Raw genomic sequence first — 88140 nt, 5'->3', positions numbered from 1 at the left:
GCCGGTTTGTGAGGGCCGTCCACACCATCAAATAAGGAAATTGCCCTCGTTACCGGCGCCAATAAGGGCATCGGCCTTCAGATTGCGACAGAGCTCGCCGTAAAGGGCCTGACAGTGATCATTGGCGCGCGTGACCTGAAGAAGGGAGCAAAGGCCGCCAATGGAATCGAAGGTGACATTCATGTCGTTCAGCTCGACGTCACGGACCAAGCCTCTGTCGAGGCGGCGGCTGCATTTATCGGCGCAGAGTTCGATCGTCTCGACGTGCTGGTGAACAACGCCGGGATCGTGCGGCCTGGTTCGTCCAGCGATCCTTTTCCGACCGACTTTAGCTTTAACGATCTGACCAAGGCACCGATGGATGCGGTTCGTGAGGTCTGGGAAACGAACGTCTTTGGTGTCATCGCCGTCACGCAGGCGATGTTGCCTCTGCTGCGCAAGAGCAAGGCGGCGCGGATCGTCAATATAGGCAGTACAGGCGGATCGCTGTCCTGGAATTCCAGGACCGATAACGATCATCGCAAAATGTTCGGCACCTATTCGACATCGAAATCGGCGGCCCATGCGGTATCGCTCGCATTTGCGTTTGCGCTTGAAGACGAAGGAATCAAGGTCAACATCGCTTGTCCCGGCCACACGGCGACCGCGCTTAACAACTTTTCCGGGGCGCGCAGTATCGAGGAAGGCGCGCGAGAAGCGGTACGGTTGGCGATGGCGGGACCGGATGGACCAACTGGCACATTTTCGGACGAAGACGGTCCGGTCGCATGGTAGTGGTGCAAGCAGCTGTTCTCTATGCCGCAATACTTGGGTAGTTTGGTCGGAGTGGACCTTTGCCGCGCCAGCCATGAAGGTCCGCTCCGAGGTTCTTGGTTGCCGCGAGACGCCACGTGATCACGGCAGTTTAATCATTTTGTAGGGCAATAGCGTATGTTTGGTTCTCTTTTTCATCGGCTTGGCGCCGCCATTTTCCCCGCATTACCAGCTCAAAAGTGATTGTTTGCTGATTTTGACGGATCAGGCAGATCGCTCTAAAGTTGTGCGTTTTTCAAGTTATGCGATGCCAAATCAAATCTGGCCTGTCTTATATTTGAAGAGGCAGTCATTTGTTCCCCGAATCACCATGCCGATTAGTATGATTACGCTTTAATCAGTGATTCGCGCTGCCCTTAATGCAGGCAGACACTTTGTTGCGCAGAAACACGCTTAACGGCAGAATCTTTGCAAAAAACCGCAAAACAGGGCGGCATAACTGCCGGGTTTGCGCTTTTTCTTCATAGATATGTAAAAAATCAGTAGAAATACGGGCTCATCACGCGCCATTATTGGCAGGCACAGCGATATTCGGGGGAATCATCAAATGGCAGTATTGCTAGCGGTCTCCCTGTTTCCAAAATATTATGGACAAGCCAAAGATACCAAAAGGGAGCTCTTTTTATCGTTATGAGCACAGCAACACCCGCCCTTAAAGTCGAGGGGATGCACAAGAATTTTGGTGATCACGAAGTGCTCAAAGGCATTGATATGACTGCCAATACCGGAGATGTCATTTCCATTATTGGCTCTTCCGGGTCGGGTAAAAGTACCTTTCTGCGCTGCATAAACCTTCTTGAAACACCCGATTCAGGCCATGTTTATGTGCATGGCGAATTGATCAAGATGCGCGCATTGGCCGATGGCGGCCAGGAACCTGCCGATAAAAAACAGCTTCAGCGTATCCGAACCAAGCTGGCAATGGTTTTCCAGAGCTTTAATCTCTGGAGCCATCTTACCATTTTGCAAAATGTAATCGAGGCACCGGTTCATGTTTTGGGCGTGCCTCGCAAACAGGCAATTGAACGTGCCGACGCCCTTTTGCACAAGGTCGGCATGTATGAACGTCGCGATTATTATCCCGGTCATATTTCCGGTGGTCAGCAACAGCGTGCCGCGATTGCGCGCGCACTGGCGATCGAACCTGAAGTGATGCTGTTTGACGAACCAACCTCGGCACTTGACCCGGAACTGGTGGGCGAAGTTCTCAAGGTGATGACAGACCTCGCTGAAGAAGGCCGTACCATGCTGGTTGTGACCCACGAAATGGGTTTTGCCAAAGGGGTGTCAAACAAGGTCATGTTCCTGCATCAGGGGATTGTCGAAGAATCCGGAAACCCGAAAGAGGTTTTCGAGAATCCAAAATCGGAACGCATGAAACAATTTCTTCAGCGCGATTTCTGATCTGGATATACCGGTTGGCGGTGGCAGACCGGACAGGGAAGATGCAGCAAAAGCTGCCTTTCCGTTACAACAAGGGAGACTGTAAATGAAGAACTGGATCAAGGCAGCAACGGCTGCGGCTATTGGTATTGCACTTAGCGCATCTGCTGCAAGTGCTGCCTGGGACAAAGTCGTCGTTGCAACGGAAGGTGCGTATCCTCCGTTCAACTTTATTGACAAAGACGGCAATCTTCAAGGTTTTGATGTCGATTTCACCAAAGAGCTTTGCAAAACCGCAGGCGTTGAATGCGAAATCGTTGCCCAGGATTGGGACGGCATTATTCCGGGCCTGCTGGCAAAAAAATACGACGCCATTATTGCCCAGATGTCGATCACCGAGGAGCGCAAGCGTTCGATTGATTTCACCAACTATTATTGCATTACGCCGGCTGTTTTTGTCGGCAAAGACGGCATGAAGATCGAAGCCTATAAAGACGGCAAGGTTATGGAACACGCCCTTGACGGGATGGTCATTGGTGTTCAGCGTTCCACAACACACGCAAACTTCCTGGAAGACAACTTCCCGAACGCGGAAATCCGCATGTATGACACCCAGGATAACGCCCTGCTTGACCTGACGGCTGGCCGTATTGATGCAACTCTCGCTGATTCCGGCGTATTGGTTAAGTGGGTTGAATCGGATGCAGGCAAAGGCTACAGCTTCGTTTCCGACACATTTGCACCGGCTGAATGGTTTGGTGAAGGCGTTGGTATTGGTCTGCGCAAAGAAGACCAGGACCTCAAAGAAATGTTCAACAAGGCCCTGGCTGAAATGCTGGCGAATGGTTCTTACGAAAAACTGAACAAAAAATATTTCCCGAATATCAACCTGCATCCGCGGTGATTGACTGGAAAAAGGGCGGCACAATGGTGTCGCCCTTCCCTTATTGCCGGTTCTTTATTTTTCTAACCGGCATCAAGGATTGCGAGAGAAAACATGTTTGATTTATACGGGCGTGGCGACCAGATGATCGATGGTGGGCTTGTCACCATCAAATTATGCCTGACTGTCCTGCCCTTTATGATTGTTATCGGTCTGCTTGGCGCATCGGCAAAATTGTCACGCCACAAGGTTCTGCGCCTGATTGGCGAAAGCTATACCGTTATTATCCGGGGTATTCCGGAACTTTTGGTGATTTTACTTATCTATTTTGGCGGCACGATTGCGGTTCAGAAAATTGCTGAACTGATCAGTGGTGAATCCGCCCGCGTTGATATTCCGGCTTTCTGGTCCGGTGTTGCCGCATTGGCCCTGGTTCAGGGGGCCTTTGCCTCCGAAGTGTTTCGGGCTGCCATGCTGGCCATTCCCAAAGGCCAGATCGAGGCCGCCATTGCCTGTGGGATGACACCAACACAAATTTTTTACCGTATCAAATTGCCGCAGCTTTGGCGCTTTGCCCTGCCGGGGTTAAATAACCTGTTTCAGGTTCTGATCAAGGACACCGCACTGATTTCCGTTGTTGGCCTCGAGGAAGTTTTGCGCATGGCTCAAATTGGTGCGGGAACGGAAAAAGCGCCCTTTACCTTTTATTTAACCGCAATGCTGATGTTTTTGGCCTTTACCACGGTGTCACTGATTGCATTTCATTATCTTGAAAAGCGGGCCTCCCGCGGTATTACGAGGGCATGATCATGTTTGAGGATCTGATTTATGTTCTTGATAAATATCACGGCTGGCTGATCCAGGGATTGGGGCTCACGCTTCAGCTTCTGGTTATCTCGGTGATTTTCGGAAGCCTGCTTGCCATTCCGCTGGCCATAGCCCGCACCTCCAAAAAGGTCTGGGTTCAGGCCGTGCCTTTCAGTTTCATCTATGTTTTTCGTGGCACGCCGCTGCTTGCACAGCTTTTCATGATGTATTATGGCGTCGGGCAGTTAATTGCCAATATTGATGGCATTCAGGATAGCTGGACATGGACTTATCTACGCAACCCTTACTGGTATTGCCTGCTGACCTTTGTACTTAACACGGCGGCCTATGTCGCTGAAATCATGCGTGGCGGCATTAATAACGTTCCCAGTGGCGAAATTGAAGCCGCCCGTGCCTGCGGCATGACACCCTTTACCACTTACCGCCGGATCATTTTCCCTCGTATGTGGCAAATCATCTGGCCTGCTTATACCAATGACGTCATTTTTACGCTCAAGGCAACGTCCCTTGCCTCGACCGTCACCATGATGGAATTGACAGGTGCCGCACGTAAAATCGTTGCCCGTACCGCCCTGCCCTATGAAGCATTCATATCTGCCGGGGTGATTTATTTGGTCATTGTCTATGTACTGACCTTTGGTTTCAAAGGTGTGGAGAAATATCTGCGCCGCAACGAAGTCCGTCAGGTAAACAAAAAACAGCCCGTAAAAACGGGCATCCAGGCCTAACCTGATCTGTTTTTCCATGATGAGCGACCGGTGTCCTGCCACCGGTCGTAATTTTAAAGGTTGTCGTCCACCATGCCGCGTTCATCCGCTGCTGGCCTTGTTGCCCATACGCGCAAGAAAAACATGCGTCTGGCCGTCAAGCTGCCATTGCTTGTTGCCATCAGTTCCCTGATTTCCATTCTGGTGCTTGGGGCGGCCGATTACTGGCTGGCTTCCAACGATATTCGCAAATTGTCTGCCGATAAACTAACGGCCTTGCTTGATGCCAGAACATCAACGCTTGACCGGTTGCTGAAAGTAGAAAACCAGTCGGTAGAGCGCCTTGCCAATAGCTTGCAAATCAGGGAAGCGGATGACAGTTTTGCATCGGGCTGGGCGCTGGAAGGCGACGGTGGCGCCCAAAACCTGCGACGCCTGTTCATTGACGAAAACCCTAACCCGGCAGACAGGCGTGCTGAACTGACCAAACCGGAAGAGCGCACGCCCTATACCCGTTATCATAACCGTTTCCACGGTGATCTAAGAGCAATTGCAACCGAACGCCATTACCGTTCCCTTATGCTGGTGTCCTTAACCGGCGATGTGATTTATTCCGTCAATAAACGGGATGAATTTGGGCGAAATATCGATGATGTCAATTTCCCCTATCCGGCGCTGGCAACCCTTATCAAAGGTGTGATGGCCAACCCGGCCAATACGCGGGTTGCCTTTGGCGACTTCGTTCGCAATGTTCCCGATCTGATTTCGCGTTTTGTCGTGGCCCCGATTGTGGCGGATAAGGGTGATGTGCGTGGTTATCTGGTTGTCGAGCAACCGGTGACTGAAATCAGTGAAGTCACCGCCGATCCTGCCGGTTTGGGCGAAACCGGTTCGATTTATCTTGTCGGGCCGGATAAGTTTTTGCGTACGATTGATCGCAATATGACAGATAGCGCGGACCATTCCCGGGATGTGTTGACGGCCCGGCACGCAACAGCTCCGGTTGAAGCCGCCCTGGCCGGTGATAGCGGTGTTATGACCTATCGCGATGCCCAAAATATCGAAAAAGTTGCGGCTTATAGACCCATTCAATATGGGAAGAACACCTGGGCCATGATCGCCGAAGCACGGGTTAGTGAAATTATGGCGCCTGTTGCTGATCTGCGAAATTCCATGATTCTGCGCGCTATTGCCATTCTTCTGGTGATCGGGCTTATCGGCCAGTTTATTGTTCGTCGCGTCATTCGCCAGCTTGACGATGTGCGGGCCACCATGATGCGCCTTGCCGACGACGACCTGACTGCCGACATTCCCTCGACGGATCGTACCGACGAAATCGGTGAATTTGCCCGTGCCCTGGCGATTTTCAAAAAAAATATCCAGGAACGGCGCAACATGCGGCGCCAAGAAGAAGAAAAGAAAGCCCAGCAACTTGAATATAGCCAGAGACTTCAAAACCTTACTGAACAGTTTGAAGGTGAGATTACCGATATTCTGGCAAAACTCAATGCCTCTATGGGGCACCTTGATCACGCCGGGCAGTCAATGAAAACAGCTGCTGAAAAAACACGGGATCTTGGTCGTGATGCCTTAGGTCATTCCCAAAGTGCCTCAAAAGACGTGACGACCGTATCAACAGCCACGACCGAACTTTCTTCCTCTATTGATGAAATTGGCCGCAATTCGGCAACGGCCCTGACCAAATCCGAGGAAGCCGTTATCGAGGCGCGGGCCGCCAACAGTAAAATCCAGGATCTGGACCAGTCTGTTAACAAGATTGGCGAAATTGTTGCCCTGATCAGCGGTATTGCCGAACAGACCAACCTTCTGGCCCTGAATGCCACCATCGAAGCCGCCCGTGCTGGTGATGCAGGCAAGGGATTTGCCGTTGTGGCGGGCGAGGTTAAAAACCTGTCCTCGCAAACGGCCCGTGCCACCGAGGAAATCGGCTGCCAGATCGCCGAAGTCCAGAGTGAAACCGTTGAAGCCGTCAAGGCCATCGAAACCATCACCCGGACGATCAGTGAACTGAGCACCCTGACAGCCAGCATCGCGGCGGCCATCGAACAGCAAGGCAGTGCCACGGCCGAAATTTCGCAAAGCGCCAATTCGGCCGCCAACGGAACACAATCGGTAATTTCTTCGATTGACGGCGTTGCCAAAGCGTCGCAGGAATCTGACCTTGCATCGCGTGAAGTCACCCGGGTTTCCGATGAACTCAGCCAGCAGGGCATTTCGCTCAAAGCCGCCGTTGACGGGTTTCTCTCGGGTGTTCGTCGGGACTGAAATTAAAAACACGCCACCAACAGAGACACTAAATTCAAAGGTATGAAATGCAGCAAAAGCGCATTGAACTTCTTCGCCCCCAAATGGGCACCCAGCGTGCCCTGACCGTTCGCACCTACGGCACACCGGGCAAAGGCCCCAAGGCTTATCTACAGGCGGCCCTGCATGCCGACGAATTGCCGGGCGTCCTCGTGCTTCATCATCTTGAAAAGCTGTTGGCAGAAGCCGAAGCAAAAGGTGAGATCACCGGTGAAGTGGTTGTTGTTCCCTTCGCCAATCCGATTGGTTTTACCCAATATGTCGATATGAAGCCGCTGGGCCGCTTTGAAATGCGTACCGGGCAAAACTTCAATCGGCACTATCCCGATTTATGCGACGAACTTCTTGCCGCAGTTGAAGATAAGCTGAGCCAGAATGCCGATGAAAATGTTGCTCTGGTCCGCTCTGAACTGCGCCGCCTGATCAAGGAACGTCGCGTGGCTTCCGGCCCCCTGACTGACCTTCAGGATTTGCGGTTTTCCCTTGCCGAACTGGCGATTGACGCCGACCTCGTCCTGGACCTGCATTGCGACTGGGAAGCGGCCATGCACCTTTATACCAGCGATTCCAGTTGGCCTGACGCCGCCGATTTAAGTGCGCAACTGGGGGCTGGCGCCTGCCTGATTGCCGAGGAATCCGGTGATAACCCGTTCGACGAAGCATTCAGTCGCCCCTGGGTGGAACTGCGACGCAAATTTGGTGATACATATCCCATTCCAATGGCAACACTTGCCACCACGATCGAATTACGCGGCGAACAGGATGTTTATGACCATTATGCTGCCGAGGATGCGGCCAATCTGTTCCGGTTTCTGCAACGTCGTGGCGTTATTTCCGGCGATCCCGGGCCGCTGCCTGCACCAAAATGCGACGCAACGCCGCTGGCCGGGGTTGACCGCGTTAGCGCAACACATGGTGGCGTAATCGTTTTTTCGGCAAAACCTGGCGACCATGTCAAAGCCGGGCAGGAACTGGGTTATGTTCTTGACACTGAAACCGGTGAAAAAACGCCGTTTAGCAGCCGCACCGACGGTTTCATGTATGCCCGTGTTGGTGGACGTCTGGTCGTGCCGGGTGGGCTGTTATGTTCTATTGCCGGAGCAGAAGTTCTGGCGGGTAAAACGGGCAATTTGCTGACCGCACGGTAAACGATATATGCGCTCACATACGATACAGGCCCGCGCATTTGGCCGATGCCGGGCCTTTGTTATCGCGACAGGTTATTGCGGTTCCATCTTCAAATTTCGGTTATGAAACCTTACGCAGTATCCGGTATAAGATGATGAAAGACGCCCTGAAGCCGAATGGAGCCAACAGCAGCGTTGGGGCGACACAGCGTCCAGATTATTTTGAGGCAGTGATGATGTTTGACATAAAATCCATTCCGGAAATAATTGAAAAGGCACATAAAAATTCGGTCATCAATCATGATACAGCCAAACGGGCGATTTCCTTTCTGGATTTGACCAGTCTGAATGATGATGACACTGCCGATAAAATCGAAGCCCTGTGTCACCGGGCCCAAACCCCGGCGGGCCATACTGCTGCCGTCTGCATTTACGCCCCCTTTATTGAAACGGCCTGGAAAACACTGGGCAAAAGCGGGATAAAAACCGCAACGGTCGTCAATTTCCCCAAGGGCGATAAAACCGCCCAGCAAGTCGCAGATGAAACAGCCAACGCTGTTGCCGCCGGTGCCGATGAAATTGACGTGGTTATGCCCTATTGCGCATTTCTTGACGGAGATCATGATACCGTGGCCGAGGTTATTGCTGCCACCCGTCAGGCCTGTGGCCCGTTTCTGACATTGAAGGTCATTCTTGAAACCGGCGAATATCCTGATGCCCAGGCGATTTATGACGCCGCGCGGCTTGCCATTTCCAACGGTGCCAATTTTGTCAAAACTTCTACCGGCAAAGTTGCCACTGGCGCAACGCCCGAAGCCGCCGTTGCCATGATCGCCGCCATTCGCGATGCCAAGGCTGAACAGAACCTGGATTGTGGTTTTAAGGCATCGGGCGGGGTGCGGAACACGGAGGACGCCGCCCTTTATCTGGCAATTGCGGATGACATGATGGGGGCGGACTGGGCGTGCCCGGCAACATTCCGTTTTGGTGCCAGCAGCGTGCTGACGGATCTGTTAAAGACGTGCGGTTTTGGCAAGGCAGACACATCGGCAAACGATGCTGGCAGCTATTGATATTAATGCCTATCTTTGGGGCATGACAGGCGGGTAAATTTGGGCCCTGCCCTATGTGACGACCACGAAAGGATTTTGCATGGCACGCGCCATTATGATCGTTGCTGACAGTTTTGGGATTGGTGCTGCGCCGGACGCGGCAAAATTTGGCGATGCCGGTTCAGATACCCTTGGCCATATCGCCGAACTGTGCGCCAAGGGCCAGGCCGATACCAATTTTCGCAAAGGGCCGTTGAATGTGCCAAACATGACAGCCCTTGGTCTTGGCGAGGCCGCGCGCGACGTTAGCGGGCATATTCCCCCGGGGTTGGAACATGGTGGCGCCATTATCGGGGCCTATGGCTTTGCCCGCGAAATTTCGCGCGGTAAGGATACACCCAGCGGTCACTGGGAAATTGCCGGTGTGCCGGTCGATTTTGACTGGGGCTATTTCCCCGCCGAAGTCCCGACCTTCCCGGCAGAGCTCACTGACGAACTGATCAAACGAACCGGCATTCCCGGTATTCTGGGTAATTGCCACGCTTCGGGCACCGAAATCATTGCCCGTCTTGGCGAAGAACATATCCGTACCGGCAAGCCAATTTGTTATACCTCGGCCGATAGCGTGTTTCAGATTGCCGCCCACGAAGATCATTTTGGTCTGGACCGTTTGATGGAAGTTTGTGAAACCGCTTTCACTCTGGTCGAGCCCTATAATATCGGCCGCGTTATTGCACGACCTTTTGTTGGCTCGTCCCCGACCGATTTCAAACGTACGGCCAACCGTCGTGACCTTGCAGTACCGCCGCCCCACCCGACCCTGCTGGATATTTTTACCAAGGCGGGTGGCACGGTGATTTCGGTGGGTAAAATCGCCGATATTTACGCCCAGCGCGGGATTAGCAAAAAGGTCAAGGCCGCAGGCAACATGGCCCTGTTTGATGCCATGATGGGCGAAATTGAACAGGCCCCCGATAATAGCCTGGTTTTCACCAATCTGGTCGATTTTGACATGGAATTTGGCCATCGCCGCGATGTGCCAGGCTATGCCAACGCACTTGAGGAATTTGATGCCCGCCTGCCTGAATTGCGTGCGGCATTAAAACCGGGTGATCTGGTGATTATCACCGCCGATCATGGCTGTGATCCAACCTGGCGGGGCAATGACCATACCCGCGAGGTCGTGCCCATATTGGCATTTGGCCCGGCCATTGCGCCCGGCCCGATTGGCGGACGCGATACCTTTGCCGATATTGGCCAAACCGTTGCCGACCACCTTGGGGTCAAACTTGACCACGGCACGTCATTTCTGCACGGTTAAGGCCGGTATTTAAAAGAAAGGATCACGGTCATGCAGCTTTCCGCCATGCGCATCGAAGCGATTGTCGATACTGTGTGTCCGTGGTGCTATATCGGCAAGAAACGCTTGGAAAAGGCCCTAACAAAGGAAAACCTTTCCGGTTTTGCCATTCAGTGGCGGCCGTTTTTGCTCAATCCCGATATTCCCGAAGGCGGAGTTGACCGGCAATGGTATCTCTCTACCAAGTTTGGGGGTATGGAAAGCGCCAATCGTGTTTATAAATCCATTGCGGCGGCGGGTGCCAGTGTGGGTATTGATTTTGATTTTGATGCCATCCGCGTAACCCCGGATTCAACGCAATCCCATCGCCTGATTTACAAAATGTGCGCCGAAAACCCCGATATTGGCAGCGATTTGATAGAGGATATTTTCACCGCCTATTTTTTGCACGGGCAGGATATTGGAGATCGTAATATTCTTGTCGAAATCGCGGTATCCCACGGCGCGGACCGAAGCGAGATTATCGATTATCTGCATGGGGATATGGACCAGGAATTCATTATACAGGAAAGCCGCCTGGCCCACCAGTTGGGTGTCAGTGGCGTGCCTTGTTTCCTGTTTAATGGCCGCCATGCCCTTTCCGGTGCGCAGGAACCGGCTATTTTACAACGCATGATCCGCCTGGCCCGCCAGGAAGACAGCCTGTTATTACAATAGCCATAGGCCCGCCCCCAAAACAAATGGCGGCACGTTGATGGTGCCGCCATTATTATTTCGCCCTGATACAAAAAGAATAACCTTTTAAATCAGTCCTTTGCGGCAATATCCGACAATCGGCGCATGAGGCGTTTTACACCCTCCAGCCGGTCGGTTGGTCCGTCCCAGCTTGCGGTATAGACAATTTTGTGGTCTGGCCTCAGGCGCGCCACACCGACCTGCTGCTGGATAAATCCAATCAGACCAGCCGGGTTGGGAAATTCATTATTGTGCAGCGTAATCAGCGCACCTTTCGGCCCGGCATCAAGTTTTTCGATATTTGATGCCCGGCACCACAGCTTGATCGTCACTACATCCAGAAGGTTTTCAACCTCTTTGGGCAGTTTGCCAAACCGGTCAATCATTTCCGCGCCAAACTGGTCCACTTCCTCGCGCGTGCGTAATTCGGAAAGACGGCGATACAGGCCAAGGCGCACACCCAAATCCGGGACATAACGATCAGGAATGAGAACCGGCATGCCGATATTGATTTGCGGGACAAATCCGGCATCAGCGGCATCCTCGATCTCGCCTTTGGCTTCGGCCACGGCTTCTTCGATCATTTGCTGATAAAGCTCGATCCCGACTTCCTTGATATGGCCGGACTGTTCTTCACCCAAAAGGTTTCCTGCGCCGCGAATATCGAGGTCATGCGATGCCAGGTTAAAGCCCGCCCCCAGGCTATCGAGGGTTTGCATCACTTCCAGGCGTTTCATCGCCGTGGCCGTCAGCTTTTTGCCATTTGGCAGCGTCAAATAAGCATAAGCCCGCTGTTTGGAGCGGCCAATACGCCCGCGCAGCTGATAAAGCTGGGCCAGGCCAAACATATCAGCACGATGCAAGATCATGGTATTGGCGTTGGGCACATCAATGCCCGATTCAATGATGTTGGTCGCCAGAAGCAAATCGAATTTGCGTTCAACAAAATCGGTCATGACCTGTTCAAGGTCACGCGCCCCCATTTGCCCGTGCGCCACATCAAATTTGATTTCCGGCACCAGTGTCTCAAGTTCCTTGGCCACCCGGCCAATATCTGACACCCGGGGACAAACATAGAAAATCTGTCCGCCGCGATGACGTTCCCGCAAAATCGCTTCGCGCACCACAACCGGGTCGTAAGGCGTGATATAGGTTCGCACCGCCAGCCGGTCGACCGGCGGCGTTGCGATGATGGAAAGTTCCTTCACCCCGGTCAGGGCCAATTGCAAGGTACGCGGAATAGGCGTTGCCGTAAGCGTTAACACATGCACGTCGGTTTTAAGCTCTTTCAGGCGTTCCTTGTGCTTCACCCCAAAGTGTTGTTCTTCGTCAACAATCAGAAGACCCAAATCCTTGAATTTGACACCCTGCCCCAAAAGCGCATGGGTGCCACACACAATATCGACATGCCCGCTTTCAAGGTTATCCTTGACCAGCTTGGCATTCTTGCCGGTGACAAGGCGCGAAAGCTGTTCAACACGTACTGGCAGATCGTTAAAGCGTTCCTTGAAGTTCAGGTAATGCTGGCGACACAACAGGGTTGTTGGTGCCACAACCGCCACCTGCTTGCCTGACATGACTGCGGCAAAGGCGGCTCGCAGGGCGACTTCGGTTTTGCCAAAGCCCACATCGCCACATACCAGGCGATCCATCGGCTTGCCTGCCGTCAAATCACCCAGGGTATCATGAATGGCGCGGGCCTGGTCCTCGGTTTCGGTAAAGGGAAAACGGGCACAAAATTCGTCATAGGCACCTTCTGGCACGGTCATTGCCTCGCCTTTACGCAAATGGCGTGCTGCGGCAACCTTGATCAGCTTGTCGGCCATATCGCGAATGCGTTCGCGTAGTTTGGCCTTACGCGCCTGCCAGGCAACACCGCCCAACCGATCCAGGATCGAAAGCCCCTCGTCGGAGCCATAGCGCGACAGCACCTCGATATTTTCGACCGGAACAAAAAGCTTGTCACCACCATCATATTCAAGCTGCAAGCAGTCATGCGGAGCACCGCCCGCGGTCACGGTCATCAGGCCAAGATAACGGCCTATGCCATGTTCGATATGAACAACCAGGTCGCCTTCGGCAATTTCGGACGCCTCGCGCAGGAAGTTTTCCGCCTTGCGACGGCGGCCGCCCGGGCGACTCATTCGGTCGCCCAGAATGTCCTGCTCGGTTAAAAACCACAGGCCTTCACGGCGAAAGCCATGTTCGATATCCAGGATCACAACGGCGCAGTGCTCGCTGCCCAGGTCATCGGTAATGTCTTCCCAGCATTCGGCATTCACAACCTTGTCAACGCCATGTTCGCGCAAAAGCGACACCATACGGTCGCGCGAGCCATCGGAATAGGAGGCAATGACGACCTTGTTATCCTTGCCACGCTGGGCCGAAATGAAATCGCGTAATTCGTCATACAGGTTCACATCAGCCCGGGCACGAATATCGCCAAAATCCCGGCCCTTGCGCGCGCCCATGTCAAAAATGCCGCGTTGGGCATTTTCCTCTTCAACATAGGGCGATAAATCCATCACCAGCCGACCGGCCAGATTACGCTCCAGCTCTGCCCTATCCAGATACAGGCGTTCTGGCGGCACGGGTTTATAAACGCTATCGCCCGAAAGGCCGCCGCCCTTGATGTTCTGGCGGGCCTGATAATAATCGTCGATCATTTCAAGACGGTTATCGACTGCCTCGTCCACCTGATGATCAAGGCTGACAATCGCGTCGGGCATATATGTAAACAGGGTATCAAGCCCATCATGGAACAGCGGCAGCCAATGTTCCATGCCCCCATATTTCAGGCCCGCACTGATGGATTCATAAAGGGGGTCCGTCTGCGAGACATTGCCAAACAATTCGCGATATTTGCTGCGAAAAAGCGAAATGGTATCGGCATCCAGGAAAATTTCCCCAACAGGTAACAGCGATACCGAATTTACCCGCCCAACCGTGCGCTGGCTTTCAACATCAAATCGGCGAATGCTTTCAATTTCATCGCCAAAAAAATCGAGGCGCACCGGTTCTTTCATGCCGGGGGCAAAAATATCAACGATATCACCGCGTACCGCATAATCGCCCGGCTCCATTACCTGTTCGGCACGGCCATAGCCCATACGTTCAAAATAGGCGATCAAATCGGCGCGCGAATATTCCTGATCGGTGGTCAGGGTCAGTTTACCCTTTTCCATCACATCGACCATCGGTACGCGCTGCATGACGGCCGCGGCGGTTGTCAAAACGATGCGGCCAAAGTCACCAGCGGGCTGCTTTTTATCAGCAAGGATGGTCAGGGTTTCCACCCGGCGGGCGGTAACTTCGGCGATGGGCGATACGCGGTCATAGGGTAGACAATCCCAGGCCGGGAATGTCAAAACCTCGACCTCGCCGGCAAAAAAATGCAGGCCTTCAGCCATTTGCGCCATGCGTTTGTCATCGCGTGCGACATGCAAAACGGTACGACTGCCTTTGGCTGCGTCCAGAATTTCACGCAGCAACAGCGCATCATATCCCTCCGGGACACCGCCCAGACGGACACGATCCGTGCGCGAGATAATATCGTTTATTTTATTCAATGCTTTATCGCGCGTTGCTAAGGGCGTTGATCATGGCCAGGACTTCGGTGTCATAGGCTGCCGGTGCCTTTTCCTTGCCGGTGGCCCATTTAAAAAAGTCGGCATCGGGCACTTCGACAATCAGGGCTTCAAATTCGTCAAGCTGGCGGGCATTGAGGGTCGCCAAATGGGCTTCCATAAAACGGCCGACCAGAATGTCGTTTTCCTTGGTCCCGCGATGCGCACCGCGAAATTGCAGTTTCTTGCGCCGCAATTCCAATTCATTTTCATGGTCAGTGTCGTGGTTGCTCATGAACCCTATTCTCCTGTCACTGTTTTCGCGCCTGCTTTCATATGGCACGATGGCGCTTTGCGGCAATGGCATGCTTTGTACGGTAAAATCCGGATTTGGTCCATGCCGTGCACAATTGTTTTGCCCCTGGATGCCAACTCGGAGGTTGCGAGCGTGAAAATATGCTGTATACCGAACAGAAACAAGCCTTTGTTCTTATAATGTTCCATTTCTGAGTTTCAAGTCACAAGCCGATGCGCCCCGAAATTCTGTTTCCCCTTTTTGCCGAAATCAATACCCTGCCCGGTATCGGACCGCGGTTAAAACCGCTGGTGGAGCGACTTATTGGGGGCGAACATCTGGTGGATTTGCTGTGGCATTTGCCATCCGGGTTGATTGACAGGCGTTTTTCCCCGCCTTTGGCCGAAACCATTGATGGCACCATTGTAACCCTTGATGTTGTGGTGGAGCGGCACGAACCTGCCCCGGACCGCAGGCGTCCCTATCGTATTGTGTGCCGCACCGACGATGGCTTTATCACGCTGGTGTTTTTTAACGCCCGCGCCAAGTATTTGAATGACATGCTGCCGGAGGGTGAAAAGCGCATCGTTTCCGGCAAGATTGATCATTATCGCGGCGAATATCAAATCACCCACCCGGACCGCATTGGCACCGAAGCCGAACGCGAAAGCATTCAAACGGTCGAACCGGTTTACCCGATGGCGGCAGGTGTAACCGGAAAAACCCTGACCAAGGCCATCCAGGCCGCCCTGGGCCATGTGCCGGATTTGCCGGAATGGCATGACAATGCACTAAAGGCACGTCACGGCTGGCCGGATTTCAAAACCGCGCTTTATCAAGTCCATAAGCCGGAAGATGAAAGTGATTTATTACCGGATCATGCCGCGCGGGCGCGACTTGCCTATGATGAATTGCTGGCAAACCAACTGGCCTTGACACTGATCCGGGCAAAGATGAAAAAGCTGGGCGGTCGCTCCATTCAGGGTGATGGCCGGTTGCGAAACTTGCTGGCACAACAATTGCCCTTTGCCCTGACCGGGGCGCAAAAACGCGCGCTGGCTGATATTAACGAAGATATGGCCAGCACGGGCCGTATGCTGCGCCTGCTGCAGGGGGATGTTGGCTCGGGCAAAACGGTTGTCGCCTTGATGGCGATGTTAAATGCCGTTGAAACCGGACGACAGGCCGCCCTGATGGCCCCGACCGAAATTTTGGCCCGGCAGCATTTTGAAACCATTGCCCCGATGCTGGAAAAAATCGGCATCACCTGCACCCTCTTGACTGGTCGGGATAAAGGCAAGGCGCGGCAAAAAATCCTCGACGGATTGGCAAGCGGTGAATTTTCCGTGGCCGTGGGCACCCACGCCCTGTTTCAGGAAAGTGTCGCCTTTCATGATCTGGCCTTTGCCGTGGTTGATGAACAGCACCGTTTTGGCGTGCATCAACGCCTGATGCTGGCAGGCAAAGGCACAGCGGTTGATGTGCTGGTGATGACGGCAACCCCCATTCCGCGTACACTGACTCTGACCGCCTTTGGCGATATGGAAGTTTCCCGGCTGGATGAAAAACCACCGGGGCGACAGCCGGTTGATACCCGTGTTCTCTCCATCGACAAGGTTGAAGAGGTGGCCGCCGGTATTGGCCGCGCCATGCGCCAAGGGGCGAAAATATACTGGGTATGTCCGCTGGTTGAGGATTCCGAAATCGTCGATCTGCAAGCCGCCGAAGAACGCCACCGTATTCTGGTAGAACAGTTTGGCGAAGGGCGTGTTGGCCTTGTTCATGGCAAAATGAAGGGCAAGGAAAAAGACGAGGTCATGGACAGATTTGCCTACGGCGATTTGTCCGTTCTGGTTGCCACCACCGTGATCGAAGTTGGGGTGAATGTGCCCGAAGCCACCGTTATGGTGATAGAGCATGCCGAACGGTTTGGCTTGGCGCAATTGCATCAGTTACGTGGCCGAATTGGCCGTGGCAGCGGTGCGTCGACATGTTTGCTGCTTTATGGCGCCCCCCTTGGCGAGATTTCCAAGGCGCGGCTTAAAATCATGCGCGAAACCGAAGATGGCTTTGTCATTGCCGAGGAGGATTTGCGCCTGCGTGGTGCGGGTGAAGTTCTGGGAACCCGTCAAAGCGGCCTTCAGGCCTATCGCCTGGCAAGCCTGGATTTGCATGGTGACCTTTTGGCCATCGCGCGCGATGATGCCCGCCTGATTGTAGAACGCGACCCGGATTTGCAATCTGATCGCGGCCAAGCGCTGCGTTTGTTGCTGTATTTATTCGAGCGCGATGAAGCCGTTCGCTATTTCCGTTCGGGCTGATCAAAAACAAAGGGCAGGAATATGCCCCTGCCCTTGATAATGCTCAATTGTGATCGCGATGGCTGCGCCCGATTTCAGGAATTCTGTTTTTCAGGTTCCTGCGGTGCTTCCCCCGGTTCATGACGCGACACCAGCACGGGGGCGTTTTCCTTTTCGCGCAAAATATCGACATCCTCATAGGTTTTTGCCGACACTTGCGGCTTTTCCTGTTCTTCGGCAGGACGGCGGTCCACCGGGGTTACAATTCCGCCCGACATCACCATTTTGATGGCTTCTTCAACCGTCATGTCCAGCACGATAACATCCCGCTTTGGGACAAACAGTAAAAATCCCGATGTCGGATTTGGGGTTGTCGGCAAAAACACATTAATCACAGTGTCTTCGGTCAAGTTCTGAACTTCGCCCTTGGTTTCGCCGGTAATAAACCCGATCGCCCACATACCGCGACGCGGATATTCCAGCAAAACAGCCTGTCGAAAGGCATTGGACTGATTGGCAAGAACCGTTTCAAGAATTTGCTTGATCGCCCCATAAATACTGCGCACTGCCGGAATACGGCCAAGAATACGTTCATAAACCTTGATCAGGGCGCGACCGGCAAAATTGGTGGTCAGCCAACCAACCAGTGTTATGGCAATTACAACCACCAACAGGCCAAAACCGGGTATGCCATAACTTTGATAGGCGTCAGGCAGGTAAATTTCAGGATTATATTTGGCCGGGATCAGCGGCATGACAGAGCCATCGACAAATTCGATGAACCACCAGGCCAGCCCAAATGTTATTGCCAGTGGTGCACTGACCAGAACGCCCGTCAGGAAATAGGTGCGCAGTCGACCCAGAATTCCCAACGAAGGCACGGGGGACGTCGGGGTGCCATTATTATGGTCGGGAGAATCATCACGCTTGGCGTTCATTTATCACCTTTGATAGGTTGTACTGCAACAAGACACTACAAATATGTTTTGAAAGTCTGCCCGAAAAATTGTGGCATCGCTGCGACAGGTCTTCCCCGATTTGATCAACGTCACAGCAGGCCTCTTTAGAACAGTGATAGCAGCAACAGCTTTTGCAGTGCAACCAAACAAAAAGCCGCCAGAGAAAAGGATCCGTTTTGCAGGTCTGGATTGTTGAATATATTTATGATGATGACGGTGCCGTGCGCATCAACACGGCCAATATACGGGCCACGGATTATGAGACAGCCCGGTCCTTTGCCGTCGCGAATGCCCCCGCCCCGGACTTTGTCATGTCCGTGCGCCCACAGTCAGAAGAACAGTTTTTGGGACAAACCGTCATTCAGGCCCATGAGATGACGGGCAAAATTGTGAGCGACCTACCCGATCCCGAGCACGAAGATGAAGATGGCGATTTTTAAATGACAGCTTCGGCAGGTCGGGAAAATCCACTTCATCCCATGATAGGGGTTGGAGCCGTTGTCTGGCATCAGGGCAAGGTTCTGTTGATCCGTCGCGGGAAGCCACCCAAAGCCGGTGAATGGAGCCTGCCTGGTGGCGCCCAGGAACTGGGGGAAACCGTGTTACAGGCACTGGAACGCGAAGTTTTTGAAGAAACCGGTATTCGTATCACTAATATCGAATTTCTCGAGATTGTTGATCTGATTGCACCGGGTGGTGCACATGGCAAACCGCGCTATCATTATACGCTGTTGGATTTTTCGGCCGATGCCATCGCCGGCACTGCCCTGCCTGTTGCCGGTGACGATGCCAGTGATGCCGTCTGGGCCGATCCGGACACGCTTGAAGACTATAATTTATGGCCCGTAACTATGCGGGTAATCAAAAAATCGCGCCAGGCGCACGGCTCAGCAAACCGGGCTCCTTCAGCTTAAAAATGATCGAGACATTAAAAAAGGGTGGCAAGCGCGCCACCCTAAATTCTTGATCATATCCCGTCAGACCTGAAATTCGGTCAGGCTGCCTGATGCTGTGTCAGAACAGATTCCTGTAACTTCTTGAAAGCACGGGCCTCCAACTGACGGACACGTTCACGGCTGACACCAAAACGTTCACCCAGTTTTTCCAGCGTGATCGGGTCATCGCTCAGGAAACGGGCCATAATGATTTCACGTTCCCGGTCCGGCAATTCACCCAGGGCATTTTTCAACATGCCGTTATGCAGGGTCCGTTCTTCGGAATCTGCCACCAGAGCCTCGGGCGACGGTGCTTCGGATGCCAGGGTATCGAGATACTCCATGCCTTCGTCTTTGGGCATAGGGGTATTGAGCGAGAAATCACGCGCCGCCAAACGACGGTTCATATCAAGGGCTTCCTGATCCGTCACCCCAAGACGCTGCGCAACTTCACCCGCCTGTTCCGGTGTCAGTTCGCCGTTGTCGTAAATGTTAAGCTGCTTTTTGGCCTTGCGCAGGCTGAAAAACAGTTTCTTCTGTGCTGCCATGGTACCCAGTTTCACCATCGACCAGCTATGCAGGATATATTCCGTCACAGCGGCACGGATCCACCACATGGCATAAGTTGACAGGCGGAACCCTTTTTCCGGGTCAAATTTCTGGACCGCGCGCATCAGGCCGGTATTGCCCTCGGCAACCAGATCCGGCAGCGGCAATCCATAGCCACGATAACCAAAGGCGATTTTCGCAACAAGACGCAGGTGGCTTGTCACCATTTTATGGGCAGCTTCAGTATCCTGATGTTCCACGTAGCGACGTGCCAGCATATATTCCTCGTCTGCGGTCAGCATCGGAAATTTCCATACCTGGCGAAGATATCCTGAAAAACCGTCATCCTGGGGGACGGCAGGCAATTTAAGGGTGCTCATGGTTCTTGTCCTCCTGAGAGGTCCACGTAACCGGTATATCCTGAATCGGATGTTCAAACCGGAAGCGATACGCGACCCCGTAATTGTGTAAACAAAACACGTCATAGACAGAAATGGCGGTCAGGCGATGCGCCCCACAAAATGCCATTTCGCAAAGCGCCTATGCGAGAGGACGACTGAAGCAGAAAACTGTATTCATGATACGTCTCATCCTTACTCTGAAGCAAATCGACATTACGTCCGCCAAACCTGGCCGGACTGAAATCCGGCGGTGCCTAATGGGCCCCCACCCGCTTTAAGACTAATATACCTAAACCCGACTAATTTCGTCAAGATAAAAACGCGACATCTGACGTCAAATTCGGACATGATATCAGTCCTTTAACAAATATATCCGACTGGTGTACTCGGATATGTATCTTTCCCGTAAGTTCACGGTAGAAATGATATAAGGCGAAAAAAAGGCAATTTGCTTTCTGTTGCGGTCACTCTATGTTCACAACGCTGTGAGACCCGCGAAGTTCCCTTTTCTTTCCGTATTCCGCCTTCAAAAACAGGTGTCTTTGACATGACAATGGTCACAACTTCAAAACAGGATATTTCCCGGGCCTGTCCTTGTGGAAGCTCCAAAAACTATGGCACATGCTGCGCCCCGTTTCATCAGAAGGCAAAATTGCCCGCCACGGCAGAACAGTTAATGCGATCACGCTATAGCGCCTTTGTGTTTGGGAATGCCGCCTATCTGGCTGATACCGTACCAGCCGAAAACAGTGGCGATTATGACAGCAACAGCCTCGCACGCCAGCAAACCAAATGGATTGGGCTTGAAATTGTCAGCACAGAAGCGGGTGGGCTTTTTGACCAGACCGGGTACGTTGAATTTATCGCCCGGTTTAAAGAAAAGGGTCGAACCGGCACACATCATGAAAAATCGCGTTTCATACGTCAAAATGGCAAATGGCTGTATATAGACGGGGAGTTTTTGCCCTGAGAGCCCGAAAACATGTCATCCAGAACAAACGCGACATCACAAAAAATTCATATAACTCAATCAAGGATATATGTCATACGGCAACCGATACTTTTTACTTGCATCAGTATCGGTCACTGATGGTGTTTTGTTGATCGCAACACCATATTTTCCCCATTCAGCGATGTAAAACAGACATATGGTTTATATCGCACCATAAAGACACCAGACCTCAGACATCAAGGATAGCAGTGGTATGAAACGTTTAATCACCCTTTTGCGGCACGGTGAAGCTGTCACCTATGATGCCCGGGGCGATTTTTACCGGCCGCTTACCGAAGATGGCAAACTGAATATCCAGCGTATTGGGGCATTTCTGGAAAAACAGGGATTTTATCCCGATCTTATCCTGGCCTCTCCGGCCGAGCGCAGCCGACATTCGGCTGAAAAACTGCATAAAATACTGTTTCCGGCGCAAAAACCGGTCATCACCCAGGATCGCCGGCTTTATAATGCCGATGCCGCCACATTGCGGAACATTCTTCAAAATTTGTCTGATGATGTGCGTCATGTCGTACTGGTCGGGCATAATCCCGGTATCAGTGCCCTGCCCGCCCTTGTCGCGGGCGCAGACATCCGTAAAAAACGCCTGTTTCCGTCATTAAAACCGGCAGCGATGATCATGATTGAAATCACGGGCAACTGGTCAGAGGTGGGCGCCGTTTCAGGGCGTATCCTCCAACAGGTGGAGCCGTCCCAGGTACCGCAGGATTTCCCCTGGCCGGATAAAGACGGCACGGAATGGCGCAAACGCCCTCCTTACTTTTACCGGCAATCATCGGTTATTCCGTTCCGTCTTATTCCCAACAAGGATAAAGGCGAAAATATTGAAATCCTGATGGCACTTTCAAGCAGTGGTAAACACTATGTCGTTCCCAAGGGTGCAATTGACCCGGGGATGAGTGCAATCGAAAGTGCACAAAAAGAAGCGCGTGAGGAAGCAGGCTGCATTGGCATCGCCCTTGAACCTGCGATTGGCAGCTATCATTACCAGAAATGGGACGCGCGCTGCGATGTCGAGGTTTTTGCTTTAAAGGTCACGGAACTGTTGCCTGAAGCAGACTGGGAAGAATCCCATCGCGGGCGAAAATGGGTCCCACTTGCGCACGCCATCGAGATTGTCCGGGAAGACGGATTACGCAAAATCCTCAAAACCTTTGCCACGAAACTTGCAAACCAGTCTTAAAACCGGCGGCAACTGCTCCCTGTTATCTGCAAAAGCCTAAGACACCGTGTCAGCCATGTTGACATGTTGCTGCACCGCCCATTTATGAAAGGATCTCACCAGTTGCTGTTCGGCATCGTGCGCGGGAAGCCATAAAAATTCGTGGTCCAGATCAACAGGTTTGGCCGACTTTGCCAAAATTTCGGCAACAAAAAACACCGCACGTTTAAGGCGGTATTTGCCCTTGGCGCGATTATTGACATATTGGGTCGCCAAACCAAGCCGGGAAACAATACGGATTGTCCTGCCTGTTTCCTCGATGGTTTCACGGATCAGAGCATCAACTGCGGTTTCATTACGCTCGATCCCGCCACCGATCAGCATAATACCCTTGGGCGTGCGTACAACGCCCAACATACCGTTCCCGTCAGGAATAACGGCATAAGCGCAATCCTGAATATCATAAAACCTGCCCGGCTCCGGGCTGCCAAATATAGGGCCGATCACACACATATCTCCACTGGCAGTCCGCAGGCACTGCAACATCATCACGATATGTCGAAGTGAACTGAATGATTTTTCATGTCAACATACATTCACTTTGGAATGATAAAAAATCAGGCAGCACCACCAAGGATGCTGCCTGAAAACTGCCTGCCACGCCCGAGAAGGGGGGCACACTACAAATGACTACGCCGTAAGCAAAAATCAGAACGGGATGTCGTCATCCAGGTCCGGGGCGCCACTGGGGCCGGAATTTCCGCCGCCGCTGCGCGAAGACGAAGAAGAATTGCCCCAGCCTGAATCGCCGCCATTGTCATAGCCGCCGCCATAACCGCCGCCGCTATCATTGCCATAATTACCGCCGCCTGACGACGATCCGCCGCCGCCGCCATCACCACGGCCATCAAGCATGGTCAGCGTGCTGTTAAAACCTTCAAGAACGATTTCGGTGGTATAGTTGTCTTTACCGTCCTGGCCCTGCCATTTGCGGGTGCGCAGCGCGCCTTCGATATATAGCTTGCTGCCTTTTTTAACGAACCGTTCGACAACATCGGCCAGGCCTTCGTTAAACACGACGATACGGTGCCATTCCGTCCGCTCGCGGCGTTCACCACTTTGGCGGTCGCGCCACTGCTCTGATGTCGCTATGCTGAAATTGGCAATTTTTTTGCCGGCCTGCGTGAAACGGATTTCCGGGTCGCGCCCCAGATTCCCAACGAGAATGACTTTATTGACACTGCCTGCCATGAGTTATCTTCCAGAGTTCGTTGTTAGCTTGCGATTCCGTGTCAGAACCGGCGAATGAATATAAGAAGTCAGCGCGCAAATACCTGCTGCACAATGGTTTCCAGCGCTTCTTGGTCGGTTTCGTCAAACGACCCGGTTTCCACACTATCGACATCAAAAACGGCAATCAGGGAACCCTGGCGATCCAAAACCGGTACCACGATTTCCGAATTTGACCGGCTGTCACAGGCAATATGCCCCGGAAAGGCATGAACATCCTCGACAATACAGGTCTTTCTTGACGCCGCCGCCGTGCCGCAAACCCCGCGACCAAATGGAATACGCAAACATCCCAATGTGCCCTGATAAGGGCCAACCACCAATTCATTTTCTTTGACCGGATCAACGATATAGAAGCCGGTCCAGAAATAATAGTCGAACTTTTCGGCCAGCACGCAGCAAACCGTGGCCATCAATGCAGTCACATTGGTTTCGCCCTCGGTGATGCTTGTCAGTTCTTTTATTGCATCCGCATAAAGTGCTTTTTTCTGGTCGCTATTCACGATCGTGCTCCTGTCTTGCTAGGCATGGAACTAACGTTTCGCTTGCCCGGAAACAAGGACAAAATGCTCGCACATACAAACCCGGTCGACATTCAGCCCGAACATGCAAAACCACCCGCAAAAGTTACGGGTGGTTTTGCACGATTTTAATCCTGGTGACCGGTTTAAATGCGATGGCCGCTTTCTCGGTCAAACAAATGGATTTGTTGCGGGTTGGAATACAGCACCAATTCGGCTCCTGTTTCAAACTGGTGTGTGCCCTGCATCCGAATGGTAATGGCTTCATTTTTATCGCCAAAATTCAGATAAACCAGCGTTTCCGCCCCCAGGGCTTCGATGATGCGCACACGGGCCGTAATCTTGCTGTTGCTGGGAGTGTTCAACGACAGATGTTCGGGACGAATACCAACAACAACGGGGCGATTGGCCGCAACATTATGATCCAGGTCCAGTTTCGTACCATCGTTAAGCACGACATGGCTGCAATCATCTGAAACGGTGCCGTCGATAAAGTTCATCGACGGAGAACCGATAAACCCGGCAACAAACCGGGTTGCCGGTTTTTCATAAAGTTCAATCGGTGTGCCGACCTGCTCGGCAATGCCGCCATTCATGACAATCAACCGATCCGCCAATGTCATCGCTTCGACCTGGTCGTGGGTGACATAAACCGATGTTGTTCCAAGGCGTTTTTGCAGGTTTTTAATTTCAAGACGCATATCAACACGCAGCTTGGCATCCAGGTTTGACAGGGGTTCGTCAAACAAAAATACCTTGGGTTCGCGCACAATGGCTCTGCCCATTGCCACACGCTGGCGTTGCCCGCCCGAAAGCTGGCGCGGCTTGCGCTCCAGCAATTCGCTCAGTTGCAATATCCCTGCGGCTTCGCGCACACGCCGGTCAATCTCGTCTTTGCTATAGCCCCGGTTTTTCAGGCCGTAAGCCATGTTGGCATAGTTCGACATATGCGGATAAAGCGCATAGTTCTGGAACACCATCGCAATATCGCGATCTGCGGGGGCCACATTATTTACCACCCGGCCATCAATTGATATTTCGCCGCCGGTAATGGTTTCAAGCCCGGCAATCATACGCAGCAAAGTTGACTTGCCACAACCCGACGGGCCAACCAGCACGGCGAACTCGCCATCGGCAATTTCGATATCGACACCATGAATTGCCTTGAAACCGTTGGCATAGGTTTTTTCAACCTGTTTCAGACTTAACGTCGCCATTCTTTTATCCTGTCGTCACGGGAACTGATGTTTTTGTTCAAAAGATAATATCAGGGTATTGAAACGCTTTATTTTTCCGTCTCAACCAGCCCCCGGATAAACATGCGCTGAAAGATTACCACCACCAGAACCGGCGGAATGGATGCCATGATGGTCAGGGCAAAGGCCTTGGGAAATTGGGGGATCTGTCCGCCTTCATAAAGCGAGTTGTAAACCTGCTTGATGCCAATCACGATGGTGTAAAGCTGATCATCCGTCGTCATCAGAAGCGGCCAAAGATACTGGTTCCAGCCCACCACAAACATGATGATGAAGATGGCGGCAATCATGGTGACAGAAAGAGGCACCAGAATATCGATAAAAAAGCGCAACGGCCCTGCCCCGTCCAGGCGGGCAGCTTCGAGCAATTCATCCGGTACGGAGCGGAAAAACTGCCGGAAGAAAAATGTGCCCGTTGCCGAGGCAATCAAAGGCAGAATCAGACCGGTATAGGTATTGAGCAGGCCGAGATTTGAAACGACCTCGTAAGACGGCACAATGCGCACCTCAAGCGGCAGCAAAAGGGTTGAAAAGATCACCCAGAATAACGGCACGGCAAACCGAAACCTGAAATAGACAATCGCATAGGCGGCCATCATGGAAATGATGACCTTGCCAATTGCAAAGCCCAGCCCCAAAACCATGCTGTTAAACAGCATTTGCAAGGCTGTAACACGGCCTTTGGTCGCCTCGGCATCAAACAGGATTTTGCCGTAATTTTCAAAAAAATGGCCGCCGGGAAGCACTTGCAGGCCATGCTGGAACAGAAATTCCCTTGTGTGGGTCGAGGAGGCAAAGGCAATCCAGACCGGCATGATCATGAAAATCGAGCCGAGAATAAGAATAATATGGTTGGTCAGGGACCGCCATTTTGACTGATACATAACGATGCCCTTTCCTAGTAATGGACTTTGCGTTCAATGAAGCGGAACTGAAAAACGGTCAAAATACTGACCATAATCATCAGCAGCACCGATTGTGCCGAACTGCCGCCCATATCAGCCCCCAAGAAGCCATCAACATAAACCTTGTAAACCAGTGTAGCCGTGGCACCGCCCGGCGCGCCCTTGGTCGAAACGTCGATGATCCCGAAGGTTTCAAAGAAGGCATAGGTCAGGTTGATGACCATGAGAAAAAAGGTCGTCGGGGCCAAAAGCGGAAATGTAATGGTCCAGAACCGGCGTTCGGCACTTTTGCAGTCCAGCGTTGCCGCTTCGGTCACGGATTTGGGAATGCCCTGCAAGCCCGACAGGAAGAAAATGAAATTCACACTAACCTGTTTCCAAACTGCGATCAGCACCACGACAAAGGTGGCATCATTGGCATTCTGGATATGGTTAAAATTGATGCCGATTCTGTTGATGAACAGATAAAGATCCCCCATCAGCGGGTTGAACATCATGATCCCGAGCAACCCGGCCACCGGCGGCGCCACGGCATAGCCCCACATCAACAGGGTTTTATAAGCCTTTGCCCCGCGAATGACTTCATCGGCGCGCACGGCCAGAAACAATGAAATAGCAATCGAAAGAACGGCCACCAGTGCCGAAAAAATCACGGTAAACCAGGCAGACCTTAGCCAGGCGGGATTGGAGAGCACATCCTCGAAATTGCGAAACCAGACAAATTGCGAGGACATGCCAAACGCATCCTCCAGCAAAAATGACTGATGGATCGCCTGAGCGGCTGGCCACAGAAAAAAGATGGCAATAATAATGATTTGAGGTGCCACAAACAGATAAGGCACCGGGCTATGCCCGAACTGAACGCGTTTCATGACAAATATCGGCCTGAGAGAAACGGGAAAACCAAAAGGCAGGGCGACGATAAGCGTCGCCCTGCCCGGCAAGGATGATGTTAGTTGCTGTAGGTATCGTGGAAACGCTTCAGCAGCTTGTTGCCTTCGGTTTCGATCACATCAAAAGCCTGATCAACGGTTTCATCACCATTCATCATTTTATCAACTTCGGCATAGATCACTTCGCGGATCTGGACGTAATAGCCAAGACGGTAGCCTTTGGTCCATTTCCCGCCTGGTTCGGAAAGCTGTTCGATACCAACTTCCGCATCCGGGCTTTCTTTGTAATAGCCGTCTTTTTTGGCCAGTTCATACGCGGCGTTCGTAATCGGAACGTAACCGGTTTCCTTGTGCCAGTAATACTGGGTCTGCGGCTTGGTCAGGAATTCAAAGAACTTGGCAACACCCTTGTTCTCTTCTTCCGAATGACCGGTAAAGGCAAACAGGGCTGCACCACCGATAAAGGTGCTTTTCGGTGCATCGCCAACACCTTTCCAGTAAGGAAGGGTCGAGGTACCAAAATCAAAGCTCGCACTTTTACGCAAGCCCCCGAACGACCCCGAAGAGCCCAGCCACATGGCGGCTTTCTGCTGCAGGAAGGCATCCTGGTTTGCACCCCAGGCACGACCATAATAGCCGAAATAGCCCTCGTCTTTCCATTCCTTCACTTTTTTCCAATGATTTTTAAGGTTTTCATTGTTGTAAAGGAGTTTGACGTCGGTGCTGTCATAGCCGTTATTGGCAGTTGCCAGTTGCAGGTTGTGACGCGACATGAAGTTTTCAAAGAAGATCCACGGGCTGTGGGATTCAGCCAGACCCTGATAACCGGCTTCTTTCAGCTTCGGTGCCATTTCTTCAAATTCCTGCCAGGTTTTCGGCGGGTTCTGAATACCGGCTTTTGCCAGGGCATCCTTGTTGAAATACAAAAGCGGGGTGGAGCTGTTGAACGGCAGGCCGATCATTTTGCCTTTGGAATCAGCATAGAAATAACGCACACCCGGGATATAGTCGTTAATATCGAATTTGGCGCCGTATTTTTCCAACAGATCCTGAACCGGGTAAACCGCCCCCTTGGCATTGATGATGGTGGCGGCACCGGCATCAAAGATCTGGATGATGTTGGGCTGATTTTTCGCGCGGAACGCTGCGATACCGGCCGTCATCGTGTCTTCATAGCCACCCTTGTTGACCGGCACGACCTTGTATTCTGACTGGCTTTTGTTGAAATCATCAGCAATATGGTTAACAACATCACCAAGGGCGCCATCCATTGCGTGCCACCAGGTAATTTCCGTCGTTGCATTGGCTGAATTTGCCATAGCAAACAGCGCCGCAGCCGCCATCAGCGTTTTGCGAAACATGGTTCTGTGAACTCCCAAATAAAATAAATAGCCTGCATTGGCCTGCTGTCTCCCAGGCCAAACAACACGCCTATTTTTTCCAATGCAGAGGCCATTCACTCAAGTGACAGTTTTCGGAAACTTATGTTTTAAACAAATTTCACTTTCGTTTGACGTATATAAATAAGGTCAAATTTTCATTTGATCGCGAAATGAAACGGAACACGGGTGTTGATGGCTCGGTCAACACCCAAAATGTCAGCATTTAACGATGTCACATTATTGAAACATTTTGTTTTTTTGGCTGATATTGCACCGATGAAGACTGATGTTTTTACTTAAAATTGATATTTCCCCGATTTTCTCGCTTCTTTTTTCACATCAACATCGAATCAACAAAAGAAAAAGCGGCACGCCAGAACCGCTTGTTTCAACAATGTTCATTTTAAAACTGATTAAGACATGCCGGTCTATGGCGCGCCCTTTTCGCGGCGGTCACGCTGGGCAAAAACGGAAAGCAAAGCCAGCACACCGGAAACCACCATCAAAAGCAAAGAAAGCGCATTCAAAACCGGGGTTGATCCCTGCTTCAAACGATCAAACATGGCGATGGTCAAGGGCGCATCCGACCCAACCAGCATCAAGGTCGTATTGAAATTTTCAAATGACATTAAAAAAGACACAATCGCAGCGCCAATCAATGCCGGTTTTAAAAACGGTATCGTGATGGTTCGGATGGCATCAAACCGTGTTGCACCCAGGTTTAGGGCCGCCTCTTCCAGGGTGATATCAAACTTGCGCAGGCGGGCCGAGATGATTAGCGTGGTAATGGTGGTAATGAAGGCGAACTGGCCAAGAATAACCAAAAACAGGCCGGGGCGCAGAAAGTCCCATTCCCAGCCAAATACGTTCTCCACCCCATTGGCAACGGCATTGGAAAAGACCAGGATCGAAATGCCAAGAATAACACCGGGAATCACCAGGGGAGAAATGGCAACCATATAAAGCAGGTTTTTACCGGGGAATTTGCCACGCTCAAACAAAAAGGCATTGCATGTTCCCACCGAAATGGACAGCACCGTCACCCAACAGGCCACAAATGCAGATGTGCCCACACTGCGCAACAGGGCTTCATCGTGAAAAATGCCGATATAGGGATCCTTGTCGCCCAAAAACCAGTTCAATGTTGCCCCTTCCCACGGCATGGAGGGAAAGAGGCTGTTGTTAAAGGCAAAAACACCCACAACAACCAGGGGGGCTGCCAGATAAACAAAAAACAGCGCCACATAGGCCCCATACAGGCCCTTGGCATATCGTGACTGGGGAATGGACGGTATCATAATGCCCCCTTAACCCACGGTATCTGACAATGTCTGTCGGCTGAGTTTAAGGCCAAGCCAGACAATGAAAGACGAAAGTACCAACAACAAAAAGCCAAAGGCAGAGCCGGTTTCCCAGTTAAACCGCGTAATGAACTGGGTATAGATCTGATCAGTGAACCAAAGGCTGCTTTTGCCCCCCAAAAGCGTTGGCGTCAGATAATTGCCCAGAGTCAGCATGAAAACAACAATACAGCCCGAGGCAATGCCCGGCATGGCATGGGGGATGACAATATCGCGGGTAACGGTAAAAGCATTACCCCCCAGGTCATACCCCGCCTCGATCAGGCTGTCATCCAGGCTATCAAGCACCGAGACCAGCGGCACAACCATAAACAGCATAGAGGTATAAACCAGCCCGACCATGATGGTGACATCGTTATACAGCATCTCCACCGGCCCATCGACCAAACCGGCCCATTGCAGAAAATGGCTAACAACGCCGCTTTCGCGCAGCAAAATCATCCAGCCGAAGGTGCGTACCAGTTCACTGACCCAAAACGGAATGAGGCACAGCAAAAACAGCACATTCTTTGCCCTGCCCCGCATCACCTTGGCGATATAATAGGCAACCGGAAAGCCGATCAGCAATGTCAGCGCGGTCGCCAAAATCGACATGGTCGCGGTGCGAACATAAGTGTTCCAGTAAAGGGGTTCGGTAAAGAACTCGATATAATTGACAAAGCTGAATTCATATTTGCCATATGAAATACGTTCGCGCAGCGAGACCATCAAAAGGTCAATATGCGGTAGCAACACAAGTAAAACCAGCCACAACAGCAAAGGCGTTGCCATTAGCAATACACCCAGCTTAAGGCCGTTTCCGGCAACACTTCCTGTTGGGTTTGGGGTGCTCATGCAATGGCCTCGTCTGTTTGTGAGGCCGCTTTGGTTGCAACAGCGGGAAAACACTTGGTCTGATCGGCTTTCCAGCCCAGATCCAGAATATCACCGGGGCGAATATCGGCAAAGGCACCAGTTTGCGGCAACGCCACATTCATATCGTGGCCGGTGGCAAGTTCCTTAAGTTGCACGCTGCTAGCGGCACCATTAAATAACAGGTTTTCGACCCGCCCCTGCATATGGTTAAGGCCGGGTTCGTTTGTCGTACCCTGCCCTTGCCTTTCAAGGCTGATGGCTTCGGGGCGCACAAAAACATCCACCTCTTGCCCAACCGTTTGCCCGGACATACCAAACTGGTCTGCGGCAGCATAAATCACGCCGCCGCTTTGCAGGCGTATCGTCGCCCGACCATCGGCAATGGTTTCAATCCTGCCCTGCCAACGGTTGCTTTCGCCAACAAACCCGGCAACAAACGGGGTTTGCGGGCGATAATAAAGCTCCTGGGGGGTGCCGACCTGCTCGAACCGGCCCGCATTCATCACGGCAACCTGGTCTGACATCACCAGTGCCTCGGACTGGTCATGGGTGATGTACACAAAGGTGGTGCCGATTTCATGCTGAAGCTGTTTTAGCTCCACCTTCATATGTTCGCGCAATTTAAGGTCAAGAGCACCCAATGGTTCATCCAGCAGCAAAACCGCCGGTTCCAGCACCAAACAACGGGCAATGGCGATACGCTGTTTTTGCCCGCCTGATAGCTGATTAATCTGCTTTGGGCCCGCATCGGGCAACCCGACACGCGCCAGCGTTTCACTGACCCTGGATTTGATTGTTGCCCGGTCAACGCCGCGGCGGCGCAACCCATAGGCAACATTGTCAGCAACATTCATCATGGGAAACAGGGCCAGATGCTGAAACACCATATTGACCGGGCGGCGGTTTGGCGCCACACCCAAAACCGATTTTCCCTTGATCAAAATATCGCCACCCGAGGGTTCGAGAAAACCGGCCAGCATGCGCAGCAAAGTTGTTTTACCACAACCGCTTGGCCCAAGAATGGAAAAAAATGACCCCTGCGGGATGGTCAGTGACACCTGGTCAACGGCCGTAAATTGACCGAAATTTTTGACAACATCGCGACATTCCAAATCAAACTGGTCGGCCATGATCACCCCGAATGAAGTCTTGGTCTTTTAATTTTTAAAAACAACAAGCACCGATAAGTGATTGTTTAAAATGAAATGGCATCCCCGGCCAATTGCCGGAGATGCCAATATAAAAACCGCTTATTGTGCGGCTTTAACGCGGTCCAGCACCTTGCCTTCAAGGGTTTCCAGGCCAGCTGGAACCGGCGGATACCATTTGATATTATCCAGGGCTTCCTGCGGGAAGCTGTTTTGGAACTGGGTTTTCAACTGTCCCTCAACAAAGGCATCAGCCCCTTTGGATGCGGTAAAATTGCCCGCACTTGCCGTGATTTTGGCGGCGATTTCCGGCTGCATGACAAAGTTGATCCATTTATAGGCCGCATCTTCGTTTTTCGATTTGCGCGGCAGGGCAAAGGTATCGACCCAACCCAGCGCACCGGATTTCGGCGCAACAAATGTAATATCGGGATTATCGCTGTTGAGTTTCCAGCCCCCGGTATCCCATGCCATTGCCGCAACCACTTCACCCGAACGCACCAGGTTCAGCAGTGCATCGCCGCCTTCCCAATAGGTTTTGACGTTCGGTTTGCATTCGATCAGCTTTTGCTCAACCTTATCAAGAATTTCCTGATATTTGGCTTCATCACCATAGGCGGCAAATGGGTCCATGCCCATTGCAAAGGCAAACCCGATCAGGGTCGGACGTTTCAGACGATAAGAAACCTTGCCTGCAACATCCGCATTGCAAAGGTCCGTGTAATCCTTGACGTCCGGGGCTTCCTTGGTATTCACAACCAGCCCGCTGGTCCCCCAGATATGCGGCAGACCATAAACGTCGCCGTCAACCGTGGTGTTGGTTTTTGTTGCCGCCAGCATGGACGGAATGAATTTGGCCGTATCCACCTTGGACATATCCATCGGTTTATAAATGCCATATTCCTTTTGTGCACCGGCAATACGGTCCTGCGACGGCTGGGCAAGGTCAAAGCCACTGCCACCTGTGGCGCGCAGCTTTGAAATCATGTCTTCATTGTTCGACAGCGTCACCTCGACATCGATGCCGGTTTCCTTTTCAAACATCTCGATAACGTCGTCAGGTGCATAACCACCCCAGGTCAACAAACGCAGTTCTTCAGCCTGTGCCGTTCCTGCCAGCAGGGCAACACCCGCCAGTGCAGAAACTGCCAACATGGTTGTGCGTAGCGAGCCGGTATTTTTAGACATTGTAACGAACCCCTATATTGACGCGTTCAAAATCTGCCACCAGGCACCCCTTGCAACCCGCCTGCATGGGGCTTTGCATGATAGTATCAGCAAATTTTATGTTGAAACGAAATCAAAAATGACGATTTCGTTTTCTATTGAACTTTTCGTTACAAGTTTCGTCACGTTTTCGCCCAAACTGCAAGTTAAACTTCTGCAACAAAATGCAGGCATTGGGGATTATTTCCGCCCGCCACAAACGAAAAAAGGGAAGCCACCGGGGCCTCCCTTTATTATTTTTGCTGCTATGACAGCTCTCTATTCATCCGCACTGTATTGGGCGGGACAATTGGTTTTGCGATACGCCTTGCCTGCACCATCAAACAGGTGCGATGCGCCACCCTCGGCTGCGGCTTGAACGGTTTCGCCGACTTTGACACGACTGTGCCCTGGTGCACGCAATGTCACCCGATCGGCATTTTCCAGCCGCACGTAAAGATAAGTGGAGTCGCCCAGTTTCTCGACAACCTCCACTTCCCCTGTCACGGGCAAATCGCCGGTGCGGTCCAGCTCCACATGTTCCGGTCGAATGCCAAGTTCGACTTCTTTGCCAATATCGCCAGCAGGCACCGAGAACGGCAAGGTTGCCGTGGCACCGCCGGGCATTTCCACAGTAACAGTTTCACCAGCAGACGCAGTGATCTTGACACGGGTAAAGTTCATCGATGGCGAGCCGATAAATCCGGCAACAAAGCGGGTTTTCGGATGATGATAAAGCTGCATTGGCGAACCCACCTGCTCTACCTGCCCGGCATTCATCACCACGATCTTGTCGGCCAGGGTCATGGCCTCGATCTGGTCATGGGTGACATAAATGATGGTGGATTTCAGTTTTTGATGCAGCTTGGCAATTTCGATGCGTGTTTGCACACGCAAAGCGGCATCAAGGTTTGATAACGGTTCGTCAAACAAAAAGACCTTGGGCTGACGCACAATGGCACGACCAATGGCAACACGCTGGCGCTGCCCGCCGGAAAGTTCGGATGGGCGACGGTCCAGCAATTGATCAAGCTGAAGAATGGAGGCCGCAGCCCGCACCCGTTCATCAAGGGCGGCCTTGTCGGTTTTGGCCAGCTTCAGGCCAAATGCCATGTTTTTATAAACCGTCATATGGGGATACAGCGCATAGGACTGAAACACCATCGCAATGCCGCGATCCTTGGGAGTTTTGTGATTAACGATGTCATCATCAATCAGCAAATCGCCGCCGGTAATGTCTTCCAACCCGGCAATGATGCGCAAAAGGGTTGATTTGCCACAGCCCGACGGGCCAACAAAAACGACAAATTCCCCGTCTTTGACATCCAGATCAATGCCATGCAGCACATCAACCGCGCCATAGCTTTTACGGATCTGGTTCAGTTTCAAATCGGCCATTTTTCAAGTGCTCCTGTAACCCGTAAATTACTTCACTGCGCCAGATGTCAGGCCGCGGATCAGTTGGCGGGAGAAAATCAGATAAAGGATCAGGATGGGAATGATCGCAAGGCTGAGCGATGCCAGAACCGCATTCCAGTCCGTCACATACTGACCAATAAACTGCTGAACCCCCAGCGTGATGGTTTGCTTGCCATCGCCTGGTGCCAGGATCAGCGGGAACCACAAATCATTCCAGATCGGGATCATGGTAAAGACAGCAACGGTCGCCACAGCCGGGCGCACCAGCGGCAGGATGATGGCAAAAAAGATTTTAAACTCGCCCACTCCATCACAGCGCGCGGCTTCTTTCAAATCCTTGGGAATTTGGTGCATAAATTCCGTGAGGATGAAAATCGCCAGTGGCAAGCCCTGGGCGACATAAACCAGAACAAGGGCCGTCAGGGTATTTACCAGGCCCAGATCAACCATCAAATTGAGGATAGAAACCGTCCCAAGGCGGATCGGCACCATGATGCCAATCGCCAGATAAATCGCCAACGCGGTATTACCGGGAAATTTATATTCTGACAGAGCCCAGGCCGCCATTGCCGCAAGCACCAGCACAATAGCAATCGTCACAACGGTGACAGAAATACTGTTGAAGAAATAGGTCCCGAAATCGGCCTTGTCGAGAACCTTGGTAAAACCTTCAAGACTAAAGGTTTTCGAGGTTGGCAGGGCCATTGGCTCGCGAAAGATACCCTTGCGCGATTTAAACGCGTTAATCAGGATCAGAAAAACCGGATACAGTGCAATCAGCGTATAGCTAAGCAAAACGGCATGGACGATAACCGCGCGCGACGCATGATCCTTGCGAATTTTCAAAGACATGGATGCAGCCCCCTTTTACAGCTGATAGCGCGACAGGCGGCGCTGCACGACAAACAGATAGAACAGCACACCGGCAAGAATGATCAGGAACATTAGCGATGCCACGGTCGCCCCCAGCGTGGGGTTGCCAAGCTGCAACTGATAGCCAAAGAAGGTGCGGTAAAACAGTGTCCCCATGATGTCGGTCGAGAAATTTGGCCCGGCCAGTGCCCCCTTGACCGCATAGATCAGGTCGAAGGCATTAAAGTTACCAACGAAGGTCAGGATGGAAACCATTGCAACAGTTGGTAAAACAAGTGGCAGCTTGATATACCAGAACACCTCGAAATGGCTCGCCCCATCGACAATGGCGGCATCGACCAGATCTTCGGGGATGGCAAGCAGGGCGGCATAAATCAGCATCATCGGGATCCCAACCCATTGCCAGACAGAAATGAAAGCCAGCGTAATCAGTGCGCTACCCTCCTTGCCCAGCCAGGGACCAAACAGCGATTTTAACCCGACAATATCAAGAATATCCGCACCCACACCCCAAACCGGACTCAGGATCAATTGCCAGATAAAACCGACAATCACCACAGAAAGCATGGTGGGCATAAAAATCAGCGTGCGATAACTGTTGCGAAATTTAAGGCGTGGCAGGCTTAAGACCGCAGCCAGAGCAATCCCGATCGGGTTTTGCACCAGCATGTGAACAGCAAAGAACTTCATATTGTTCCAGAAGCTGTTCCAGAATGTATGTGACCAATCCGGATCACTTAACACCGTGCGATAATTATCGAGCCCCACAAAAGCCAGGTCGCCGCCATTGGTGGCGCTGAAAAAACTGAGCCGGATTGAATCAATCAACGGATAAATCATAAACAGCGTATAGATAAGTGTCGCGGGTGCCAGAAAGGCAAACACAGGCAGTTTTGCCTTGCGCCAATCGGTCATGGGCCCTGAATGCGCCATACCATGTCCTGTCTGTCTGAAAATTTTGGGTGCGGAAACAAACGGGGAAAATAACCAAGGTCTGCCCCGATGTTCCGTCTTTGGCAATCAAAGAGATCGCCCGTTCGGCAGTTCTTTTTTCCGGAAGGATGGACAGGCGCCAAAATACGCCTGTCCACAACATCATCCGATCATTTCTGATGCGGTGCGTACCATTTTTTCAAACCGTCTTCGACTTTCTCCGAAGCCTGCTCCGGCGTCAGTGTGCCGTTAATGACCTGGGCCGAAACGTTCCACAATTCGTTTTCCAGGTTCGGCGTCCCACGCGACAAAATCTGGTAAGAATTGCGAATGGTCGATTTGCACTTCTGGCGCCAGCTGACAAATTCCTGGGCAACCGGATCTTCGATTTTGACTTTGGCATTCGACAGCGAGAAGAAACCAGGCAGCGCATTGGAATAAAGCTGCGCAAAGTCAGGGCCGGTCATCCATTCAAGGAACACTTTGGCGTCTTTGGCATTTTTGGAATGCGCATTCAGGCCCATGCCAATATCGGTATGGTCACTGATATAACAGGTATCCGAGCCAGCGGGCGGAGGCGGCGGAAACGCACCAAATTTGAAATCGGCCTGTTTGTTAAACAACGAAATATCCCAGGAACCCGCCGGATAAATGGCAGCTCTGCCCAGCGAAAACAGATTTTGCGCATCCGGGTAGGAAATGGCTTCAAAGCCATCGGGCAAATAGTCTTTCCAGCGGGCCAGTTCCTTGAAGGTATCGACATAGGGTTTGTCGGTAAATTTGGCACTGCCATCAATCAGGGCTTTGCGGCCTTCTTCGCCTTTCCAGTGATTGGGACCAATATTCTGAAAGCCCATCGTGGCGGCTTCCCATTGGTCAGCTGTCCCCATTGCCATCGGGATATAGGTGCCATCTTCCTTGATTTTATCAAGAACCTGGAAGAATTCCTCTGTCGTTTTGGGAACCTCTACGCCAACTTCATCAAAGGCTTCCTTGTTATAAATGAAGCCATGAATAACCGATGCGATGGGCACGCAGAAGGTGGTTGAACCATCGTCTGTCTGCCAGGCGGACTTGGCAACATCCGAAAAATTATCCATCCCCGGAAGATCATTAAGCGAAACAAGATTGCCCTGCTTGTAAAGTTCAAGCGACGCATCAAACGGACGGCAGGCAATCAAATCGCCAGCCGTACCACCGGAAAGCTTGGCATTCAGCGCGGCGTTATATTCGGTCGGCGTGGTTGGTTTGAAAGAAACGTGAATGTCGGGATGTTTTTCGTTGAAAGCGGGAATGATTTTATCATTCCAGATATCGATATCGTCGTTACGCCAGCTTTCAATAACCAGATCCCCTGCCTGTGCCATGAGAGGGACCAGGGCGACACTTGCCGCCAAGGCCGCCGCCAGCCCTTTTGCCACGAATTTGTTCGACATTATTTATGCCTCCTCTGATCAATGTCGGGGGATTGCCCTGCCCTTTATGGACCGGGTTCAATCCTTATATTCAAGCGCCGCCCGCAGATTGCCGTTCACGGACGCCAGAATTTCTTTGGCCTCTGAGAGATTTTTGCCGCGCGCCATTAAAACGGCGCTGCGAATATCAAAACCGGATTGTTCAAGTGCCAATTGCGCGGTATCGGCATTGCATTGTGCAATCTGCACCACGATACGCACTGCCCGACCCTGCAATTTTACGTTATCGGCCCGCATCCCCACCATGAGGTTGTCAAACAGGCGACCCATCCGGTTCATCACCAGCGTCGACAGCATGTTAAGCGCAGCCTTTTGCGCCGTGCCCGCCCCCATACGGGTGGACCCGGCAATGACTTCGGGCGCACTATCAAGAAAAATGCCATGATCGACATGATCAAGCAATGCGCCGTCACCATTGTTGCAAATGCCCACCGTCAGGGCACCCGCTGCACGGGCCGCACATATCGCATTCAGGGTAAACGGCGTCGAACCACTTGCCGCGACACCGATAACAACATCCCCGGAACCAATATTATGGTGTCGAATGGCGGCCCTGGCGGCATCGATATCATCTTCAGCGGCGTTAAACACACCTGGTTCACTATCGACACCCCCGGCTACCAGAACAATCGTCTGATCTTCGGGCCAGCCAAATGTCCCGCCCAGTTCCTTGGCGTCCTGCCAGGCAACGGTGCCTGATGTCCCGGCACCAGCATAAACCAGACGTCCGCCATCCAGCAATTGATCGGCAATATTGGATGCTGTCCGCGCAAGTATTCCGATAACAGGACCGACCGAGGCTACGGCACGCATCTGCCCTTCCCAAAGCGCAGTCAGGAAATCGGTATCAGACCACTGGTCCAATCCGGCAAAGCGCAAATCGAATTCTTCGGTGCTTAATGCCATTTTCCTGCTCTCCCTTACCTAATCAAATACCATTATGATACCAGATACGCAAGGCGTTAAATGCAAACCAAATAAAATCACCCGGAAAATTCACAGGTAATATTTTAAAATCATATATTTATGAGAAAATTTAACCAAATCACCCAAACAGCACCACATAGATGCGCGACTACCAGAACCCGAATGTGCTTCTAACTGGACCTATATTGGTATTGCAAATATTGATACCACTCTGCTATGGTGACGGCAGGTAGGGATGGCAAACAATGAACAAACCGGATTCTGATGGTCTTTTTCTTGGCGTCGATGGTGGCGGTACGCGCTGCCGGGTACGCCTGTGTGACGGGTTTGGAAATATCCTGGGCGAAGCCGTTCGTGGCGGTGCAAACACCCGCCTGGGGCTGGAAAAAATCTTTTCGGAAATTATCGCAGCAGCACGCGACACCCTCGAACAGGCAGGACTCCCCCATACCCGCATCGGCGACATTCATGCAGGTATGGGACTGGCAGGGTTATCGCTTGAGCGTGAACGCAAATGTATAGCCGCCTACCCCCACCCTTTTGCCAGCGCCGTTTTTGAAACCGATGCCTTTACCGCCTGCCTTGGCGCCCATAACGGCCAGGATGGTGCCATCCTGATTGTGGGAACCGGCACTTGCGGCCAGGCGATTGTTGATGGCAGGCAGCTTGCTGTTGCCGGTTGGGGATTTGAGATTTCAGACATTGGCGGTGGTGCGCGCATTGGCAAACTGGCCCTGGAAAAGGCCCTGCTGGCCCATGAGAAAATTGGTATGGCAACCAGTCTGACACACCAGCTTATGGCGCATTTCCACCACAGCCCCGAAGAGATGGTTTCCTTTGCCGAAACCGCCCGCCCGTCAGATTACGGCCAGTTCGCCTTAACGGTTTTTGACGCCCTGGATAACGGCGATGCAATTGCCCGCGACATTGTTGAGCAGGCCAGACTGGCAAATGAGCAAATTTTACGCCGCCTTATGGCCTTTGGGGCCGCAAGGCTGACCCTGATGGGGGGCATCGCCCGGCGCATGGCCGATTTGATGCCAGATGACATTCAAAGCAAGCTTGTCCCGGCAGCAGGAGACGCGCTGGATGGTGCCATCCTGATGACCAAACGCCTGCAGGAGGAACGCCGGTGATTGCCACAGATGATGTCTTAAACAGCCTGCGTGCCCGCGATTTTGAACATACCGGTCATGGTCCGCTTTATCGTCGTTTGCAAACCGCCATAAAGGCCATCATTGATGATGGTATTTTAAAAGTCGAAGACGCCCTGCCCAGCGAACGCGACCTGGCAACCGAATTGGGTATTTCGCGTGTCACGGTACGCAATGCCGTCAGGGCCCTGGTGGAAGACGGCGTGTTGATCCAACGCCACGGCGCGGGCACCTTTGTTGCACCGCGCGTGGAGCAGGCCCTGTCGCGGCTGACATCCTTTACCGAGGATATGACAACCCGGGGTCTTAATCCGGGGGCTGTCTGGCTGGAAAAATCGGTTGGCTACGCCACCCCCGAAGAAGCAATGGCCCTGAACCTGTCACCGGGCACCGAAGTCGCCCGGTTCCGCCGCCTGCGCACCGCCAATGACAAACCGATGGCGCTGGAATTTGCCGTGGTTCCCAAACAGTTCATTCCGCACCCCGAAGACGTCGATAAATCGCTTTATGATGCGCTGGCGAGATATGGCAAAAAGCCCGACCGCGCGCTGCAGCGCCTGCGTGCCGAACTGTTTGACAACGAAACCGCGCGAACGCTTGGCGTGCCCGAGGGCAGTGCCGCCCTTTATATCGAACGGCGATCATTCCTGGCAAATGGCACACCCGTTGAATTTACCCGTTCCCATTATCGCGGCGACAGTTACGACTTTATCGCCGAAATGCAGGTGGATGCGCGATAGGTGCCATCATCCTCTTTTTGCAAACAGCATTTTAACGCAAGGAAAGCGAACATGACCACACGCTGGACGCCCCAAACCCAGATGGGTCGCGAAACCGCCCAGGCCCCGGATGTTGTCAAGGCACAACTGGCCGCCAATCAGGATGCCATTGCTGCCCTGGTCAGCGAATTGCGCAGCAACCCGCCCGCCTTTGTCATGACCTGCGGGCGCGGCAGTTCGGACCATGCAACACTTTATGCAAAATACCTGATCGAAAGCCAGCTTGGCATTCCCGTGGTGTCGGCCGCACCGTCAATCACATCGATCTATGGCAAGACCCTGGCGGTTAAAGGCGCATTGTTTATTGCCGTTTCACAATCCGGCAAAAGCCCGGATCTGGTGCAAAGTGCGACCGCTGCCAAAAAGGCTGGTGCGCGTACTGTGGCGTTGGTGAATGTAACCGATTCCCCGCTGGCCGAAACGGTGGACCATGTTATCCCGCTTATGGCGGGGGCCGAAACCAGTGTCGCCGCAACCAAATCCTATATCGCAACCCTGTCGGCCATTGCCCAGATAGTGGCTGGCTGGCTGGATGATACCAGCCTGAATAACGGTCTGGCTGCCCTGCCCGACCAATTGAGGCAGGCCCTTGATCAAGACTGGCTTGATGCCGCCGAACCGATTGCCAAATCGCAGGGGTTATATGTTATCGGGCGCGGCCCGACCTTTGCCATTGCCCAGGAAGCCGCCCTGAAATTCAAGGAAACCAGCAGCCTGCATGCCGAAGCCTTTAGTGCTGCCGAAGTCAAACACGGGCCAATGGCGCTGGTAACACGTGACTTTCCGTTGCTGGTTTTTTCGCAGGATGACGCCACCCGCGAAAGTATCGAGGGTTTCCTGACGGAAATGCGGGCAAAAACCGATAATTTATTTGCCGCCGAAACAGGCGGCACCACCACCAGGGGCCATTTGCCGGTTGTCGAAAACATTCACCCGCTGCTGGCGCCGATTGCAATGATCCAGACCTTTTATACCCTGGCTGAACATGTTGCATTGCATCGGGGCTGCAACCCCGATGCACCGCCACATCTTTCCAAGGTAACGGAGACGCATTGATGACTGTTCTTGCCATTAAAAATGCCCGACTGTTCGATGGCGAACAGTTTCACGATGATGTCTGCGTGATCGTTGAAAACGGTAAAATCAGTGCGATTTCCCCGGCCAGTAAACCCGATGGGGCTGATATTTTTGACGCCCGGGGAAATGTGCTGGCCCCCGGGTTTATTGACGTGCAGGTCAATGGGGGCGGTGGTGTTTTGTTAAACCACTCGCCTAGTGTTGACGGCATTCGCCAGATTATGGCGGCGCACCGCCAATTTGGCACCACGGCCATGCTGCCGACCCTGATTACCGACACACGCGAAAAAATGCTGGCCGCAATTGATGCCGTTAAAAACGCCATCGACGAAGGCGTACCGGGCATTGTTGGGATTCATCTTGAAGGCCCGTATCTGAACACCGAACGCAAAGGTGTACATGACGCAAACATCATCCGCCCGATGGAAGATGACGCGATCGAGATTCTGTCCAGCCTGCCGAATGGCCGCATTCTGGTAACGCTGGCACCTGAAAAGGCCGCCAGGGGCATCATCGAAAAACTAACCGCCAAAGGTGTGTTGGTGTGCGCAGGTCATACAGCAGGCAGCTATGATGACATGCAAAAGGCAATCGGCGAAGGATTACGCGGTTTCACCCACCTGTTTAACGCCATGAGCCCCCTTGCCCATCGTGAACCCGGTGTTGCCGGGGCGGCAATGGCGGATGAAAACACATGGTGCGGCCTGATCGCCGATGGTTATCATGTCCATCCGGCTGCCATGCAGGTGGCCGTTCGGGCCAAGAAAACCGGCAAGATCATGCTGGTCACGGATGCCATGCCGACGGTGGGCGCAAAAACCAAGAATTTTATTCTGGGCGGCGAGGAAATTACCGCCATTGGCGGGCGTTGCGCCCTTGCTGATGGCACACTGGCCGGGTCAGATCTGGATATGATGTCGGCCGTTAAAAACAGTGTTGAGATGATCGGTGTTGACCTTGGCGAAGCCTTGCGCATGGCATCGCTGTATCCGGCAACGTTCCTGAAACTTGATGATTGCAAAGGCAAAATCCTTCCGGGTTTTGACGCCGATATGGTGTTGTTTGACCCGGAAAGTTATGATGTCAAAAACACTTGGGTTTCAGGTAAATAAATCAAAAATTTTATCTAAAACATAAGATCAGGAGGCTTCCCCATGACGTCGAACCCCGTACGCATCCTTGTTGTCGGACTGGGCAATATGGGGATGTCCCATGCCAAGGCATACCATACCCTTGACGGGTTCGAGATTGTCGGCCTGTGCACCCGGTCCCCAATTGCGCCAGGCACCCTGCCCGACGGTTTTGCAGCCTACCCGCAATTTACCGATTATAAAGCGGCCCTGGCCGAAACCCGGCCCGATGCGGTTTCGATTAACACCTATACCGAAACCCATGCCGATTACGCCATTGCCGCCTTTGAAGCAGGGGCGCATGTATTTATCGAAAAGCCGCTGGCTGCCACCGTGGCCGATGCCGAGCGCGTTATTGACAGTGCAGTCAAACACGACCGCAAACTGGTGATCGGCTATATCCTGCGCCATCATCCATCCTGGGAGAAATTCGTTGAACTGGCCCAAACTCTGGGTAAGCCGCTGGTGATGCGGATGAATTTGAACCAGCAAAGCAGTGGCGAATTTTGGGAAACCCATAAACGGCTGTTAAACAGCGTATCACCGATTGTCGATTGTGGAGTTCATTACCTTGATATGATGTGCCTGATGACAGGTGCCAAACCGGTTTCGGTTCATGCGATGGGCGTGCGTCTGTCCCCCGATGTGGCCGGGGACATGTATAATTACGGACAATTGCAGGTCCGGTTTGATGACGGGTCGATTGGCTGGTACGAGGCAGGCTGGGGCCCGATGATCAGCGAAACGGCGTTTTTTGTTAAGGATGTGATCGGGCCAAAGGGGGCGGTATCAATCACAGATGTAGAAGAAAAAGGTGCCGGATCGGCCGATATCGACACACATACCAAAACGAATGCCTTAAAATTGCACCATGCTGCCACAGATCAGGACGGAAAATTTTCACATTCGGACGAAATCATCAAAACAGATGACGAGCCCGATCATGATGGTTTGTGTCTGCGCGAGCAGCAGTTTTTCCTAAAGTCTATAACGGAAAATCTTGACCTTACGCAGCATATGGCGGATGGATTGGGCTCCTTACGGATCGCCCTTGCGGCGGACCAGTCGGTCCGCACGGGGAATGTTATAATGCTCTGACCCCCAGGAGGAGTAACCCACATGCCTTCCGTTAAACCCGGTGTTGTAACCGGTGCGGCCTATCGTGAACTTGTTGCTGCCTGCAAGCAGGACGGTTACGCTCTACCCGCAGTTAATATTACGTCCTCGAGCACGCTGAACGCAGCCCTTGAAGCTGCTGCCAATGCCGGTTCTGACATTATCATTCAGCTTTCGAATGGTGGTGCGCAGTTCTTTGCCGGCAAGGGCATCAAGGATGCCGATGCGGCCCGTGTTATTGGCGCTGTTTCCGCCGCCCGCCATACCCAGCTTCTGGCTGAATATTATGGCGTTGCCGTTGTTCTTCATACCGATCATGCCAACCGGAAATTCGTTCCGTGGGTCGATGGTATGCTGAGCTGGGGTGAAAAAGCCTACAAGGAAACCAGCAAGCCTTTATTTAGCTCGCATATGCTGGATCTTTCCGAAGAACCGATTGAAAAAAACCTGGCAACCTGCGAAGAATTTCTGAAACGTCTTTCCGCTGTCGATATGAGCCTGGAAATCGAACTGGGTGTGACCGGTGGAGAAGAAGACGGCATCGGCAAGGAGCTTGATACCTCTCAGGACGATATCGATCCGCGCCTTTATACCCGTCCGGAAGAAGTTGAAGAAGCCTATCGTCGCCTCAAACCGCTGGGCCATTTCTCGATCGCGGCAGCATTTGGCAACGTGCATGGCGTTTACAAGCCGGGGAACGTTAAACTGCGTCCGGAAATCCTGCTGGAATCGCAAAAATACGTTGCCGAAAAACATGGCCTTGATGGCTTCCCGCTTGATTTCGTTTTCCACGGTGGTTCGGGTTCGGAAAAAGAAAAAATCGAGGAAGCCGTTGGTTACGGCGTTTTCAAAATGAACATCGATACCGACACCCAGTTTGCCTATGCGACAGCCGTTGGCAAATATGTCGAAGAAAACGAACGCGCCTTCAAATACCAGGTCGATCCCGACAACGACAAACCCTACAAAAAACAATACGACCCACGTGTTTGGGTCCGCGAAGCCGAACTTTCAATGGCAGCCCGCCTTGAAGAAGCTTTCAAGGATCTGGGTGCAACCGGCAAGTCGATTGCCAAGGGGTAATCCCCTGCCCGATTTTGCAAAACCCGCCAGAATTTCACTGGCGGGTTTTCTTTTGCGAACTACATAGCCGCAGACGCGAAAATATTACCCGTTTCTATTGCTGACAAATCCTGACAGGAACTGTCAGGGGCGGACTTGCGTATAATCACTGGCTCCTCTATACATTCCCCGAACAATTCAGGAACAAAAGGCCGGATATGCTGACAAAAATTTCAGTTCGCGGTGCGAAAGAACACAATCTGCAGAACATTGATGTCGAACTGCCACGTGATTCGCTGGTGGTCATAACCGGCCTGTCGGGATCGGGCAAAAGCTCCTTGGCTTTTGATACCATTTATGCCGAAGGTCAGCGCCGCTATGTCGAAAGCCTGTCGGCCTATGCGCGCCAGTTCCTTGAAATGATGCAAAAACCGGATGTCGAATATATCGACGGTCTGTCGCCCGCCATTTCGATTGAGCAAAAAACCACATCGCGCAATCCGCGTTCAACTGTGGGGACTGTGACCGAAATTTACGACTATATGCGCCTTCTTTGGGCGCGTGTCGGTATTCCCTATTCCCCGGCAACCGGCCTGCCCATTGTCAGCCAGACGGTTTCGCAAATGGTGGACCGCGTCATGGAAATGGAAGAAGGCACGCGGCTTTATTTGCTGGCCCCCATCGTACGCGGCCGCAAGGGCGAATATAAAAAGGAATTAAAGGAGCTTCGGGCACGCGGTTTTCAACGCGTGAAAATCGATGGAGAAATGTACGAAATCGATGAAGCGCCCGAGCTGAACAAAAAACTGAAACACGACATTTCCGTTGTCGTAGACCGTTTGGTGGTCAAGGATGGCATCCAGACGCGCCTTGCCGACAGCTTTGAAACTGCACTGGAACTGACCGACGGCATTGTTTTTGCCGAAGATGCCCGCAGCGGCGAAAGCACACTGTTTTCCGCCAAATTTGCCTGCCCGGTTTCGGGTTTTACCATCGAGGAAATTGAACCGCGCCTGTTTTCGTTCAACAACCCGTTTGGCGCCTGCCCGGTCTGTGATGGCCTTGGCACACAAATGGAATTTGACCCGGAACTGGTGGTGCCTGATACCAGCAAAACGCTTGATGATGGCGCGATTGCGCCCTGGGCCAGCAGCACATCGAAATATTACCTGCAAACATTGCGTGCGATTGCCAAGCATTATGGCTTTAAAACCAATGTGGCGTGGGAAAAGCTGCCGGAAAAGGCAAAGCACATTATTCTGCATGGGTCGGGCAATGAAGAAGTCACCGTGACCTATGATGACGGTTCGCGCAGCTATAAGGTTACACGCCCGTTTGAAGGGGTTATTCCCAATATGTCGCGGCGCTGGCGCGAAACCGACAGCCAGTGGGCCCGCGATGAACTGGCAAAATACCAAACCATTTCCGATTGTGACGCCTGCCACGGCCAGCGCCTGAAACCCGAGGCCCTGGCGGTCAAGGTTGATCACTGCACCATTTCCGAAATCACCGCGCTGTCTATTGGCAAGGCCGTGAACTGGTTTGCTGCCCTTGAACCGAAACTGGATGAAAAACAAACTGAAATTGCCCGCCGCATTTTGCGCGAAATTAACGATCGTCTGAAATTTTTGAGTGATGTGGGACTGGATTATCTATCCATGTCGCGCACATCGGGCACGCTTTCAGGCGGCGAAAGCCAGCGTATTCGCCTGGCATCGCAAATCGGTTCGGGCCTGACGGGTGTTTTATATGTTCTGGACGAACCCTCCATCGGCCTGCATCAGCGCGATAATGACCGTCTGCTTGAAACCCTGAAACGTTTGCGCGATTTGGGCAATACCGTGCTGGTTGTTGAACATGACGAAGATGCCATTCGCGCGGCTGATTATGTTGTCGATATGGGACCGGGCGCCGGTATTCACGGCGGACGCATTGTCGCCCAGGGCACGCCAGAGGAAATCCAGCAAAACCCCGAAAGCCTGACCGGGAAATATCTCACAGGCATTGAACAAATTGCTGTTCCCGCCAAACGGCGTGAAGGCAATGGTAAAGCCATTAGCATTCGTGGTGCCCGCGCCAATAACCTGCAAAATATCGACGTTGATTTCCCGCTGGGGAAATTCATTTGTGTTACTGGCGTGTCTGGTGGTGGTAAATCCAGCCTGGTCATTGAAACGCTGTATAAGTCACTGGCAAAACGGATGCACAATGCCCGTACCCAGCCCGGTGCCCATGACAGCATTTCCGGTATCGAGCATATCGATAAAATTATCGATATCGACCAAAGCCCGATTGGCCGCACCCCGCGTTCCAACCCTGTTACCTATACCGGGGCCTTCACCCCCATTCGCGAATGGTTCGCCCAATTGCCCGAGGCAAAAACCCGTGGTTACAAGCCGGGGCGTTTTTCATTCAACGTCAAGGGTGGCCGGTGCGAGGCCTGCCAGGGTGACGGTGTTATCAAAATTGAAATGCACTTTTTGCCCGATGTTTATGTGACCTGTGATCAGTGCAAAGGCAAACGATACAACCGCGAAACGCTGGAAATATCGTTTAAAGGTAAATCAATATCCGACGTTCTTGATATGACGGTCGAAGAAGGTGCCGACTTTTTCAAGGCCGTGCCCAGCATTCGCGACAAGATGGAAACCCTCAAACAGGTGGGGTTAAGTTACGTGCATTTGGGCCAGCAGGCCACCACCCTGTCGGGCGGGGAAGCACAGCGCGTCAAACTTGCCAAGGAGCTTTCAAAACGCGCGACGGGCAGAACGATTTACATTTTGGATGAGCCGACAACGGGCCTGCATTTTCATGATATTCGCAAATTGCTGGAAGTGCTGCATACCCTGGCCGATCAAGGCAATACGGTTGTTGTGATTGAACATAACCTTGATGTCATCAAAACTGCCGACTGGATTATTGATATTGGTCCTGAAGGCGGGGATGGCGGCGGCGCACTGGTTGGGGCCGGTACGCCCGAAGACATCATGAAAAATGACCACAGCTATACCGGCAAATATCTGAAACGGCATTTACGCCTGTCATAATGTTCATTTTGGCCGTGGGACCGCATCAGGTTGTTTTGGCGTTATCGGAACCAATCGCCAGCGCCCGGATGCGGCCCTCGACTGTTTGCAGGATGGCTTTGACCAACCGTTCGCTAAAGCCCGCCAGAAAGGCAAGAAGAAGCATAATGGCAACTTGCTGCCCGCTATCGGCATCAAGCTTGAGCGAGCCCAGCTCGTTCAGGTCACGAATGGCCTGAAGCTGATCAAGCCTGTCAGGAATAATATCTGCCCGCACAATCAACAACGCCAGCACAGCATAAACGAACCCCAAAAACGGCCGGAACAAAAAGCGAAAGAAAACATCAAGCGGGGATAAATTCTGCCATTCCTGCGGGTCACTAATATGGAGCATAACGCTTACCATTGCGCCCAGTGCGCCAAATATCCCGACAAAGAAAACCAGATCATAACTGAATCCGAATAACCGCCCACCCCAGGAACTAACGATCACGTCAATGGCGAAAAATATCGCCAGAACCGCAAGTAACACCAAGGGCGAGCATATCAGCGCAAAGCTGGCAGCCGATAAACGGGCAACATCCCCTCCGGCCACCAAAATCGACAAAAAGCCGTTTGACGTGGATGAAGTACTTTTACTGACAGTGTCAGAACCAGTATTCGTATCTGAGGGGGGTGTGACCACAGATTTTGGAGCATCTGCTGGATCAGTCATGGCTTGAGTTTATTCCTTATGCACAATGTCGATATGTTGTCAGACCGTCCTGATCGACGCCAGAGGGGCACAAATGTGACAAGGAACACGCTTATGGCAGTGATCCCTTCACCAAACGCGGTAATTTTCAGCAATTGACTTGATATTTATGCCCGTGGACCGCTATGTGTGGGGCCAAACTTGGCTTTGAGCCAAAACCTGTTCTGACGGAGGTTCAGCTTGGAAACGGTTACACCTGTTCATATCATTGGCGCTGGCTTGGCTGGCAGTGAAGCGGCCTGGCAACTGGCCGAGGCCGGTATCCCCGTGATCATTCACGAAATGCGCCCGGAACGCCCGACCGATGCCCACCAAACCGACAAATGTGCCGAACTGGTCTGTTCCAATTCGTTCCGTTCCGATGACAAGGAATATAATGCGGTTGGCCTGATTCATGATGAAATGCGCCGGGCAAACTCGCTTATTCTGCGCTGTGCGGATGACCATAAAGTCCCGGCAGGTGCGGCGCTGGCAGTGGACCGTGAAGGGTTTTCCCAGGCCGTTACCGACGCCCTGATGAACCACCCCCTCATATCAATGGAACGTGGCGAGATTAGCGGTCTTCCCCCCGTTGAATGGGGCAACACCATTATCGCCACCGGCCCGTTGACTTCAGGCTCGCTTGCGGCGGCCATTCTGGAACAAACTGGCGAGAAGTCACTGGCGTTTTTCGATGCCATTGCGCCGATCCTGTATAAGGAAAGCATCGACTTTGACAAAGCATGGTTCCAGTCACGTTATGACAAAGGCGATGGTAAGGATTACATCAACTGTCCGATGAACAAAGAGCAGTACAACAATTTCATTGATGCGCTGCTGGCCGGTGAAAAAACCGAATTCAAGGACTGGGAAAAAGATACCCCCTATTTTGACGGCTGCCTGCCGATTGAAGTCATGGCCGAACGCGGGCGCGAAACCCTGCGCCACGGCCCGATGAAACCAGTGGGGCTGACCAACCCGCATGATCCAACCGTCAAGTCCTATGCCATCGTGCAGCTTCGTCAGGATAATGCGCTGGGCACCCTTTACAATATGGTCGGTTTTCAAACGAAACTGAAATACGGGGCCCAGGTCGAGGTATTCAAAACCATTCCCGGCCTCGAAAATGCCGAATTTGCCCGCCTGGGGGGCATTCACCGCAACACCTTCCTGAATTCCCCGCGCCTGCTGGACCCGACCCTGCGGCTGAAATCCCGTCGCGACATCCGGTTCGCCGGGCAGATTACCGGATGCGAGGGCTATGTTGAAAGTGCGGCTGTCGGCCTGATGACGGGTCGCTTTACGGCTGCGGAAAAACTGGGTCGCGAATTGCCCCTCCCCCCGGCAGTCACGGCAATGGGGGCGCTTTTGGGGCATATTACCGGCGGAGCCGATGCCGAAAGCTTCCAGCCAATGAATGTCAATTTTGGTCTGTTTCCGGAACTGGAGCTTAAAAAACGGGTGAAAGGACGGGATCGCAAAAAGCTTTATACCGACCGTGCCATTCCTGCCTTTGATGAATGGCTGGCAGCAATCGGCCATTAAGACAGCCCTTTACACGAAGATACAATCCATATGACAAAACGCCCGCGCAGCTAGCACGGGCGTTTTGTGTGAAGTCTTCAGATCGTAAAGAGATCAATATTTAACGCGGGTCAACTCACCGGTGATTTCGCGAATGCTTTTACCATTGCGAAACCGTTTGAAAACCAGGTCCAAATTGCCGTCGGCATCAAGGGTACGTTCGTAAACCTGCATTTCATAGCCACCATCATCCAGAATATACATGGCATGAACCGTCAGGGTTTTGCCAACGATGCGCGCCCAGACAAAGGGTTGGCCTTTTAACGGGTCGTTAGGCACCCGCTTGCCAAACAGGCCGGTGCGCATGGCGCTGCCATAAATCTCGGGGCGGTCAGTATTGAAAAACTCGATACTAAGGGCGGACTTTTTTTCCCGGCCATCGGATTTGTAAATCACGGTTGACCAGTCGACTGTAAAGGCATCATCTTTTTTTCGGATCGTTACATCCAGATCACGCGCTTTTAATTCGTCCGTCGTTTCGGAAATGGCCGTGCCGTGATAGGTTCCCACAAAAGGATCAATCGAGGTTGCCGCCGCCCGGTTCGTATGCGACCAGAACGCCATTAACACGCCCACCGGAACGATGACCAAGATCGCAATATTTCTAAATATTTTCATTTAGGGACCCCGCAAGCTTTGATCGCCGGACACCCAACAAAGACAGGTTATGAACCGGTTGATCTACAAAGATTTATAACCTTTTTGTCCGTTGTAAAGATACAGTCTTACCAATATCCCGAAAGTGCCCGTAAGGTCAGCCTGAAGCTGGCAGGGCGAGCCAAGCCAAATTCGGCAGAAAACGGATCATAATCTGCTTTTTTCAGCTTCTTTAAATAATTCTCCGCCAAAGTAACAGGCAAGGCTGCCGGTACAGCTTTTTTCGGTAAGTGACGACGCATTTTTCGTGCCGTATCGATTTTATCCTGCGCCTGTCGGGCCAGATCACGGGTCATTGCTCTTACCGCATCGGTCTTGCGAAATTCAAAAATGTCCCCCGTTGCCACACCATATTTCTGCATATATTCCTCGGGAATATATTGGCGTTTTGCGCGCCCGTGAAACACCATCGCACGTAAAATTCCAACCAGACCATAGGCATTGCCAGCAAGACGCGCCGCCTTCAGCGCCGTCTCTTCTTCTGCACCAAGCAGCTTTGCCGCTGCTTCACTTAACCGGCCCGATGTTTCATCGATATAATTTTCAAGGGCAGCCATATCTTGGGGGGCCTTGTCAAACAGATCAAACTCCCTGGCATCGATCATGGCTTCAAGGGTTTTGGGCTCTACACGTCCCTGCCCGATCAGATCCGCCAGCGGCGCGACAACCTCGTGCTTGCGGATTTCACCTTTGGCAATATCAGCCAGGGCGTCCCGCCACCATTGCAGGCGAATTTGCCCCAGCATGGCCTCACTGACCATTTCCCGGGTTTTCGATATTTCCTGATTAAAGGCATAAAGCGTGAACAGATCTTCGCGCCTGTCTGCCGGAGCGAAAAGCGCGCACAGGAAACGATCCTTGTCGTTCCGCCGGACATAGTCGGCACAATAGGAAAGGTTTGGTGTCTCACTCATCGATTTCTAATTATCCGTTGCTTCCCAAACTCTCGCCCAACCTATTCCGAAGTCCGAGCGTTTTGAGGCGCACTATTATTGTTTTGGTCATCACGATCCGCCGCCCTTTCAGCCATTTTCACATCCGGCATGCTCTCCACATACAAAGACTGGGACGGGAAAGCAAATGCTGCGCCTTCTTCTTCGATAATGCGTTTAAAAGCAATGATATGTCGGTTGCGAATGTCGCGCCATGTCAGCCAGTCGGTGGTTTGGGTAAAATAATAAAGGTCAATATTAATCGAACTGCTGCCAAAATCGGCCAAATGCACCATCTGTGGCACGTCTTCCTGCGCAACATCTTCATCTTCCCGCAAAAAGTTGCGCAACCGCTCTATGATTTTTTCAATCTGATCGGCGGTGGTACGATATTCAACGCCTATCACCATTTTGATGCGACGATGGGTCATGCGGCTCCAGTTAATCACCGGTGAATCCACGATTTCGGCGTTGGGCATCACCACCAGCGCCTTGGAAAAGGTACGCACCTTGGTGGCCCGCAAACCAACAAATTCGACGACCCCTTCAAAGTGTGGTGTTTCGATCCAGTCTCCGCGCTTAAACAGCTTATCGGCAAAAATGGTCAGACCGCCAAAGACATTGGCCACCGAATCCTTTGCCGCCAGGGCAATTGCCATACCGGCCAGGCCCAGGCCGCCCAAAAAGGCCGTAACATTGATGCCCCAGTCTTCCAACAAGGCGACACCGGCCAACACAACCACCAAGGTTCGCACGCATCGGATGAAAAACTGTCGCAAATCATCGGCCAGGCCTGCGCCAAAACGGCCGGCAAAGGTATTAAACCCAAGCGCAAGCGGCTCGACAACGCGGTAGAATGCCCAGAAAATCGTGGCTATGACAAAAACCCGCAAAATGCTGAAAATGGCGGCATCGGTTTTATCGGAAAAATCGATGACTTCGGTTGAAAAATAAAACCCAAGCAACACAACAAACACTTCAACAGGCGTTTGTATGGCATTGAAAATCATTGCCAGTGTTTGATGTTTTCGATTATTTGCAAGCCGACGCGCCCCACCAACAACACCATGCGCCAGCAATTTGCGAACCAGAATAAAAAACAGCAAAACGGCAATGGCGATAATCACGCGCCCGACGCCGCCGCCACCAACCAGGTCGGCCCAGTCGGTGAATTTGGCAACAAGATGCTCAGTCAGACCATGCAGTCGCGAAGTCAACTCTTCCATATATCAGAAATGCGGCCCGCCTTTTGCAGCACACTCTCAATCCTCGCCCGCCAGACGCCGCATCATCCCCTGTCTGTGTGTATGTTATCTATTCCATACAACGCGTCAGAGGGCATTAAATGTTCCGGCAAAAGCCAATAAACCATCATCATACGAACATCGCCGGATCAAACCGCTATCAATGCTGCGGCCACGCGGCGTTCCTCGGATAACAGCACATTAAAAGTCCGGCAAGCTGCACCGGTATCCATCGGTTCAATAACAATGCCATGTGGACGCAAGGCATTGCGCCAGGCGGTTTTCACCGGTTGCATTCTGGTTCCCATGCCCAACAGTAAAATATCAATGTGCCCGGCCCGTGAAATAATCTCGGCAAACGAATCCTCTGTCACAGTGGTCATGTCCTGATGCGGCCAGGACAGGAACTCCCCCGGAAACAACAGAACAGAGCCCTCGGCCTTTTCATTGCCAAACCGGAACAGGCCATCCCCGTAACTGGAAACAAGTTTGCGGCCCGATGCCACCATCGGTGTAACGTCTATCGACATGAGAGACCTCGCTTATCATAACGAATGGGGTAACGCTTATCGCGCCTGCATTGGGCACAAAAAAGGCCGGATCGTTGTCGCACGAACCCGGCCTTTCTGTAAATGTCTGGCACGATCAAATGTTAACGCAAGACAAACCTAAAGCGCATTTGCCTCTTCGGTTTTGCTCTCCTCGCCCTCGGGGATCTTTCGGCGCAACTTAAACACAATCAGCAACGGCGATGCCACACAGATCGACGAATAAGTCCCGATCAAGATACCGAAAATCAGGGCAAAGGTGAAACCGCGGATGGCTTCGCCGCCAAACAGGAACAGCGCAATCAGGGCCAGCAATGTCGTAAAGGACGTCATTACCGTACGTGACAGCGTTGTATTGATCGACAGATCGAGAAGTTCCGGCAGATCCATTTTGCGGTATTTGCGCATGAATTCGCGAATACGGTCAAAGACAACCACCGTATCGTTAATCGAATAGCCACCAACCGTCAGAATAGCCGCCAGTGTTGCCAGGTCAAACTGAATACCCGACACCACAAACAGGCCGACCGTGATGATCACGTCATGCAACAAGGCAACAACCGACGCGACGGCAAACTGCCATTCAAAGCGCAGCCAGATATAAATCATGATCAGCGCGAGCGAGATCAGGACGGAGAATAAACCGGCTTCTTTTAGCTCGCTCCCAACTTTCGGCCCGACAAGTTCGGACCGACGGATGCTGACCCCGTCACCAAGTGCCTTGGTAACGGTTTCCAGCGCCGCCATCTGGGCCTTTTCATCGCCATCCTGGCGCTGAAGCTGAATCAGAACGTCGTCCGGTTCACCAAATTGCTGGATGGCAACATCCCCCAGCCCCAGACTGCCCAGATTGTTACGCAGCGCCGTTACATCTGCCGGGCCTTCAGTTTTGATTTCAAGCAGAATACCGCCCCGAAAGTCGATACCGAAATTCAGCCCTTTGGTGAAGAACAGAACCCCCGAAACAATAACCATCGAGAGCGAGAAGATATAAAACAGCTTTCGGACTTTGAGGAACGGGATGTTCACATCATCCGGAACCATATGCAAAGGTTTCATGTGCGTATTGCTCCCTTCCTCACAACACCAGTTCGGTGGGACGACGATACTTGACCCAGTAGGCCACAATCAGTCGTGTCACCCAAATGGCGGCAAACATCGATGTGATGATCCCGATGGCCAGTGTCACGGCAAAACCCTTGATCGGGCCTGAACCGAAGCTGAACAGCACCAAAGCGGCAATCAGCGTGGTGATGTTGGCATCAAGAATGGTCGACATCGCACTCCGATAACCGGCATCAATCGAACTGATGATGGATCGGCCGATTTTTCGTTCCTCGCGGATACGTTCAAAAATCAGAACGTTGGCGTCAACCGCCATCCCCACTGTCAGGACGATACCGGCAATGCCCGGCAATGTCAGTGTCGCCTGCAAAATCGACATAACGGCCAAAATCAGGATCAGGTTTATCATCAGCGCAATGTTGGCAAAAATACCAAACAGGCCATAGCTGATCGCCATGAAGACAACGACGAACACCATCCCCAGAACAGAGGCAATTTCACCTGATTCAATAGAATCCTGACCAAGCCCCGGACCGATAGACCGTTCTTCAAGGATCTTCATCGGCGCAGGCAAGGCACCAGCGCGCAACAGCAACGACAAATCGTTTGCTTCCTGGACACTGAACTGGCCGGTAATAATGCCGCTTCCGCCCATAATGGGTTCATTGATGCGCGGTGCCGAAATCACCTTGCCATCAAGCACGATGGCAAGACGCCGGCCGGTATTTTTACTGGTCACGTCACCAAAACGTGCGCCACCTGCAGCATCAAAACGGAAGGAAACAACGGGGCGTCCGTCATTAAAGGTTGGCTGGCTGTCAATCAGGTTGTCACCAGAAACAACAACGCGACGGTCCACCAGATATTCCTGCGGTGCGCCTGCTGACGCATCGTCCGCACCCGGCATAATGACTGCCCCCGGCGGAATGCCGGTTTCACGCGCCTGTTGCGGCGTTTTGCTTTCATTGATCAGATGAAAATTCATCTTTGCCGTCCGGCCCAGAATATCCCGCAAACGCGAGGGATCATTAAGCCCCGGAACCTGCACAACGATGCGGTCTTCACCCTGACGTTGGATCGACGGTTCCGTCGTTCCCAGTTCGTCAACACGACGACGTACAACTTCAAGCGACTGGCTAATGGCGCGATCGACCATTTCGCGGCGCGTTTTTTCGTTGTAAGTTACCATGATATGATTGCCGTCACCGCCAACAACCGTCTGCGGGTCCAGTTTTGCAATCAGTGAACGGGCCTTCTCGACATCATCATCATTGACGATGGTGACAGATGCCCCGTCAGCCGAACCGCGCAGCCCGCGATAGCGGATACGGGCTTCGCGCAGGGCATCACGCATGTTTTCGGTCAGGGAATCATAACGTTCACGAATAACGCTATCGACCCCGACTTCCAAAAGCATGTGGGAACCGCCCCGCAGGTCAAGACCCAGGCTGATCTGCTTGCCGGGCATCCAGCTTGCTTCGGTAGGGAATGTGCCCTTGGGAAGAAAGTTTGGCGCGGCATATATCACGCCCAAAGCACACACCAGCAAAACCAGCGCTGCTTTCCATTTGGTAAAATAAAGCATGTGTCCTTTAACCAGAGATGTCTGGGGAACATTGCGACATCGGGCTCAGGGCTCAATCAGGATAAAAAGGAAGGACTTGCCCGGCCGACCGCCAGTAATATGCAGAAAGGCGGAACCTGCTGGTTCCGCCCGAAGCTGTGACAAAAATCAGTCTTTTTTGACTTCGTCAGTTTTTTTGTCGTCTGCCTTGTTATCGGCATCCGAACCGCCCTTGGCCGGTTCAGTGCGTGACAACACATTCGAGATCATGCCGCGTGCGACTTTGACTTTCACACCTTCGGCAATCTCGACAGAGACTTCTTCATCCGAAACAACCTTGGCAACGGTTCCGATGATCCCACCAGCCGTAACGATTTTATCACCGCGGCGAACCGCAGCCAGCATTGCTTTGTGTTCTTTCTGTTTCTTCTGCTGCGGACGAATCAGCAAAAAGTAGAAAACCACAAAAATCAGGATCAGCGGCAGAAAGCTGGTCAGCATATCCGCTCCGCCAGCAGCGCCACCAGCACCCTGAGCAAAAGCCGGTGAAATCAACATTAGGAACTCCTAACCTAAAACAGAAAAACCAATCAACTGCCGGAATATAACGGTGTGCAGCGCCGTTGCAAGAAAGATCGCTTCATTTTGCCTTAAACTCGCCTGCCCGTGCCTTATAAATCACACATCCTTGCGCATTGCGGGTTGAATTTCCGGTTTCCAGGTGTCTTTGTGACGGGATTCACAGTTTTGATGCGGCTTCAAACGGACTATTCCACGCAAACCTTGCTGTGCTAGGGTTCGGCCACGACGTGTCGGGAACAACCTTCCCTGCCATCAAAAATGAAAATGTTCCAGAGGCCCCGATGACAGATACCCTTGCCGATTTGCTGCCCGCATTAAACCGTATTGCCGATGCGCTTGAAAGGATGGCTCCGCCGCCACGCCAGCACAACGACCTTTCAATTGCAGATGCCTTTGTCTGGCATGCCGAAACCGGATATTTGCAGCCGGTCAAGCAGGTAAACCGGGTCGATATCGGGCTTTTGCAGGGGATCGAACAGCAAAAGCGTATTCTTTATAATAACACCAAACGGTTCGCACAGGGGCTGCCGGCAAATAATGCGCTGTTATGGGGCGCACGTGGTACGGGCAAAAGCTCGATCGTCAAGGCCATGCACGCGCTGATCAATCAGGAAACACCGTCATCTTTGGCGCTGGTGGAAATTCACCGTGAAGATATTCCCACCCTGCCCGTCCTGTTAAAAATTCTGCAAGACGGTCAACGCAAAACCGTGCTTTTTTGCGATGATCTTTCCTTTGATTTGCAAGACGAATCATACAAATCGCTTAAAGCCGTACTGGATGGCGGGATCGAGGGCCGCCCGGAAAACGTTATTTTCTATGCCACATCCAATCGCCGCCATTTAATGGCGCGTGACATGATTGAAAACGAACGCTCAACTGCAATCAACCCGTCCGAAGCCGTTGAAGAAAAAGTCTCGCTGTCTGACCGCTTCGGCCTGTGGCTTGGTTTCCACAATATTTCCCAAGACATCTATTTCGAGATCATCGCCGGGTATGCCAAAGAATATGGCCTGGATATGCCGCAAGACACTCTTTTTGCCCGTGCCAAGGAGTGGACCGTAACACGCGGCAGTCGTTCAGGGCGAGTCGCCTGGCAATTTATTCAGGAAATCGCGGGCGAACAGGGCAAAAGCATTTCCTGAGCATCGCGCCCCTTAAAACGACAAACCGGCCTGCATATAATCAGGCCGGTTTGATAGGGCTGTCAGCGCGATGCCACAGCCTGGGGCAGATATTTAACCGGATCGCGCGATTTGCGCCCCTGGCGGATTTCAAAATGAAGCTGTGGTCGGTTTACCGCACCGGTAGAACCGACAGAGGAAATCTGTTGTCCCCGCCTTACAATATCGCCACGTGCCACAAGCGGATTTTCAGTGTGCGCATAGGCCGAAACATAACCATCGGCATGTTTGATCAAAATCAGATTGCCAAAACCGCGCAATTCATTGCCAACATAGGTGACAACCCCATTATCTGTTGCCAGAATGGCCGTTCCTCGTTCGGCAGCGATGTTAATGCCGTCATTAAACAACCCGCCGGGACCTGCACCATAGCCCAGAACAATCTTGCCCTGCACCGGCCACATAAATCCCTGGCGTCCGGCAGGTACGATATCATCAACATTGACCTTGGCCGGGCGTGGTGTTGCACGCGATGCAACAGCTTTGGCACTGCCCCCTTCATTTGAGGCCGTTTTCTTTGCTGAATCATGCCAGTTATTGGCCGAAGCAAACTGCCGTTCCGCCTTCGCGGCCATATCCTGCGGCTTGATCCCCGGTACCGGAAGCCGTGCGCCTGCAACAACTTTGCTTTTGGATGCGGTAATATCCGTAACCGCGCTCAGGTCCGATTGCGCGGAAGAATCGACAGACGATCCCCCGGCACGCGACGGTGCCGAAAGCGGAGATGACGTAATTTCAACCGATTGAGCCCGCCCGGCGATAACAACATTTTTCCGGCCCGTTGACCGGGACTGTGATTGCGCCACAGCCGTCTCTGGCGGGCTGCTGTCATAATCGGCTTGCCAGGGCGGCAAAACCAGCCGCTGGCCGGGGTAAATCACGTAAGGTGCGCTAAGATTGTTCCGGGCAGCAAACTTGCGAAAATCGGCATGATACCGCTCCGCCAGCAAGGAGACACTGTCGCCACGCTTGACGGTAATCACACGTTCGCCATTGCGCAGATCGGGCATGGCCGAAAGCGAATAATTGGAGCCATCGCCATAAACAACCGGAACGGGCTTGGAATTAAGCAAACACCCACCAAGGGCTGCTGTTGTCCCGCAGACAAACAGCAACGTCCGGACATTATGAACGACGTGTTTGACATAATTTTTCATCATGTCACAGATTTTCCGGCATCACCGGTTAACAATCGGTAACGAGATTCAAATTTTCAAAAAAATGCGGGATTTCAAAATTCTTCGGTACCGGCCAGCATGGGCACAAAACGCACTGGCATCAATTCCGTAACATCAATACCTGTCGGGGTCCGCATCACGCGCAACAAAATCTGGGTGTGGGAAACCTCACCCACCGGCACCACCATGATTCCACCGATTGCAAGCTGATCAACCAGGACCGGCGGCACATCCTGTGCCGACGCCGTAACAATAATGCGGTCAAACGGTGCCTGTGCCTTCCAGCCCAGCCCGCCATCGGCATGCAGGGTTGAAATCGTATGAAGCCCCAGGGTGCGAAACCGCTCCTCGGCCTCACGCAGTAACGGCTTGTGGCGTTCCAGGGTATAAACGCGCCGGGCCAGACGGGCCAAAATGGCCGCCTGATAGCCTGATCCGGTGCCAACCTCCAGCACCTTCATGCGGTCATTTAACTGAAGCGCCTGGGTCATCAGGGCAACGATATAGGGCTGGGAAATGGTTTGGCCCTTGCTGATGGGCAAAGCGACATTTTCCCAGGCGCGGCTGGCAAAGGGCGGTGCAACAAACAATTCGCGCGGAATATCGGCCAAAGCACGTAAAACGGCTTCGTCATGAATGCCGTCCTGGCGCAGAACACCAAGCAGGGCTTCAATTTCTGCTGTACGGGCAATGGCAGACGTACTCACTGAAATGCCTTTGTCAGTTTTTCGAGGGTCGCATTATCGGTAAAGTCAAGACCGATGGGGGTTACAGAAATATCGCCCTTTTCGATCACATGTAAATCGGCGTTTTCGTCTTCGGGCAATTCCGAACGAATGGCCCCCACCCAATAATAGGGTTCACCGTGCGGGTCCAGACGTTCGGCAACATGATCACCAATTTTTCTTTGACCTTGCCGGGTGATGCGAATTTTGGCCCCTCCCTCGCGTTCCTTTTCCGGGAAATTCACATTCATCAAAACGTTAGACGGCCATCCTTGTTCAACCAGTGAAGAAACCACATTGGGCAAGTGTGTCTTGGCCATATGCCAACTGATCATTTTCTGGGAAAAATACTGCGAAAAAGCGATGGCTGGTACATTTAGCAATGCAGATTCCATTGCTGCGGCAATTGTTCCCGAATAGGTCACATCCTCGCCAAGGTTACCGCCACGGTTAATGCCCGAAAAAACAATATCCGGGGGTGTTTCACGCATAATCACCTGTAGGGCCAGCAAAACACAGTCCGTTGGCGTGCCATCAACAGCATAATGGCGGTCATCACGCTGATGAATGCGTAACGGGCGGCGCAGGGTAAGCGAATGCCCTGCGCCACTTTGCTCGATCGACGGTGCCACAACCCACACATCTTCTGAAAATTGCCGGGCGAGATTTTCAAGCAGTTTGATACCCGGTGCATCGATGCCATCATCATTGCAAATCAGAATGCGGGCCTTGTGCAGATCGATCATCGGGAAACCTTACTTCGTCGCGGAAATTTCAGCCAGTCCGCCCATATAAGGCAACAATGCTTCAGGAACCTTAATGGACCCGTCAGCCTGCTGATAATTTTCCATGACCGCAATCAGACAGCGCCCAACAGCCAGCCCCGACCCATTCAGGGTATGAACAAACCGCGTTTTCTTGTCGCCCTGGGCCCGGCAACGCGCATTCATGCGCCGTGCCTGGAATTCACCGGTATTCGAGCACGAAGAAATTTCGCGATACCGTCCCTGCCCCGGCAGCCAGACTTCGATGTCATAGGTTTTCATCGCCGAAAAACCGGTGTCGCCCGAACACAACAATATCGTGCGATAGGGCAGTCCAAGGCGTTCAAGCACTTCTTCGGCGCATTTGGTTTTGCGTTCCAGTTCGGCATCCGATTGATCGGGATCGACAATCGACACCATTTCAACCTTGGAAAACTGGTGCTGACGGATCATGCCGCGAGTATCACGCCCGGCCGACCCGGCTTCGGAGCGGAAACACTGTGTCAGTGCGGTATAACGCAACGGCAGGCTCGCCACATCAATAATGTCGCCCGCAACCTGGTTGGTCAGGGTGACTTCCGAGGTCGGAATCAGCCACATGTCGTTGGTGGTTTTAAAGGAATCCTCGGCAAATTTCGGCAACTGTCCGGTGCCAAACATGGCATCGTCCTTTACCAGCATCGGCGTGGTGGTTTCCTCATAGCCATGTTCATTAACATGCAGGTCAATCATGAACTGGGCCAATGCCCGTTCGAGACGCGCCAGTTGCCCGCGCAAAATCACAAAGCGCGAACCCGATAGTTTGGCTGCCGTAGCAAAATCCATCATGCCGAGCTTTTCACCAAGGTCGAAATGCTCTGCCGGGGAAAAGGCAAATTCGGCCGGTGTGCCCCAGCGACGCATTTCGACATTCTCGTCTTCATCGGCCCCCTTGGGTACCGACGCATCAAGAATATTGGGAAAGGACATCAGCAACAGATCAAGCTGCTCGTTCAGCGCCGCCTGGCCATCTTCGGCGGCCTTGATGCGATCCTTCAGGCCTCCCATTTCGGCCATCAGGTCATCAGCATTTTCACCGTTCTTTTTTGCCTTGCCAATATCGCCGGAAATGGTTTTGCGGCGCGCCAGCAATTCCTGATGTTCGGTCATCAGGCGGCGCCGTTCGGCGTCAATATCAATCAGGCGTGCCGCTGTTATATCGGCATTACGCATGCTCATGGCTGCGTCAAATGCCTCGGGATTTTCACGAATCCATTTTATATCGTGCATGAAACCGCACCTTATTTGTCTGAATTTTTCAGGCTGCTTATACGACGGGGTGAACCATTGGTCCACCCCGCCAAGCATTTCTTGTTTTTTGCGAGGTCTAATTACCGGGCATTATTGAAGTCATCTTCGTCATCATCCCCCGACCTTCGGGAATCAGATGATTCTGACGGCTTTTGCGTATTGGATGATGTGTCATCGCCGGTCTCATCAGATGTGGAATCATCCATATTCCCCGCCGATGCCGCCGCAGCAGACTGCGCATTCACGTCATCATCATGGTTCTGTTCCCCGTCATCGTCCAAATCATCTTCTTGCATACTCGCTGCGCGCTTACGCTCGCTAATACGGGCCATGATAATGGAAATTTCGTAAAGCAGCATGATCGGCACAGCCAGCCCGATCTGTGAAATCAGATCCGGCGGTGTCATAACAGCGGCCACGATAAAGGTAATAACAACGGCGTATTTGCGCTTTTTCGCCAGGCCCTGCGATGTAACCAAACCGGCCCGCGCCATCAATGTCAGCAGAACCGGCAACTGAAAACTAAGACCAAACGCAAAAATCAGCTTCATCACCAGCGAGAGATATTCCCCCACCTTGGCTTCAAGCTGAATCGCAAGGCCCGTCTGGCTGCCTGTTGATTCAAAGCTGAGGAAGAACTTCCAGGCCAGCGGCATGATGAAATAATAAACCATCGCCCCGCCCAAAAAAAACAGGATGGGGGTGGCAAACAAAAACGGATAAAATGCCTTGCGTTCGTTTTTATAAAGGCCAGGTGCGACAAACGCCCATATCTGCCCCAAAACAACTGGCGTCGAGATGAAACAGGCGGCAAAAAACGAAACCTTGACGTAGGTAAAGAAAACTTCGGTCAAGGCAGTATAAATCATCCGCCGGTCGCTGCCCGGCCCCATCGCCTGGGCCAGAGGGCGCACCAGAAAACCATAAATATCTTCGACGAAATAATAACAGATGCCAAATGTCACAAAGAGTGCCAACACCGACCAGGTCAGGCGATTCCGCAACTCTATCAGATGCTCCATGATCGGCATCTGCGGGTCTTGAAGCTGCATATTCACGCCTATTTCTCCGGCTGGGTCCGGGCGGTTGCCGGTTCGGGTTGATCTTTGGGCTTATTTGGCGCGCTATTTCCATCGTCAGCTTCTGTCGCTCGCGCTGCGGCGGCATCTGACGACGGCTTTTCCGGTGTTGCCGTTTTATCAGACTCAGATTGTGCCGGGATTTTCGCATCCGCCGGAACCGACGGGGTATCGGCCTTTTTTTCGGCAGAAGAAGCAGACTTGCTGTCGGTACCACCAATCTGCTTTTCCAGAAATTCGGTAGCACTGGTATTAACACTGCTGGCCTGCTTGCGCAGTTCGTCAAGCTCGGCCTCTCGGATCAAGCTGTCGATACCACCCTGGAACTCGCGCGCCATACCGCGCACTTTTTTCCAGTAATGAGCCATTTTATAGAGAACATGGGGCAGATCCTTGGGGCCGACGACAAAAAGCGCGACGACGGCCACAAGTGCCATTTCGGTCCAACCGATATCAAACATGAAAAGCGCCTATCAGAGCAAGGCCAGTCAGACAGACGGGATCAGGACTTAACCGAGTCCTGGTCTTTGCTTTCGTTAGAAACAGAAGCGGAGCTGTTATTGCCGATTTTGCCGGAGTCATCATCGTCTTTTTCGTTGATACCGGCTTTAAAGCTACGAATACCTTTGCCCATATCTCCCATGACACGCGGCAGCTTGCCGGCACCAAAAATAATCAGAACGATGGCCAGGATCAGAACAATTTGCCAAACGCCGATACTCATAACCTTATTACTCCCAATACGGTACTCTCCCCTTAAACGGGGTAAGGGATAATGGCAGAAAGCCTTGGACCGCGCAACGCGGTGTTTGTCAATTTAACGCTTCTGCCACCTTTCTAGTCTCTAGGAAACACGAAGGTCATCTCCGGATCAAGCGTTATAGACACCACGCCCCCTTTATCAGCAGCCTGCGGGCGCGGTACACGGGCATGAACATGGGGCCCGTTATGAATGGAAAGGTGCATCAAACTCACCCCGCCTAGTGAGCGGACAGCATCAATATTGGCAAGCACATCACCATCCCGACCATCCGATCCGATGCGCAGTCCTTCGGGGCGGATCAACACGTCAACCTTAGTTCCATCAGGCATATTTTCAACGACAACATCCCCTAGCGGGGTTGACGCCACGGTGCCCGCCACCCGTGATGGAAAGACATTTACCTCGCCAAAAAAAGATGCGACGAAATGGTTCTCGGGATGAAAATAAAGATCCTCGGGTGTGCCATCCTGCATCACCTGTCCTTCATTCATCACAATAATGCGATCAGCCATATACATGGCCTCTTCCGGGTCATGCGTGACCATCACCGTCGCGATTCCCGCATTTTTCAAAACATGCAGCGTCGTATCACGCAATTCGGCCCGACGGGCAACGTCAAGGCCGGAAAACGGTTCGTCAAGCAACATCACGCGGGGCACCGGCGCCAAAGCACGGGCCAGCGCAATGCGCTGCTGCTGCCCACCGGACAATTGATGGGGAAAGGCGTTAAGGTAATCGGCCATACCGACCCGCTCTAGCGCGTTGATCACCGCCTGCCGGCGTTGCGCACTTCCCATATGGCGCAAACCAAAACCAATATTGCCCGCCACATCAAGATGCGGAAACAGCGCATAATCCTGAAAAACCAGCCCGACACCACGCTTTTCAGGCTCCAGATACTGCCCGGCGGATGCCACTACCTCGCCGTGGATCAATACCGTGCCGGTCTGTAACCGCTCCAGCCCCGCCGCAATACGCAGGGCTGTGGTTTTACCACACCCTGATGGCCCCAGCAGGCAAACCAGTTCGCCCGGTTCGACATCAAAATTAATGTCACGCAAGACCCGGCTGGTGCCAAATTCGTGACTGACATTTCTGAGGCTCAGGCCAACCGGCATGACATACCCTTTTGTTTTTCTCGGACGACGCTTTCCTGCCATGCAAGGCAATGCGAATGAAATTCAGTTACGACCGACATCAGGTTTAACGGCATGAACCCCGTCATGCAATAGTTTGCCTCGCCAATCATTGATCCTGCTCGGCTAACGCTCCAGATCATCACCGGGAAGCGAATCAGCGTAAATCTCGGCATCGAGCTCGGCCAGGTTCCGGCTGGTAAGGGCCTCTTCCACGGCAGATTCCGTGCTTGCCGGGTCATCCTCGGGCTCGGGAAGCAGGCTGTCTTCGCCCGAACTGGCCCCGTAACGCCCCATGCCAGGCCGACTATCAAGCAAGCCAGCCGCCTTCAGGTCCGAGAGCCCCGGCAGATCATCACGATTTTGCAAGCCGAAATGATCCAGGAATTCATCGGTTGTAGCCCACAATACGGGGCGTCCCGGCACACGCTTGCGTCCGCGCGGACGAATCCACTTTGCCTCAAGCAAAATATCAAGTGTTCCCTTGGATAGGGCGACACCACGAATTTCTTCGATTTCTGAACGGGTTACAGGCTCGTGATACGCAATGATCGCCAGTGTCTCCAGCGTCGCCCGCGTCATCTTTTTGGATTTTTCAACCTCGACATGCAGGTCCCCGGCAAGGTCAAGGGCGGTCCGAAAGGCCCATTTCTCGCCAACATGCACCAGATTGATCCCGCGTTCGGCATAGGTTTCCTGCAATTCCGCCAGAATCTCCCCAATATTGGCATCCTCGGGCAACCGCGCGGCAAGCAGCTTTTCGCTCAGCGGCTCGCTGGAGGCAAACAGCACAGCTTCGATGATGCGCAAATGCTGCAAATCAATGGCGGGTTTCTGGTTCATGCCATCCATTTCAAGCTGTTGGGTGCTATCCGCGCTCATCTCTGTCCCCGTCGCGTTCAAACGCTGCGTCATCATCAGTCATGTCTTCAGGCGGCTCCCCCTGCCCGCTATCTAGCGCATTCTCACCATCCGCGTGGTCAACGCCATACGGCCCCTGATCCGGCTCCTGCCTTTTTTGCGGCGATCGCAACATGATGGGGCCAAAAACCTTTTCCTGGGAAATTTCCAGTTCACCATCGCGACACATTTCCAGGCTGGCAACAAAATGGGCCGCAAGGGCCGACCGCGCCTTTAAGGGCGTTCCCAGGCCACGTGGCATGAATTGCAATAACAATGTCCATTGCGGCACAATCCGTCGCCCAAACAGGTCACGTAAACGGCGAATGGCATCATCCATCGCATAAAGGTCAAATGCCTCGATTTCCAGCGTCTTGGCCTCGGCCGTCAGCATAATATGGGCATAGGCTTTCAACAGGTCATAAAGCGACGCATCATATACCGACGATGTCGTGATCTTCATTTCCTCGGGCGCACCCCGGGCGAAAAAATCACGGCCCAGATTGGGACCTTCCAAAAGCTTGGCCCCGGCTGCCTTCATCGCCTCCAAACGGCGTAACTGAAAGGCCAAAAGCTCAGCCATTTCTTCGGCACTCAGCTCTTCCTCGTCGTCATCCTGTTTGGGCAACAGCAAACGGGATTTCAGATAGGCAAGCCATGCCGCCATGACCAGATAGTCCGCCGCCAGTTCCAGGCGCATTTCCTGGGCACGGCTGATAAACTGTAAAAACTGTTCGGCCAGATCAAGGATCGATATGCGAATAATATCAACCTTCTGATCACGGGCCAGTTCCAGCAGAACGTCAATCGGCCCTTCAAAACCGTCCAGATCCAGCACAAGACGATCCGCCAGACTGCCCCCGTCCACGGGGGCAACGTCAAACGCCTCGTCGCTGATATTTGATTCTGGTGAAACGGGCTCGACCATTCAGCTCTCGGTTAACGGCAATAAAACGGCTCACATTCTCAGGTAATGATATTGGCAAGGAAATTGATCAGCGCAGAAGCCGGTTCAATAACCAGCCATCTGAAAATCGGCAGATCAATACCAAGTTGGGCTGTGACATAAGGCAGCAGAAATATCAGCGCAATCAGAAGAATCATGCCGGTTTTTTCCATCCGCATCAAGACACGGGCCATTGGCGCTGGCGAAATGGCCGTTAACACACGCCCGCCATCGAGTGGCGGTATTGGCAGCATGTTAAAAACGGCCAAGACGCAATTCAATGCGACAGAATTTTGCAAGGTACGCCCCAGCCAGTCATTTACAACCGGCGAAAAAGACGGCAGCCACGCCAACAGCATGATGGAGAGAATGGCCAAAACAATATTGATTGCCGGTCCGGCAATAGCCACACCAATAATGCCAATGCGCTGCGGGCTCAGGCGGTAAAAGGCCACCGGAACCGGCTTGGCATAACCAAACAGAAACGGCGCCCCGGTCAACAGCAACAAACCGGGAATGACAATTGTCCCGACCGGGTCAATATGGCGGATCGGATTAAGGCTCAGGCGCCCGGCGCGCTGGGCTGTATCGTCACCAAACGCCTTGGCGGCAAAGCCATGCCCAGCCTCGTGAAATGTCACAGCAAACAGTACCGGCAAAACCCAGGTGGTTGCCGAGACAATCATTTCAAAGACGTGGTTCAAGCACCTTCTCCTTGTGCCGGGGCCCAAACAGGGGCAAGCAACTGACCAAGACGCGCATTCCAGTCCGCCAATACCGGGCGGGCGGGCACATCCCCTTTCAGTGAAGATATACGGTTGGTCACAGCCAGGGCACGTTCGAGGGCCGCGCCGTCAAGTGCAGGCGACATGGAAACAACCTGTTCCAGTTCCGTGCGTTTGCCATTGCAATGAAGCGCAATATCGCACCCAGCCGCCAAACATTCATGCGTCCGACTGGCGATCGAGCCCCCAAGGGCTTCCATCGACAAATCATCGCTGATCAGCAGATTTTCAAAGCCAATATCGCCACGAATAACGTCGCTTATCACGCGGGGTGACACCGTTGCAGGGCGCTGATCATCAATCGCGGTAAACAGAATATGCGCCGACATCCCCGCCAAAACGTCTTTCATCTGACGAAATGGTTCAAAATCATTGACCGAAAGGCTGCTTTTGGAGGCCGTTACCACCGGCAAATCCTTGTGGCTGTCAACGTTGGCACGCCCGTGGCCCGGAATATGCTTGATCACGGGAATAATCCCGCCATCAAGCAAACCCGCCGAAACCGCACTGGCCAGGGCGACAACATTGGCAACTTCGCTGCCATAGGAACGATCACCGACAACATCACTCATACCCGGAAAATAAAGGTCCAGCACCGGGGCACAAACAACCGAAATGCCCACATCTACCAGATCTGCCGCCAGCAAACGGGCGTTAAGATAGGCCGCCTCGCGGGCATCCTCGGGCTGCTGCTCATATAGCTGGCCAAACACGCCCGCCGCAGGCATTTTGCGCCAGTGCGGCGGTTTTAACCGGGCAACACGCCCACCCTCCTGATCCACCAGAATGGGCAGATTGCTGCGCCCGCTTATGTCACGCAATTCCGCCGTCAGGCGTTTCAGTTGGTCGGGGTCTGCCACATTGCGTGCAAACAGGATGAATCCATACGGATCAGCTTCACGAAAAAAACCTTTTTCCCAATTACTTAATGCCGTTCCTTCAAGTCCAAGGATACAGGCTTTGGGTCGCTTTAGCTCAAGGTCGGACACTGAGGCACCCCACGTCACGTTGTTTCAGTTCGGAACAGATTTTATCGGCTGCCGCCCGTCCATTCAGCGGGCCCGCCTGCAAACGATAGAAAATACCCTTGTCTCCCAAATCCACCTTTTGGACAAACATCTTAAGATTACTCAGTAAATCTTTGTTATCGGCGGATATTTTATTCCAAGCAACACTGGCCTGTCCCTGCTCGCGGAAGGATGCCATCTGGATCCGGAATTCACCTTGGGTTGACGCATCAGCCGCGACCGGCGCCGAAATACCGGCTTCATTCGATTTTACAACTGCCTTCACTGTTGACGTTTGCGGGTTGGAGGGATCAGGAACAGTTGGTTTTATCGGCGTTGCGGCAACCTGTTTTTGCGGGCCTGGTGCCGGTTCCCCACTTTCGGCGGCATTCATATCCGTGCCACCGGAAATATCGATTTCACCGCCAATAATATTGCGCGCATCCGGCGGTGGCCCCAATTCGGATGCTTCCGGTGCGCGGGGCATATCGGGAATGGGATTAATGACAACGGCAACATCACCGCCGCTGTCATCAAGTTCCTGGTAAATGGTGGTATCGCGATGAGGCACCTCCATGCCCCCGGGGTTATCTGGCAGCACCTTGACCGGTCCGCCTTCCGGCATCAGAACCGGAAGGTCGCCTTCCTGCATCACATGCTGGCCGTGACCATAAAACCACCAAGCCCCCAAACCAACGCCGCCGCCGATAACGGCAACACCCAGAATCACGGTCGCAGCACCTCGTTTCCACCCGCTCCCGCCAGGCGTAGCTGGCGGTGTGCGGCGGTCTTCGGCGTATAATCCGCGGCTGTGATCCCCGGACATGCTTACATCTCCTCAAGCGGGCTGACACCGACAACGGCAAGACCCGATGCAATCACCAGGGCCACTGCACGGATCATTGCCAGCCGGGCCTGGGTCGCAGCCAGATCATCAGCCTTGATAAAACGCAGTTCGGTATTATCGCGACCACGGTTCCACAAGGAATGGAAATCCGCTGCCACCTCGCCCAGGAAAAAGGCAATACGATGCGGTTCATGCGCTGTTGCTGCCTGTTCGATAATACGCGGCCATTCGGCGACACGGCGCACCAGGCGCATTTCTTCTTCCGAATTCAACAACGAAAGATCACACCCTGCCAGGGCAGCATCGGAAAAATTAACATTGGTAAAGGCTTCACGTGCCTGACGAAAGACCGAGCTGATCCGGGCATGGGCGTATTGCACATAAAACACCGGATTGTCTTTTGACTGCTCTGTCACCTTGGCAAAGTCAAAATCCAGTGTCGCATCGTTTTTGCGCGTCAGCATGATGAAACGGACAACATCCTTGCCAACCGTTTCAACCACCTCTTTGAGGGTGACAAATGTACCGGAACGCTTTGACATTTTAATCGGTTCGCCATTGTCAAACAGGTTCACCAACTGGCAAAGTTTGACATCAAGTTCACCCTTGCCATTGGTAATGGCCTTGGTCGCAGCCTTCATGCGTTTGACATAGCCGCCGTGATCGGCCCCGAAAATATCAATCATGGTCGCAAAACCACGTTCATATTTATCAAAATGGCAGGCAATGTCGGATGCAAAATAGGTCCAGCTTCCGTCCGACTTTTTTAAGGGGCGGTCAACATCATCGCCAAAGTCGGTTGAACGGAAAAGAGTTTGCGGGCGCGGCTCCCAGTCATCAGGTGTTTTGCCTTTTGGCGGCTCTAAAACGCCGATATAAATATCACCCTTGCCTTCCAGATAATCAAAGGCAGCCTGCACCTTGCCCGCAGCAACCAGGGCTGCTTCGGATGTAAAGACGTCATGCTCAACGCCAAGCTGGGCCAGATCCTCACGAATTAGCCCCATCATTTCAGAAATGGCAAAGCTTCTGAATTCCTGTAACCAGGCCGTTTCAGGCTGATCAAGCCATTTATCCCCGTCACGCGCGGCAATTTTTTTGCCCGGTGCCACCAGATAATCACCAGGATAAAGGCCAGCCGGAATTTCACCAATATCCTGACCCAATGCCTCGCGATAGCGTAAATGCAAGGACCGCGCCAAAACATCGACCTGGGCACCGGCATCATTGACATAATATTCTTTGGTAACGTCGTATCCGGCCTTTGACAGCAGGTTTGCCAGCACATCACCAACAACGGCCCCACGGCAATGGCCAACATGCATGGGCCCCGTCGGGTTCGCGGAAACATATTCCACATTCACCCGTTCGCCCTGCCCCATATCACTGTTGCCATAGGCCGTGCCGACATTCAGAACCTCGGCAATTTGCGAAAGCCAGAAGTCATTTGCCATGCGCAAATTGATAAAACCGGGACCGGCAATTTCGACAGCGGCAATACCGGAAACGGTACGCAATTTTTCGGCCAGCTTTTCTGCCAGATCGCGCGGCTTCATCCCGGCAGGTTTTGCCAGCAGCATGGCGGCATTGGTTGCGGCATCCCCGTGCGACGGGTCGCGCGGCGGTTCGACCGTGATACGGGCGGTATCAATGTCCCCGGTCAGGACGCCCTCGGTTTGAAGGGCGGCAATCTGCCCTTCGATATCGCTTTTCAACTGGCTGAAAACATTCATGACATTAAAGACTTTTGCGGTTGTGAGTTTCGACCAAAGGCCAACAGTCTGCCGGTGTTTTGAGCCATTTCACCACAAAACGCAAGCAGCGGCTGCCAACAACATGGCAGCGTTGCCGATCCTGTGTTTTGACATTTGGCACAGACGCGCTAAATACAGCTTAAACAGGTATGTCTGAATATGGTAAAATCATGTTCAGAATGAAAATTCCCCTTCGTTGGGTTGAGCGTCAAGGAGTATGTAAATGGCGGAAGCATCCCGGCAGGTACAGATGACAGAAAGTGCCGCAACGCGGATTCAGGAACTGATCAAAAATGAAGGCAACAGCGACCTTATGCTGCGCCTTCAGGTATCAGGCGGTGGTTGCAGCGGTTTTCAGTACGAATTCTCGCTGGATGACAAAAGCGGCAGCGACGATCATGTCTTTGAAAATCACGGTGCCAAAATGGTTGTCGATGAAGTATCTCTCGACCTTTTGGGTGGTGCCGAAATCGACTTTGTCCGTGAACTTGTGGGCGCGGCATTCCGGGTAAATAACCCCAATGCGTCGTCCTCCTGCGGCTGCGGATCGAGTTTCTCGATTTGATCGACCGTTGTTAAAGCGTTAAATATTTTCGGGACCTGCAACATCGCAGGTCCCGTTTTCTTTTTCGGCACTGTTTTAGGCAAATTCGAGGACCCAATGAAAATCGCCACCTGGAACGTCAACTCGATCAAGGCACGCCTGCCCAATATCCTCGAATGGCTGGAATCTGCCGCTCCCGATATTGTGTTGCTACAGGAAACCAAAACCGTCGATGACGGCTTTCCGGCAATGGAAATCGAAGATTTGGGGTATAATATCGCGGTTCACGGGCAGAAAACCTATAACGGTGTTGCCATTCTGTCGAAATTCCCGATCGAGGATGTTAAGCGCGGCCTGCCCGGCAATGATGAGGACGATCAGGCCCGATATATCGAAGCCGTTATTTCCGTCCAAAATCCCGTACGGGTTGCGTCGATCTATGTGCCGATGGGAACTGAGGTCGGGTCCGAGAAATTCGCTTATAAACTGAATTTCCTTGATCGCCTGATTACCCGGTTTGAAGAGATTTTTGCCAGTGGTGAAGCCGCCGTCATGGGCGGCGATTACAATATTGCGCCGGATGATTCCGATGTTTACGATCCGGAAAAACTGCACGAAAAGGTGCTTTGCTCCACCCAGGAACGCAAGCGCCTGCGCACCATGATGAATATGGGCTATACCGATGCCTTCCGCACCTTCAATGCCAGCGGCCATCAATATAGCTGGTGGGATTATCGTGCCGGAGCCTGGAACAAGGATAACGGCCTGCGCATTGACCATTTGTTGCTAACACCTGCCGCAGCAGACCGTTTAAGCGCGTCCGACATCGACCGCGACCCCCGTGGCAAGGAAAAGGCATCGGATCACACACCTGTCTGGTGCATGATCGACAACTGATAGCTGCTACGATCCGGCATAAACCACAAAAAAGGGACAGCAAAAACGCCGTCCCTTTTTTTAATGACAATAACTTTTGGGCAGAACCGGTTACTCGGCAGCCTCCTGCATGGATTGCCGATAGGCGGCAATATCTTCAATGCTGATCACGACCATATCGTGCTTTTGTGCATATTCAATCAGTTCCGGCAACCTTGCCATTGTGCCATCCGGGTTGGTCACTTCGCACAAAACGCCCGACGGTTTCAGGCCGGAAAGACGCATCAAATCCACCGTGGCTTCTGTATGCCCCCGGCGTTCCAGAACACCACCGGCCCGGGCGCGTAGCGGGAAGATATGCCCCGGACGGGCCAAATCATCCGCTTTTGCCCCATCAGCCGTCGCCGCCTTGACCGTTGTCACACGGTCGGCAGCGGAAACACCGGTTGTCACACCAACCTTTGCTTCGATCGATACCGTAAAACCCGTTCCCATGCTTGAGGTGTTATTTGCCACCATTGGCGGCAACTCAAGGGCAGTAGCTTGGGCATCTGTCAAACACAGACATACAATGCCGGAACAATCGCGAATCATCGTCGCCATCTGTTCATTGGTAAGGTGCTGAGCTGAAAAAATCAGATCGCCTTCATTTTCGCGATCTTCGTCATCGACAACCAGAACCCCTTTACCTGCCTGCAAATCGGCAATGGCACGCTCCATACGGGCCATTGGATCGCCAAACAACGACAATGCGGGTTCCTGATAATCACTCTGATTCATAACCGTCCTCCTTGATGGCGGCTTACGAATCAGGGCACGCAAGAAAGGCCAAAGACACGGTACATCCCTGTACCGCCCTTTGTCGATACCCGACAAAACAGGTTAACAGGGCAAAAAACTTCCCCCGTTCCATTTTGTCACGCTTTATCCTCTCCCATCCGGACTATTACCGTCGGCTCTGGAGTTACACCAGATCTGCTAGACCCTGGCAGATAAACCGCCAGGCGCTCGCGGGCTTCCCCTTTCGGAGTTACCGCCGGTCAGGAATTGCACCCTGCCCTGAGAATAAGCGCCGTTTAATAACGACATACCGGCCAACAATTGACCGGACGAACAAACTGTAAAAAATCAAAACCGGCTTGGCAAGCACAAACCTTGACGTCCTGGTCTGACAGACCGGACATAAAAGGCAGTCCCCCAAAACCTGTCCGCATCTTTAAAAGGTCAGAGGGGCGGCAGCACTTTGCCTGCCCGAAAATGGAAACTGCACCCATTGCTTTCGGTTTCGCGCGGTGCCCACTGGCACACGGCACAGCGACGCTCGTTGCCAGCGGCATGGGGAGAATCGCATTCCTCTGCCAGATAATTGCCTAGCAGTGCATCGACATAACTGCCCTGAAAGGCACCGACCCCAAGACTGCGCCCCATCCGCAAGGCTGTTCGGGTGTCACACCGTGTCAGGATCAGATTACGATTGCCCAGCACCGAAGCAAACTCGCGTAGCCGTTCGGCAACAGTTGCGCGTTTTGACCCGATAATATTCTGGTCCCAGATCACCTTGAGAAAATCGACCTTGATTTTGCGGGGCGATAAAAATTCCAATGCCGGTAGCGTAATCCGATCCAGCCCAACGCGCACACCAGCCGCCTGCAATAACTTGCAGGCATCCTCAAATTCCCACCAGTCGGCAATCGCATTTTCAAGCGACACCTCGATGGCAAGATTCCGGGCAAACCGACTGTCACCACTATCAAGGAAGCGACCAAAAGCATCCGAGAAAACTGTTTGAACCTGAAGATTCAAATGAAGTACGTCCGGCAGGATTCGCGGGGCAAGTTGCTCGGTTAAAGCCATCACCTTTTCATCCAGGACGCGCGACAGAATTTCAATTTCTCCCGTCCCCTCAAGTAAAAAACTTGATAGGTGATTGTGTCGCAAGAAATCCAGGGAACAATAAAGCTCGTGCCCAATGATTTCACGCTGACTGTCACGAATTTCAAGTATGGCCTGCCGACGACAGGAATCATAAACCGCCTCTTGGGATATTGCCCCCTTCAGCATATTGGCAAAATCGATTTTCTTTTTACCTGTCGATAGCAGGGCATCTTTTTCACTAACGCCCAGCGTCGCCTGTAATGTGGCATCATCATCGGGCCAGCGAAATTCGCTCCACAAATCGTCGGGTAAAGTTCCCAACCCCTGTCGCGAAATCACCTGTTCAAGCATTGCCGAAATGCTGTCAACAAACGGATCTACATTGCCAAAACCACGCCCCAACCGCACAAAGGCGACCATGCCGTTGTCAAGTTTATAGGGCTGCGTTTTCTCGGGCAACAAACGAAACCCTTCGCGCATCAACAGGGCATAATCTTCGGGAAACAGTCGCAATGAAGCGGGAACATCAAGCAAACCGACAAAAAGTTTCTTTCCGGATTGATCATTTTTCTTCAACAATTCGAGCAAACGGATCACTGAAATTTCTTTTAGTTTGCTGTCTTCGCCCATCGTCTCCCGACTCTCTTGTTTCGGGACGCAGAAAAGCCAAAAGGCATCTAACTGGCACCCCAGATACTTTGTTCAAGATGTTGCGAAATCCGGTTGTATATTTTTATGCCGTGTTCGGATGGCATAACGTGCCTGCCATCAATCTCTCGAACCTCGCGAACACCCCGTAAGGCGTTACAAATAAAAACACTCTCTGATCGATAAAGTTCCGCAACAGAAAGCGGATCGTAACATATCGATATGTGGTTTCTTTGCGCCCAATCAATAATCTCCGCCCGTGCCAGTCCGGAAAATATCCCGGTTTCTGATGATGCTGTCTGCAACACATCACCAAAAAGGGCAAAAACATTGGCAATGGTGGTTTCACCTACGCAGCCATCCTGGGTTAAAATAAGGCTGTCTTCAGCGCCCTTGCTGTCCGCCTCCTGCCGCGCGATAATATTATCAAGGTAATTCAGGCTTTTAACGCGGCTTGCCACTGACCACGGGTTCCGCCGCACCTGATGCGACACGGCCAGTGAAACCGCGCCCCTGCCAGCAGCCGGATCAAACGGTTTTGCCGTTATCACAATGGCCGCATCCGCAACACCACGCGGCAAAAGCCCCTGTCCACCCTGCCCGCGAGAAACCGTAAGGCGTATCACCGCATGGGAGGTTGGAATTTCCCTGCACAGGGTCGCAACAATCGTCGCAACCTCAGACTCATCGGGTAAGAAAACAGAAAAATTCCCCAATTTATCAAATGATTGAGATATCCTTTTCAGGTGACGCGATAACCACGGTACTTTTCCATGTGTCGCGCACATGGTTTCAAAAATGCCATCTCCCAGCAAAAACCCGCGATCCTGTACCGGAATCAACGCGTTTTTTTGGGACAGGAATTGACCATTGAACCATAACATTAAATCACACCCTTCACCGCGCGGCTCGCGATATCGGAACGCCCGGGTTTTGATGCGTTAAACTGGTCGGCCATATTCAAAAAATTCTGCAACAAATCATGCCCGTGCGTTGTTAAAACGGCCTCGGGGTGAAACTGCACGCCACATAAAGGCAAATTTTTATGAGCCAGGGCCATAATCTCGCCCTCGGTGCTGTAAGCGGTTATCTCCAAGGGGCTATCGCCTTCGGGCAGTTGGGCAATCAGAGAATGATAACGCGTCACCGTCAGCGGGTTGGGCAACGCCTGAAAAAGCCCACAGCCCTGATGTGTAACCGGCGTCGCCTTGCCATGCAGAGGGCGTTTGGCCCGGACAACGACACCCCCAAATACCTGGGCAATAACCTGATGGCCCAGACACACCCCAAGGATTGGAAATTCCGCCCCATTTTCGCGCACGATATTCAGGCACTGCCCGGCCTGATCGGGCGCACAGGGACCGGGCGACAAAATAATGGCATCGGGGACCAAATCACGCACCATAACCGGATCAATGGCGTCGTTTCTGACCACCCTCACCTCGCGGCCCAGCTCGCGCACATAACGGGCCAGGTTAAAAACAAACGAATCGTAATTATCGATCAGCAAAATCACGTAGAGTGTCTTTCATATTGCTGCATCACTATCAATATTGGCGGGTTATTGATCATCACGCACGATACCCAGAGCCGCCATTAATTTTGCCGCCTTGGCCAGCGTTTCTTCATATTCCGCGCTCGGGTCACTATCAGCAACAATTCCCCCGCCGGCATTAAAGGCCACCTTGCCGTCATGAAAGGCAAGTGTACGAATGGCAATATTGGTGTCCATCACACCGTTAAAGTCGATAAACCCGATTGCCCCGCAATAGGCCCCGCGCCGCGTTTGCTCCAGTTCGGTGATAATCTCCATCGCCCGAATCTTGGGGGCCCCGGTAATGGAACCACCGGGGAAACATGCCATCAATAAATCGATCGCGTCTTGCCCCTCCTGCAGTCGCCCCGTCACCGTAGAAACCAGATGATGCACATTGGCAAAGCTTTCCAGATCGCAAATCGGGTCCGCGATAACCGAATGCGGCTTGCACACGCGCGATAAATCATTGCGTAGCAAATCGACAATCATCACATTTTCCGCCCGGTCCTTTTCCGATACCAGCAAATCCTGCGCAAAAATCGCGTCCTCGACCGGGGTTTTACCACGCGGGCGAGTCCCCTTGATGGGTTTGGTTTCAACCGCACCGGCATCATCGAGTTTTAAAAAACGTTCTGGCGAGTTTGACAGAATGGCAACATCGCCAAAATTCAAAAAAGCCCCGAAAGGCGCCGGGCTGATCCCTCTGATACGCCGGTAAAGCCCCCAAATATCGGCAAGCTGCGCCGGGTCATACTGTGCCGAAAAAGACTGCGACAGATTGGCCTGAAAAATGTCGCCTGCAAAAATATAGTCCTTCACCCGGCCAACGGCGGCCTCATAGCCTTCACGGGTAAAATTGGACTGCCATGACGAGATCGCGGGCGCTGATGGCGCGGCGGGCAATGTCTGTTTGCGATCCTGCTCTTGTATCAATCCAGCCAGAACCTGCTGCACATCCGTAATTTGCGACCGGGCACACATATCGGAAAATGTTCGGGTCTGGGACTCCAACCCATGCGCGATAATCCACATCCGCCGTTGGGCAATGTCAAAGGATATCACCACATCATAAATGCCCGCCAACATGTCGGGTATATTGATGAAATCGTTTTGCGGCACCGGCAGTGTTTCAAGCTGCTGGCAAAGATCATAGCCAAAATAACCAACCAGTCCGCCCTGAAATGGTGGCAAAGCCGGATCATGGGCAATGTGATAGCTGCCCAATAAATCGCGGATGGCGCTAAAGGGGGCAATATCAACGACTTGATCATCAACGTTTACCACACCGTCACGTGCCGAAATCATATGTACCGGATGCACGGCAATATAGGAAAAGCCGCTATCACCGCCGGAATCAAGAAAATGACACCCCGAAACATTGGCAAAGGCAGAAAATGCCCATTCCGGATCGATATAGGGATGCTCAACCGCCAGCATTATGCCTGTTCCGGCCGGTCAAAGTCATAGGCCCGTTCAACCCGGGCCACCCGCAGCGTATAACTTTTATACCATTTTTCGCGGCCCATATTACGCGCGGCTGTATGATCAACCTGCTTTTTCCAGGCAAGGATAGCGGCCTCATCGCGCCAGTAGGAAACCGTAATGCCCATACCTTCGTTATCGCGTTCCGTCGAATCCTGGCCCAGATACCCTTCCTGTTGCGCGGCAAGCCGACTCATCTCCACTGCCATTTTGGCATATCCATCGTCATCCTTATCGGTACGAACGGATGCAAAAATAACGGCGTAATAAGGGGGCGATGGCAAACGGGAAAGCGGCATGTCATGTCTCCTGTGCGATAATCAGGGCGTCAATTTATGCGATTCCCGCCATATTGCCAGAAACAAAAAAGGGGTACGGCAATATCCCGCACCCCTTTTTCAATCAAATTTGACGTTTCACAACCTTACATAGCAGCGATACGGTCGTACCCTTCCTGAAGCTTGCCAAGTGTGTTGCGGGCCTCTTCCAGTTTGGCTTTTTCCGCAGCCACGATTTCTTCGGGCGCGCGGCTGACAAAGCGTTCATTGGCAAGTTTGCCTTCCTGCGCCTTGATATATTTCCCGATCTTGTCGATTTCCTTTTCAAGACGGGACTTTTCAGCAGCCACGTCAATGAAATCGGCAACCGAAACGAACACCGGCACCCCATCCACAACCGTCTGGATCGCGCCCTTGGCAACAGCCTCTACCTGGTCCTGACCGACCAGATTGATGCTGGCAACACGCGCCAGACGTTTGATCTGGGCTTCCTGCGCCACAATGGCGGATTTCATCGCACCGGACGCATCCACCAGATAAATCGGTACCTCGGCAGAGGGCGGCACATTCATTTCCGAGCGAACACCACGGATATTGCCAATCAGGCGCAATGCCAGGTCCATTTCCGATTCGACACTGGTATCGATCAGATCATCGCCGAATACCGGCCAGGCCTGCGACATCAGAAGACCGCTGTGTTTTTCGCTGGTCTGCGCCCAAAGCTCTTCGGTGATGAAGGGCATAACAGGATGCAAAATCAGCAAAATCTGATCCAGGACCCAGGCTGCGGTTGCGCGGGTTTCCGCCTTGGCATCGGCATCATCCCCCATGAAAACCGGCTTTGCCAGTTCCAGATACCAGTCACAGAAGGTTCCCCAGACAAATTGATACGCCCCACCCGCTGCATCGTTGAAACGATAGTTTTCAATTGCGATTGCAACGGTTTTGGCGGCCTCGACAACTTTACCAACGATCCAGCGGTTCAGCGTGGTTTTAACCGATTTGGGATCAAAACCTTCAACCACCTGGCATTCATTCATTTCGCAAAAACGCGCGGCATTCCAGATTTTGGTCGCAAAGTTGCGGTAGCCTTCGACGCGCGAGGCAGCAAGCTTGATGTCACGTCCCTGTGCGGCCAACGCCGTTAACGTCATGCGCAGCGCATCGCACCCATATTCCGAAATCAAATCCAGCGGATCGATGACATTACCCTTGGACTTCGACATTTTCTGCCCGTGTTCGTCACGGACCAGGGCGTGAATGTAAATGTCACGGAACGGTACCTTCCCGTCCATGAAATGCATGCCCATCATGATCATCCGGGCAACCCAAAAGAAAATAATATCAAAGCCGGTAACAAGAACATCGCCCGGATAGTATTTATCCAGCTCAACCGTTTTTTCCGGCCACCCCAGTGTGGAGAACGGCCACAGGGCGGACGAGAACCAGGTATCGAGAACATCGGTTTCCTGGCTCAGCTCCACATCCTTGCCGTAATGCGCCCTGGCAGCGGCAATGGCTTCTTCCTCGGTTTCTTCAACAAAGAAGGTACCATCGGGGCCAAACCAGGCCGGAATACGATGCCCCCACCACAATTGCCGGGAAATACACCAAGGCTGAATGTTACGCATCCATTCAAAATAGGTATTTTCCCAGTTTTTCGGCACAAAACGGATCCGACCATCCTCAACCGCTTCGGTCGCCGGTTTGGCAAGCACTTCGGCATTCACAAACCACTGATCGGTCAGGTACGGCTCAATAACCACGTTCGAGCGATCACCATACGGCACCATATGAACGGTTTCCTCGATCTTTTCGAGCAAACCAAGCTCTTCCATCTTGGCAACAATCAGCTCGCGTGCCTTGAAACGATCAAGTCCACGGTATTCTTCCGGCGCATTGTCGTTAATGCAGGCATGATCATCAAGGATATTGATCTTTTCCAGATCATTGCGCTTACCGACTTCAAAGTCGTTAAAGTCATGTGCCGGGGTGATTTTTACCGCACCAGACCCTTTTTCCGGGTCGGCATATTCATCGGCAACAATCGGAATACGACGACCAACAATCGGCAAAATACAATATTTGCCAACCAGACCGGCATAACGTTCATCATCGGGGTGAACGGCAACAGCCGTATCACCCAGCATGGTTTCCGGGCGGGTCGTGGCAACAGTGATAAACTCGCCGTCCTGACCTTCAATCGGATATTTGAAGTTCCAGAAGTGCCCCTTGACCTCTTTCTGAACAACTTCAAGGTCGGAAATCGCCGTCAGAAGTTTCGGGTCCCAGTTCACCAGGCGTTTGTCGCGATAAATCAGCCCCTGTTTATGGAGGGTGACAAAAACTTTGCGAACGGCAGTTGACAGACCATCATCCATCGTAAAGCGCTCACGCGGCCAATCGGGCGATGCACCCAGGTGACGCAACTGGTTGGTAATGGTCCCGCCGGACTGTTCTTTCCATTCCCAAACCTTTTCGACGAATTTTTCACGTCCAAGGTCATGGCGGGTCACATTCTGGGCCCCCAATTGGCGTTCGACCACCATCTGGGTCGCAATACCGGCATGGTCGGTGCCGGGTTGCCACAGGGTGTCCTTGCCGCTCATGCGGTTATAACGAACCAGAACATCCTGCAGGGTAAATGTCAGGGCATGGCCCATATGCAGGCTACCGGTCACGTTGGGCGGCGGCATCATAATGACATAAGGATTTTCTTTGCTTTCCGGGTGGGCAGCAAAGGCCCCGGATTTCTCCCATTTTTCGTAGAGTTTGGTTTCCACGTCTGCCGGGTTATAGGTTTTATCCAACATCGTCTTTCTGATCCGCTGCGGGTTTTATTACGAAAAGAAAAAGCGGCGCACCGAAGGCGCGCCGCTATATTCTGCTTATCGGCTCGCCTAGAGGTCCTCGGCGCGGCTCACGATCCGCTCGATTTCCTTTTTCACAAGGCGTTCGATCATATATGGCAAATTCTCGTCCAGCCACTCTTTCAGGATCGGGCGCAGCATATCGCGCACCAGATCTTCCAGCGTGGCATGTCCGGCATTGATCCCCAACCCAATCGCACGTTTGCGTGCAACCGCCTGGGCCAGTTCCGTCATGCTACCGGCAGCAGAAGATTCCGTGGTCCCCGAAATCAGGGCCGGTTCGTCATCATCTTCCTGCTCATAAAAGGCTGGCATCGGCTGCCGGGGCTCTTCCCGAACGGGTTCAGGCTCGGGTTCGGGCTCTTCCTCTTCGATTTCCTCTTCAAAATCAAGAACATCGTCAAGGTCCATGCTCTCAGGCTCAGGATCCATCTCCTCTTCATCATCAAGATCAAGGGGTTCCGGTTCCTCGTCATCAAGCTCCAGCTCTTCCGGTTCATCTTCCAGAACCAGTTCGTCATATTCGTCTTCCGGCTCGTCAAAAACCTCTGGTTCCGGTTCAGGCTCGGGCGCCGGAGCCGACTTCGGTTTTGCCGGTTCCTTTTTTTCATCCTCACCCTCATCCGCAAGAATTTTGCGGATAGACTGAAGGATGTCCTCCATTGAAGGTTCCTGTTGCCCATCACTCATTGGTTTTCTTCCGCGCTAAAATAATCACCGAACGGGTTCGGAAGATTATACGGCCTTTCTTTTCAAGACCGATTGTTGGCACTTCCGGATCAATCAGTTCCCCACAATTGATCCTTAACTTTATTATAGTTCTGTTCTACATCGTAAATTTCAACCGGCAAGCCCAGAACTTGCGCATTCAATGCCCCAATCGCGGCCTTGACCTGGAATTCGGCCACGGCAGCATCACGCCGAGACTGTACCAGCGATACCCGTGCCTGCAACAGTTCCTGTTCCTGGTCAAGCACATCCAAAACCGTCCGTGAACCGACCGATGCTTCGCGCTGCACGCCATCAAGGGCAACTTCCGCCGCCGATACTTCGGCCTGCTGGCTTTCGATGCTGGCCCGGGCCGTCACCAGATTTTCCCAGGCACTGGTTGCACTTTCAATCACTTCACGACGGGTCTGATCGACAACAAGACGTGCCTGCCCCGCCGTCTGCTTGGCGGCACGAATGCTGGAATATTCTGCGCCCTTCTGATAGATCGGCACCGTTACTTCTGCCATGACTTCGGCGTTATCGGTCGTGGTATTCTCAGAACTGGCTTCACGGCTACGCGACAGCCCCGCCGTCAGATTAACCACCGGATACAGTGCGCCCTCGCTCAGTCGGATATTGTCATGGGCCGCTTCTTCAGAATACTGCGCCTGCAAAACATCAGGATGCTGAACGCTGGCTGTTTCAATGACTTGCTTGACGCTGGTCGGAAGTCCGCCCAGCGGGTCCGGAATTTTAAGGTCGGTCGGCGCGTTGCCAACCAGACGTTCATAAACCGCACGGGTATTGGCAAGTGTTCCCTGGGCCGCAATCAGGTTGGCCTTGGCACCGGCAAGGCGCGCCTCAGCCTGGGAAACGTCAGTCCGGGTCACTTCCCCCACCGAAAAACGATCCCGGGTTGCCTCAAGCTGGCGTTCCAGAACGCGAATATTATTCTGATTCAGTTCAACAACGGCCGTATCACGCAGAACGTTGAAATAAGCCGTTGCGACATTCAAAAACACAGTTTGTTCGGTTGACCGAAGTGCTGCACGCTGTGCCTGAATACGGGCTTCGGCGCGCTTGGTTTCGGCTTCTGTCCGTCCACCACGATAAAGCGGCTGACTGACATTGACGCCAACCTCATAAGGGTTAAGCGTTGTATCGCGGGTCGTGGCCGCCTGATCAGTATCAACATCAAGCTTGCGAACGCCAGCACTGCCATTAAGCTGAACCGTCGGACGCCAGTTTGACAATGCCTGGGAAATTTCTTCATCCGTTGAGCGCAATTGTGCCCGGCCCGCTTCGAGGGTCGGGTTGCTCTGATATGCTTTGGCAAGCGCATCATCGAGGGTTTCAGCAGACGCCCCCGTAGAGATCACACCGGCCGTTGCCAGAATGCTACAGGTGAGCAAGAACCGTTTTATCATTTATACACCCTTGTCAAAGTCCTACACCAAGTCCCGACCCCAGCGCAGTTCCGATATGGTAACGTTGCCAATAAAAATGTCCAAAAAAAGAACCAGTTGGAAGTAAAATTTCCAAAAATTCCCTTATTTAACCGAATTCATACACTCTCGTCAGTCATATCGTGGCATCTCTGGCGCAATTTCCAAAGCCCACTTTTCAATACCACCGGAAATATTAAAAATATCCGTCAGGCCATGTGCTGCCAGAAACATCGCGGCATGACGGCTGCGAACACCGTGATGACATAGCAGCATAACCGGTTTATCCGCATCTATTTCCTGAAAACGCCGGGCAATGTCACCCAATGGAATATGCAAGGCCCCGTCAATTGAACAAATATCAAGCTCCCAGGATTCACGAACATCGACAAGCGTAAACGGAATGGATGTTTCCATCATGCTTGCAACTTCCTGACACGAAATATCCCGGACCATGTCCAATTAAAACAAACCTTGCAACATCAATTCGCGTCACCATGCGTTCCGGTATTGGCACGCCAGCACCGGAACACGGTGACGAAGACAGCCAAAATCAGAAAACAAAACTTTCAACCGGCTCGAACCCCGGCAAATACGGCACATTGGCATCAAACAGATCACGATGCCCAATCACCCCGTGTTCGCGTTCGTAAAGGCGGGCTACGCCAACCTTATGTGCCTCGCGCACAACTGCAAGCAAACGGCCCCCTTCGGCAAGTTGTGCCAGGATGGCTTCGGGCACTTCGGCAACAGCACCATCAAACATGATCACATTATACGGTGACTGTTTCGGATATCCGGCAACCACATCACCCTCTACAACAATGACATTGTCGTAGTTGTTGTCCTGCAGGATTTTTTCCGCCTTCTCAACCATCGTTGCATCACTTTCAATCGCAACAACAGTTTCCGCCACCCGCGAGAGCAGCGCACTGGAATAGCCAAAGCCGGCCCCAATCACCAGGGCAACGTCGGTGGTTTCAATTTCGGCAATCTGCATCATACGGGCGATCACCATTGGCTCGATCGCATAGCGGCCATTGCCAATCGAAATGTCTTCATCGACATAGGCAACACCCTTTTTGCTTTCGGGCAGAAACAGTTCGCGCGGGACTTCTTCCATCGCTGCGATGACCAAAGGATCCGTCACCTTGTTGGCACGAACCTGATTTTCCACCATGTTGTGGCGCGCGATTTGATAATCCATCATATCTGACCTGAAATTCCCGCAAGAAATGCACTATGGCCCACCAGAAACATATCCGGCCGGGCCTGACGAGGTGAGACGTTTATAATCAGCCTGCGTGCGCCTGACAACATTGGAAATTGTTGCAGAGCAACACCAGCCCTCAAATTTCCGGTTTGATCAGAGCGCATATTCGCATTCGGAAGCATTCCCCTGCCCTCTGGAGCCTGTCCTTTACCGATATTTTACGCCCCGTCCATCAAGTATCAAGATCTTGCACTTTTGATATTCGGAATGGCCGACGCCAAAAGCGGGAATCGGTATATTTGCAGCAATTTTATGATCAAAAGACCGCCGTTTTTCATGCCCGACAGCCCGTCAATACACGAGTTTTCTGACTGTAATTTTTCAAAATGATCCGACAAGAAGTTGGTAAACCTTCTCAAGTTTTTACCTGTTGATAATACCATCGGATAGTATAAATATCAGCCCCCTCAAAACAGAAACACTAAAAAATTCTGATATTTCGGTGCGTTATCAAAATTCCTGCAAACGCATCGAAAAATTGCGCCAACAGCTTCCAGAGGGGATTATGCGGGATACAGGACCGGTTACACATCAAGAAGTCGAATTGGGAAATGACAGTATTCTTGTCTCGCGCACCGATCTTGGCGGCAAAATTGTTTTTGCCAATAAAACTTTCATAGAGATTAGCGGTTTTTCCGAAGAGGAACTGCTTGGGTCGCCGCACAACATCGTTCGTCATCGCGATATGCCCAAAGAGGCATTTGCCGATTTATGGACAACCATAAAGGCGGGCCGCCCTTGGCAGGGCATTGTCAAGAACCGGTGTAAAAATGGCGATCACTACTGGGTCCGCGCCAATGTCACGCCTGTTATCGAAGATGGTGCCGTTACGGGCTTCATCTCCATCCGAAGCAAACCCACCACCGAACAAAAACGGCAGGCCGAACAAACCTATGCTACCCTGCGCCACAATTCAGGCACCGGCGTCAGCGTCGGCCTTGATGACGGCCAGATTGTTTCCAATAGCCTTTCTGCCCGCGTCAGGAATCGCACACGTGGTATCCGCGGCAGCCTGACCCTGGTTCTTGGCGCGCTGATTATATTAATGTCGATAAGCGTTGGCTTTGGCATATCGACAGCGCAAAACACCATTAACCATGTTTCGGACATTTACGAAAATCGCGTTAAACCGCTAAATCTTCTAAAATCACTCTCCGATGATTACGCGATGTTCATTGTGAATGCCGCGCAAAAGGTCAATAACGGAAATGAAGACTGGGAAAGCGGATTAAAACACATCCAAGCCGCACAAAACAGAATTCAGGACAATTTTGCCCTTTACCTTTCCCGTGACCTCCATCCCGCCGAAGAATCGCTTGTCCGCGATATAACCGCCAAGATGACGGCGGCAGATGCTTTGGTGCAAAAACTGGAAGAAAGCTTCCGAACCAAAAACCGGTCTATGCTGGACAATCTTGTCAAACATCACCTTTATCAAACCTTTGATCCGCTTACGACTAAGATTGGCGAATTGGCCGCGCAGCAGACAGATTTGACAAAAATCGGCCTTTCAAATGCGAAAAACGATCTCTATTCAAACCTGACAGTCAATATCCTTCTGATTGTGGCGGCCTGCTTGCTTACCGTTATTTATGGCAGCCTTATCATTCGTAAACTGCGCAAACCGCTGCTGCGCATGGAAGATCATTTTGCCGCGATCGCCCGCAATGACCTCTCACATGACATCGAGTTACCAACCGTACCGGATTTCAAACCCGTTATTCAGCAATTACGCGCATTGCACGCCAAATTGGCCTACAACATTCTTGAACGCCGCGAAAACGAGGAAAAGGTTCAACACCAGCGTGTTTCTGCCCTGCAAAACCTGGCGGAAACGGTTGAGCACGAATTGCAGCACGTCGTTGCGACCATCATCGAACAAACATCCCGCTTAAACGCATCGGCAGGTGACATGGCCGGTTCCTCGAAACGGGTATCATCCAATTCAGACAGTGTTGCCGCTGCCGCACATGAAGCCCTGGCAAATGCGGAAACGGTATCGGGAGCGTCAGAACAGCTCGCAGCCTCCATTCGTGAAATCACCCATCAGATTAGCGAAGCGACATCCGTGACGAACGAAGCCAACACGGCGGGAATGGATGCGGAACGTACGGTTTCATCACTTAAAGACAGCGTTGATCGCATTGGCGAAGTTGCCGAGCTGATTGCAGACATCGCGGCCCAGACCAACCTTTTGGCATTGAATGCCACCATTGAAGCAGCCCGCGCCGGTGAAGCCGGCAAGGGTTTCGCTGTCGTCGCCCAGGAGGTTAAAAGCCTTGCCAACCAAACGGCACGATCCACCGAAGAAATAACCCGTCAAATTGGCGAAATACAACAAGTTACCGGATCAGTTGTTTCAACAGTCCGGCATATGAGCCAGAATATCCGCCAAATTGATCGTGTCGCGTCAAGTGTGGCCACATCGGTTCATCAACAGGACAGCGCAACTCAGGAAATCGCCCGAAACGTTGTTGAGACGGCCAGAGCATCTAACGAAGTTACCGAAAAAATCGCGGTTGTCGCCCAGGAGGCCGACCAAAACCTTGCCCGTGCCGAAAGCATGAATCGGATTGCCATACAGGTGGACGAAAGCATTGCAGAATTGCGTGCAACCCTTGTTCGCATCGTTCGCACGGCCACACCCGAGGTGAATCGCCGCCGCGATCCCCGGTTTGATCTTGAAACACATGTCGCCATTACGGTGAATGGCGAAACAATTGAAGGCAAAACCCTCGACATCTCCAATGGCGGCAGCAAGGTTAAATTGCACAAGCCCGTCAAGCCCGGTTTGCGCGGAACAATTGAGATTGGCGGTGCGAATGTCAAACTCTCTTTTGAGGTTGAAAACAGCCACGAAGAGATCGCCAATCTGTATTTCACCGATCCTGATGCCCGTGAAAAAATACTGAAACCCTGGCTGGAACGGCAGATAAACCGCCGCTCATAACCCGCCAAACACAACAATTCAATCAACAGCCGTCGGCCCGAAACCGGCGGCTGTCCTGCTTTTTGGCTTAAATTCCTGTCATTGTACAAAAAATGTAAAATTGGGTGCTTGACGGCCTGTATTCGATAGGGCTATACACCGCCCTGCCGACGCGATGGCGCGATGGCGGAGTGGTCACGCAGAGGACTGCAAATCCTTGTACGCCGGTTCGATTCCGGCTCGCGCCTCCACTAATCCGGCATAGCTCAGTTGGTAGAGCAAATG

The 88140-nt window shown here is 52.5% G+C and carries 80 protein-coding genes, 1 tRNA gene and 1 riboswitch; of the genes, 28 read left to right on the top strand and 53 right to left on the bottom strand.

Annotation, left to right across the window (positions count from 1 at the left end):
• Nucleotides 1–39 precede the first annotated feature (39 nt).
• The 10 genes from TH25_RS18160 (at nucleotide 40) to TH25_RS18115 (ending at nucleotide 11135) form a co-directional block, all read left to right on the top strand.
• Nucleotides 40–774, top strand: coding sequence for an SDR family NAD(P)-dependent oxidoreductase (locus TH25_RS18160; protein WP_114089717.1), 735 nt, complete (start codon nucleotides 40–42; stop codon nucleotides 772–774).
• A 669-nt stretch (nucleotides 775–1443) separates the two neighbouring features.
• Entirely contained in the window at nucleotides 1444–2217 is a 774-nt protein-coding gene (locus TH25_RS18155) for an ABC transporter ATP-binding protein (RefSeq protein WP_114089716.1), read from the top strand.
• An 85-nt stretch (nucleotides 2218–2302) separates the two neighbouring features.
• Complete coding sequence (locus TH25_RS18150) at nucleotides 2303–3100, top strand: lysine/arginine/ornithine ABC transporter substrate-binding protein (RefSeq protein WP_114089715.1); 798 nt, start codon at nucleotides 2303–2305, stop codon at nucleotides 3098–3100.
• A 93-nt stretch (nucleotides 3101–3193) separates the two neighbouring features.
• Nucleotides 3194–3886, top strand: coding sequence for an ABC transporter permease (locus tag TH25_RS18145; RefSeq protein WP_114089714.1), 693 nt, complete (start codon nucleotides 3194–3196; stop codon nucleotides 3884–3886).
• A 2-nt stretch (nucleotides 3887–3888) separates the two neighbouring features.
• Nucleotides 3889–4635 (top strand): ABC transporter permease, encoded by a 747-nt coding sequence (locus TH25_RS18140; protein WP_114089713.1) that lies wholly within the window; start codon nucleotides 3889–3891, stop codon nucleotides 4633–4635.
• A gap of 72 nt (nucleotides 4636–4707) precedes the next feature.
• Nucleotides 4708–6900: a methyl-accepting chemotaxis protein gene (locus tag TH25_RS18135; RefSeq protein ID WP_114089712.1), complete on the top strand. Its 2193-nt coding sequence runs from the start codon at nucleotides 4708–4710 to the stop codon at nucleotides 6898–6900.
• 47 nt (nucleotides 6901–6947) lie between these two features.
• Entirely contained in the window at nucleotides 6948–8087 is a 1140-nt protein-coding gene (locus tag TH25_RS18130; RefSeq protein ID WP_114089711.1) for a succinylglutamate desuccinylase/aspartoacylase family protein, read from the top strand.
• A 212-nt stretch (nucleotides 8088–8299) separates the two neighbouring features.
• On the top strand, nucleotides 8300–9139 hold the full coding sequence (gene deoC, locus TH25_RS18125) for a deoxyribose-phosphate aldolase (protein WP_258549210.1): 840 nt from the start codon (nucleotides 8300–8302) through the stop codon (nucleotides 9137–9139).
• A gap of 79 nt (nucleotides 9140–9218) precedes the next feature.
• Entirely contained in the window at nucleotides 9219–10439 is a 1221-nt protein-coding gene (locus TH25_RS18120; RefSeq protein ID WP_114089710.1) for a phosphopentomutase, read from the top strand.
• A gap of 30 nt (nucleotides 10440–10469) precedes the next feature.
• Nucleotides 10470–11135: a DsbA family oxidoreductase gene (locus TH25_RS18115; protein ID WP_114089709.1), complete on the top strand. Its 666-nt coding sequence runs from the start codon at nucleotides 10470–10472 to the stop codon at nucleotides 11133–11135.
• Nucleotides 11136–11224: 89 nt separating this feature from the next.
• On the opposite strand, the gene mfd is transcribed toward TH25_RS18115, so the two are convergent.
• The gene (mfd, locus tag TH25_RS18110) at nucleotides 11225–14722 is read right to left on the bottom strand and encodes a transcription-repair coupling factor (RefSeq protein WP_114089708.1); all 3498 of its coding nucleotides are present in this window, start codon (nucleotides 14720–14722) and stop codon (nucleotides 11225–11227) included.
• A gap of 4 nt (nucleotides 14723–14726) precedes the next feature.
• A complete protein-coding gene (locus TH25_RS18105; RefSeq protein WP_114089707.1) occupies nucleotides 14727–15014 on the bottom strand; it encodes an FAD assembly factor SdhE in 288 nt (95 codons plus the stop codon).
• Nucleotides 15015–15247: 233 nt separating this feature from the next.
• On the opposite strand from TH25_RS18105, the gene recG reads away from it, so the two are divergent.
• A complete protein-coding gene (gene recG, locus TH25_RS18100) occupies nucleotides 15248–17335 on the top strand; it encodes an ATP-dependent DNA helicase RecG (protein ID WP_114089706.1) in 2088 nt (695 codons plus the stop codon).
• A 74-nt stretch (nucleotides 17336–17409) separates the two neighbouring features.
• Here recG and TH25_RS18095 read toward each other — a convergent pair whose 3' ends face one another.
• The gene (locus tag TH25_RS18095; protein ID WP_114089705.1) at nucleotides 17410–18252 is read right to left on the bottom strand and encodes a DUF502 domain-containing protein; all 843 of its coding nucleotides are present in this window, start codon (nucleotides 18250–18252) and stop codon (nucleotides 17410–17412) included.
• 197 nt (nucleotides 18253–18449) lie between these two features.
• Between TH25_RS18095 and TH25_RS18090 the strand changes: the two genes are divergently transcribed.
• Together TH25_RS18090 and TH25_RS18085 are read left to right on the top strand one after the other, a co-directional pair.
• Nucleotides 18450–18713: a hypothetical protein gene (locus TH25_RS18090; RefSeq protein WP_114089704.1), complete on the top strand. Its 264-nt coding sequence runs from the start codon at nucleotides 18450–18452 to the stop codon at nucleotides 18711–18713.
• Nucleotides 18714–19187, top strand: coding sequence for an NUDIX hydrolase (locus tag TH25_RS18085; protein WP_114089703.1), 474 nt, complete (start codon nucleotides 18714–18716; stop codon nucleotides 19185–19187). It begins immediately after the preceding gene.
• Between the two features lie 80 nt (nucleotides 19188–19267).
• Here the strand turns inward: TH25_RS18085 and rpoH are convergent, their stop codons facing one another.
• The gene (rpoH, locus tag TH25_RS18080; RefSeq protein WP_114089702.1) at nucleotides 19268–20137 is read right to left on the bottom strand and encodes an RNA polymerase sigma factor RpoH; all 870 of its coding nucleotides are present in this window, start codon (nucleotides 20135–20137) and stop codon (nucleotides 19268–19270) included.
• 568 nt (nucleotides 20138–20705) lie between these two features.
• Here rpoH and TH25_RS18075 point away from each other — a divergent pair.
• Together TH25_RS18075 and TH25_RS18070 are read left to right on the top strand one after the other, a co-directional pair.
• Nucleotides 20706–21128 carry a YchJ family protein gene (locus TH25_RS18075; protein WP_220151455.1) on the top strand — a complete coding sequence of 141 codons (423 nt, stop codon included), beginning with the start codon at nucleotides 20706–20708 and terminating at the stop codon, nucleotides 21126–21128.
• A gap of 235 nt (nucleotides 21129–21363) precedes the next feature.
• Entirely contained in the window at nucleotides 21364–22353 is a 990-nt protein-coding gene (locus tag TH25_RS18070; protein ID WP_114089701.1) for an NUDIX domain-containing protein, read from the top strand.
• A 36-nt stretch (nucleotides 22354–22389) separates the two neighbouring features.
• Here TH25_RS18070 and TH25_RS18065 read toward each other — a convergent pair whose 3' ends face one another.
• The 16 genes from TH25_RS18065 to TH25_RS17990 all read right to left on the bottom strand — a co-directional run bounded on the left by TH25_RS18065 (nucleotide 22390) and on the right by TH25_RS17990 (nucleotide 38755).
• The gene (locus tag TH25_RS18065; RefSeq protein WP_114089722.1) at nucleotides 22390–22839 is read right to left on the bottom strand and encodes an NUDIX domain-containing protein; all 450 of its coding nucleotides are present in this window, start codon (nucleotides 22837–22839) and stop codon (nucleotides 22390–22392) included.
• A gap of 201 nt (nucleotides 22840–23040) precedes the next feature.
• The gene (ssb, locus tag TH25_RS18060) at nucleotides 23041–23583 is read right to left on the bottom strand and encodes a single-stranded DNA-binding protein (RefSeq protein ID WP_114089700.1); all 543 of its coding nucleotides are present in this window, start codon (nucleotides 23581–23583) and stop codon (nucleotides 23041–23043) included.
• 68 nt (nucleotides 23584–23651) lie between these two features.
• On the bottom strand, nucleotides 23652–24125 hold the full coding sequence (locus tag TH25_RS18055) for a GAF domain-containing protein (protein WP_114089699.1): 474 nt from the start codon (nucleotides 24123–24125) through the stop codon (nucleotides 23652–23654).
• Nucleotides 24126–24289: 164 nt separating this feature from the next.
• Nucleotides 24290–25360 carry a sn-glycerol-3-phosphate import ATP-binding protein UgpC gene (locus tag TH25_RS18050; protein WP_114089698.1) on the bottom strand — a complete coding sequence of 357 codons (1071 nt, stop codon included), beginning with the start codon at nucleotides 25358–25360 and terminating at the stop codon, nucleotides 24290–24292.
• Between the two features lie 68 nt (nucleotides 25361–25428).
• On the bottom strand, nucleotides 25429–26283 hold the full coding sequence (gene ugpE / locus TH25_RS18045; RefSeq protein WP_114089697.1) for a sn-glycerol-3-phosphate ABC transporter permease UgpE: 855 nt from the start codon (nucleotides 26281–26283) through the stop codon (nucleotides 25429–25431).
• Nucleotides 26284–26297: 14 nt separating this feature from the next.
• On the bottom strand, nucleotides 26298–27176 hold the full coding sequence (locus tag TH25_RS18040) for an ABC transporter permease subunit (protein ID WP_114089696.1): 879 nt from the start codon (nucleotides 27174–27176) through the stop codon (nucleotides 26298–26300).
• Nucleotides 27177–27256: 80 nt separating this feature from the next.
• Nucleotides 27257–28558, bottom strand: coding sequence for a sn-glycerol-3-phosphate ABC transporter substrate-binding protein UgpB (gene ugpB, locus TH25_RS18035; protein ID WP_114089695.1), 1302 nt, complete (start codon nucleotides 28556–28558; stop codon nucleotides 27257–27259).
• 449 nt (nucleotides 28559–29007) lie between these two features.
• Entirely contained in the window at nucleotides 29008–29877 is an 870-nt protein-coding gene (locus tag TH25_RS18030; RefSeq protein ID WP_114089694.1) for an ABC transporter permease, read from the bottom strand.
• Nucleotides 29878–29886: 9 nt separating this feature from the next.
• Complete coding sequence (locus TH25_RS18025) at nucleotides 29887–30774, bottom strand: ABC transporter permease (protein ID WP_114089693.1); 888 nt, start codon at nucleotides 30772–30774, stop codon at nucleotides 29887–29889.
• On the bottom strand, nucleotides 30771–31925 hold the full coding sequence (locus TH25_RS18020; protein WP_114089692.1) for an ABC transporter ATP-binding protein: 1155 nt from the start codon (nucleotides 31923–31925) through the stop codon (nucleotides 30771–30773). Before TH25_RS18020 ends, TH25_RS18025 begins: the two co-directional genes overlap by 4 nt.
• Before the next feature lie 120 nt (nucleotides 31926–32045).
• Nucleotides 32046–33131 (bottom strand): extracellular solute-binding protein, encoded by a 1086-nt coding sequence (locus TH25_RS18015; RefSeq protein WP_181847692.1) that lies wholly within the window; start codon nucleotides 33129–33131, stop codon nucleotides 32046–32048.
• 297 nt (nucleotides 33132–33428) lie between these two features.
• Nucleotides 33429–34547, bottom strand: coding sequence for an ABC transporter ATP-binding protein (locus TH25_RS18010; RefSeq protein WP_114089690.1), 1119 nt, complete (start codon nucleotides 34545–34547; stop codon nucleotides 33429–33431).
• Between the two features lie 27 nt (nucleotides 34548–34574).
• Nucleotides 34575–35420 (bottom strand): carbohydrate ABC transporter permease, encoded by an 846-nt coding sequence (locus TH25_RS18005; protein WP_114089689.1) that lies wholly within the window; start codon nucleotides 35418–35420, stop codon nucleotides 34575–34577.
• 15 nt (nucleotides 35421–35435) lie between these two features.
• On the bottom strand, nucleotides 35436–36374 hold the full coding sequence (locus TH25_RS18000; protein WP_114089688.1) for a carbohydrate ABC transporter permease: 939 nt from the start codon (nucleotides 36372–36374) through the stop codon (nucleotides 35436–35438).
• A gap of 170 nt (nucleotides 36375–36544) precedes the next feature.
• On the bottom strand, nucleotides 36545–37810 hold the full coding sequence (locus TH25_RS17995) for an ABC transporter substrate-binding protein (protein WP_114089687.1): 1266 nt from the start codon (nucleotides 37808–37810) through the stop codon (nucleotides 36545–36547).
• Nucleotides 37811–37867: 57 nt separating this feature from the next.
• A complete protein-coding gene (locus TH25_RS17990) occupies nucleotides 37868–38755 on the bottom strand; it encodes an N-acetylmuramic acid 6-phosphate etherase (RefSeq protein ID WP_114089686.1) in 888 nt (295 codons plus the stop codon).
• 266 nt (nucleotides 38756–39021) lie between these two features.
• On the opposite strand from TH25_RS17990, the gene TH25_RS17985 reads away from it, so the two are divergent.
• The 7 genes from TH25_RS17985 (at nucleotide 39022) to uvrA (ending at nucleotide 48141) form a co-directional block, all read left to right on the top strand.
• On the top strand, nucleotides 39022–39912 hold the full coding sequence (locus TH25_RS17985) for a glucosamine kinase nucleotide-binding domain-containing protein (RefSeq protein ID WP_114089685.1): 891 nt from the start codon (nucleotides 39022–39024) through the stop codon (nucleotides 39910–39912).
• Nucleotides 39909–40670 carry a GntR family transcriptional regulator gene (locus tag TH25_RS17980; RefSeq protein WP_114089684.1) on the top strand — a complete coding sequence of 254 codons (762 nt, stop codon included), beginning with the start codon at nucleotides 39909–39911 and terminating at the stop codon, nucleotides 40668–40670. The genes TH25_RS17985 and TH25_RS17980 overlap by 4 nt, the downstream gene beginning before the upstream one ends.
• Nucleotides 40671–40721: 51 nt before the next feature.
• Nucleotides 40722–41765, top strand: coding sequence for an SIS domain-containing protein (locus tag TH25_RS17975; protein ID WP_114089683.1), 1044 nt, complete (start codon nucleotides 40722–40724; stop codon nucleotides 41763–41765).
• On the top strand, nucleotides 41765–42898 hold the full coding sequence (gene nagA / locus TH25_RS17970; RefSeq protein WP_220151454.1) for an N-acetylglucosamine-6-phosphate deacetylase: 1134 nt from the start codon (nucleotides 41765–41767) through the stop codon (nucleotides 42896–42898). Before TH25_RS17975 ends, nagA begins: the two co-directional genes overlap by 1 nt.
• Before the next feature lie 42 nt (nucleotides 42899–42940).
• Nucleotides 42941–44014 carry a Gfo/Idh/MocA family protein gene (locus TH25_RS17965; protein WP_114089681.1) on the top strand — a complete coding sequence of 358 codons (1074 nt, stop codon included), beginning with the start codon at nucleotides 42941–42943 and terminating at the stop codon, nucleotides 44012–44014.
• 21 nt (nucleotides 44015–44035) lie between these two features.
• Entirely contained in the window at nucleotides 44036–45115 is a 1080-nt protein-coding gene (gene fbaA, locus TH25_RS17960) for a class II fructose-bisphosphate aldolase (protein WP_114089680.1), read from the top strand.
• A 197-nt stretch (nucleotides 45116–45312) separates the two neighbouring features.
• Complete coding sequence (gene uvrA / locus TH25_RS17955; protein WP_114089679.1) at nucleotides 45313–48141, top strand: excinuclease ABC subunit UvrA; 2829 nt, start codon at nucleotides 45313–45315, stop codon at nucleotides 48139–48141.
• 25 nt (nucleotides 48142–48166) lie between these two features.
• Here the strand turns inward: uvrA and TH25_RS17950 are convergent, their stop codons facing one another.
• Nucleotides 48167–48835: a hypothetical protein gene (locus TH25_RS17950; protein WP_147253044.1), complete on the bottom strand. Its 669-nt coding sequence runs from the start codon at nucleotides 48833–48835 to the stop codon at nucleotides 48167–48169.
• A gap of 219 nt (nucleotides 48836–49054) precedes the next feature.
• On the opposite strand from TH25_RS17950, the gene trmFO reads away from it, so the two are divergent.
• Nucleotides 49055–50398: a methylenetetrahydrofolate--tRNA-(uracil(54)-C(5))-methyltransferase (FADH(2)-oxidizing) TrmFO gene (trmFO, locus tag TH25_RS17945; protein WP_114089677.1), complete on the top strand. Its 1344-nt coding sequence runs from the start codon at nucleotides 49055–49057 to the stop codon at nucleotides 50396–50398.
• 93 nt (nucleotides 50399–50491) lie between these two features.
• On the opposite strand, the gene TH25_RS17940 is transcribed toward trmFO, so the two are convergent.
• From TH25_RS17940 to yajC, 7 genes are all read right to left on the bottom strand, one after another.
• On the bottom strand, nucleotides 50492–51055 hold the full coding sequence (locus TH25_RS17940) for a hypothetical protein (RefSeq protein ID WP_181847690.1): 564 nt from the start codon (nucleotides 51053–51055) through the stop codon (nucleotides 50492–50494).
• 107 nt (nucleotides 51056–51162) lie between these two features.
• On the bottom strand, nucleotides 51163–52008 hold the full coding sequence (locus TH25_RS17935; RefSeq protein WP_114089676.1) for a phytoene/squalene synthase family protein: 846 nt from the start codon (nucleotides 52006–52008) through the stop codon (nucleotides 51163–51165).
• Nucleotides 52009–52049: 41 nt separating this feature from the next.
• Nucleotides 52050–53252, bottom strand: coding sequence for a mechanosensitive ion channel family protein (locus TH25_RS17930; RefSeq protein ID WP_114089675.1), 1203 nt, complete (start codon nucleotides 53250–53252; stop codon nucleotides 52050–52052).
• Between the two features lie 167 nt (nucleotides 53253–53419).
• The gene (locus tag TH25_RS17925) at nucleotides 53420–53800 is read right to left on the bottom strand and encodes an Mth938-like domain-containing protein (RefSeq protein ID WP_181847688.1); all 381 of its coding nucleotides are present in this window, start codon (nucleotides 53798–53800) and stop codon (nucleotides 53420–53422) included.
• A gap of 138 nt (nucleotides 53801–53938) precedes the next feature.
• Entirely contained in the window at nucleotides 53939–54877 is a 939-nt protein-coding gene (gene secF, locus TH25_RS17920) for a protein translocase subunit SecF (RefSeq protein WP_114089674.1), read from the bottom strand.
• A gap of 19 nt (nucleotides 54878–54896) precedes the next feature.
• Nucleotides 54897–56468, bottom strand: coding sequence for a protein translocase subunit SecD (secD, locus tag TH25_RS17915; protein WP_114089673.1), 1572 nt, complete (start codon nucleotides 56466–56468; stop codon nucleotides 54897–54899).
• Between the two features lie 147 nt (nucleotides 56469–56615).
• Nucleotides 56616–57005, bottom strand: a complete 390-nt coding sequence (gene yajC / locus TH25_RS17910) for a preprotein translocase subunit YajC (RefSeq protein WP_114089672.1) — start codon at nucleotides 57003–57005, stop codon at nucleotides 56616–56618.
• Nucleotides 57006–57310: 305 nt separating this feature from the next.
• Here yajC and TH25_RS17905 point away from each other — a divergent pair, with 305 nt between their 5' ends.
• Nucleotides 57311–58174 carry an ATP-binding protein gene (locus tag TH25_RS17905; protein WP_114089720.1) on the top strand — a complete coding sequence of 288 codons (864 nt, stop codon included), beginning with the start codon at nucleotides 57311–57313 and terminating at the stop codon, nucleotides 58172–58174.
• A 62-nt stretch (nucleotides 58175–58236) separates the two neighbouring features.
• Here the strand turns inward: TH25_RS17905 and TH25_RS17900 are convergent, their stop codons facing one another.
• The 14 genes from TH25_RS17900 to argS form a co-directional block, all read right to left on the bottom strand.
• Nucleotides 58237–59373, bottom strand: coding sequence for a peptidoglycan DD-metalloendopeptidase family protein (locus TH25_RS17900; RefSeq protein WP_258549209.1), 1137 nt, complete (start codon nucleotides 59371–59373; stop codon nucleotides 58237–58239).
• A 71-nt stretch (nucleotides 59374–59444) separates the two neighbouring features.
• A complete protein-coding gene (locus tag TH25_RS17895) occupies nucleotides 59445–60083 on the bottom strand; it encodes a protein-L-isoaspartate(D-aspartate) O-methyltransferase (RefSeq protein ID WP_181847696.1) in 639 nt (212 codons plus the stop codon).
• An 11-nt stretch (nucleotides 60084–60094) separates the two neighbouring features.
• Nucleotides 60095–60862, bottom strand: coding sequence for a 5'/3'-nucleotidase SurE (gene surE, locus TH25_RS17890; RefSeq protein WP_114089670.1), 768 nt, complete (start codon nucleotides 60860–60862; stop codon nucleotides 60095–60097).
• 9 nt (nucleotides 60863–60871) lie between these two features.
• Nucleotides 60872–62149, bottom strand: a complete 1278-nt coding sequence (gene serS, locus TH25_RS17885) for a serine--tRNA ligase (protein WP_114089669.1) — start codon at nucleotides 62147–62149, stop codon at nucleotides 60872–60874.
• 101 nt (nucleotides 62150–62250) lie between these two features.
• A complete protein-coding gene (gene tatC / locus TH25_RS17880; protein WP_181847694.1) occupies nucleotides 62251–63222 on the bottom strand; it encodes a twin-arginine translocase subunit TatC in 972 nt (323 codons plus the stop codon).
• 8 nt (nucleotides 63223–63230) lie between these two features.
• A complete protein-coding gene (gene tatB / locus TH25_RS25505; RefSeq protein WP_258549208.1) occupies nucleotides 63231–63710 on the bottom strand; it encodes a Sec-independent protein translocase protein TatB in 480 nt (159 codons plus the stop codon).
• Between the two features lie 41 nt (nucleotides 63711–63751).
• Nucleotides 63752–63973, bottom strand: coding sequence for a Sec-independent protein translocase subunit TatA/TatB (locus tag TH25_RS17870; RefSeq protein WP_114089667.1), 222 nt, complete (start codon nucleotides 63971–63973; stop codon nucleotides 63752–63754).
• Between the two features lie 113 nt (nucleotides 63974–64086).
• The gene (locus TH25_RS17865; RefSeq protein WP_114089666.1) at nucleotides 64087–65130 is read right to left on the bottom strand and encodes an ABC transporter ATP-binding protein; all 1044 of its coding nucleotides are present in this window, start codon (nucleotides 65128–65130) and stop codon (nucleotides 64087–64089) included.
• A gap of 144 nt (nucleotides 65131–65274) precedes the next feature.
• Entirely contained in the window at nucleotides 65275–66030 is a 756-nt protein-coding gene (scpB, locus tag TH25_RS17860; protein WP_114089665.1) for an SMC-Scp complex subunit ScpB, read from the bottom strand.
• The gene (locus TH25_RS17855) at nucleotides 66017–66976 is read right to left on the bottom strand and encodes a segregation and condensation protein A (RefSeq protein WP_114089664.1); all 960 of its coding nucleotides are present in this window, start codon (nucleotides 66974–66976) and stop codon (nucleotides 66017–66019) included. The genes scpB and TH25_RS17855 overlap by 14 nt, the downstream gene beginning before the upstream one ends.
• Nucleotides 66977–67014: 38 nt before the next feature.
• Nucleotides 67015–67698: a site-2 protease family protein gene (locus TH25_RS17850; RefSeq protein ID WP_114089663.1), complete on the bottom strand. Its 684-nt coding sequence runs from the start codon at nucleotides 67696–67698 to the stop codon at nucleotides 67015–67017.
• Complete coding sequence (gene nagZ, locus TH25_RS17845) at nucleotides 67695–68768, bottom strand: beta-N-acetylhexosaminidase (protein WP_114089662.1); 1074 nt, start codon at nucleotides 68766–68768, stop codon at nucleotides 67695–67697. Before nagZ ends, TH25_RS17850 begins: the two co-directional genes overlap by 4 nt.
• On the bottom strand, nucleotides 68755–69612 hold the full coding sequence (locus TH25_RS17840; protein ID WP_114089661.1) for an SPOR domain-containing protein: 858 nt from the start codon (nucleotides 69610–69612) through the stop codon (nucleotides 68755–68757). The genes nagZ and TH25_RS17840 overlap by 14 nt, the downstream gene beginning before the upstream one ends.
• A 2-nt stretch (nucleotides 69613–69614) precedes the next feature.
• Entirely contained in the window at nucleotides 69615–71366 is a 1752-nt protein-coding gene (argS, locus tag TH25_RS17835) for an arginine--tRNA ligase (protein ID WP_114089660.1), read from the bottom strand.
• A gap of 244 nt (nucleotides 71367–71610) precedes the next feature.
• Between argS and erpA the strand changes: the two genes are divergently transcribed.
• Together erpA and xth are read left to right on the top strand one after the other, a co-directional pair.
• Nucleotides 71611–71952, top strand: coding sequence for an iron-sulfur cluster insertion protein ErpA (gene erpA, locus TH25_RS17830; protein WP_114089659.1), 342 nt, complete (start codon nucleotides 71611–71613; stop codon nucleotides 71950–71952).
• A gap of 96 nt (nucleotides 71953–72048) precedes the next feature.
• Nucleotides 72049–72828, top strand: a complete 780-nt coding sequence (xth, locus tag TH25_RS17825; protein WP_114089658.1) for an exodeoxyribonuclease III — start codon at nucleotides 72049–72051, stop codon at nucleotides 72826–72828.
• 90 nt (nucleotides 72829–72918) lie between these two features.
• Here xth and ribB read toward each other — a convergent pair whose 3' ends face one another.
• From ribB to TH25_RS17770, 11 genes are all read right to left on the bottom strand, one after another.
• Entirely contained in the window at nucleotides 72919–73587 is a 669-nt protein-coding gene (ribB, locus tag TH25_RS17820) for a 3,4-dihydroxy-2-butanone-4-phosphate synthase (RefSeq protein ID WP_114089657.1), read from the bottom strand.
• 142 nt (nucleotides 73588–73729) lie between these two features.
• Nucleotides 73730–73878: riboswitch (FMN riboswitch) on the bottom strand.
• A 153-nt stretch (nucleotides 73879–74031) separates the two neighbouring features.
• Complete coding sequence (locus TH25_RS17815) at nucleotides 74032–75312, bottom strand: EAL domain-containing protein (RefSeq protein WP_114089656.1); 1281 nt, start codon at nucleotides 75310–75312, stop codon at nucleotides 74032–74034.
• Nucleotides 75313–75359: 47 nt separating this feature from the next.
• Entirely contained in the window at nucleotides 75360–76214 is an 855-nt protein-coding gene (locus TH25_RS17810) for an aminotransferase class IV (protein WP_114089655.1), read from the bottom strand.
• Nucleotides 76214–76846: an anthranilate synthase component II gene (locus TH25_RS17805; RefSeq protein WP_114089654.1), complete on the bottom strand. Its 633-nt coding sequence runs from the start codon at nucleotides 76844–76846 to the stop codon at nucleotides 76214–76216. The genes TH25_RS17810 and TH25_RS17805 overlap by 1 nt, the downstream gene beginning before the upstream one ends.
• A 45-nt stretch (nucleotides 76847–76891) precedes the next feature.
• The gene (pabB, locus tag TH25_RS17800; RefSeq protein WP_114089653.1) at nucleotides 76892–78304 is read right to left on the bottom strand and encodes an aminodeoxychorismate synthase component I; all 1413 of its coding nucleotides are present in this window, start codon (nucleotides 78302–78304) and stop codon (nucleotides 76892–76894) included.
• Nucleotides 78304–78648 carry an antibiotic biosynthesis monooxygenase family protein gene (locus TH25_RS17795; RefSeq protein WP_114089652.1) on the bottom strand — a complete coding sequence of 115 codons (345 nt, stop codon included), beginning with the start codon at nucleotides 78646–78648 and terminating at the stop codon, nucleotides 78304–78306. The genes pabB and TH25_RS17795 overlap by 1 nt, the downstream gene beginning before the upstream one ends.
• A gap of 125 nt (nucleotides 78649–78773) precedes the next feature.
• On the bottom strand, nucleotides 78774–81440 hold the full coding sequence (locus TH25_RS17790; RefSeq protein WP_114089651.1) for a valine--tRNA ligase: 2667 nt from the start codon (nucleotides 81438–81440) through the stop codon (nucleotides 78774–78776).
• An 87-nt stretch (nucleotides 81441–81527) separates the two neighbouring features.
• A complete protein-coding gene (locus TH25_RS17785; RefSeq protein ID WP_258549207.1) occupies nucleotides 81528–82187 on the bottom strand; it encodes a DUF2497 domain-containing protein in 660 nt (219 codons plus the stop codon).
• An 89-nt stretch (nucleotides 82188–82276) separates the two neighbouring features.
• Nucleotides 82277–83635 carry a TolC family outer membrane protein gene (locus TH25_RS17780; RefSeq protein ID WP_114089649.1) on the bottom strand — a complete coding sequence of 453 codons (1359 nt, stop codon included), beginning with the start codon at nucleotides 83633–83635 and terminating at the stop codon, nucleotides 82277–82279.
• 150 nt (nucleotides 83636–83785) lie between these two features.
• A complete protein-coding gene (locus tag TH25_RS17775; protein ID WP_114089648.1) occupies nucleotides 83786–84109 on the bottom strand; it encodes a rhodanese-like domain-containing protein in 324 nt (107 codons plus the stop codon).
• Between the two features lie 97 nt (nucleotides 84110–84206).
• On the bottom strand, nucleotides 84207–84860 hold the full coding sequence (locus TH25_RS17770; protein ID WP_114089718.1) for a protein-L-isoaspartate O-methyltransferase family protein: 654 nt from the start codon (nucleotides 84858–84860) through the stop codon (nucleotides 84207–84209).
• A 571-nt stretch (nucleotides 84861–85431) separates the two neighbouring features.
• On the opposite strand from TH25_RS17770, the gene TH25_RS17765 reads away from it, so the two are divergent.
• Nucleotides 85432–87876 (top strand): methyl-accepting chemotaxis protein, encoded by a 2445-nt coding sequence (locus TH25_RS17765; RefSeq protein WP_147253043.1) that lies wholly within the window; start codon nucleotides 85432–85434, stop codon nucleotides 87874–87876.
• A gap of 156 nt (nucleotides 87877–88032) precedes the next feature.
• Nucleotides 88033–88106: transfer RNA gene (locus TH25_RS17760), tRNA-Cys, on the top strand.
• The last annotated feature ends 34 nt before the right edge of the window (nucleotides 88107–88140 follow it).

The sequence above is a fragment of the Thalassospira profundimaris genome, from assembly GCF_003326755.1.
GTDB lineage: Bacteria > Pseudomonadota > Alphaproteobacteria > Rhodospirillales > Thalassospiraceae > Thalassospira > Thalassospira profundimaris_B.
Note: the sequence above shows the minus strand (reverse complement) of the source record. Positions and strands in the feature narration are given on the sequence as shown.

What these genes read in the sequence shown, in the direction of transcription:
- TH25_RS17990 (WP_114089686.1), bottom strand. Translation starts at nt 38,755, where the DNA reads ATGGCATTAAGCACCGAAGAATTCGATTTGCGCTTTGCCGGATTGGAC.
- rpoH (WP_114089702.1), bottom strand. Translation starts at nt 20,137, where the DNA reads ATGAGCACCCTTAAATTGCCTGCCGTCCCCCAGGATGACGGTTTTTCA.
- TH25_RS17995 (WP_114089687.1), bottom strand. Translation starts at nt 37,810, where the DNA reads ATGTCGAACAAATTCGTGGCAAAAGGGCTGGCGGCGGCCTTGGCGGCA.
- TH25_RS17815 (WP_114089656.1), bottom strand. Translation starts at nt 75,312, where the DNA reads ATGGGCGAAGACAGCAAACTAAAAGAAATTTCAGTGATCCGTTTGCTC.
- uvrA (WP_114089679.1), top strand. Translation starts at nt 45,313, where the DNA reads ATGCTGACAAAAATTTCAGTTCGCGGTGCGAAAGAACACAATCTGCAG.
- recG (WP_114089706.1), top strand. Translation starts at nt 15,248, where the DNA reads ATGCGCCCCGAAATTCTGTTTCCCCTTTTTGCCGAAATCAATACCCTG.
- TH25_RS17865 (WP_114089666.1), bottom strand. Translation starts at nt 65,130, where the DNA reads ATGCCGGTTGGCCTGAGCCTCAGAAATGTCAGTCACGAATTTGGCACC.
- secD (WP_114089673.1), bottom strand. Translation starts at nt 56,468, where the DNA reads ATGCTTTATTTTACCAAATGGAAAGCAGCGCTGGTTTTGCTGGTGTGT.
- TH25_RS17905 (WP_114089720.1), top strand. Translation starts at nt 57,311, where the DNA reads ATGACAGATACCCTTGCCGATTTGCTGCCCGCATTAAACCGTATTGCC.
- xth (WP_114089658.1), top strand. Translation starts at nt 72,049, where the DNA reads ATGAAAATCGCCACCTGGAACGTCAACTCGATCAAGGCACGCCTGCCC.
- TH25_RS18005 (WP_114089689.1), bottom strand. Translation starts at nt 35,420, where the DNA reads ATGTCTTTGAAAATTCGCAAGGATCATGCGTCGCGCGCGGTTATCGTC.
- TH25_RS18030 (WP_114089694.1), bottom strand. Translation starts at nt 29,877, where the DNA reads ATGATACCGTCCATTCCCCAGTCACGATATGCCAAGGGCCTGTATGGG.
- surE (WP_114089670.1), bottom strand. Translation starts at nt 60,862, where the DNA reads ATGATCGATCTGCACAAGGCCCGCATTCTGATTTGCAATGATGATGGC.
- tatB (WP_258549208.1), bottom strand. Translation starts at nt 63,710, where the DNA reads ATGTTTGATATCGGTTGGACCGAAATGGCACTTGTGGCCGTCGTCGCG.
- TH25_RS18130 (WP_114089711.1), top strand. Translation starts at nt 6,948, where the DNA reads ATGCAGCAAAAGCGCATTGAACTTCTTCGCCCCCAAATGGGCACCCAG.
- TH25_RS17925 (WP_181847688.1), bottom strand. Translation starts at nt 53,800, where the DNA reads ATGTCGATAGACGTTACACCGATGGTGGCATCGGGCCGCAAACTTGTT.
- TH25_RS18085 (WP_114089703.1), top strand. Translation starts at nt 18,714, where the DNA reads ATGACAGCTTCGGCAGGTCGGGAAAATCCACTTCATCCCATGATAGGG.
- TH25_RS18020 (WP_114089692.1), bottom strand. Translation starts at nt 31,925, where the DNA reads ATGGCCGACCAGTTTGATTTGGAATGTCGCGATGTTGTCAAAAATTTC.
- TH25_RS17780 (WP_114089649.1), bottom strand. Translation starts at nt 83,635, where the DNA reads ATGATAAAACGGTTCTTGCTCACCTGTAGCATTCTGGCAACGGCCGGT.
- ugpE (WP_114089697.1), bottom strand. Translation starts at nt 26,283, where the DNA reads ATGTATCAGTCAAAATGGCGGTCCCTGACCAACCATATTATTCTTATT.
- TH25_RS17935 (WP_114089676.1), bottom strand. Translation starts at nt 52,008, where the DNA reads ATGAGTGAGACACCAAACCTTTCCTATTGTGCCGACTATGTCCGGCGG.
- TH25_RS18025 (WP_114089693.1), bottom strand. Translation starts at nt 30,774, where the DNA reads ATGAGCACCCCAAACCCAACAGGAAGTGTTGCCGGAAACGGCCTTAAG.
- TH25_RS18050 (WP_114089698.1), bottom strand. Translation starts at nt 25,360, where the DNA reads ATGGCGACGTTAAGTCTGAAACAGGTTGAAAAAACCTATGCCAACGGT.
- TH25_RS17785 (WP_258549207.1), bottom strand. Translation starts at nt 82,187, where the DNA reads ATGAGTGATGGGCAACAGGAACCTTCAATGGAGGACATCCTTCAGTCT.
- TH25_RS17765 (WP_147253043.1), top strand. Translation starts at nt 85,432, where the DNA reads ATGCGGGATACAGGACCGGTTACACATCAAGAAGTCGAATTGGGAAAT.
- TH25_RS18015 (WP_181847692.1), bottom strand. Translation starts at nt 33,131, where the DNA reads ATGTCTAAAAATACCGGCTCGCTACGCACAACCATGTTGGCAGTTTCT.
- TH25_RS18010 (WP_114089690.1), bottom strand. Translation starts at nt 34,547, where the DNA reads ATGGCCGATTTGAAACTGAACCAGATCCGTAAAAGCTATGGCGCGGTT.
- TH25_RS18000 (WP_114089688.1), bottom strand. Translation starts at nt 36,374, where the DNA reads ATGGCGCATTCAGGGCCCATGACCGATTGGCGCAAGGCAAAACTGCCT.
- deoC (WP_258549210.1), top strand. Translation starts at nt 8,300, where the DNA reads ATGATGTTTGACATAAAATCCATTCCGGAAATAATTGAAAAGGCACAT.
- fbaA (WP_114089680.1), top strand. Translation starts at nt 44,036, where the DNA reads ATGCCTTCCGTTAAACCCGGTGTTGTAACCGGTGCGGCCTATCGTGAA.
- TH25_RS18075 (WP_220151455.1), top strand. Translation starts at nt 20,706, where the DNA reads ATGACAATGGTCACAACTTCAAAACAGGATATTTCCCGGGCCTGTCCT.
- TH25_RS18040 (WP_114089696.1), bottom strand. Translation starts at nt 27,176, where the DNA reads ATGAAACGCGTTCAGTTCGGGCATAGCCCGGTGCCTTATCTGTTTGTG.
- TH25_RS18115 (WP_114089709.1), top strand. Translation starts at nt 10,470, where the DNA reads ATGCAGCTTTCCGCCATGCGCATCGAAGCGATTGTCGATACTGTGTGT.
- TH25_RS18105 (WP_114089707.1), bottom strand. Translation starts at nt 15,014, where the DNA reads ATGAGCAACCACGACACTGACCATGAAAATGAATTGGAATTGCGGCGC.
- nagA (WP_220151454.1), top strand. Translation starts at nt 41,765, where the DNA reads ATGACTGTTCTTGCCATTAAAAATGCCCGACTGTTCGATGGCGAACAG.
- argS (WP_114089660.1), bottom strand. Translation starts at nt 71,366, where the DNA reads ATGAATGTTTTCAGCCAGTTGAAAAGCGATATCGAAGGGCAGATTGCC.
- TH25_RS17810 (WP_114089655.1), bottom strand. Translation starts at nt 76,214, where the DNA reads ATGTTATGGTTCAATGGTCAATTCCTGTCCCAAAAAAACGCGTTGATT.
- TH25_RS17965 (WP_114089681.1), top strand. Translation starts at nt 42,941, where the DNA reads ATGACGTCGAACCCCGTACGCATCCTTGTTGTCGGACTGGGCAATATG.
- TH25_RS18120 (WP_114089710.1), top strand. Translation starts at nt 9,219, where the DNA reads ATGGCACGCGCCATTATGATCGTTGCTGACAGTTTTGGGATTGGTGCT.
- TH25_RS17795 (WP_114089652.1), bottom strand. Translation starts at nt 78,648, where the DNA reads ATGCCGCTTTCCCGTTTGCCATCGCCCCCTTATTACGCCGTTATTTTT.
- yajC (WP_114089672.1), bottom strand. Translation starts at nt 57,005, where the DNA reads ATGTTGATTTCACCGGCTTTTGCTCAGGGTGCTGGTGGCGCTGCTGGC.
- TH25_RS17900 (WP_258549209.1), bottom strand. Translation starts at nt 59,373, where the DNA reads ATGATGAAAAATTATGTCAAACACGTCGTTCATAATGTCCGGACGTTG.
- TH25_RS18095 (WP_114089705.1), bottom strand. Translation starts at nt 18,252, where the DNA reads ATGAACGCCAAGCGTGATGATTCTCCCGACCATAATAATGGCACCCCG.
- secF (WP_114089674.1), bottom strand. Translation starts at nt 54,877, where the DNA reads ATGAAACCTTTGCATATGGTTCCGGATGATGTGAACATCCCGTTCCTC.
- TH25_RS17855 (WP_114089664.1), bottom strand. Translation starts at nt 66,976, where the DNA reads ATGGTCGAGCCCGTTTCACCAGAATCAAATATCAGCGACGAGGCGTTT.
- TH25_RS17840 (WP_114089661.1), bottom strand. Translation starts at nt 69,612, where the DNA reads ATGTCCGGGGATCACAGCCGCGGATTATACGCCGAAGACCGCCGCACA.
- ribB (WP_114089657.1), bottom strand. Translation starts at nt 73,587, where the DNA reads ATGAATCAGAGTGATTATCAGGAACCCGCATTGTCGTTGTTTGGCGAT.
- TH25_RS18135 (WP_114089712.1), top strand. Translation starts at nt 4,708, where the DNA reads ATGCCGCGTTCATCCGCTGCTGGCCTTGTTGCCCATACGCGCAAGAAA.
- scpB (WP_114089665.1), bottom strand. Translation starts at nt 66,030, where the DNA reads ATGAGCGCGGATAGCACCCAACAGCTTGAAATGGATGGCATGAACCAG.
- TH25_RS17950 (WP_147253044.1), bottom strand. Translation starts at nt 48,835, where the DNA reads ATGACTGATCCAGCAGATGCTCCAAAATCTGTGGTCACACCCCCCTCA.
- TH25_RS18150 (WP_114089715.1), top strand. Translation starts at nt 2,303, where the DNA reads ATGAAGAACTGGATCAAGGCAGCAACGGCTGCGGCTATTGGTATTGCA.
- ssb (WP_114089700.1), bottom strand. Translation starts at nt 23,583, where the DNA reads ATGGCAGGCAGTGTCAATAAAGTCATTCTCGTTGGGAATCTGGGGCGC.
- TH25_RS17770 (WP_114089718.1), bottom strand. Translation starts at nt 84,860, where the DNA reads ATGGATTATCAAATCGCGCGCCACAACATGGTGGAAAATCAGGTTCGT.
- TH25_RS18145 (WP_114089714.1), top strand. Translation starts at nt 3,194, where the DNA reads ATGTTTGATTTATACGGGCGTGGCGACCAGATGATCGATGGTGGGCTT.
- ugpB (WP_114089695.1), bottom strand. Translation starts at nt 28,558, where the DNA reads ATGTTTCGCAAAACGCTGATGGCGGCTGCGGCGCTGTTTGCTATGGCA.
- erpA (WP_114089659.1), top strand. Translation starts at nt 71,611, where the DNA reads ATGGCGGAAGCATCCCGGCAGGTACAGATGACAGAAAGTGCCGCAACG.
- TH25_RS17790 (WP_114089651.1), bottom strand. Translation starts at nt 81,440, where the DNA reads ATGTTGGATAAAACCTATAACCCGGCAGACGTGGAAACCAAACTCTAC.
- TH25_RS18155 (WP_114089716.1), top strand. Translation starts at nt 1,444, where the DNA reads ATGAGCACAGCAACACCCGCCCTTAAAGTCGAGGGGATGCACAAGAAT.
- tatC (WP_181847694.1), bottom strand. Translation starts at nt 63,222, where the DNA reads ATGCAGCTTCAAGACCCGCAGATGCCGATCATGGAGCATCTGATAGAG.
- serS (WP_114089669.1), bottom strand. Translation starts at nt 62,149, where the DNA reads ATGCACGATATAAAATGGATTCGTGAAAATCCCGAGGCATTTGACGCA.
- TH25_RS18070 (WP_114089701.1), top strand. Translation starts at nt 21,364, where the DNA reads ATGAAACGTTTAATCACCCTTTTGCGGCACGGTGAAGCTGTCACCTAT.
- TH25_RS17775 (WP_114089648.1), bottom strand. Translation starts at nt 84,109, where the DNA reads ATGGTCCGGGATATTTCGTGTCAGGAAGTTGCAAGCATGATGGAAACA.
- TH25_RS17975 (WP_114089683.1), top strand. Translation starts at nt 40,722, where the DNA reads ATGACCACACGCTGGACGCCCCAAACCCAGATGGGTCGCGAAACCGCC.
- TH25_RS18140 (WP_114089713.1), top strand. Translation starts at nt 3,889, where the DNA reads ATGTTTGAGGATCTGATTTATGTTCTTGATAAATATCACGGCTGGCTG.
- TH25_RS17870 (WP_114089667.1), bottom strand. Translation starts at nt 63,973, where the DNA reads ATGAGTATCGGCGTTTGGCAAATTGTTCTGATCCTGGCCATCGTTCTG.
- pabB (WP_114089653.1), bottom strand. Translation starts at nt 78,304, where the DNA reads ATGCTGGCGGTTGAGCATCCCTATATCGATCCGGAATGGGCATTTTCT.
- TH25_RS17940 (WP_181847690.1), bottom strand. Translation starts at nt 51,055, where the DNA reads ATGAAAATATTTAGAAATATTGCGATCTTGGTCATCGTTCCGGTGGGC.
- TH25_RS17985 (WP_114089685.1), top strand. Translation starts at nt 39,022, where the DNA reads ATGAACAAACCGGATTCTGATGGTCTTTTTCTTGGCGTCGATGGTGGC.
- TH25_RS17930 (WP_114089675.1), bottom strand. Translation starts at nt 53,252, where the DNA reads ATGGAAGAGTTGACTTCGCGACTGCATGGTCTGACTGAGCATCTTGTT.